Source organism: Microbacterium sp. IEGM 1404 (genome assembly GCF_030056775.1).
Taxonomy (GTDB): Bacteria; Actinomycetota; Actinomycetes; order Actinomycetales; family Microbacteriaceae; genus Microbacterium.
Window position 1 is genome coordinate 1 of the sequence record NZ_JASHKP010000003.1, and the last position, 115343, is coordinate 115343.

The 115343-nt window shown below is 71.2% G+C and carries 106 protein-coding genes (1 of these 106 running past the window's edge); 74 read left to right on the plus strand and 32 right to left on the minus strand.

The window, feature by feature from the left end:
* From QM517_RS18385 to QM517_RS10720, 8 genes are all read left to right on the plus strand, one after another.
* Positions 1-285, plus strand: a 285-nt coding sequence (locus tag QM517_RS18385; RefSeq protein ID WP_303655587.1) for an HNH endonuclease, incomplete at its 5' end; no start/stop codon positions are given.
* Positions 286-636: 351 nt separating this feature from the next.
* The gene (locus tag QM517_RS10690) at positions 637-1215 is read left to right on the plus strand and encodes a hypothetical protein (protein WP_077051345.1); all 579 of its coding nucleotides are present in this window, start codon (positions 637-639) and stop codon (positions 1213-1215) included.
* An 8-nt stretch (positions 1216-1223) separates the two neighbouring features.
* On the plus strand, positions 1224-2834 hold the full coding sequence (locus QM517_RS10695; protein ID WP_160897666.1) for an L-lactate permease: 1611 nt from the start codon (positions 1224-1226) through the stop codon (positions 2832-2834).
* Positions 2835-2930: 96 nt separating this feature from the next.
* On the plus strand, positions 2931-3443 hold the full coding sequence (locus QM517_RS10700; protein WP_283287337.1) for a hypothetical protein: 513 nt from the start codon (positions 2931-2933) through the stop codon (positions 3441-3443).
* Between the two features lie 33 nt (positions 3444-3476).
* Positions 3477-3800 (plus strand): hypothetical protein, encoded by a 324-nt coding sequence (locus tag QM517_RS10705; RefSeq protein ID WP_283287338.1) that lies wholly within the window; start codon positions 3477-3479, stop codon positions 3798-3800.
* A 55-nt stretch (positions 3801-3855) separates the two neighbouring features.
* The gene (locus tag QM517_RS10710) at positions 3856-4551 is read left to right on the plus strand and encodes a phosphatase PAP2 family protein (protein WP_283287339.1); all 696 of its coding nucleotides are present in this window, start codon (positions 3856-3858) and stop codon (positions 4549-4551) included.
* A gap of 16 nt (positions 4552-4567) precedes the next feature.
* A complete protein-coding gene (locus tag QM517_RS10715; RefSeq protein WP_077050767.1) occupies positions 4568-5371 on the plus strand; it encodes a DUF1206 domain-containing protein in 804 nt (267 codons plus the stop codon).
* A gap of 32 nt (positions 5372-5403) precedes the next feature.
* Positions 5404-5997 carry a DUF3885 domain-containing protein gene (locus QM517_RS10720; protein ID WP_283287343.1) on the plus strand — a complete coding sequence of 198 codons (594 nt, stop codon included), beginning with the start codon at positions 5404-5406 and terminating at the stop codon, positions 5995-5997.
* Positions 5998-6007: 10 nt separating this feature from the next.
* Here QM517_RS10720 and QM517_RS10725 read toward each other — a convergent pair whose 3' ends face one another.
* Positions 6008-6631, minus strand: a complete 624-nt coding sequence (locus tag QM517_RS10725; protein ID WP_077050765.1) for a TetR/AcrR family transcriptional regulator — start codon at positions 6629-6631, stop codon at positions 6008-6010.
* A gap of 172 nt (positions 6632-6803) precedes the next feature.
* Here QM517_RS10725 and QM517_RS10730 point away from each other — a divergent pair, with 172 nt between their 5' ends.
* The 4 genes from QM517_RS10730 to QM517_RS10745 all read left to right on the plus strand — a co-directional run bounded on the left by QM517_RS10730 (position 6804) and on the right by QM517_RS10745 (position 13826).
* On the plus strand, positions 6804-8405 hold the full coding sequence (locus tag QM517_RS10730) for an amidohydrolase (RefSeq protein WP_283287346.1): 1602 nt from the start codon (positions 6804-6806) through the stop codon (positions 8403-8405).
* Between the two features lie 16 nt (positions 8406-8421).
* Complete coding sequence (locus tag QM517_RS10735; protein ID WP_283287349.1) at positions 8422-9780, plus strand: APC family permease; 1359 nt, start codon at positions 8422-8424, stop codon at positions 9778-9780.
* A gap of 116 nt (positions 9781-9896) precedes the next feature.
* Positions 9897-12731, plus strand: a complete 2835-nt coding sequence (locus QM517_RS10740) for an aminotransferase class III-fold pyridoxal phosphate-dependent enzyme (protein WP_283287351.1) — start codon at positions 9897-9899, stop codon at positions 12729-12731.
* Between the two features lie 75 nt (positions 12732-12806).
* Positions 12807-13826, plus strand: a complete 1020-nt coding sequence (locus tag QM517_RS10745) for a zinc-dependent alcohol dehydrogenase family protein (protein ID WP_283287352.1) — start codon at positions 12807-12809, stop codon at positions 13824-13826.
* Positions 13827-13836: 10 nt separating this feature from the next.
* Here the strand turns inward: QM517_RS10745 and QM517_RS10750 are convergent, their stop codons facing one another.
* Positions 13837-14643, minus strand: a complete 807-nt coding sequence (locus tag QM517_RS10750) for a DeoR/GlpR family DNA-binding transcription regulator (RefSeq protein ID WP_077050760.1) — start codon at positions 14641-14643, stop codon at positions 13837-13839.
* Positions 14644-14876: 233 nt separating this feature from the next.
* On the opposite strand from QM517_RS10750, the gene QM517_RS10755 reads away from it, so the two are divergent.
* The 5 genes from QM517_RS10755 to QM517_RS10775 all read left to right on the plus strand — a co-directional run bounded on the left by QM517_RS10755 (position 14877) and on the right by QM517_RS10775 (position 20156).
* Positions 14877-16169, plus strand: coding sequence for an ABC transporter substrate-binding protein (locus QM517_RS10755; RefSeq protein ID WP_283287354.1), 1293 nt, complete (start codon positions 14877-14879; stop codon positions 16167-16169).
* A gap of 73 nt (positions 16170-16242) precedes the next feature.
* Positions 16243-17172 carry a carbohydrate ABC transporter permease gene (locus QM517_RS10760; RefSeq protein WP_283287356.1) on the plus strand — a complete coding sequence of 310 codons (930 nt, stop codon included), beginning with the start codon at positions 16243-16245 and terminating at the stop codon, positions 17170-17172.
* Between the two features lies 1 nt (position 17173).
* Positions 17174-18019, plus strand: a complete 846-nt coding sequence (locus QM517_RS10765) for a carbohydrate ABC transporter permease (RefSeq protein ID WP_077050757.1) — start codon at positions 17174-17176, stop codon at positions 18017-18019.
* Between the two features lie 34 nt (positions 18020-18053).
* Positions 18054-18917 (plus strand): ketose-bisphosphate aldolase, encoded by an 864-nt coding sequence (locus tag QM517_RS10770; RefSeq protein ID WP_077050756.1) that lies wholly within the window; start codon positions 18054-18056, stop codon positions 18915-18917.
* 18 nt (positions 18918-18935) lie between these two features.
* Positions 18936-20156, plus strand: coding sequence for an ADP-dependent glucokinase/phosphofructokinase (locus QM517_RS10775; protein ID WP_283287360.1), 1221 nt, complete (start codon positions 18936-18938; stop codon positions 20154-20156).
* On the opposite strand, the gene QM517_RS10780 is transcribed toward QM517_RS10775, so the two are convergent.
* A complete protein-coding gene (locus QM517_RS10780) occupies positions 20138-21100 on the minus strand; it encodes an alpha/beta fold hydrolase (protein ID WP_283287362.1) in 963 nt (320 codons plus the stop codon). The genes QM517_RS10775 and QM517_RS10780 overlap by 19 nt on opposite strands.
* A gap of 79 nt (positions 21101-21179) precedes the next feature.
* Here QM517_RS10780 and QM517_RS10785 point away from each other — a divergent pair, with 79 nt between their 5' ends.
* Entirely contained in the window at positions 21180-21425 is a 246-nt protein-coding gene (locus QM517_RS10785; RefSeq protein ID WP_077050753.1) for a DUF3072 domain-containing protein, read from the plus strand.
* A gap of 19 nt (positions 21426-21444) precedes the next feature.
* Here the strand turns inward: QM517_RS10785 and QM517_RS10790 are convergent, their stop codons facing one another.
* Positions 21445-21924 carry a MarR family winged helix-turn-helix transcriptional regulator gene (locus QM517_RS10790; RefSeq protein ID WP_077050752.1) on the minus strand — a complete coding sequence of 160 codons (480 nt, stop codon included), beginning with the start codon at positions 21922-21924 and terminating at the stop codon, positions 21445-21447.
* A gap of 147 nt (positions 21925-22071) precedes the next feature.
* On the opposite strand from QM517_RS10790, the gene QM517_RS10795 reads away from it, so the two are divergent.
* The gene (locus QM517_RS10795; protein ID WP_077050751.1) at positions 22072-22617 is read left to right on the plus strand and encodes a MarR family winged helix-turn-helix transcriptional regulator; all 546 of its coding nucleotides are present in this window, start codon (positions 22072-22074) and stop codon (positions 22615-22617) included.
* Positions 22618-22706: 89 nt separating this feature from the next.
* Entirely contained in the window at positions 22707-22961 is a 255-nt protein-coding gene (locus QM517_RS10800) for a hypothetical protein (RefSeq protein WP_077050750.1), read from the plus strand.
* 1 nt (position 22962) lies between these two features.
* Here the strand turns inward: QM517_RS10800 and QM517_RS10805 are convergent, their stop codons facing one another.
* Positions 22963-23280 (minus strand): DUF7882 family protein, encoded by a 318-nt coding sequence (locus QM517_RS10805; RefSeq protein WP_077050749.1) that lies wholly within the window; start codon positions 23278-23280, stop codon positions 22963-22965.
* A gap of 110 nt (positions 23281-23390) precedes the next feature.
* Here QM517_RS10805 and QM517_RS10810 point away from each other — a divergent pair, with 110 nt between their 5' ends.
* The gene (locus QM517_RS10810; protein WP_283287364.1) at positions 23391-23708 is read left to right on the plus strand and encodes a DUF7882 family protein; all 318 of its coding nucleotides are present in this window, start codon (positions 23391-23393) and stop codon (positions 23706-23708) included.
* A 2-nt stretch (positions 23709-23710) separates the two neighbouring features.
* Here QM517_RS10810 and QM517_RS10815 read toward each other — a convergent pair whose 3' ends face one another.
* Positions 23711-24037: a DUF7882 family protein gene (locus QM517_RS10815; protein ID WP_077050748.1), complete on the minus strand. Its 327-nt coding sequence runs from the start codon at positions 24035-24037 to the stop codon at positions 23711-23713.
* 118 nt (positions 24038-24155) lie between these two features.
* Here QM517_RS10815 and QM517_RS10820 point away from each other — a divergent pair, with 118 nt between their 5' ends.
* The 7 genes from QM517_RS10820 to treZ all read left to right on the plus strand — a co-directional run bounded on the left by QM517_RS10820 (position 24156) and on the right by treZ (position 32944).
* Positions 24156-24293: a hypothetical protein gene (locus QM517_RS10820; RefSeq protein ID WP_160897655.1), complete on the plus strand. Its 138-nt coding sequence runs from the start codon at positions 24156-24158 to the stop codon at positions 24291-24293.
* A 42-nt stretch (positions 24294-24335) separates the two neighbouring features.
* Complete coding sequence (locus QM517_RS10825) at positions 24336-25013, plus strand: GTP pyrophosphokinase (RefSeq protein ID WP_283287368.1); 678 nt, start codon at positions 24336-24338, stop codon at positions 25011-25013.
* Between the two features lie 22 nt (positions 25014-25035).
* Positions 25036-25881: a hypothetical protein gene (locus QM517_RS10830; RefSeq protein WP_283287369.1), complete on the plus strand. Its 846-nt coding sequence runs from the start codon at positions 25036-25038 to the stop codon at positions 25879-25881.
* Positions 25878-26360, plus strand: a complete 483-nt coding sequence (locus tag QM517_RS10835) for a glutaminase (RefSeq protein WP_077050745.1) — start codon at positions 25878-25880, stop codon at positions 26358-26360. Before QM517_RS10830 ends, QM517_RS10835 begins: the two co-directional genes overlap by 4 nt.
* Before the next feature lie 81 nt (positions 26361-26441).
* Positions 26442-28664: a glycogen debranching protein GlgX gene (gene glgX / locus QM517_RS10840; RefSeq protein ID WP_238592345.1), complete on the plus strand. Its 2223-nt coding sequence runs from the start codon at positions 26442-26444 to the stop codon at positions 28662-28664.
* Positions 28665-28670: 6 nt separating this feature from the next.
* Positions 28671-31073, plus strand: coding sequence for a malto-oligosyltrehalose synthase (gene treY, locus QM517_RS10845; protein ID WP_283287372.1), 2403 nt, complete (start codon positions 28671-28673; stop codon positions 31071-31073).
* Positions 31074-31192: 119 nt separating this feature from the next.
* A complete protein-coding gene (treZ, locus tag QM517_RS10850) occupies positions 31193-32944 on the plus strand; it encodes a malto-oligosyltrehalose trehalohydrolase (protein WP_283287374.1) in 1752 nt (583 codons plus the stop codon).
* Between the two features lie 14 nt (positions 32945-32958).
* Here treZ and QM517_RS10855 read toward each other — a convergent pair whose 3' ends face one another.
* Positions 32959-33786 (minus strand): tryptophan-rich sensory protein, encoded by an 828-nt coding sequence (locus QM517_RS10855; protein ID WP_283287377.1) that lies wholly within the window; start codon positions 33784-33786, stop codon positions 32959-32961.
* 83 nt (positions 33787-33869) lie between these two features.
* A complete protein-coding gene (locus QM517_RS10860; RefSeq protein ID WP_283287379.1) occupies positions 33870-34592 on the minus strand; it encodes a glutamine amidotransferase-related protein in 723 nt (240 codons plus the stop codon).
* A 64-nt stretch (positions 34593-34656) separates the two neighbouring features.
* Between QM517_RS10860 and QM517_RS10865 the strand changes: the two genes are divergently transcribed.
* Positions 34657-34974: a hypothetical protein gene (locus tag QM517_RS10865; RefSeq protein WP_283287381.1), complete on the plus strand. Its 318-nt coding sequence runs from the start codon at positions 34657-34659 to the stop codon at positions 34972-34974.
* Between the two features lie 20 nt (positions 34975-34994).
* Here QM517_RS10865 and QM517_RS10870 read toward each other — a convergent pair whose 3' ends face one another.
* On the minus strand, positions 34995-35753 hold the full coding sequence (locus QM517_RS10870) for a LysR substrate-binding domain-containing protein (protein ID WP_283287383.1): 759 nt from the start codon (positions 35751-35753) through the stop codon (positions 34995-34997).
* A 23-nt stretch (positions 35754-35776) separates the two neighbouring features.
* On the opposite strand from QM517_RS10870, the gene QM517_RS10875 reads away from it, so the two are divergent.
* Positions 35777-36166, plus strand: a complete 390-nt coding sequence (locus tag QM517_RS10875) for a DUF1304 domain-containing protein (protein WP_077050738.1) — start codon at positions 35777-35779, stop codon at positions 36164-36166.
* A gap of 189 nt (positions 36167-36355) precedes the next feature.
* Here the strand turns inward: QM517_RS10875 and QM517_RS10880 are convergent, their stop codons facing one another.
* On the minus strand, positions 36356-36763 hold the full coding sequence (locus QM517_RS10880) for a transferase (protein ID WP_077050737.1): 408 nt from the start codon (positions 36761-36763) through the stop codon (positions 36356-36358).
* 246 nt (positions 36764-37009) lie between these two features.
* On the opposite strand from QM517_RS10880, the gene QM517_RS10885 reads away from it, so the two are divergent.
* A complete protein-coding gene (locus QM517_RS10885; protein ID WP_283287384.1) occupies positions 37010-37465 on the plus strand; it encodes a hypothetical protein in 456 nt (151 codons plus the stop codon).
* 1 nt (position 37466) lies between these two features.
* Here the strand turns inward: QM517_RS10885 and QM517_RS10890 are convergent, their stop codons facing one another.
* The 4 genes from QM517_RS10890 to QM517_RS10905 form a co-directional block, all read right to left on the minus strand.
* Positions 37467-38243: a DNA-formamidopyrimidine glycosylase family protein gene (locus QM517_RS10890; protein ID WP_283287385.1), complete on the minus strand. Its 777-nt coding sequence runs from the start codon at positions 38241-38243 to the stop codon at positions 37467-37469.
* A complete protein-coding gene (locus QM517_RS10895) occupies positions 38236-42888 on the minus strand; it encodes an ATP-dependent helicase (RefSeq protein WP_283287388.1) in 4653 nt (1550 codons plus the stop codon). The genes QM517_RS10890 and QM517_RS10895 overlap by 8 nt, the downstream gene beginning before the upstream one ends.
* Before the next feature lie 114 nt (positions 42889-43002).
* On the minus strand, positions 43003-44598 hold the full coding sequence (locus QM517_RS10900; protein ID WP_283287390.1) for an ABC-F family ATP-binding cassette domain-containing protein: 1596 nt from the start codon (positions 44596-44598) through the stop codon (positions 43003-43005).
* A gap of 188 nt (positions 44599-44786) precedes the next feature.
* Positions 44787-45455: an alpha/beta hydrolase gene (locus QM517_RS10905; protein ID WP_077050732.1), complete on the minus strand. Its 669-nt coding sequence runs from the start codon at positions 45453-45455 to the stop codon at positions 44787-44789.
* 109 nt (positions 45456-45564) lie between these two features.
* Here QM517_RS10905 and QM517_RS10910 point away from each other — a divergent pair, with 109 nt between their 5' ends.
* Both QM517_RS10910 and QM517_RS10915 read left to right on the plus strand, forming a co-directional pair.
* The gene (locus QM517_RS10910) at positions 45565-46185 is read left to right on the plus strand and encodes an NUDIX hydrolase family protein (protein ID WP_077050731.1); all 621 of its coding nucleotides are present in this window, start codon (positions 45565-45567) and stop codon (positions 46183-46185) included.
* Between the two features lie 22 nt (positions 46186-46207).
* On the plus strand, positions 46208-47044 hold the full coding sequence (locus tag QM517_RS10915; RefSeq protein WP_283287393.1) for an AlbA family DNA-binding domain-containing protein: 837 nt from the start codon (positions 46208-46210) through the stop codon (positions 47042-47044).
* Positions 47045-47072: 28 nt separating this feature from the next.
* On the opposite strand, the gene QM517_RS10920 is transcribed toward QM517_RS10915, so the two are convergent.
* Entirely contained in the window at positions 47073-48140 is a 1068-nt protein-coding gene (locus tag QM517_RS10920; RefSeq protein ID WP_077050729.1) for a threonine aldolase family protein, read from the minus strand.
* 79 nt (positions 48141-48219) lie between these two features.
* Here QM517_RS10920 and QM517_RS10925 point away from each other — a divergent pair, with 79 nt between their 5' ends.
* Positions 48220-49710: an MFS transporter gene (locus tag QM517_RS10925; protein WP_283287396.1), complete on the plus strand. Its 1491-nt coding sequence runs from the start codon at positions 48220-48222 to the stop codon at positions 49708-49710.
* A gap of 17 nt (positions 49711-49727) precedes the next feature.
* On the opposite strand, the gene QM517_RS10930 is transcribed toward QM517_RS10925, so the two are convergent.
* Both QM517_RS10930 and QM517_RS10935 read right to left on the minus strand, forming a co-directional pair.
* Complete coding sequence (locus tag QM517_RS10930) at positions 49728-50405, minus strand: SDR family NAD(P)-dependent oxidoreductase (protein ID WP_283287398.1); 678 nt, start codon at positions 50403-50405, stop codon at positions 49728-49730.
* Positions 50406-50531: 126 nt separating this feature from the next.
* Complete coding sequence (locus QM517_RS10935; RefSeq protein ID WP_283287400.1) at positions 50532-51938, minus strand: DUF6421 family protein; 1407 nt, start codon at positions 51936-51938, stop codon at positions 50532-50534.
* Positions 51939-52047: 109 nt separating this feature from the next.
* Between QM517_RS10935 and QM517_RS10940 the strand changes: the two genes are divergently transcribed.
* The 3 genes from QM517_RS10940 to QM517_RS10950 all read left to right on the plus strand — a co-directional run bounded on the left by QM517_RS10940 (position 52048) and on the right by QM517_RS10950 (position 54592).
* The gene (locus QM517_RS10940) at positions 52048-52536 is read left to right on the plus strand and encodes an Lrp/AsnC family transcriptional regulator (protein ID WP_283287402.1); all 489 of its coding nucleotides are present in this window, start codon (positions 52048-52050) and stop codon (positions 52534-52536) included.
* A gap of 233 nt (positions 52537-52769) precedes the next feature.
* On the plus strand, positions 52770-53945 hold the full coding sequence (locus QM517_RS10945) for a sensor histidine kinase (RefSeq protein ID WP_283287404.1): 1176 nt from the start codon (positions 52770-52772) through the stop codon (positions 53943-53945).
* Positions 53942-54592, plus strand: a complete 651-nt coding sequence (locus tag QM517_RS10950) for a response regulator (RefSeq protein WP_283287407.1) — start codon at positions 53942-53944, stop codon at positions 54590-54592. Before QM517_RS10945 ends, QM517_RS10950 begins: the two co-directional genes overlap by 4 nt.
* 7 nt (positions 54593-54599) lie before the next feature.
* Here the strand turns inward: QM517_RS10950 and QM517_RS10955 are convergent, their stop codons facing one another.
* Entirely contained in the window at positions 54600-55100 is a 501-nt protein-coding gene (locus QM517_RS10955) for a hypothetical protein (protein WP_283287410.1), read from the minus strand.
* Between the two features lie 84 nt (positions 55101-55184).
* Between QM517_RS10955 and QM517_RS10960 the strand changes: the two genes are divergently transcribed.
* Positions 55185-55802 carry a 2-phosphosulfolactate phosphatase gene (locus QM517_RS10960; protein WP_283287412.1) on the plus strand — a complete coding sequence of 206 codons (618 nt, stop codon included), beginning with the start codon at positions 55185-55187 and terminating at the stop codon, positions 55800-55802.
* A gap of 18 nt (positions 55803-55820) precedes the next feature.
* On the opposite strand, the gene QM517_RS10965 is transcribed toward QM517_RS10960, so the two are convergent.
* The 4 genes from QM517_RS10965 to QM517_RS10980 all read right to left on the minus strand — a co-directional run bounded on the left by QM517_RS10965 (position 55821) and on the right by QM517_RS10980 (position 58732).
* Complete coding sequence (locus QM517_RS10965) at positions 55821-56309, minus strand: SprT-like domain-containing protein (protein ID WP_077050721.1); 489 nt, start codon at positions 56307-56309, stop codon at positions 55821-55823.
* Positions 56310-56338: 29 nt separating this feature from the next.
* Positions 56339-56866, minus strand: a complete 528-nt coding sequence (locus tag QM517_RS10970; protein ID WP_077050720.1) for a hypothetical protein — start codon at positions 56864-56866, stop codon at positions 56339-56341.
* Between the two features lie 104 nt (positions 56867-56970).
* Positions 56971-57837, minus strand: coding sequence for a spermidine synthase (locus QM517_RS10975; RefSeq protein WP_283287415.1), 867 nt, complete (start codon positions 57835-57837; stop codon positions 56971-56973).
* A 94-nt stretch (positions 57838-57931) separates the two neighbouring features.
* Entirely contained in the window at positions 57932-58732 is an 801-nt protein-coding gene (locus QM517_RS10980) for a class II glutamine amidotransferase (protein WP_283287417.1), read from the minus strand.
* A gap of 79 nt (positions 58733-58811) precedes the next feature.
* Between QM517_RS10980 and QM517_RS10985 the strand changes: the two genes are divergently transcribed.
* From QM517_RS10985 to QM517_RS11005, 5 genes are read left to right on the plus strand one after another with little or no spacing between them, the layout of a single operon-like run.
* Positions 58812-60068, plus strand: a complete 1257-nt coding sequence (locus QM517_RS10985) for an aminotransferase class V-fold PLP-dependent enzyme (protein ID WP_283287419.1) — start codon at positions 58812-58814, stop codon at positions 60066-60068.
* Positions 60065-61162: an N-methyl-L-tryptophan oxidase gene (gene solA, locus QM517_RS10990; protein ID WP_283287422.1), complete on the plus strand. Its 1098-nt coding sequence runs from the start codon at positions 60065-60067 to the stop codon at positions 61160-61162. The genes QM517_RS10985 and solA overlap by 4 nt, the downstream gene beginning before the upstream one ends.
* Position 61163: 1 nt before the next feature.
* Complete coding sequence (locus QM517_RS10995; RefSeq protein WP_283287424.1) at positions 61164-62663, plus strand: gamma-glutamyltransferase; 1500 nt, start codon at positions 61164-61166, stop codon at positions 62661-62663.
* 41 nt (positions 62664-62704) lie between these two features.
* A complete protein-coding gene (locus tag QM517_RS11000) occupies positions 62705-64732 on the plus strand; it encodes a primary-amine oxidase (protein ID WP_283287426.1) in 2028 nt (675 codons plus the stop codon).
* Positions 64732-65241, plus strand: coding sequence for a hypothetical protein (locus QM517_RS11005; protein WP_283287428.1), 510 nt, complete (start codon positions 64732-64734; stop codon positions 65239-65241). The genes QM517_RS11000 and QM517_RS11005 overlap by 1 nt, the downstream gene beginning before the upstream one ends.
* A gap of 98 nt (positions 65242-65339) precedes the next feature.
* Here QM517_RS11005 and QM517_RS11010 read toward each other — a convergent pair whose 3' ends face one another.
* Positions 65340-66062 carry a GntR family transcriptional regulator gene (locus QM517_RS11010; protein WP_077050713.1) on the minus strand — a complete coding sequence of 241 codons (723 nt, stop codon included), beginning with the start codon at positions 66060-66062 and terminating at the stop codon, positions 65340-65342.
* Positions 66063-66204: 142 nt separating this feature from the next.
* Here QM517_RS11010 and QM517_RS11015 point away from each other — a divergent pair, with 142 nt between their 5' ends.
* The 18 genes from QM517_RS11015 to QM517_RS11100 all read left to right on the plus strand — a co-directional run bounded on the left by QM517_RS11015 (position 66205) and on the right by QM517_RS11100 (position 86470).
* Complete coding sequence (locus tag QM517_RS11015) at positions 66205-67152, plus strand: PDR/VanB family oxidoreductase (protein ID WP_283287430.1); 948 nt, start codon at positions 66205-66207, stop codon at positions 67150-67152.
* Positions 67153-67195: 43 nt separating this feature from the next.
* Positions 67196-68533, plus strand: coding sequence for a Rieske 2Fe-2S domain-containing protein (locus QM517_RS11020; protein WP_283287431.1), 1338 nt, complete (start codon positions 67196-67198; stop codon positions 68531-68533).
* Positions 68526-70055, plus strand: a complete 1530-nt coding sequence (locus tag QM517_RS11025) for a glutamine synthetase family protein (protein ID WP_283287433.1) — start codon at positions 68526-68528, stop codon at positions 70053-70055. Before QM517_RS11020 ends, QM517_RS11025 begins: the two co-directional genes overlap by 8 nt.
* An 8-nt stretch (positions 70056-70063) precedes the next feature.
* Positions 70064-71530 (plus strand): aldehyde dehydrogenase family protein, encoded by a 1467-nt coding sequence (locus tag QM517_RS11030; protein WP_283287435.1) that lies wholly within the window; start codon positions 70064-70066, stop codon positions 71528-71530.
* A gap of 5 nt (positions 71531-71535) precedes the next feature.
* Positions 71536-72546 (plus strand): phosphotriesterase family protein, encoded by a 1011-nt coding sequence (locus QM517_RS11035; protein WP_283287437.1) that lies wholly within the window; start codon positions 71536-71538, stop codon positions 72544-72546.
* Positions 72547-72549: 3 nt separating this feature from the next.
* Positions 72550-73572 (plus strand): phosphotriesterase family protein, encoded by a 1023-nt coding sequence (locus tag QM517_RS11040; RefSeq protein ID WP_077050708.1) that lies wholly within the window; start codon positions 72550-72552, stop codon positions 73570-73572.
* 9 nt (positions 73573-73581) lie between these two features.
* Complete coding sequence (locus QM517_RS11045) at positions 73582-74214, plus strand: cysteine hydrolase family protein (protein ID WP_283287438.1); 633 nt, start codon at positions 73582-73584, stop codon at positions 74212-74214.
* Positions 74211-75728, plus strand: a complete 1518-nt coding sequence (locus QM517_RS18665; RefSeq protein ID WP_283287440.1) for a GMC family oxidoreductase — start codon at positions 74211-74213, stop codon at positions 75726-75728. The genes QM517_RS11045 and QM517_RS18665 overlap by 4 nt, the downstream gene beginning before the upstream one ends.
* The gene (locus tag QM517_RS11055; protein ID WP_283287442.1) at positions 75725-77140 is read left to right on the plus strand and encodes an amidase family protein; all 1416 of its coding nucleotides are present in this window, start codon (positions 75725-75727) and stop codon (positions 77138-77140) included. The genes QM517_RS18665 and QM517_RS11055 overlap by 4 nt, the downstream gene beginning before the upstream one ends.
* Before the next feature lie 21 nt (positions 77141-77161).
* Positions 77162-78523 (plus strand): amidohydrolase, encoded by a 1362-nt coding sequence (locus QM517_RS11060; RefSeq protein ID WP_283287444.1) that lies wholly within the window; start codon positions 77162-77164, stop codon positions 78521-78523.
* Positions 78520-79539: a hypothetical protein gene (locus QM517_RS11065; RefSeq protein ID WP_283287446.1), complete on the plus strand. Its 1020-nt coding sequence runs from the start codon at positions 78520-78522 to the stop codon at positions 79537-79539. Before QM517_RS11060 ends, QM517_RS11065 begins: the two co-directional genes overlap by 4 nt.
* The gene (locus QM517_RS11070) at positions 79536-80957 is read left to right on the plus strand and encodes an amidase (protein ID WP_283287447.1); all 1422 of its coding nucleotides are present in this window, start codon (positions 79536-79538) and stop codon (positions 80955-80957) included. The genes QM517_RS11065 and QM517_RS11070 overlap by 4 nt, the downstream gene beginning before the upstream one ends.
* 183 nt (positions 80958-81140) lie before the next feature.
* Complete coding sequence (locus QM517_RS11075; RefSeq protein ID WP_283287448.1) at positions 81141-82214, plus strand: ABC transporter substrate-binding protein; 1074 nt, start codon at positions 81141-81143, stop codon at positions 82212-82214.
* 205 nt (positions 82215-82419) lie between these two features.
* Positions 82420-83298, plus strand: coding sequence for an ABC transporter permease (locus QM517_RS11080; protein ID WP_283287450.1), 879 nt, complete (start codon positions 82420-82422; stop codon positions 83296-83298).
* Position 83299: 1 nt separating this feature from the next.
* Complete coding sequence (locus tag QM517_RS11085; RefSeq protein WP_077050699.1) at positions 83300-84172, plus strand: ABC transporter permease; 873 nt, start codon at positions 83300-83302, stop codon at positions 84170-84172.
* Positions 84169-85227, plus strand: a complete 1059-nt coding sequence (locus tag QM517_RS11090) for an ABC transporter ATP-binding protein (protein ID WP_283287453.1) — start codon at positions 84169-84171, stop codon at positions 85225-85227. The genes QM517_RS11085 and QM517_RS11090 overlap by 4 nt, the downstream gene beginning before the upstream one ends.
* Before the next feature lie 44 nt (positions 85228-85271).
* Positions 85272-86042 carry an amidohydrolase family protein gene (locus tag QM517_RS11095; RefSeq protein ID WP_077050697.1) on the plus strand — a complete coding sequence of 257 codons (771 nt, stop codon included), beginning with the start codon at positions 85272-85274 and terminating at the stop codon, positions 86040-86042.
* A 32-nt stretch (positions 86043-86074) separates the two neighbouring features.
* A complete protein-coding gene (locus QM517_RS11100) occupies positions 86075-86470 on the plus strand; it encodes a hypothetical protein (protein ID WP_283287454.1) in 396 nt (131 codons plus the stop codon).
* Positions 86471-86655: 185 nt separating this feature from the next.
* Here the strand turns inward: QM517_RS11100 and QM517_RS11105 are convergent, their stop codons facing one another.
* Both QM517_RS11105 and QM517_RS11110 read right to left on the minus strand, forming a co-directional pair.
* Positions 86656-86898: a hypothetical protein gene (locus QM517_RS11105; protein ID WP_283287455.1), complete on the minus strand. Its 243-nt coding sequence runs from the start codon at positions 86896-86898 to the stop codon at positions 86656-86658.
* 305 nt (positions 86899-87203) lie between these two features.
* On the minus strand, positions 87204-87992 hold the full coding sequence (locus QM517_RS11110) for a hypothetical protein (protein ID WP_283287456.1): 789 nt from the start codon (positions 87990-87992) through the stop codon (positions 87204-87206).
* Between the two features lie 107 nt (positions 87993-88099).
* Between QM517_RS11110 and QM517_RS11115 the strand changes: the two genes are divergently transcribed.
* Positions 88100-89182: a hypothetical protein gene (locus QM517_RS11115; protein ID WP_283287457.1), complete on the plus strand. Its 1083-nt coding sequence runs from the start codon at positions 88100-88102 to the stop codon at positions 89180-89182.
* Positions 89183-89570: 388 nt separating this feature from the next.
* Here the strand turns inward: QM517_RS11115 and QM517_RS11120 are convergent, their stop codons facing one another.
* The 3 genes from QM517_RS11120 to QM517_RS11130 all read right to left on the minus strand — a co-directional run bounded on the left by QM517_RS11120 (position 89571) and on the right by QM517_RS11130 (position 92700).
* A complete protein-coding gene (locus QM517_RS11120) occupies positions 89571-90461 on the minus strand; it encodes a hypothetical protein (protein ID WP_283287458.1) in 891 nt (296 codons plus the stop codon).
* A gap of 509 nt (positions 90462-90970) precedes the next feature.
* Positions 90971-92203 (minus strand): MFS transporter, encoded by a 1233-nt coding sequence (locus QM517_RS11125; protein WP_283287459.1) that lies wholly within the window; start codon positions 92201-92203, stop codon positions 90971-90973.
* Positions 92200-92700: a RidA family protein gene (locus tag QM517_RS11130; RefSeq protein ID WP_077050691.1), complete on the minus strand. Its 501-nt coding sequence runs from the start codon at positions 92698-92700 to the stop codon at positions 92200-92202. Before QM517_RS11130 ends, QM517_RS11125 begins: the two co-directional genes overlap by 4 nt.
* A 64-nt stretch (positions 92701-92764) precedes the next feature.
* Here QM517_RS11130 and QM517_RS11135 point away from each other — a divergent pair, with 64 nt between their 5' ends.
* Together QM517_RS11135 and QM517_RS11140 are read left to right on the plus strand one after the other, a co-directional pair.
* Positions 92765-93280 (plus strand): RidA family protein, encoded by a 516-nt coding sequence (locus QM517_RS11135; RefSeq protein WP_283287461.1) that lies wholly within the window; start codon positions 92765-92767, stop codon positions 93278-93280.
* Positions 93270-94181 (plus strand): amidohydrolase family protein, encoded by a 912-nt coding sequence (locus tag QM517_RS11140; RefSeq protein ID WP_077050689.1) that lies wholly within the window; start codon positions 93270-93272, stop codon positions 94179-94181. Before QM517_RS11135 ends, QM517_RS11140 begins: the two co-directional genes overlap by 11 nt.
* 53 nt (positions 94182-94234) lie before the next feature.
* Here the strand turns inward: QM517_RS11140 and QM517_RS11145 are convergent, their stop codons facing one another.
* Positions 94235-94603: a cupin domain-containing protein gene (locus QM517_RS11145; protein ID WP_283287463.1), complete on the minus strand. Its 369-nt coding sequence runs from the start codon at positions 94601-94603 to the stop codon at positions 94235-94237.
* Between the two features lie 48 nt (positions 94604-94651).
* Here QM517_RS11145 and QM517_RS11150 point away from each other — a divergent pair, with 48 nt between their 5' ends.
* Positions 94652-95677, plus strand: coding sequence for a hypothetical protein (locus QM517_RS11150; RefSeq protein WP_283287465.1), 1026 nt, complete (start codon positions 94652-94654; stop codon positions 95675-95677).
* Between the two features lie 27 nt (positions 95678-95704).
* Here the strand turns inward: QM517_RS11150 and QM517_RS11155 are convergent, their stop codons facing one another.
* The 3 genes from QM517_RS11155 to QM517_RS11165 all read right to left on the minus strand — a co-directional run bounded on the left by QM517_RS11155 (position 95705) and on the right by QM517_RS11165 (position 98882).
* Positions 95705-96352, minus strand: a complete 648-nt coding sequence (locus tag QM517_RS11155; RefSeq protein WP_202401118.1) for a cyclase family protein — start codon at positions 96350-96352, stop codon at positions 95705-95707.
* Between the two features lie 51 nt (positions 96353-96403).
* Positions 96404-97918 carry a sodium:solute symporter family protein gene (locus QM517_RS11160; RefSeq protein ID WP_077050687.1) on the minus strand — a complete coding sequence of 505 codons (1515 nt, stop codon included), beginning with the start codon at positions 97916-97918 and terminating at the stop codon, positions 96404-96406.
* Between the two features lie 313 nt (positions 97919-98231).
* Positions 98232-98882 (minus strand): TetR/AcrR family transcriptional regulator, encoded by a 651-nt coding sequence (locus QM517_RS11165; protein WP_283287467.1) that lies wholly within the window; start codon positions 98880-98882, stop codon positions 98232-98234.
* Between the two features lie 86 nt (positions 98883-98968).
* Between QM517_RS11165 and QM517_RS11170 the strand changes: the two genes are divergently transcribed.
* The 9 genes from QM517_RS11170 to rpoC form a co-directional block, all read left to right on the plus strand.
* Positions 98969-99808, plus strand: coding sequence for an urea amidolyase associated protein UAAP1 (locus QM517_RS11170; RefSeq protein WP_283287469.1), 840 nt, complete (start codon positions 98969-98971; stop codon positions 99806-99808).
* Positions 99809-99820: 12 nt separating this feature from the next.
* Complete coding sequence (locus tag QM517_RS11175; RefSeq protein WP_283287471.1) at positions 99821-100501, plus strand: urea amidolyase associated protein UAAP2; 681 nt, start codon at positions 99821-99823, stop codon at positions 100499-100501.
* Positions 100498-104100 carry an urea carboxylase gene (gene uca / locus QM517_RS11180; RefSeq protein ID WP_283287473.1) on the plus strand — a complete coding sequence of 1201 codons (3603 nt, stop codon included), beginning with the start codon at positions 100498-100500 and terminating at the stop codon, positions 104098-104100. The genes QM517_RS11175 and uca overlap by 4 nt, the downstream gene beginning before the upstream one ends.
* Entirely contained in the window at positions 104097-105767 is a 1671-nt protein-coding gene (gene atzF, locus QM517_RS11185; RefSeq protein ID WP_283287475.1) for an allophanate hydrolase, read from the plus strand. The genes uca and atzF overlap by 4 nt, the downstream gene beginning before the upstream one ends.
* Positions 105764-106594 carry an MBL fold metallo-hydrolase gene (locus tag QM517_RS11190; protein WP_283287477.1) on the plus strand — a complete coding sequence of 277 codons (831 nt, stop codon included), beginning with the start codon at positions 105764-105766 and terminating at the stop codon, positions 106592-106594. The genes atzF and QM517_RS11190 overlap by 4 nt, the downstream gene beginning before the upstream one ends.
* 98 nt (positions 106595-106692) lie before the next feature.
* Positions 106693-107448, plus strand: a complete 756-nt coding sequence (locus tag QM517_RS11195) for a 5-oxoprolinase subunit PxpA (RefSeq protein WP_308208903.1) — start codon at positions 106693-106695, stop codon at positions 107446-107448.
* Positions 107449-107459: 11 nt separating this feature from the next.
* Positions 107460-109004, plus strand: a complete 1545-nt coding sequence (locus tag QM517_RS11200) for an urea amidolyase family protein (protein WP_283287481.1) — start codon at positions 107460-107462, stop codon at positions 109002-109004.
* 269 nt (positions 109005-109273) lie between these two features.
* Positions 109274-112768: a DNA-directed RNA polymerase subunit beta gene (gene rpoB / locus QM517_RS11205; RefSeq protein WP_283287483.1), complete on the plus strand. Its 3495-nt coding sequence runs from the start codon at positions 109274-109276 to the stop codon at positions 112766-112768.
* A gap of 41 nt (positions 112769-112809) precedes the next feature.
* Positions 112810-115343, plus strand: the 5' portion of a protein-coding gene (gene rpoC, locus QM517_RS11210) for a DNA-directed RNA polymerase subunit beta' (protein WP_077050681.1). The gene runs 1342 nt beyond the window's last position; the window shows 2534 of its 3876 coding nt (coding positions 1-2534); its start codon is at positions 112810-112812; its stop codon lies off the right edge, out of view.

Sequence of the window (115343 nt, forward strand, 5' to 3'; positions counted from 1 at the left end):
CGCTGCGAAGTCGACCACACCCACGACCACGCCCTCGGCGGCCCCACCGACGTCAGCAACCTCGCCCACCTGTGCCAGCGACACCACACCCAGAAACAATTCACCCGCTGGAAAGTGAGACAACTCCCCGCCGGAATCCTCGAATGGACCTCCCCCACCGGACGCGTCTACACCGACCACCCCCTCCCGTACACACCCGCGGTCCGATTCCTCCCCGACGAACCGGCACCACCGCCACCACCCCACCCGCCCGGAACCTGCAGCGCAGAGCCCGCACCGTTCTGAGGAATGCCCGCGCGGCGGGGGCCTCCTCTGGTGCGGGAGCGGGCGCCGGCGCATGTGCGGGGCGCGTGTGCGTGTGCGGGGCGCGTGGGCGGCCATCGCCGCACGGCTCGCGGGCGCGGTTCACGCACATCGAGCGAGGGGAAACTCGCACCACCGTGGTCGTCCTGGTCGAGCCGTCGACCGTCGGTCCTGGCCGAGCCGGCGACCGTCCGTCCTGGCCGAGGGCACCGCGACTCGCGCAGCCTAGTCCCGACCGCTCCGCCACGGGGGTCATTCAGAATTGTCTCGATTCTCGCTACCGTGGAGCCGTCGACGCGGTCTCTGCACGCCGCGACGAGAGAGGGGCAGCTCGTGGATTCGGAAGAACTGTCGGCACCGGCGGGAGTCGCCGCAGCCCTCGGGGTGAGCGATCGGCTCGACCACCACGAGCGGAAGCGTCTTCTGGCGAGCGAAGTCATCGCCGCACTCCTGGGCGCCGAGCCCCGCGATGTCAGGGTCGTCCGCGAGGCTCCCGCGCAGTTCGGCTATCACCCCCGCCTGCTCGCGACGGTGGCGGGTGAAGAGGTGCCCCTGTCCATCCACACGTGCAGCAGGGGTCCGGCGACCGTCGTCGCGGTCGCCGACACCGTCATCCCGCTCGGCGTCGACCTGCGCGCGGCGAACCCGACGGCGGCAGACCTCGAAGAGATGCGTCGGCACTCGCACCTCTTCCCGGATGCCGGCGCGGCGCAGCTGCTCGCCCACTGGACCCGCGTCACCGCCGTCCGTCACGCCGACGGCCGCGGATCCCGGGTTCAGCCCGAGCACATCCGCCTCGATGAGGACCTCTCCCGGGGATGGGTGCCGGACCGCCCGGTGCACTACTCTCTGGCCGACCTTTCGCGCGACCCGTGGACCGTGACCCTGGCATACGGGGTGGGGCCGCGATGACCGACGCGCTGTGGACCCAGAACGTCGATCCCCTCTCCAGCCTCTGGCTGTCGGCGCTCGTCGCCGCCATCCCGCTCGTGATCTTCCTGCTGTGCCTGGTCGTACTCAAGCTCACCGGGATCGTCTCCGCAGCCATCGCGGTCGTCGCCGAAGTCATCGTCGCGGCCCTGGTCTTCGGGATGCCCGCTCCCGCGATCGGCGGGTCGGCGCTGATCGGCCTGCTCACTGCCGTCTGGCCGATCGCTTACATCATCGTCATGGCCGTCTGGCTGTACCGGTTGGCGGTCGCGAGCGGGCGATTCGACGTCATCCGGGCCTCGATCTCGGGCATCTCCACCGACCAACGCATCCAGGTGCTGCTGATCACCTTCGCCTTCGGAGCGTTCCTCGAGGGGGCCGCGGGGTTCGGTGTCCCGATCGCGATCTGCGCGGCGCTGCTCGTGCAGCTGGGATTCCGCCCGGTCAAGGCGGCGATGCTGTCGCTCGTGGCCAACGTCGCGGCGGGGGCGTACGGCGCGATCGGCATCCCGGTGATCGTCGGTGCCCAGGTGGCGGGGATCGATGTCGCCGAGCTGTCGCGCACGATGGTCCTCCTTCTGCAGCCGCTGACGTTCCTCGTGCCGTTCCTCCTCGTCGTGATCCTCGACGGATGGCGCGGGCTGCGGGAGACGTGGCCGGCCGTCCTCCTCGTGAGCGTCGTGTTCAGCGGCATCCAGGCGGGAGTCCTGTGGTTCCTCGGACCCGAGCTGGCCGACCTCGGTGCGGGCCTCGGCGCGATGGTGGCGCTGTTCCTCTTCGGCCGCGTATGGCAACCCCGGCACGTCTTCCGCGAGGGGGGCACCGAGGCGCCCCCGGTCGAGCGGCACACGGCGCGCGAGGTGATCGTGGCGTGGAGTCCGTTCTACATCCTGACCGGCTTCATCCTCGTGTGGAGCCTGCCGTGGTTCAAGGCGCTCTTCGCCGCCGGCGGACCGCTGAGTGCGGCGGTGCTGAAGCTGCCGATTCCCGGCCTCACGGGCGAAGTCGCCACCGCCAGCGGCACGACCGTCGCGGTGACGTGGGACTTCACGCCCCTCAACGCCACCGGGACGGCGATCCTTCTCGCGGTGCTCGTGTCGTTCTTCACGACGCCGCGCCTGTCGGGCTCCGATCTGGGCCGCGAGCTCGCCGCCACGCTGCGCGAGCTCTGGCGGGCACTGGTGCTGATCGCCGCGATCCTGGTGCTGGCCAACATCGCGAACTACTCCGGAGGGTCGGCGAGCATCGGGAGCGCGCTGGCCGCGGTGGGTCCGCTGTTCCCGCTGTTCGCGCCGATCATCGGGTGGATCGGAGTGTTCCTCACCGGGTCGGTGGTCAACAACAACACCCTCTTCGGTCCCCTCCAGGTCGCGACGGCCGAGCGCATCGCCGTTCAGCCCGACCTCCTCATCGCCGCGAACACCGCCGGCGGCACCACGGCGAAGGTGGTGTCCCCGCAGTCGATCGCGATCGCGGCGGGAGCGGTCGGCCTGTCGGGGCGAGAGGGTGAGATCCTTCGGGCGTCCATCGGCTACAGCCTGGGGATGCTCGTGGTGATCAGCCTGTGGGCCTTCGTGCTCTCAGGGCTGTTCCCGGGGTGACGCCCACCCCACCCCGTCCCGTTCCCCCCACGTCCATTCGGCGTCTCCTTCACGTCTGTACCCTCGGACCCGACACGCGCGGGAACGGGGGCTCTCATGACGACGTCCGCGCCGACACGGGTGTCCCGGCTGAGGACCCTCGGCATCGCCGCGCTCGTCCTTGCCGCCATCGGACTCGGCGGCGGCTTCGTGCTGGTCTTCGGCTGGTCGATCGATGAGACGCACTTCGATCGCCCGAGCGCGGAATTCGATGCCTTTGCTGCGGAGATCGCCGCGATGCCGGGCGTCGGGGCCGTCGAGAAGGAACGGTGGGTGGAGGCGCCCGCCTTCTGGAGCCCGGTGTCCTCCCTCCGGGTCACGGTCGAGCGCTCCGGACTGCCGGCCGTCCTCGAGATCGCGTGCTCTTCGCGGAACGCCGACCCGATCGACTGGGGGCTCGTCGTGCAGACACCCGCGCGTGCCCAGGTGTGGGTGTTCGCCGACCGTACGGAATCCGGCTGCCCGGACTTCCGGCTCGACGTGGTGCCCACGGTGGATGCGGTGGACCGCCTCGCCCCGGGGCGCAGCATCCAGGCCGCCGTATGGGAGAACGGTCGCCTCTCGTTCTAGGACCTGCTCGACGGCCGCGCGGAGGTCTCGTCGATGATCCCGTTCGTCGCCGCGGCCGACGACCTGCGGGGGGCCGCCGGCGTCGAGGCCGACCGCGAGATCGAGATCAGCGGGCCGCAGCTGACCGCTGTACCTGCGCGGGGAGAATCAGCCGCGTACGCCGCGCTGCTGCGCACGATCGTCGACGAGTACGGCGTGACGGAATTCTGGGACGGTGCCGGCGGAGGTACGCCGACCGACGGTGTCCCGAGAACCCAGATCAGAGGCGATCCTGCCTCCGCGGACGCCGTCGAGGCGGCTATCCGTGCCTCGGGCCTCCGTCTCGCGGACGCGCCCGTCGTGTTCCGAGAGGACTGATCCGACGGTTCGCAAGTGCCCCCTCTGGCGGGGAGCCGCTTGCCATGATGTGGGAATGGATGCCTCCACCGACGACGCCGCGGCGGTCGACACCGATCCCCCCGCCTCGCCCGTCGGTCCTGATGCGCGCCGCGCCCGCGCGCTCGTCGTCGGGGTCGTCGCCACCGTGCTCTTCGTCGCACTGCGACTCGTCGTCGCCCTGTCGGATTCGGCGCCTTTGCCGATCGACGCCGCGTGGGACGACATGATGTCGGCCATCGCCTCGCCCGTCGGCGTCATCGTCGCGTGGGTGCCGGCGATCGTGGGCGGCACGATCGGCATGATCCTGATCGGGGTCGCGACGACCATCGTGTTCCTCGTGCGCCGCCGCCCCTGGGATGCGCTCAACGTCGGGGGAGCCATCGCCCTCGTCGTCGCGATCGGAGCACCGATGGCCGCGGTGATCGCCCGGGCGCGGCCGGCCGACTCGCTCGCCGAGACGGTCGCGACGTCGTTCCCCTCGGGGCATACGGCCGTGGCCACCACGATCGCGGTGACGCTCGGGCTCATCCTCCGACGCCGCTGGGTGTGGGCGGTCGGCGCGACCTGGGTCGTGCTCATGATGTGGAGCCGGACCTACCTGCACGCCCACTGGCTGTCGGATGTGACGGCGGGGATGCTGGAGGGCGTGGCGGTCGCGACGCTGGTGTGGGCCGCCATCGAAGTGGCAAGAGAGCGCCGCGCGCAACGGGCTGCCACGGCGGCGGTCTGAGCGCTACGGTGCACGGATGACATCTGCCAGTGCCGCCGCAGACAAGGCGCAAGATTCGACCGCTTTCCGTGTCGCCGCCCGTGTGGGCTACGTCGTCCTCGGGCTGCTGCATCTTCTCATCGGCGTGATCGCGATCACCATCGCCACCGGCGGCGCGGGAGACAGCGCCGACCAGTCCGGGGCCCTCGGTCAGGTGGCCGCCGCACCCGCGGGGATGTTCCTCCTGTGGGTCATCGTCGTCGGCCTCGCCGCCCTGGCGATCTGGCAGATCAGCGAGGCGATCGTCGAGCGGAACCCGGATGCCAAGAAGCGCTGGGGATATCGGGCGAAGTACCTCGGCACGGCGGTGGCGTACGCCGCGATCGCCGGCACCGCGTACACGGTGGCGACGGGCGGCCAGGCCGACTCGTCGGGCCAGACGAAAAACTTCAGCGCCACGCTGCTCGCGTCGCCCGGCGGTGTCTTCCTCCTCGTCCTCGTCGGTGTGGCCGTCGCGGCGGTGGGCGTCGCATTCGTCGTCCGCGGCATCACGCGCGCGTTCCTCAAGAGCCTGTCGGTGCCGAGCGGCCCCGCGGGCCGAGGCATCCGTGTGTTCGGCACCGTCGGATACGTCGCGAAGGGTATCGCCGTGGGCGTGGCCGGCATCCTGTTCGTCGTCGCGGCGCTGACCCACGACCCGAATGCCGCGAGCGGTCTCGACGGTGCCCTGCGTTCCCTCGCCGGCCTGCCGTTCGGCCAGATCGTGCTCTGGCTCGTCGGTGCGGGTCTCGTGGTCTACGGACTGTTCTGCTTCGCCCGTTCGCGCTACGCCCGCATGTGACGCGCGGCGCTCGGCCGTGGGAGGGTTCGGGTATGCACGCTTCTCTCCCGGGCGGCGCGTTCGCGCCCACCGACGTCGATCCCCGCGCCGCCGACTGGAGTGCGCGGTGGGACCGCCTCTGGCCGGACGCCGAGCCGAGCGGTCCTTCGTTGCGGACGGTGCACCCCGACCGCTGGGTGCGTTTCCACACGCTCCCCGGTGCCGCCCGCGTCGCGCAGACGCCGGCCGATCGCGCCCGTGTCGCGCGCATCGTCGACGAGCTGTGCGACGCCGCGCGCGCGGCATCCGGTGACGGCCCGCTCCTCGTCGTCGGCGAGGACTGGGATGCCGCCGACGGTGCCGGCGGATGGACGCGGCACCTCCTGCCCGGGGCGCGCGCCTGGCGCGTCGCCGACGGGGAGGACGCTCTCGCCTACTTCTGGGTCGACGTCGACGTGGACCTCGAGCCGGTCCTCGCCGCGGTGATCGACGATCGCGCCGCCGTGCTGCTCACCGACGCGGGCATGCGTTGGGGCGTCGCCCCCTACGACGGCGGTGTCGACGTCTTCCTTCCGGATGCCGAGACCCGCGCGGCACTGGCGGAGCGATTCTCCGCGTGGCGCTCGCCGCGGCCCGACGGGCTGTGACGCGCGCGGATCACCCGCGCGGACGGGCTCCGGCGATGAGCAGCGACAGGCCGAGCTCGAACGCGCGCGTGGCGACCGGGTCGACCGGGTCGTAGCGCTCGAGCGTCGCATAGGCGGCGGCGAAGCGCGGCACCGTCTCCTCCTGCCCGGTGGGATCGAACATGACGCTCGGTCCCGACATGTCGAGCACGCTGCCGAGGATGAAGGACTCGAAAGCCGTCAGCAGCGGCAGGATGTCGTCGCTCGTCCAGCCCACTCGCTCGGCGGCCCGTGCGAAGTCCTCGTACTGCGACATCAATGAGGGCGCGGACGACCGGTGCGACATCAGCAGCGGGATCGTCTTCGGATGCCGCCGGAAGGCATCGCGATAGGACCGTGCCCACAGCGCCAGCCCTTCTTCCCACTCCCGCTCGCGTAGGCCGGTCGAGTCGATACGCGCGGAGACGAGCGCGCGGACGTCCTCGATCAGGGCGGCCAGGTTCGGCACGTGGTTGTAGAGCGACGTCGGGTGCACGTTCAACCGATCGGCGACGCGGCGGATGCTCGCCCCGTCGGGTCCGTCGCGATCGACCAGGGCGAGTGTCGCGCGCGCGATCGCCTCGCGGGAGAGCTTCGGATGCGACGGCCGGGGCACGACGGAGCCTTTCGGTCGGGGTCTGACAACGCTACGCGATCGGCCGTGTTTCGGCGGTGTATCGGTGCCGTGAAGAGTCGGCGAAACGGGCCACGGGGGATGGAAAGAAACCGTAGCGTTCCTAAAACCTACGCTGTATGTTTCTTTCCAGCGTGGTCTCAAGGAGGTTTCCATGGCAGTCGTCGTGTTCCACGGTGGCGTGATCCGGGTCGATGGCACAGGCCCGGACGTCGATCGGCTGGTCGTCGTCGACGGCGTGATCGCGCACCCCGATCACCCGATCCCCGCGGATGCCGCGACGATCGATCTCGACGGTGGACTGCTGCTCCCCGCCTTCCGCGACGGGCACGCCCACCCGCTGCTGGCGGGGCGTGAGCACAGTGGCCCCGTCCTGCGCGATGCCGGCTCGGTCGACGAGATCGTGGAGCGGGTGCGCGCCTGGAGCGCCGCGTCCGACGAGCCGTGGTTGATCGGGGGCAGCTACGACGCCACCCTCGTCGACGGCGGCGTCTTCGACGCGCGCTGGCTCGACGCGGCCGTATCCGATCGCCCGGTCGTGCTCCACGCGTGGGATTACCACACGGCCTGGGTCAACACCGCGGCTCTGGAAGCCGCGGGCGTGGATGCCGGTACCCCCGATCCCGCGCTCGGGCGCATCCTGCGCCGGGCCGACGGATCGCCGCGCGGCACCCTCGTCGAGCGACCCGCGATCGATCTCGTGCTCGATCGTGCTCCCCGCCCGAGCGTGGCCGCCGATGTCGAGGCGCTCGGCTGGGCCACGCGGCACCTTGCGGCGCAGGGCATCACGTGGGTGCAGGAGGCCTGGACGGAGGAGCACGACGTCCCGTCCTGGATCGCCGCAGCCCGCGCCGGCCGCCTGAACGTCGACGTCGACCTCGCCCTCCGCGCCGACCCGCGGCGGTGGCCGGGACAGCTCGAGCATCTGGATCGCATCGCCCGCGCCGTGCGGGACGAGCCCAGCCTGACGTGTCGCACGGTGAAGTTCTTCGTCGACGGCATCCTGGAGAATCACACCGCCCACCTGCTCGAGTGCTACCACGACGCCCAGACCCGGGGCCTCCCCAACTGGCAGCCGGACCAGCTGGTCGATGCGGTCGCCGCGTGCGACGCCGCCGGGTTCGACGTCCACCTGCACGCGATCGGCGACGCGGCGGTCCGCGCCGCGATCGACGCGGCAGAACGGATCCGCGAGAGTCTGCGCCGCGGACGACGGCTGACCGTCGCGCACGCCCAGGTCATCGACCCGGCGGATCTGCCGCGCCTGGCCGAACTCGACGTGACCTTCTGCTTCCAACCGCAGTGGGCCATGCCCGACGCGGTGATGACCGACCTCACCCTTCCGCGCCTGGGACCCGGGCGCGAACGGCAGTACCGCATGCACTCGGCCCAGAAGGCCGGTGCCCGCCTCAGCTTCGGCAGCGACTGGCCCGTCACCTCGCCCGGAGTGCTCGCCGGGATCCGCACCGCCGTCACCCGCCAGGACGCCGACGGGCTCCCCGTCGGCGGCTGGCAGCCCGACGAGCGACTCACCATCGCCGAGGCCCTCGACGCCGCCACCCTCGGCGTCGCCCACCAGGCCGGCGATCAGGACCACCGGGGGACCCTGCGCCCCGGAATGATCGCCGATCTCGTCTGGCTCGACCGGGACATCCGCCGCATCCCGGCGTCCCGGATCGCCGACGCGCGTGTCCGCGGCACCTGGCGCCGCGGCATCCCTACCTTCACCGCCGTCCCCGCGGCAACCGTTCTCTGACCCGAACAGGAACCCGATGTCCTCCTCCACCGACACCTCGCTGCGGCGAGTCATGGGAGTGCCCTCCCTCGTCATCTTCGGCCTGGCGTACATGGTGCCGCTCACCGTGTTCACCACCTACGGTCTCGTCGCGGTCACCACCGGCGGCCACGTGCCGACGGCCTACCTGGTGACGCTCGTGGCGATGCTCTTCACCGCATTCAGCTATGCCGCTCTCGTGAAGGCGTTCCCGCGCGCCGGCAGCGCGTACACCTACGCGCGACGGGCGTTCGGTGGCCACGTCGGCTTCCTCACCGGGTGGTCGTTGATGATCGACTACCTGCTGCTGCCGCTCATCAACTACGTGCTCATGGGCATCTACCTCAACGCCCAGCTCCCCGGCATCCCGCCCTGGGTGTTCGCTCTCGCGGGCGTGCTGCTGATCACGGGACTCAACATCGTCGGAATCACCGTCGTGCGAAACGCGAACCTCGTCCTGGTCGGCCTGCAGCTGGTGTTCGCGGCCGTGTTCGTGGTGTGCGCGATCGTGCACGTCGCGCAGAACCCCGGGGTGTCGCTGCTGCAGCCGCTCTACGACGCCGGGCTGACCTTCCCGGGCCTGCTGGCCGGCGCGGCGATGCTCGCGCTGTCGTTCCTCGGCTTCGACGCGATCTCGACCCTGTCGGAAGAGGCGCGCGACGCGCAGCGCACCGTCCCGCGCGCGATCATCCTCACGACGATCATCGGCGGGCTCATCTTCACCGTGATCGCCTACGTCTCGACGCTCGTCGTCCCGAACGTGGCCGACCTGACGAACCCGGATGCCGCGGCGAACCAGATCATGGAGGTCGCTGCGGGCCGCTGGCTCGAGGTGTTCTTCCTCGTCGCCTACATCGCCGGGTGCATCGCCGCCGCGCTGGCCTCCCAGGCCAGTGTCTCCCGCATCCTGTTCGCCATGGGACGCGACGGCGTCCTGCCGCGGTTCTTCGCCCGACTCAGCCGCCGATACCAGACGCCGATCGGCGCCGCCCTCTTCGTCGGTGTGGTGTCGCTCGCGGCCCTGTTCGCGGACCTGAACACCGTGGCATCCCTCATCAGCTTCGGGGCGCTCGCCGCGTTCTCGCTGGTGAACCTGTCGGTGATCAAGCACTTCCTGATCGACGAGAAGCGGCGCGGGGGAGCGGCGGTGTTCCGCTTCGGGGTGCTCCCCGCCCTCGGGTTCGCCCTGACCGCGTGGCTGTGGTTCAGCCTCTCGCCGCTGGCGCTCACGGTCGGTCTGGTGTGGATCGGCGTCGGCATCGTGTGGCTCGCGGTCCTCACGCGCGGCTTCCGTCGGCGCCCGCCCGAGGTCGAGTTCGACGACGAGGCCCCCGCCCCCGAGCGCGTTCTGGCCTGACACTCCGGCGCGGTGTCCCGTTCCCCGGGGCACCGCGCCACCCTAGTGTTTTCTTCGTCACCCGAAGACCCGGGGCGTCGTCGCCCCACCCCGTTCCGCGCCCCATGGAGCCCGTCATGACCGACACCCTGTTCGACTACTTCACGGCCGGCGAGCTGCCGACGCCGACCCTTCCCACCGACGAAGCCGTCGCGCTCCTGCGTGACGTGCACGGGCTCGACGCCGAACTCGGCAGCCTCGGCAGCCAGCAGGACCAGAACTTCCTCGTCCGTCCCCGAGGCGCGGGCGAGCCGCTGGGCGTGCTGAAGATCAGCAACCCCGTGTTCAGCGAGACCGAGATCGAGATGCAGGATGCCGCGGCAGCCGCGGTCGCGCGGGCGGAACCGGGGCTGCGCATCCCCGAGATCGTCGCCGGACCCCGCGGCCCCCTCACCGGCTGGTGGGAGACGAGTCAGGGGCGGCTGCACGCGCGGGTGATCTCGTTCGTCCCGGGCTCGACCCTCACGGGCTCGGGCTACCTCCCGCCCCGGACCGTCGAACGTCTCGGCGAGCTGGCCGCGGCCGTCAGCGTCGCGCTCGCGGGAGAGACGCATCCCGCGGCCGGCCGCGTGCTGCAGTGGGACCTGCAGCACGCGGAGCGCGTGATCGCCGAGATCGCCGCGACCGAACCGGATGCCGAGGTGCGCCACTACTGCGCCGCGGCGACGGCCGCCGCCCTGGCCGCGCTGCACCCCGTCGCCGCCGCCCTGCCGCGGCAGCTCGGTCACTTCGACGTGACCGATGACAACGTCCTGCGCCCGCACGGCGTGGGCACGCTCCCCGATGCCGTCATCGACTTCGGCGACGTCATCGAGTCGTGGGCCGTGGGCGAGATCGCGGTCACGGTGTCGTCGGTGCTGCACCACGACGGAGCGTCGTACGCCTCGACGCTGCCCGCGATCGCGGCGTTCGACCGGCGCCGTCCGCTGTCCGACGACGAGATCACGGCGCTGTGGCCGCTCGTCGTGCTGCGCGGGGTGGTGCTCGTCCTCAGCGGCCGCCAGCAGGTGCGCCTCGACGACGCGAACGACTACGCCAGCGGCGCGCTCGACCGCGAGTTCGAGATCCTCCGCCGCGCGATCGCGGTGCCGGTCGAGGTCGCGACCGCCCGCATCCGCCACGCGCTGGGCCGCCCCTCCGCCGACGCCGCCGCATGGGAGGGTGCACCGATTCTTCCCGCCGGCATCCGCCCTGTCGTCCTGGACGCCACGACCCTCTCGCCCCTGTCGGACGAGGGCGCGTGGCTTGACCCGGACGCCCTCGACGCCGCGGCGCAGCGCCTGTTGGACGACGGCGCCGACGCGGTCGTCCTCCCCGCGCTCGTCCCGACGCTGCTCGGGGCCCCGTCCCGGACTCCCGAGGAGCCGGCGACCGTGCCGACGGCCGCGTCCGTCTGGTTCGCCGCGCCGACACACCTCGAGCTGCCCGACGGTGCGCTCTCGGTGCGCGTGGGAGATGGCATCCCGAACTCTTCCGCGGAGGTTCCCGCGCGAACGCGCGTGCGGGTACTGCTCACCACGCTCGACCCCGCCGAGATCCCGGATGCCGTGCGCCCCAGCGACCTGCCCGGGTGGCGCGCCGTGATCGGCGACGCGACCCCCGCGCTCGGCGTCACCGCGCCGGAGGCCGTAGCCGACGACCTCCTCGCACGCCGTGAGGCCGTCGTCGCCGAGGTGCAGGAGCACTACTACGCCCGACCGCCGCGGATCGAGCGCGGTTGGCGCGAGTATCTCGTCGGCGTCGACGGACGCGTGTACCTCGACATGGTCAACAACGTCGCCTCCGTGGGGCACGCGCACCCGCGGATCCACGCCGCCGTCTCGCGTCAGACGCGGCTGCTGAACACCAATTCGCGGTTCCACTACGCAGCGATCACCGAGTACGGCGAGCGCCTTGCGACGACCCTCCCGGACGAGCTCGACACGGTGTTCTTCGTCAACTCCGGGTCGGAGGCGGTGGACCTCGCGATCCGTCTCGGCATGGCGGCCACCGGCCGAACGGACGTCGTGGCGATGGCCGAGGCGTACCACGGCTGGACCTACGCCAGTGACGCCGTGTCGACCTCGATCGCCGACAACCCCTACGCGCTCGAGACCCGCCCCGACTGGGTGCACACGGTCGAGGCCGCGAACTCGTACCGGGGCCGTCATCGCGGGCCGGATGCCGCGCGCTACGCGCCCGAAGCGGTCGAACGCATCCGCGCGCTCGCCGCCGACGGCCACGCCCCCGCGGCGTTCCTCAGCGAGACCTTCTACGGCAACGCCGGCGGCGTGGCCCTCCCCGACGGCTACCTGCGCGAGGTCTACGCCGCCGTCCGCGACCTCGGCGGACTCGCGATCGCCGACGAGGTGCAGGTCGGTTTCGGTCGCCTGGGGTCGTGGTTCTGGGGCTTCCGACAGCAGGGCGTCGTGCCCGATATCGTCGCGGTCGCGAAGTCGATCGGTGCGGGCTTCCCGCTCGGCGCGGTCATCACCCGCCGCGAGATCGCGGACCGCTACCGCACGCAGGGCTACTTCTTCTCCTCGACGGGAGGTTCCCCGCTGTCGTCGGTCGTCGGCACGACCGTGCTCGACATCATCGAGGACGAGGGGCTGCAGGAGAACGCCCGCGTCGTCGGCGGACACCTCAAGGCCCGTCTCGAGGAGCTGGGGAAGCGGCATCCGTTGGTCGGGACGGTGCACGGGGCGGGGCTATACCTCGGCCTCGAGTTCGTGCGGGACCGCGACACCCTCCAGCCCGCCACCGAGGAGACCGCCGCGATCTGCGACCGCCTTCTCGAACTCGGCGTCGTCATGCAGCCCACCGGTGATCACCAGAACGTGCTGAAGATCAAGCCGCCGCTGTGCGTCTCCCGGGAGTCGGTCGACTACTTCGGCGACATGCTCGACCGGGTGCTGTCGACCGGATTCTGATCCCGCAAGCCCTCGGCACCGCACAGCTCGGAGGAGTACACCGGAGACAGCCGCTTTCACCCGAGAGGAACCGCCATGCGTGGAGTCATCATGCACGCCGCCGGAGACGTGCGCGTCGAAGACCGCGACGACCCGATCATCCAGGAGCCGACGGATGCCGTCATCCGGCTCGCCGCGTCGTGCATCTGCGGCTCCGACCTGTGGCCGTACCGCGGGGCGGACGACGTGGATGCCACGCCGATGGGGCACGAGTACGTCGGCGTGGTCACCGAGATCGGCGACGCGGTGAAGAACGTGAAGGTGGGCGACTTCGTCGTGGGCTCGTTCATGGCCTCGGACAACACCTGCGAGATCTGCCAGGCGGGCTACCAGTCGCGGTGCGTGCACGTGGTCCCGATGGGACGCGTCGGAACCCAGGCCGAGTTCGCCCGCATCCCGCTCGCCGACGGCACGCTCGTGGCGACCCCCGGGCAGCCCGACGCCGACCTGATCCCCTCCCTCCTCGCCGCGAGCGACGTGCTCGGCACCGGCTGGTTCGCCGCGGTCGCCGCCGAGGTGGGTCCGGGGAAGACCGTCGCGGTGGTGGGTGACGGGGCCGTGGGGCTGCTCGGCATCCTGGCCGCGAAGCAGCTCGGTGCGGAGCGCATCATCGCCATGTCGCGGCACGCCGACCGGCAGGAGCTCGCGCGTCGTTTCGGGGCCACCGACATCGTCGAGGAGCGCGGCGACGAGGGCATCGCGAAGGTCAAGGAGCTCACGTACGGGCTCGGCGCGCACTCGGTCATCGAGGCCGTCGGCACGCAGCAGTCGATGGAGCAGGCGGTGCGCTCGACCCGCCCCGGCGGGCACATCGGGTTCGTCGGCGTCTCGCATGACGTCACGCTCGAGGGGCAGGAGCTGTTCCGCTCCGCCGTGCACCTCCACGGCGGACCCGCGCCGGTGCGCCGCTTCCTCCCCGAGCTGATCCAGCTCATCTGGGACCGCGAGATCGACCCGGGCGCGGTCTTCGACCTCACCCTCCCGCTCGAGGAGGCCGCGGAGGGTTACCGCGCGATGGACGAACGCCGCGCGACGAAGGTCCTCCTCACGATCTGAGCCGCGACCGTCAGGGCGTGAGCACCGTCACGCCGGCCTCCTCCAGCGCGGCGGCGAGCGCCGCCGACGGGGGAGCGTCGGTGATGAGGTAGTCGGCCTTCTCCAGGGCGGCGACCTGGGCGAAGAGGCGTCGATCGAGTTTGGTCGAGTCGGCGAGGATCGCGGTGCGGTCGGCGCGTTGGATCATCTCGCTCATCATCGTCGCGTCGCCGAGATTGCTGGTCGAGAAGCCCGAGGCATCCACTGCTCCGACCGCGATGAGGGCGTAGTCGCAGCGGATCTCCACGTCGGCGCTGCTCGACGCGGCCGCCAGCGTCACCGGACCGGTCGTGGCCTGGGTGATCGTCCGGACGGCGCCGCCGAAGATGAACAGATCGCGGAAGACGCTGGGGGAGATCTCCGCGGGGATCCGCAGATTGTTCGTGGCGATCGTGAGGTTGCGGTGGTTGCGGAGCGCCCGGGCCACGGCCAGCGTCGTGGTGCCGGCGTTGAGCATCACGACCGAGCCGTCTTCGATGAGGTCCGCGGCGATCGTGGCGATCTTCTCCTTCTCGGCGGTCTGCATCTGCAGACGCACGTCGAGTCCGCGGTCGCGTCCGGGGACCGACATCGCGCTCACCGCGCCCCCGTGGGTACGTACGACGATGCCCTCGCGGTCCAGCTGATCCAGGTCACGACGGACGGTGTCGATCGAGACGCCGAAGTGCGAGGCCAGGTCGACGACCGTGACCTGGCCGGTTTCGGCGACGTAGGCGGCGAGTTCGGCTTTCCGCCCTGCCGGAAGCCGCTTCTTGGTCTGAGTGGTTGTGCCCTCCATGCCGTCATCTCTAGCACAGAGCGGCACACAGATCGACGTGTTTCTGCCGAATTCAGCATGAAACGGCACGATTTTGCGGCTCTCATGCATAAAGGCCGCCGTTCCTTGCCGCAATAGTCACGAATTTGCATCGTGATCTTGACGCACGCCGCACATCCGCGCATACTCGTGCTGAAAGACGCAAGAAGGCGCATAACAGCGCGAATAACAGCAGATCTCAATGAGGAGAAACGATGGACAACAGCGGGCGCGGGCGTCGAAACGCCATCAAGCTCGTCGGTGCCGCCGCGGCGGCCACGACACTCCTGGCGATGGCGGGGTGCTCGTCCAGCTCGGCAGCCCCCGAAAGCGGCGGAGACGTGACGATCGAGTTCGCCCAGTGGTGGGAGCCCGAGCTGCCCGACGGACAGTTCCGCGCGCTCATGGACACCTTCGAGCAGGAGAACCCCGGCATCAAGGTCGACCTGGTCAGCGGCCCCTACGCCTCGACCAAGGAGCAGCTCTTCGCGGGTGCCGCCTCGGGCACCATGCCCGACGTCGTCGGTCTCGACGGCGCGTGGGTCAGCGACTTCGCGAAGCAGGGCGTGATCGCCGACCTGTCGAAGCTGATGAGCGACGCCGGTTTCGACGACAGCCAGCTCGCCAGCCAGATCCAGGTGGACGGCAGCACGTACATGATCCCGGTCGTCAACTTCGTGTACCCGATGTTCACGAACGACGCGATCCTCGCCCAGGCGGGCGTCAGCACGCCCCCCTCCACCCGCACCGAGTTCGCCGACGCGGCGAAGAAGATCAAGGCCCTCGGTGGGGATGCCTCGGGGTGGGTGCTCCCGCTGTCGCTCGAGGCGCCCAACGGCGTGCAGAACGACGTGATGTCGTGGGTGTGGGCCTCGGGCGGATCGATGCTGAAGGACGGACAGCCCGACCTGACCAACGCCGACGTCGCTTCGGCCACCGACTACATCCAGCAGCTCTGGAACGACGGGGTGATCGCGCCCGGATCGTTCACGATGAAGGAGCAGGACAAGGTCGAGGAGTTCACGAACGGTCGCGTCGGCATGATGATCGACTCGCTCGCGCACATCAACCTCATCCGCGAGTCGAACCCCGACCTGAAGTTCTCGATCTCGGCCATCCCGGCCGAGGACGGCTTCACCGGGGAACGCGGCATCCCCTACGCCTCGTGGGGCATCGGCGTCGCCGAGAACTCCGAGCACAAGGACGCCGCCTTCAAGCTGGTGCAGTTCCTGATGGGCAAGGACGTCAACTCCGAGCTGTCGACCATGGCCAAGGCGTTCCCCGGCAACACCCAGTCCGAGCCGACCTTCGTGCAGGACGACGAGCTGTTCAAGAAGGCGTTCGAGATCTACAAGGCCGGCTACCCGGCGAACGAGTTCACCGGACTGCCCGTCGCCGAGGAGCTCATGCGCCAGTTCGGCGAGCAGTTCCAGTCCGCCCTGGACGGCCAGCAGTCGATGAAGGACGCGCTGAAGAAGGCCCAGGACGAGTGGACGTCGAAGTTCTGATCCGACGCTGACAGGGGATGCCGCGCCGATGAACCCGGGCGGCGCGGCATCCCCGCCAGGAAGGCCGCACACCATGACCATGCGCACCCTCACTCCCCCCGATACCGAGCTGATCGTCACCGGGCGCCCCGCGTCCCGGCGGACACGCCAGCTCCGCAAGGCCTCCGAGGCCTATGCCTTCCTGTCGCCGACGCTGATCCTGCTGTTCGTGCTGATGATCGTGCCGATCGTCATGGTCATCGGGTACTCGTTCCAGGACAACGTCATCACCAACAAGAACCCGCAGTTCGTCGGGCTCGACAACTACATCGCCGTCCTCACCGACGCCGGGTTCTGGAAGGCCACCGGCAACACGCTCTTCTTCACCCTGACGAGCGTCGCCGCACACCTCGTCCTCGGTCTCTCGTTCGCGCTGCTGCTGAACAGCCGCCTGATCGGCGCCGTCCCCCGGGCGATCTTCCGGGGCCTCTACGTGCTGCCGTGGCTGTTCACCGTCGCCGTCATCGCCGTGCTGTGGCGCATGCTCCTCGCCCCCAACGGCATCGTGAACTTCCTCCTGAACACGAACATCGAGTGGCTCGCCTCCCCCCAGCTCGCCCTCGGCACGGTCACGTTCATCAACATCTGGGCCGGCTACCCCTTCTTCATGGTGAGCCTGCTCGCCGGGCTCCAGGGCATCCCCAGCGACCTCTACGAAGCCGTGACCGTCGACGGCGCGAGCCCGGTGCAGCGCTTCTGGAACGTCACCATCCCGCAGCTGCGGCCGATCATCGTCAGCCTCCTGCTCCTCGACCTGATCTGGACGTCGCAGCAGTTCGCGCTCATCTGGCTCACCACCGGCGGCGGCCCGATCGACGTGACCGAGATGCTCAGCACCTACACCTACAAGCTCGCGTTCGCCACGTACGACTTCTCCATGGCTGCCACCTCGGCGGTGCTCGTGCTGGCGATGTCCATGATCATCGCGGTCCTCTACGTCCGCCACCAGAAGGCGAGGGACTGACATGGCCCTGACCACCGTCGCACGCACCCGCGTCGCCAAGACCGGCGTGCTGATCGGACTGGTGCTCGGCGCCGTCTTCGCCGCCGGCCCCGTCCTGTGGATGCTCTCGAGCTCGTTCAAGTCCAACACGCAGATCTTCGAGCTGCCCCCGCGGCTGATCACCGAGACGTTCTCGTTCGACGCCTACGTGAAGATCTTCACCACGCCCGAGACCGTGCGCTTCTTCATCAACAGCTACGTCGTGGCCGGGGCGGTGACCGTCCTCACGTTGCTCGTGGCCATCCAGGCCGCGTACGCGTTCAGTCGGTTCGACTTCCGCGGCAAGCGCATCGTCAACGTCATCATCGTCAGCGTCCAGGCGGTCCCGCCGATCACGCTGCTCATCCCGTACTTCGGGCTCATGGTGGCGCTGAAGCTGTACAACACCTACCCGGGCCTGATCCTCACCTACATGGTGTTCACGCTGCCCTACGCGATCATCATGATGACCGGCTACTTCAACACCCTCCCGAAGGAGCTCGACGAAGCGGTCCGGGTCGACGGTGCGGGATCGTTCACCGCCCTCTGGCGGGTCCTCGTGCCGATCTCCATCCCCGGGATCGTGTCGGTCGGCATCTACACGTTCATGATCGCGTGGAACGAGTTCCTCTTCGCGCTGACCCTCACGCGCACCCTCGACATGCGCACCGTGCCGATCGGCATCCAGTTGCTCATGGGCCAGCACTCGTACGAGTGGAACCAGATCATGGCGATGAGCATCCTCGGCTCGATCCCCGTGCTGGTGCTCTTCCTCTTCTTCCAGCGCTTCTTCATCAGCGGCCTCACGGCCGGCTCGGTGAAGAGCTGATCCCGCCTACCCAACCCCGAACAAGGAGAAATCCGTGCTCTACACCGGCAAGTCCATCCTCGACGTGGCCAACGCCCACAGCTTCGCCATCCCGGCGTTCAACATCAGCGACTGGGCGATGTTCACCGGGATCATGGACATCAGCGAAGAGAAGAACGCTCCGGTCATCATCGCCATCCACCCCGACGAGGTCTCGCACATCACCACCGACCTCATTCCGGCGATGCACGCACGGGCCCACCGGTCCAGCGTCCCCGTCGCCATCCACTGGGACCACGGCGGCTCCTACGAGCAGATGATCACGGCGATCCACTCCGGCTTCACGTCCGTCATGATCGACGCCTCGCTCGAGCCGTTCGAGCAGAACGTCGCGATCACCCGCAAGGTCGTCGAGGCGGCGCACGCGGCCGGCATCCAGGTCGAGGGCGAGCTCGGAACGATCGGCGCGAACGACAGCTACGGCGAGTCCGGCGCGGCCGAGATCATCTACACGAACGTCGACGATGCGGTGCGGTTCGTCGAGCAGACCGGGGTCGACAGCCTCGCGATCGCCATCGGCACCTCGCACGGTCTGTACCCGTCCGACAAGAACCCCGAGCTGCGCCACGACCTGCTCGAGCAGATCAAGGCGGCCGTCGGCATCCCGCTGGTGCTGCACGGTGGATCCAGCAACCCGGACGCCGAACTCGCGCGCGCGGTGTCGCTGGGCATCAACAAGATCAACATCTCCAGCGACATCAAGGTCGCGTACCACGACCGTATGCGCGAGGTGCTCGGCACCGACCGTCGCCTGCGTGAGCCGAACGCGATCCAGCCGGAGCCCATCGCGGCGATGAAGGTGACCGCGGCCGAGAAGATCGACCTGTTCGGCGCCGCCGGCAAGGCCGACCTGTACTGATCGGGGAGGATCGGCGTCATGGCAGGAGACCTCGTCCTCGGACTCGGCGGAACCGTCGACTACGAGATCCGGTGGGATGCCACCGTGCTCACCGCCCTCGCGGCCGAGTACGGCATCCACCGGGGCGAGCTCGTCACCACGGCGCCGATCGTCGACGAGCGCACGCTCGTCGTGACCGTGCTCGCCTTCCTCGCCCACGGCGGGGGAGGCGAGCGGCACGTCCGAAGCTCCGACATCATCGAGGACTTCGCCGCCCGGTTCGACGTGGCGGTGACCCTCGGCGGGACGGGCGTGCGCGCGGGGATCGCCCTCGACCGGATCGGCGTGCCGACGGTGCAGCATCTCGTGAGCATCGACGACACCGTGCGCCGGCTCCTGCCCGCGTCGATGCGGGTCGTCTCCTCGGCCGCGCGCGACACCCTCGATCCGCACCTCATCGTGCAGTACCCCGAGGGGACGACCGTGACCCTCCCCGACGGCGCGGTCACCGCACCGTCGGCGAACCGCCTGATCTTCGCGAACGACGCCCCGAACCGCGAGATGGCGATCGCCGCCGACCTCGGCGACGCGCTCGCGGAAGCGGACGCCTTCCTGGTGTCGGGGTTCAACACGATGCAGGATGCCGCCCTGCTCGCGAGCCGCCTCGACGATCTCGTCGCGGCGATGCGCGGCCTGCCGCCGGAGGCGCTCGTCTATTACGAGGACGCCGGGTTCTACGACCGCACCTTCGCCGAGATCGTGCGCCGACGCCTCCTCGACCGCATCGACGTGTACGGCATGAACGAGGACGAGCTGCAGGAGTACCTCGGCCGCCGCGTCGACCTGCTGTCTCCCCACGACGTCGCGACCGCTCTCGCCGAGGCCCGCGCGCTCATCCCCGCTCCCGCGCTCGTGGTGCACACGAAGTACTGGGCGATCGCCGTGGGGCCCGAGGCCGATCGTCACCGCGCGGGTCTGGAGAGCGCGGTGCGCACGGCGGCGACCCGCTACCGGGTCGGTGACGCGTGCACGCTCGCCGACCTCGACGCGACCGCGGCCTTTCCGCGTCACCCCGGCGGCGCGGCCGTCGTCGCCGCGGTGGAGGAGCGGATGCCGGCCGTCGGCGTCGCCGCCCACGTGGTCGACGTCCCCCACCCGACCACGATCGGGCTCGGCGACACGTTCGTCGGCGGTTTCCTCGCCGCGGTTCCCGCCGCCGCCCGTGCCGCGACGCTCGCCGGTCAGCGCCGGGAGACGTAGGCGCGCCAAAGGATGCGGGCGTGGCGGGCCTTGGCCCGTTCGACTCCGTCCTGGTCGTGGTGCAGCGCGCTGAACCACTCCGCGAAGCGGCTGGCCGTGGCATCCAGGATCATCCGGAGGTCCTTGTGCCGCGCGGGCGGAACGCGCGCCTCCTCGGACGTGAGCCGTCCGCGGGCGGCGAGGTCGTCGTCGAGGTGCTCCCGCACCAGGCGGGCGACCCCGACGGCATGGCCGTTGATGATCGAGTGGGCCGCGCCTTCGATCTCCCAGCGCCGCGCGTCGCGGGCACGGGCGACGAGACGGGAGTGCAGCCGCCGCGGCGACGGACGGTCGAACTCGCCGCGGATGAGGAGCAGCCGCGCGCGGACCAGCCCGACCCGGTCCGAGATCCGGTACCGCAGCATGTGCGGCAGCACCTCGGCGAAGTAGAGGAACCCGCACAAGAGGTACGCCGAGACCGCCATCACCGCGATGTGCAGGGACTCCCGCGCGGTGGACTGCACGAAGCGCACGGCCTGCAGCGGGGCCGTCGCCTCGCTCTCGTCCACGACGGGACTCACGAGCACCGCTCGGGACAGGTCGTTGCGCCGCGTGAGCACCTCGACCACGACCTGGGTGCCCATCGAGTGCCCGACGAGCACGGGATCGTCCATGCGGTAATGGTCGATCACGCCCTCGACCTGGTCGGCGAAGAACGCGGCGGTCGGTTCGTGACCGGATGCCGGCATCCCGGCGAATCCCGGGAGATCGAGCGCGTACACGTCGCCGTGCTCGGCGAGGAGCGGCGCGAGGAACTCGAAGTAGCTGGCCGCGACCCCGATCCCGGCGACGAGCACGAAGGGGCGACCGGATGCGCCGGTCGACACGATCGTCACCCGGGTCTGCGCTGCGCCGCGCCGGAACGTCTGGACGTCGACGTCGGCGGGGCGGGTGTCGTCGGGCATCCGTCCAGGATGCCGCACCCACCGGGCGGGGGCTGTCAATCCCGGCGGAGCGCCGGTGACGCCGACCTAGCCTGGCGCGATGACCGATGCTCCCCGTGACCATGAAGAAGAGACCCTCGGCGCCGTGCGTGAGGGACAGGACCCCGTAGAGAAGGACCCCTCGGACTGGGTCACCGGCGACGAGCCGATGACCGCACCGCAGCGCAGTTACCTCGACACGCTCGCGCGCGAGGCCGGTGAGGAGATCACCGCGGACTTGACCAAGGCCGAGGCCTCGGAAGAGATCGACCGTCTCCAGCACGAGACGGGTCGCACGAACGACTGACCCGTGCCCGCCCCGCCGCTCAGGCGGGGCGGGACTGTCCGGCGCGGGGGTTCAGGTGCTCGACGCGCTGCGTCTCGGCGCGGGCGACCTCGTCGAGGAACTCTGCGACGACTCGGCGTTCGTCGGCCCCCAGTCGCGACGCGGCTTCGGCCACCGACGAGCGCCGCACCGCCAGGAGGTGGCGTGCGGGGGAGGCCGCGTCGATCGTCGCGCGCACGACGATGGAGCGGCGGTCGCCGGGGAACGGAACCCGTTCGACCCAGCCGGCGTCGGCGAGGCGGTCGATCAGTGCGGTCGTGGCGGCGGACGAGATGCCCAGCATCTCGGCGAGGAGTCGCGGGGTCACCGGCTCGTCGTCGTCCTCGCGGTCGAGGAGGAATCGGAGCACCTTGGCGTCGTTCGGGCCGATGCCGAGGGACTGCAGGGCGACGCGCTCGGAGGCGGCGCCGGATTCGGACAGGTCGCTGACGGCCTTCACCACGTCTTGTTCCGTGGTCATGTTCTCGTCACCTCCCCGACGGGGTAGTTCGCATTCCTCGTATCTCGAATGCCCATCAAGTAGCGGGCCGATATATTTACCATCGTACCTGTACGCCATGCGAAGAGGCAGGGCCCTTGCGCGGTCCTCCTGACGTAGGATGCCGAAGTGGAAAACGGCTCGCAGGCGTCGCGCTACTGGTACGGCGCGAGCGAAGAAGACCGCCGCCGTCGTGCCGTGGAGGTGCTGCAGGCGTTCCGCGTCTACCGCGCGGCCGAGATCGCGATGCGGCGCCGCACCCGTGAGTCCATGTCCATGGGAGAGAACGAACTCCTCGTCCTCCGCTACCTTCTGCGGGCGACCGGGCAGGGCCGGCAGGTCTCGCCGAGCGAACTGACCCGTTACCTCGGTGTCTCGACGGCGTCGACGACGGCGATCATCGATCGGCTCGAGAAGTCCGGCCACGTGACGCGCGCGCCGCACCCCACCGACCGGCGCAGCATCTACATCGTGGCCACCGCGGCGAGCGATGCCGAGGTGCGCGCCACGCTCGGCTCGATGCATTCGCGCATGATGGCGGCCGTCGTCGACATGACCGCCGAGGAGTGCGCGACCGTCATCGCCTGCCTCGGCCGGCTCCAGGATGCCGTCGACCAGGTCGACCCGCATCACGACGGGGAGCCCTCGCCGATCGGGGCCGACGTCTCCCTCTGATCGGAATGCGCGTCCCGCGTAAGAAGCTAGGAAGCCTAGTTGAATTCTGAGTATTAGGAATCGCTCGGCGTCCGTGAAACCATGAGGCCATGGACGAAAATGCGATCGAGGCGCGCGTGAGCGTGACCGCCGTCGACGCCGTCCAGACGGTGGAGGGCGTGCCCGTGGCATCCCTGCATTCGGTCGTTTCGCGACTGCGCCTGGACTACCCCGGCGAAGACCCCGTGCACATCGAGACGATCGTCCTGCGGGAGTGGGAGGCCTTCTCGGCCGGACGTCCGCTCGTCGTTCCCACCGCGGTCGAAGAGGGCGCGCGCGAGATCCTCGACCAGCGCACGGCCTGACTCAGGTCCGCGGAGCGTCGCTCCCGGGCTCGGGGACGAGCAGGAGCCCGCCCGAGGAGTTCGCCGAGTTGGCCAGGTCCTCGATCCACGCCCGGCTGAGGAGCGCGGGTTCGGGGTCGTCGAACACGAAGCGCAACGGAATAGACGGGTGCAGCCAGACGGTGCTGCGGCCCACCTCCTGGCCCGGGCCGTGCGTCCACGAGAGGGTGAAACTCTCGCCGCGGCGGAGCTTCGTGGCGATCACGACCTTGACGTGCGCGAGCGCGCGATCCTCGATCTCGATCGGCGTCGCGACATCCCCGTAGTACAACGTTCCCACGCGAGTCAGTCAACACCGGTCGTGGATCCACGACCGGGGGCTTGATTCGGCACCCCGTGCCGTGGTATTCGCGGGACGGCCGCACGCGGGTCTCGGATAGGCTCGACATCATGGGCCGTTTCATTTACGACACCGTCGCGAACGCCGTCGACATCGATGACCGCACGCTCGCGCACCTCCGCATCGTCGTGATGAACAAGCTCCGGCGTTCGGAGTCGTTCATGTTCGACGTCAAGGTCGGCGACGGCAGCGGTCGCCGCAGCTTCTGGATGCACCCCTCGGTGCCGATCCAGTTCCACTTCTACGGAAGCCGCCAGCCGCGCATCAACCGCGTCTGGGTGGAGGACCTCATGCTGGCCGCCTCGGGTCCGAACGGTCTGGCGATCACGCCCGAGCCTTCGGAGGACACCCTCGTCGAAGAGGGCTGACCTCAGCGCTTCGGAGTCTCCTCGACCGGGGCGATGTCCTCGGGGACGAGCAGGATGCCGCCCGAGGAGTTCGCCGAGTCGGCGAGCCGCTCGATCCACTCGCGGCTGAGTTTCGTGGGCTCGGCCTCGTCGAAGACGAAGCGGAGCGGGATCGCCGGGTGCAGCCACAGCGTGCTGCGGCCCCGCGGCTGACCCTCGGGGTGCTGCCAGGAGAGAGTGAAGCTCTCACCGCGGCGGAGCTTCGTGGAGATGACGACCTTGAGATGCGCCAATGCGCGGTCCTCGATGGGGACCGCCGTCCCGCCGCCGCCGTAGAAGATCGTGCCCATGGTCTCCACGATACCGGCGGGGATCCGGAGAGCTACGTGGCCGCCGACGGGGTGTCAAGGCCACCCGTTGCGCCTGGCGGCTCTGTCAGTCTGGGGACATCCAGCAAAGGACCCCGCCGTGAGCGACAGCCGATTCCCCCTCCTTCCCGAACCCGGTGACGCCGGCGACCTCCCCGAGGTCTTCGACCAACTCACCGGGATCGACGTCGTGGACGGCGAACTCATCCCGCGGTCGGCCCCGCCGGCGGGGGAGTGACCTCCCAGGACCCTCGTAGGAGCCGACGCTAGCGTCGCTCCCATGTCCGACCCGCTGGAGGATCAGCAGATCACGGTGTCCGGAGCCTCGCTCCGCGCGATGCGCGACGAGTTCCAGCGCTTCCTCATGGAGTACCGGTTCGGTCTCGCCGAGGTCGAGACGAAGATCACCATCCTGCGCGAAGAGTTCCAGGAGATGCACGACTACAACCCGATCGAGCACGTCTCGAGTCGCGTGAAGTCGCCCGACAGTCTCGTGGACAAGGTCCGGCGCAAAGGCATCGAACCCGACTTCGACTCCATCCGGAGCACGATCACCGACATCGCGGGCATCCGGATCACCTGCAGCTTCGTCGACGACGCCTACCGGCTGTCCAACCTCCTCACGCAGCAGGACGACATCACCGTGCGCGACGTGAAGGACTACATCGCGCGCCCGAAGGCGAACGGCTACAAGAGCCTGCACGTGATCGTCGATGTGCCCGTGTTCCTTTCGACCGGACGCGTCGACGTCCCCGTCGAGGTGCAGTTCCGCACGATCGCGATGGACTTCTGGGCCAGCCTCGAGCACAAGATCTATTACAAGTACGACCGCCTCGTACCCGACGAACTGCTGGCGGAGCTGAAGGATGCCGCCGACACCGCGGCCGAGCTGGACGCGCGCATGGAGCGCCTGCACCGCGAGATCCGCGGTCCGCGTCCCGGGGTGGTCCCCCTCTGACCGGACGGGTCACAATGGGGGGATGAGTGACGCGGCGACCCTCCTCGACGAGGTCGCGGCCGAGTTGCTCGCCCTTCCGCCCGCACGATTCACCGCGGCGCGCAACGGTCGCGCCGAGGAGATCGGCGGCGCGGTGGGGCGCCGCATCGCGAAGTTGCGCAAGCCGACGCTGGCCGCGTGGGCGGTCAATCTGCTCTCCCGCGACGGCCAGCTCGCCGAGGCCGTCGAGCTGGCGCAGGCGCTCCGGGAAGCGCAGGACGACGCGGATGCCGTGGAGATGACCCGTCTCGGTCGGCAGCGTCGTCAGCTGGTCGCCGCCCTCGCCCGGCGGGCGGCCGATCTCGCGGCCGAAGCGGGAACACCCCTGAGCGCTCCGATGCGGGACGCCGTGGAGAAGACCGTCAACGCGGCCATCATCGACCCGCACGCCGCGGCGATGATCCTGACCGGGCGGCTGGTGGCATCCGTCGATCTGGCCGACGACACCGACCCGAGCGCCGCGGTGGCCGGTTCGGTGCCGGAGGGCGCGGCCGTCGTGGAGACGCCCACGCGGGACGACCTGGCGCAGCGCCGGGCTCGGAAGGCCGCGGAGCGCGCGGTGCGCGAGGCGGAGCGGGCACGCGCGGACGCCGACCGCGCGCTCGCCGGGGCGACGGCGCGGGAGACCGCCGCCCGGGAGAAGGCCGACCGGGTCCGCGAACGGCTCGAGGGCCTCCGCGCCGAGATCGCGCGGGTCGAGAAGGACGCGGACGCAGCCCACGCGGCGCTCGATGCGGCCGAGGAGGAGACGGCGGCGGCGCGCGAGACGGCCACCGCTCGGACGCGAGACCTCGACCACGCGCGCTCCGTGGTGGAGGGGATGCCGTGAGCACGGTCGACGACCTCCTCGCCGCGGCGCGTGAACGGCTCGCCGACGCCCCCCGCGAGCGGATCGGCGAACTCCAGGAGGGGCGGCGGCTGCTCGGCATCCCGCGTGCTCCCCGCATCGTGGACCGGGGCCGAGCCTGGCATCTGGGCGTACTGCTGCTCACCGACGACGGCGTCCTCGCGACCGGTGACATCGTGCGCTCGCGCGCCGAGGTGCGCCGGGGCTTCGCCGCCGAGTCGCAGCGCCGTCGGGCCGAGCTGTCCGCCGCCGCGCATCGCGGGGGAGTGCCCGAGGGGGAGACGGTGCACATCGGCTGGCGGGCACTCGATCCGGCCGCGCTCGACGCCCGGACGGCGCCGCTCGCGTTGCGCGACGGCGAGCTCACCGTGCGCTGGAGCGCGCAGGGCGGGTACCTGCCGCTCGCACGGTATCTCGACGAGCGGATCGACCTGCTCGTCCACCCTCCGGAGCGCGCATAGAGATCCGCGCGCATAGTCGGCGGAGGGGGTGCTGTCAACGACGATGACCCGGCCCATCGGCCGTAACTTCCCTGGTCTATCGTGAGCGACGTGCAGCAGGTATGGCCAGGATCCAGTTATCCCCTCGGGGCCACTTACGACGGTAACGGGACGAACTTCGCCCTGTTCAGCGAGAACGCGGAGAAAGTCGAGCTGTGCCTCTTCGACGCCGACGGCACGGAGACGTGCGTCGAGCTCGTCGACGTCGACGCGTTCGTCTGGCACGCGTACCTCCCGAACATCCAGCCGGGCCAGCGGTACGGCTACCGCGTGCACGGCGAGTACGACCCCGCCAGCGGCAAGCGGTTCAACCCGAGCAAGCTTCTGCTCGACCCCTACGCCAAGGCCGTCGAGGGTCAGATCGACTGGGGGCAGCCCGTCTTCAGCTACGAGTTCGGCGACCCCGACTCGTTCAACGACGACGACTCGGCCGCGCACATGATGAAGGGCGTGGTCATCAACCCGTTCTTCGACTGGGCGGGTGACCGTCAGCCCAAGATCCCCTACGCCGAGAGCTTCATCTACGAGGCGCACGTCAAGGGCCTCACCCAGCTGCATCCCGACGTCCCGGAGGAGTTGCGCGGCACGTACGCCGGCATCGCCCACCCGGCCGTCATCGACCACCTGCGCAAGCTCGGCGTCACCGCGATCGAGCTCATGCCCGTGCACCAGTTCGTCAACGACTCCACGCTCGAGGAGAAGGGGCTGTCGAACTACTGGGGCTACAACACCATCGCGTTCCTCGCGCCCCAGAACACCTACTCCTCCACCGGCGACCACGGTCAGCAGGTGCAGGAGTTCAAGGCCATGGTCAAGGCGCTGCATGCCGCCGGCATCGAGGTCATCCTCGACGTGGTCTACAACCACACCGCCGAGGGCAACCACATGGGCCCGACCCTCTCGATGCGGGGCATCGACAACGAGGCGTACTACCGCCTCGAAGACGACGACAAGCGCTACTACACCGACTACACCGGCACCGGCAACAGCATGAACGTGGGCAACCCCCACACGCTGCAGCTCATCATGGACTCGCTGCGGTACTGGGTGCTGGAGATGCACGTGGACGGATTCCGCTTCGACCTGGCATCCACCCTGGCCCGGGAGTTCTACGAGGTCGACCGCCTCGCGGCCTTCTTCGAACTCGTGCAGCAGGACCCGATCGTCTCGCAGGTCAAGCTCATCGCCGAACCGTGGGACGTCGGTCCCGGCGGATACCAGGTCGGCAACTTCCCGCCGCAGTGGACGGAGTGGAACGGCAAGTACCGCGACACCGTCCGCGACTTCTGGCGCGGTGAGCCGCAGGCCCTCGGCGAGTTCGCCTCCCGTCTCACCGGCTCGGCCGACCTCTACGAGCACTCCGGGCGCCGGCCCGTGGCATCCATCAACTTCGTCACCGCGCACGACGGGTTCACGCTCCGCGACCTCGTCTCGTACAACGAGAAGCACAACGAGGCCAACGGCGAAGACAACAACGACGGCGAATCGCACAACCGGTCCAACAACCTGGGCGTGGAGGGGCCGACCGACGACCCCGAGGTGCGCAAGCGCCGCGCGCAGCAGCAGCGCAACTTCATCGCGACGCTGCTGCTCAGCCAGGGCGTGCCGATGCTGCTCCACGGCGACGAGCTGGGCCGCACCCAGGGCGGCAACAACAACGGCTACGCGCAGGACAACGAGATCACGTGGGTGGACTGGTCGGCCGTCGACCACCCGCTCATCGAGTTCACCGCGGCCCTCGCGCGCCTCCGCAAGGAGCACCCCACCTTCCGCCGCAGCCGGTTCTTCGACGGGCGCCCGGTGAAGATGGAGGAAGGCGACAACATCCCCGACGTGGTGTGGCTGCGCCCCGACGGCTCGCTCATGCAGCCCGAGGACTGGGATTCCGGCTTCGGCCGCGCGGTCGGCGTGTTCCTCAACGGGCAGGGCATCCGCGAGCGCGATCGCCGCGGCGAGACCATCAGCGACGACCACTTCCTCGTGCTGTTCAACGCCGGCGACGACACCGTCGACTTCCACGTGCCCGACATCCAGTACTCGCCCGAGTGGGACGTGTACGTCGACACGGCGGGCGAGCGCGCCAACACCGAGCCGATCGCGCCCGGGGAGGCGCTGAAGCTCGAGCCGAAGTCGCTCATCGTGCTGCGCGAGCACCACCTGCCCGAGCCCGAGATCGACCACACCGTGGCCGCTTCGCTCACCGCGCAGATCGCCGTCACCGCCACCGACGACCTGCCCGGGCAGGCCCCCAAACCGGAGCTCTGATTCAGAATGCGGCATCCGCTTTCGACCTACCGCCTGCAGATCCGCGAATCCTTCCCCCTCGGCACCGCCGCCGAGGTCACGGGCTACCTCCGTGACCTCGGGGTGTCGTGGGCCTACCTGTCGCCGCTGCTGGAGGCGACGCCGGGCTCCGACCACGGCTACGACGTCGTCGACGTCACCCGCGTCGACCCCGCGCGGGGCGGCGCCGAGGGGCTGGCCCGGTTCGCCGAGGCCGCCCGCGCCGAGGGCCTCGGCATCCTGATCGACATCGTGCCGAACCACATGGGCGTGTCCGAGCCCCGCACGAACGCCTGGTGGTGGGACGTGCTCCGCCAGGGGCGCGCCTCGGCGCACGCGGACGCGTTCGACATCGACTGGGAGTTCGGCGGCGGCAAGGTGCGCGTTCCCGTGCTCGGCGCCGACCTCGCCGAGGTGATCGACGAGATCTCCTACGATCCGACCCCCGCGACCGATGCCCCCGACGGCCTGGTCCGCTACTACGACCATGTCTTCCCGGTCGCGCCGGGAACGGGGACGTCGGATATCCGCGCCCTCCTACACGCGCAGAACTTCGAGCTGCGGTTCTGGCAGGACGAAGCGGCCGACCTCAACTACCGGCGCTTCTTCGCCGTCACCACCCTCGCGGGCGTGCGGGTCGAGCGCCCCGAGGTGTTCGACGCCACGCACGCCGAGATCCTGCGCTGGGTGCGCGAGGGCCTCGCCGACGGCCTGCGCGTCGACCACCCGGACGGACTCGTCGACCCCGGCGGCTACCTCGACCGGCTCGCCACGGCACTGCGCGACGCGGGCGGCGAGGATGCCGGGTACGTGCTCGTGGAGAAGATCCTCGAGCACGGCGAGGCCCTGCCGTCGTGGTGGAAGACCGCCGGCACGACCGGGTACGACGCGCTGGCCGAGATCGACCGCGTGCTCACCGACCCCGCGGGCGAGGCGGCGCTGGACGCGTTGGACGCGCGCCTGCGCGCCGACAGCGACCTCGCGCCGCTCACCGGCTGGCACGACCTGATCCACGACACCAAGCGACGGATCGCCGACACGATCCAGGTGTCCGAGATCCGCCGCATCGTCCGCGGACTCCCGTCCGCGCTGCGCGACGAGTTCGCCGCCGCCGACCTGCAGGACGCGCTCGCCGAGATCCTCGCGTGCTTCCCCGTCTACCGCTCCTACCTCCCGGCCGGCCGGGCGCACCTGGATGCCGCCGTCGGCGAGGCCGAGGAGCGCCGGCCCGAGCTCGGCGACGTCATCGAGGCGCTGGTCCCTGCCCTGACCGACACCGACCTCGAGATCGCGTGGCGGTTCCAGCAGACCACCGGTCCGGTCATGGCCAAGGGCGTCGAGGACACCGCGTTCTACCGCTACACGCGCCTCGGATCGCTGACCGAGGTCGGCGGCGACCCGGCGGAGTTCTCCCTCGACGTCGACGGTTTCCACGCTGCGCAGGCCCAGCGGCAGGCGTCGTGGCCCACGGCCATGACGACGCTGTCGACCCACGACACCAAGCGCGGCGAGGACACCCGCGCCCGCATCGCGGTGCTCGCGGAGATCCCGGCGCGCTGGGCCGAGGTGCTGGGGGAGTTCCGCGCGATCGCCTCGACCGGGCACGGCCCGTTCGACGCGCTGCTGTGGCAGGCGATCGTCGGGGCGTGGCCGGCCTCGGCATCCACGTCCTCGGGTCTCGCGAAGTACCGCGAGCGTCTGCACGCGTACGCCGAGAAGGCCGCGCGCGAGGCGTCCGAGGTCACCGGCTGGTGGGAGCAGGACGAGGCGTTCGAGGAGCGCATGCACGCCGTCGTCGATGCGGCGACGGGGCCGGCGGCATCCCGTGTCCAGGCGTTCGTCGACGAGATCGCCGACGCGGGCTGGTCCAACGGCCTCGCCGCGAAGCTGCTGCAGATCACCGGACCCGGCGTGCCCGACGTGTACCAGGGCTCGGAGCTGTGGGAGCAGTCGCTGGTCGACCCCGACAACCGTCGCGCGGTGGACTTCGCCGAGCGGGCGCGTCTGCTGGCCTCGCTCGACGCCGAGGACGCCCCGCCGCCGAAGGTGGATGCCACCGGCGCGGCGAAGCTCATCGTGACCTCGCGCGCGCTGCGCGTGCGGCGCGACTGCCCCGAGCGGTACTCGCTGTACCGTCCGCTCGAGGCCGCGGGCGCGGCATCCGGACACGTCGTCGCGTTCGACCGCGGCGGCGTCTCCGCGGTGGCGACCCGCCTCCCGCACGGTCTGCGCGCGGCCGGGGGCTGGGGCGACACCGTGCTGCTGCGCCCGGACGTCGCCGCGGTGGACGTCCTGACCGGCCGTCGCTTCCCGGGTGGCCCGGTGCTGATGTCGGAGCTGCTGGAGTTCCTTCCGGTCGCTCTCCTGGTGGACGAACCGGCCTGCTCCTGAGGCCGTACCCATTCGCGTGAGTCGCCAAGATTCGTCGCTTCCGGGTAGCCCCAGGCGACGATTTCTGGCGACTCACGCGTGAGAACTGTGAGAACTGACGACGAAGGAGACGGGGAGCTATGAGCATCGAGGTGTGGGCACCCAAGGCGCAGCGCATGCGACTGCGGCGGCTGGACGAGAGCGGCGAGAACGTCGTCGAAGACGTCGAGATGGAGCCCGGCGCCGGGGGCTGGTGGACGGCGCCGGTCGACCTCGCGGACGGCGAACGCTACGGCTTCGTCCTCGGCGACGGCGACGACCTGCGCCCCGACCCGCGGTCGCGGCGTCAGCCCGCCGGTGTGCACGAGGCATCCGCATGGTTCGATCCGTCGACCTTCGCGTGGACGGATGCCGCCTGGACCGGGCGCCAGCTCGCCGGCGGCCTCATCTACGAGCTGCACCTCGGCACCTTCACCCCCGAGGGGACCCTGGATGCCGCGATCGAGCGCCTCGATCACCTCGTCGACCTCGGCGTGACCCACGTCGAACTGCTGCCGGTCAACGGCTTCAACGGCGTCTGGAACTGGGGCTACGACGGTGTGCTCTGGTACACGGTCCACGAGGCGTACGGCGGCCCGGCCGCGTACCAGCGGTTCGTGGACGCCGCCCACGCGGCGGGGCTCGCGGTCGTGCAGGACGTGGTCTACAACCACCTCGGACCGTCGGGGAACTACCTGCCCGAGTTCGGTCCGTACCTGCGCGAGGGCAGCCGCAACACGTGGGGCGACTCGATCAACCTCGACGAGGACGCCGTCCGCTCCTACATCGTCGAGAACGCGCTCCTGTGGATGCGCGACTACCACGTCGACGGTCTCCGACTGGATGCCGTGCACGCGTTGCTCGACCACCGCCCGGTGCACGTGCTGCAGGAGATCGCCGAACGCACCGACGCCCTGTCGGCGCACCGCGGCATCCCTCTCACCACGATCGCCGAGTCGGACATGAACGATCCGAAGCTGATCCTGCCGCGCGAGGCCGGCGGGTACGGGCTCGCCGCGCAGTGGTCGGACGACTGGCACCACACCGCGCACGTCGCCCTCACCGGCGAGACGATCGGCTACTACGAGGACTTCGCCGCGATCGACGCGTTCGAGAAGGTGTCGGAGGGCGGGTTCTTCCATGACGGCACGTACTCCACGTTCCGCGGGCGCGCGCACGGCCACCCGATCCCGGAGGACGTGCCGAACTGGCGCCTCGTCACGTTCGCGCAGGACCACGACCAGATCGGCAACCGCGCCGCCGGCGACCGCCTGTCGCAGAGCCTGCCGTTCGACCGCCTCGCCGCGGCCGCCGTGCTCACCCTCACCGCCCCGGGCACGCCGATGCTCTTCATGGGCGAGGAGTGGGGCGCGAGAACCCCCTGGCAGTTCTTCACCTCGCACCCCGAGCCCGAGCTCGGCGAGGCCACGGCCAAGGGCCGCGTGGCCGAGTTCGAGAAGATGGGCTGGGACGAGTCGGTCGTCCCCGACCCGCAGGACCTGGACACGTTCCGCCGGTCCAAGCTCGACTGGTCCGAGCCCGACGGTGACGGCCACGCCGAACTCCTCGCCCTGTACCGCGAGCTGGCGAAGCTCCGCCGCGCGCGTCCCGAGCTCACCGACCCCTCCCGCCACGGCCTGTCCGCGCGCGCTCTCGAAGCCCCCGGCGGCCGCGTGTACGAGCTGCACCGGGGCGACCTCGTCGTGCTCGTGAACCTCTCGGATGCCGAGGCGGCGGTGCCCGTGGCATCCGGCGCCGGTGTTCTGCTCGCGACCGTCGACGGGACCGTCCTGGAGGACGGACTGCTGACCGTCCCCGCGGGAGGCAGCGCGATCGCGGCTCCCGCGCTCTGACGGGTCGCGGCGGGTCAGTCGATCGAGGGACGGATGAGACGCAGGCCCGAGACGACGGCCGGCGGCAGCAGGACGACGAGGGCGACGAGGATCGCGGTGATCGCGATGGGGGTGTTCGTCGGAGATCCGGTGAGGCGCTCCACGGCGAGCCACGACAGCCCCCACGCGAGGGCGAGCGCCGGAGCCACGCGCCAGCCGCTCCGCCACGCGATCGCCAGGCCGATGATTGCGACGACGACCAGGACCGTGACCCCGATCGCGCTCGCCGCGTCCTCCCACGACGGCGGGACGACGGTGGTCAACCACGCCGCGGTGTTGGCGACGGTCGCCAGGGTGACCCAGCCGAGGTGCAGTCCCGTGACCCCGTCGATCAGCACGGAGTCGAGGACGCCGCCGCGCGGGTCGCGCGTGACGACCGCGGTCCGGAAGGCCCAGCCCAGCGCCACGAGCAGCAGCACGATCACCACGACGGTGAGGAACAGCGTGCCGAAGCGCGCGGCGACGAGCCACAGCCCGTTCAGAACCATCGTCACGGCGATCGGCCAGCCCATCGCCCGCTGGCGCTCCGAGGCGCGCTGGCGGGGGAGCGCCTGCCAGATCGCGTACGCGATCAGGCCGAGGTAGATCACGGACCAGATCGAGAAGGCGGGTCCCGCCGGAGCCAGGTAGGACCCGTCCGTGTCGAGCGCACCGCCCTGCTGGTCTTCGACGGCGGTGTTGCCGAAGGCTCCCGCCCCGATCACCGCGGCGATCAGCATGAACGACACCGCGGAGAGGAGGACGATCTGGCGTACCAGGTCGGATCCGTGCGGAGTGGTGGTGACGTGATCTCTCGCGTTCATGGATAGAACACTAGATAAGCTAGCCAGTTCCGCGCTCCGGCTTGACAGCGACCGGCGCCGTCGCGCGCGCGTCGCGGGCGGTGTCAGACCGCGAGGGCGGCGAAGGTGCGCAGCAGCAGGGTCGGCTGCTCGACCGAGGCGGTGCGGACGTGCGCGGCCACCTCGTCGAAGGCGTCCGCGTCGAAGTAGCCCGCCGCGCGGTACACGGCCATGCGTGCGACGAACGCGTCCGCCGTGGGTTCGGGGTGGAACTGCGTCGCCCACAGGCTCGTGCCCGCCCGGTACGCCTGCACGGGGCAGTCGTCGTTGCGGGCCAGCAGTGTCGCCCCCGGAGGGACCTCGGCGGTGCCCTCCTTGTGCGCGGTGAGCGCCTCGAAACGGGGGTTCAGGATGCCGAACAGCTCGTCGCCTCCCCCCTCCTCGGTCAGCTCGATCTCGGCGGGGCCGGTGCCCTCGGGGTGATCGAGGGTCACCACGCCGCCGAGGAGCCGCGTGACGACCCCGATCCCGAAGCAGGTGAACAGGGTCCGCGTCCGCCCGGTGAGCCCCGCGGATGCCAGTTCCTCCAGGTCGCGCTCGAGGCGGAGCTGTTCGTCGGTCTTGTCCGTGTCCGTGACGTTGAAGGGACTGCCGCCGACCACGACCCCGGCGTAGCGCTCGAGGTCGGACGGAAGCGCTGTGCGGACGAGATCGTGGTGCACCAGGTCGCCGTCGGCGACGCCGAGCCCGTCGCGGAAGGACGCCCATTCGGCGACGGCCGCCTCGCGCTGCGGACGCGCGCAGACGTAGAGGAGTCGACCGGTCACCCAGGGATTCTATGCGTGTCGCGCGCACGACCCCCGGGGCGTGACGCGCCGCGACAATGGGGGTATGACCACCGCGACCCTTCTCGTGACCGATGTCGAGAACCTCGGCGAGATCGTGGCCCTGCTGCGCGAGGCCGCCGCCGAGCTCGACTGCGGGCTCACCGTCCGCACGCTCGCCGGAGACGAGGTCGACGAAGCCGAGGCGGCCGCGGCCGCGCATCGTGATCGCGAGCGCAAGCGACTGCCGATCCCGGTGAAGGTCGACCTGCACGCACTGTCGGACGGACCCGTGGATGCCGAGGCGGTCCTGCGCGGCGCGCGGGCGCGGGGTCTGCGGGGCGGAGCGACCGTCGACGAGGTACGGCGCACGACGAAGCGCTGAGAGGCGTTCGGGGCCGTGCGTCAGCGCGAGGAGCGTGCGGTGCGGCCGCGCACGATGCCGACGAACGTCTCCACGTCGTCGGTCGTCGCGTCCCGCCGCCACGCGAGGGCGACCGTCGAGACCGGGCCGTCCGCGAGGATACGGTACTCCACGTCCCGGCGCTGGTGGGCGCGGGCCAGCGACATGGGCACGATCACGACGCCGACCCCGGCGGCCACCGTCGCGATCGCCTCTGCGGTGTCGGCGGGAGGCGCGAACGCCGGGGGCGCGGCATCCGGGATCCGGGCTCCGAGGACGTCGTCAGCGGGGACGATCAGGATCTCGCCGGCGAGATCGTCGGCCGTGATCTCCTCGTCCGCGGCGGTCAGCGGCGACTCGGTCGACATCACGACGACCGGGAGCTCGTCGTACAGGGGGATGACGTGCAGGTCGTCGGCGCCGTCGATCGGGAGGCGCACGAGAGCGGCATCCACGTCGTCGAGGGCGGCGCGCTGACCGGACACGGAGATCTCGCGCAGCTCCAGCGGTACGTGCGGCATCCGGTCGCGCCAGAGCCCGATCCACTTGCCCGGTGTCGCACCCGGAACCGCGCCGAGGGTGAATGTGCGGGCGAGGTCGGCGGTCGGCGGCGACGACGACGGGCGAGGCGCGCGGGAAGCGGCGTTCTTGCGCGCCGGGGCGGGCTTACGCGCCGGCGCAGGCTTGCGCGCCGACGCCCCGGACCGCGGGCGTCCCGCGCCCCCGCGCGCACCCCGTGATCCGCTTCCGCTCTTGGCCATACCCCCCAGGCTAACGTGGGCACATGCTCGGCATCCTGGCGCTCGTCTTCGCGGGGCTCGCCGCCCTGCTCCACGTCTACATCTTCGTTCTCGAGAGCGTGCGCTGGTCGCACCCGAGCGTGTGGCGGATCTTCGGCCTGACGTCGCAGGAGGCGGCCGACACGACCAAGCCCCTGGCGTACAACCAGGGCTTTTACAACCTCTTCCTCGCGATCGGTGCGGCCCTCGGTGTCGTGCTCTGGGCGGTGAACGGAGTCGGTGACGTCGCCGGTCGGACGCTGCTGCTGTTCTCGCTCGGCTCCATGGTCGCCGCGGCGCTCGTGCTCGTCACGTCCGGCCGCAAATACCTGCGACCGGCCACGGTCCAGGGAACGCTCCCGCTCATCGGATTCGTGCTGACGTTGCTCGCGTGAGTTTCTCGATGTCGAGGAAATTCGGCAGCGGACTCTCGACGTCGAGGAAATCGCGAGCTTTCGAGTTCTTCGACGTCGAAACGAATTGGCGCCGTTTTCTCTCGACGTCGAAGCACATTTCATCCCGAGAAGACGAAACCCGCACGTTCCGAAGAACGTGCGGGTGATGGATGCCGAGAGGCGTGAGCCTCAGGCCGCCAGGCGAAGACCTCGTCGATCGGTGGCGACGGCTTCGCCGTCGTTGATGATCTCGTCGTCGCCGATGAGCGAGCCGACCGCCACGCGGGCCTTCGATCCCACTTGGGTGCGGACGCCGATGTGCGCGCCCGCGCCGATCACCGCTCCCGCGCAGATGTGCGCGTGCGGTTCGATGCGTGCTTCCGGCCCGATCACGGCATCGGATTCGATCCACGCGCCTCTACCGACACGGACACCCGCCGCGATCTGCACTCCGGGCTCGACGTACGCGCCGTTCTCCACCAGTGCCGACGGGTGGACCTTCGCGCCGTGCGCGACGAGTCCACGACCGTTGACGTGCTTGCGGTAGCGCAGCGTCTCGCCGTGGTCGTTCTCGATGTCGATGTAGTTCTTTCCCACGATCCCCTCCGATCGGCTCTTCGGGTGAGCCGACTAATGTGACAACCGATGCGGGTTCACTCTCATTCCCGTGCATGGTTGTTCGGCGCGGACGCCCGAGCGGATTCCCGCCGGACCACGGATTTTCCGCTGCGCCGGTTTGTCTTCCACCGTTGTCGCATGCCCGGCTCAACAGAAACGGCGGGTTGACAGCGGCGAGGAATCCGCTCTCTGTTCCCGCCGTGGATCGGTCGATACGGTGAGGGCATGCCGTGGCGAATATATGGACCCGCTCTGATCGCGGCCCTGCCCCTCGGGGCCGGGATGGGCGCGGTTCTCGGGTCCACTCTCACGTGGACCGGTTGGGGCTCTCTCGGTGCGTTCGTCGTCAGCGGAGCGGTCTTCGGTGCTGCGAGTGCGATGCTCGGCGCCGCCGGTGCGATCGTCGGCGTCTCCCGCGCGGTGCGACGAGGTCAGCACGCTGTGATTCCCGCGGCCGTCGCGGGGACGGCGGTGGGGGTGGCATCCCTGTGGGTCCTCCTGCTCGCGTACGTGGCGATCATCGCGGGCGCGTCCGTGCTTCTGGTGCTGGTGCCCGCCGTCCTCCTGGGCGCACTGGCATCGGCCGTGGCGGCGGCGGTGTGCGCGGCTCTCATGGCCGGATGCCGCGCCCTGGATCGTCGACGCAATCCGCCGCCGCTCCTGCCCGGGGCCGCGGGGTGAATCAGCCCGGTTGGCAGGTGGGGCACCAGAAGACGTTGCGTTCGCTCGTCGCCGAGGCGCCCAAGGTGGTCGCGCGGATCGGGGTGCCGCACCGTCGGCACGGTGCTCCGTCGCGCCCGTAGACCCACATGCGCCGGCCGGGCCGATTGTCGCCGGTGAAGGTGCGTTCGGCCCGCGGGAGGTTGGCGTGGATCATGCGATGGCCGAGCGCGATCGTGGCCGCCACGTCGATCTCGTTCGCCGGGGTGGTGGGGGCGATGCCGCGGACGAAGAGCAGTTCGTTCGCGTAGACGTTGCCGAAGCCGGCGACGTTCCGCTGGTCGAGGAGAGCGACGTGCGCGGCGCGCGTGTCGGCCGAGACCCTTCGCACGGCCTCCGCCGCGTTCCAGTCGGGACCGAGCAGGTCGGGGCCGAGGTGTCCGACGACCCGGTCTTCGTCGGCGGTCGGCAGCACCTCGACCATCGCGAGGTCGAACCCGACGGTGTCGGCACCCGTGACACCGACGATCGCCCGGGCCTTGAAGGCGGGGCGGCGCCAGCGTTCGCCCGGACGATAGACGTCCCACCGGCCCTCCATCTTGAGGTGCGAGTGGAGCGTGTAGGCGCCGATGCGTTCGAGCAGGTGCTTCCCGCGCGCGACCACCTCGTGCACCGTCTCGCCGCGGAGGTCGGCGGTGGCGCTCCCCGGGACGCGGATGTCGAACCTCGTCACCTGGCGGCCGGTGAGCGCGGCCGAGAGCTTCGCGGCCGCGCGGTGAACGGTGTCGCCCTCAGGCACGGGCGGCCTCGCGGAGCGTGTCTCCCGCCGTCAGGCGCCGCAGCGTGAGCCCGCGCGGCGACTCGACGAACCCGGCCTCGCGGAGGGCCCGGCCGACGGCCGTGCCGTACACGAACTCGCCGTTGACCTGCTCGACCGTCAGGGTGTCGAGTCGGCGTCGGCGCGAGGTCTCGGCCAGGTCGCGGGCGGCCGCCTGCAACCGCGCCTCGTCGTCGGTGAACGCCAACGCGCTGCGCCCGCCCCGCTCGAGGTACAGCGTCAACTCGCCGTCGACGAGCACGACCAGACCGCCCGCCTTGCGTCCCGGGCGGTGGGTCACCCCCTCCAGCGCGGGCCAACCGAGCGCCGCCCCATAGGGGTTGGCGGGGTCGGTCGCGGCGAGAGTGACGGTCCGCAGCGGTGGCGGGTCGGCGACCGCGGCGAATTCGCGGAGCCGGTCGACGGTGGCCGAGGCCGCGAACTGGGCGGCACCGAGCTTCTCGATCACGTACCCGCGGCGGCAGTGCCCCGCCTCCTCGAAACCGGCGAGGATGCGGTACACCTGAGCGAAGCCGCCCGGAACGCCCTCCGACTGCACGGCGCCGCGCGTGACGACGCCGTACCGGTCGAGCAGCAGGCTCGCCGTCGCGGTCGCGCGGGCAGCGGCATCCGGTTCACGGTCCGGGAGGAGCGACCAGCGTCCGCCGAGCGACGGCGGTCGGGGCGCCGAGGTCGGGCGCGGCAGGGCCGCTCCGCGGTACATGCGGGCGCGGGGGGCGCGACGGGCGACGCGGTGGGCCTGTCCGCCGCCGCCGAGCAGCGCGCGGACGGGAGCGAACGTGTCGTTGGTGACCCGACCGGCCCAGGTGAGAGCCCACAGCGCGTCGTTGACGGACTGCTCGTTCTCGGCGCCGATCAGCTGCTTCAGCTGTGCCGCGAAGTAGGCGCCGCCGCCGTCGAGAGCGGTGAGCAGGCGGGCCTCGAGCGAATCGGGCGCGGGATCTTCGGGGTCGTCCGGATCTTGCAGCGTGAACGGTGCCGCCTCGGCGGGGTGCAGGGCGATCCATCCGTCCCGACCGGGCAGGGTGCCGTGCCCCGACCACACGACCTCGCCCGTCGCGGTCAGCTCGTCGAGCAGCGCGGGGGTGTAGTCGGCGACGCGCGAGGGCAGCACGAGCGACTCCCACGCGCTCGCCGGGATCGGGACGCCGGCGAGCTGCTCGATCACCGCGAGCACCCCGTCGACACCCTCGAGGGGGCGCGTGAGGTGCTGCCAGACGGGGAGGAACCGCGCGTACGCCGACGGGGGCACGGGCTCGACGCTGCCGCGGATCGCCGCGAGCGACCGCATGCGCAGGCGGCGGAGCACCTCGGCGTCGCACCACTCGGTGTCGTCGCCGCGGCCGGCGGCGGCCTCGGGCAGGAAGAATCCGCTCGACAGCCGCCCCTGCGATTCGAGACGCTGCAGCGTGAGACGCGCGACCGCGACACCGACGCCCAGCCGCTCGGCCACCGCGTCGGTCGTGAAGGGGCCGTGCGTGCGGGCGTAGCGGGCCACGAGGTCGCCGAGGGGATCGGCCACGGGTTCGAGGAAGGCGTTCGGGATGCCGACGGGCAGGGCCGCGCCGAGCGCATCGCGCAACCGCCCGGCGTCCTCGATGCCGGCGACGCGGGAGACTCCCGCGATCGTCACGGGGATCGCGCGCCGTTCCTCGATGAGTGCCTGGAGATGCGCCGAAGCCTCCTCGGACGACTCCCCCTCGAGACGGGCGGCCACCTCCGCGGCATCCAGGGGGCCGAGAAGGCGCAGCAGGTCGGCGACGCCCTCGACGCCGCGCGCACGGCGGTCCGGATCGAGGCGCTGGGCCTCGCGCTCGAACTGGGCGATGACCTCGGGGTCGAGGAGCTCGCGCATCTCGACCTTGCCGAGGAGCTCGCTCAGCAGCGCCGGGTCGACCGACAGCGCGGCCGCGCGGCGCTCGGCGAGCGGCGAGTCGCCCTCGTACATGAAGGCGCCGACGTAGCCGAAGAGCAGGTCGCGCGCGTACGGGGATGGCTGGCTGGTCGTCGTCTCGACCAGGCGGATCCGGCGTTCGCCGATCTGCCGCGCCACGCGGAGGAGCGCGGGGAGGTCGTAGACGTCCTGTAGGACCTCGCGCAGCGTCTCGAGGATGATCGGGAACGACGGATGCCGTCGGGCCACCTCGAGCAGCTGGGCCGAGCGCTGACGCTGCTGCCAGAGCGGCGACCGCCGGTTGGGGTTCAGCCGCGGGAGCAGCAGCGCGCGGGCGGCGCACTCGCGGAACCGGGAGGCGAAGAGCGCGGAGCCGCCGACCTCGTCGGTGACGATCTGCTCGAGCTCGTCGGGCTCGAAGACGAAGAGATCGGCCCCGGGCGGTTCGGCCGCGGCATCCGGAACCCGCGCGATGATGCCGTCGTCGCTCGCGACCGCGGCGCCCTCGACGCCCAGTCGCTCGCGGATGCGGGCGTTCACCGCCAGCGCCCACGGCGAGTGCACCTGCATGCCGTACGGCGAGTGCAGGATGATGCGCCAGTCGCCGACCTCGTCGCGGCTGCGCTCGACGGTCAGCGTGCGGTCGGTCGGGAGGCTGCCCGTGGCCTCACGCTGTTCGGCGAGGTAGGCGAGGAGGTTGGTGATCGCGTTGTCGTCGAGGCCGGATTCGCGCAGGCGCTCCTCGGCCTTGGCGCGGTCGGCTCCGGCGATGTCGCGTGAGAACTTGCCGAGCGCCTCGCCGAGCTCGGCGGGACGACCCAGGCCGTCGCCGTGCCAGAACGGCAGCTTCCCGGGCTGCCCGAAGGCGGGGAGGACGTTCACCCGGTCGTGCGTGATCTCGACGATGCGCCAACTCGTCGTGCCGAGGGTGAAGACGTCGTTGACCCGCGACTCGTAGACCATCTCTTCGTCGAGCTCGCCGACGCGGGCGTTCTGGGATTCGCCCGCGACGAAGACGCCGAAGAGGCCCCGGTCGGGGATCGTGCCGCCGCTCGTGACCGCGACGCGCTGGGCTCCGGGGCGGCCGGTGAGGGTGCCCGCGTCGCGGTCCCAGACGAGCCGCGGGCGGAGCTCGGCGAACTCGTCGGACGGGTAGCGACCCGCGAGCAGATCGAGCGTCGCCTCGTACGCCGATCGGGGGAGCGAGCGGAACGGCGCGCTGCGCTTGACCGTCTCGAACCACTCCTCGACGTCGATCGACCCGAGAGCGCACGCCGCGACGGTCTGCTGCGCCAGGATGTCGAGCGGGTTCTGGGGGACGGCGATCGCCTCGATCTTGCCCGACAGCATGCGCTCGGTGACGACCGCGGTGTGCAGCACGTCGCTGCGGTGCTTCGGGAACAGCGCCGCGCGGCTGACTTCGCCGACCTGGTGGCCCGCGCGGCCGACGCGCTGCAGGCCGGATGCCGCGCTCGCCGGCGCCTCGACCTGGATCACGAGGTCGACCGCGCCCATGTCGATGCCGAGCTCCAGGCTGCTGGTCGCGACCACGCACCGCAGGGTGCCGGACTTCAACTCGTCTTCGACCTGGGCGCGCTGCTCCTTCGAGACCGAGCCGTGGTGCGCCTTGGCGAGGATCGCGGCGACACCGGCCGAGGACCCGGCCTGCGCCATCATCGTGGCCGGGACCGTCGGCTCGGGAACGTCGATGCCCTGCCGCTCGGCGTAGATCTCGTTCAGACGCCCGGTCAGGCGCTCGGCGAGCCGGCGGGAGTTGGCGAAGACGATCGTCGAGCGGCGCTCGAGGATGCGATCGACGATCGCCTCCTCGACGTGCGGCCACACCGAGCCGGACACCTCGGTGCTCTCGGGCCGCTCGGAGAACCACTCGCCGTCGGTCGGGTCGTCGGGAGCGGGGCTGCCGGGCGGGGGCGGGGGATTGAGCATGTCGTCCACCGGCACGACGACCGACAGGTCGAACGCCTTGGTCGCCCGCGGGGCCACGATGTCGACGGGCTGCGCACCCCCGAGGAACCGGGCCACCTCGTCGATCGGGCGCACCGTCGCCGAGAGCCCGATGCGCTGCGCCGGGGCGTCGAGGAGCGCGTCGAGCCGTTCGAGGCTCACCGCGAGATGCGCACCGCGCTTGGTCGCGGCGACCGCGTGGACCTCGTCGATGATGACCGTGTGCACCCCCCGCAGAGTCTCGGCGGCCTGGCTCGTCAGCATGAGGTACAGCGACTCGGGGGTGGTGATGAGGATGTCGGGCGGATCGGAGACGAGCTTGCGGCGATCGCTCGAGGTTGTGTCACCCGAGCGCACGCCCACCGTGACCGCCGGGACGTCGATTCCGAGCCGCCGCGCCGACTGCCCGATCCCGACGAGCGGCGAACGCAGGTTCCGCTCGACGTCGACGCCGAGGGCCTTCAACGGCGAGATGTAGAGGATGCGGGTGCGCGTGGGCGTCTTCTTCGCGCCGCGGCGCGGGGGAGTGGCATCCGGGACCTCGGGCGCCTTCTCGCGGAAGACGCGGTCGATCGCGAACAGGAAGGCCGAGAGCGTCTTGCCCGATCCGGTGGGCGCGACGACCAGGGCGTTGCGACCGGATGCCACGGACTCCCACGCGCCCTTCTGCGCCGTGGTGGGCGCCGAGAACGCACCGCGGAACCAGTCCTGCGTCGCAGGACCGAACCTGTCGAGTACGTCGGCCATGCCGACATCCTCCCCCGGACCTCCGACATCGGGCCGGGGTTGACGTTCGCCGGTCGCGGAACGACGTTCCTCTGCGGGGGTCGGCCTTCTGCCGGCGGCGGCGCCGCGTCGAGGTCACGGCGCGCGCTCGATCAGCCTCCCGTCGCTCAGCTCCAGCCGCAGGTCCAGCCCGAGGCGGGCGAGGAACGCGTCGTCGTGACTGACCAGGAGCACCGCCCCGCGGTACGCCTGGAGGGCCGACACCACCTGGTCGACCGTGTCGAGATCGAGGTTGTTGGTCGGCTCGTCGAGCACGAGGAGCTGCGGCGGCGGATCCGCCAGCAGCACGCGGGCGAGCGCGACGCGGAATCGCTCGCCGCCGGAGAGCGAGCCGACGGGGCGGGTGACCGCGTCGCCGCGGACGAGGAAGCGGGCGAGCCGGTCGCGGACCGCGGGGACGGGAACGCCCGGCGCCGCCGCGCAGACGGCGTCGAGGACGGAGGCGGCGTCGTCGAGGTCGTCGAGACGCTGGGGGAGATATCCGACGTGTTCCACGCTCGCCCGGGCGCGGACCGCTCCCGCCGCCTCCGCGCCGCGCACGACGCTTTCGAGCAGCGTCGTCTTCCCCGCGCCGTTGCGCCCCACCAGGGCGACCCGCTCGCGGCCGGTGACGATCCATTCGCGTTCGCCATCCCCCAGGGAGAGGACGCGCCGACCGGGCGCGTTGCCCGGATCGGGCAGGTCGATGCGCACCACGTCGTCGTCGCGGACGCGGGCCGACGCCTCGTCCAGCGCCGCGCGCGCGGCATCCTCGTTCCCCCTCATCTCGGTGCTCAATCGGCCCGCGCTCACCTGCGCCGCGTTGGCCCGTCCTCCCGCGATGATCTTCGGAACCCGCTTCTCGACCTGCGCCTTGTGCGCGACGCGGGCGCGGGCGGCGAGCTTGTCGTTCGACTCGATGCGTTGTCGTCGCTCGCGTCGAAGACTCTGCGCGGCGTCGCGCTCGGCGCGCACGGCGGCCTCCTGTTCGGCGTCGCGGTGCGCTCTCCAGACGCTGTACGGACCGCCGACGACGCTCAGACTGCGGCCGTAGAGCTCGGCGGTGGCATCCATCAGCTCGAGCAGGCCCACGTCGTGACTCACCACGACGAGCGTGCCCGGCCAGGCGCGGACGAGCTCTCCCACCCGCGCACGCGCCTCGCGGTCGAGGTCGTTGGTCGGCTCGTCGAGCAGCGTGATGTCGGCCGCGCGGGCGCGCAGGCCCACGAGCGCCGCCAGCATCGTCTCGCCGCCGGAGAGCTCGCCGACGGTCCGATCCAGCGCATCGGATGCCAAGCCGACCTCGGCGAGGAGGGTGTGGGCGCGCGCCTCGACGTCCCAGTCGTCGCCGACGGCGTCGAAATGATGCGGAGCCACATCGCCCGACTCGATCGCGCGAAGGGCGGTCAGCGCCGTCTCCACGCCGAGGAGCCAGGAGACCGGACGGCGGGGATCGGCCGCGAGACGCTGGGGAAGCATCGCCACCTCACCGGATGCCGAGACCGTCCCGGACGAGGGGGTGAGACGCCCCGCCGCCACGCGGAGGAGCGTGGACTTGCCGGCGCCGTTATGGCCGACGAGACCGGTGCGGCCGGTGCCGATGGCGCCGGAGACGCCGTCGAGGGCGACGGCGCCGTCCGGCCAGACGACGCGGACGCGGTCGAAGACGAGAGAAGGGGAAAGGGAAGGCATGACGGGACTCCGGGGACGCGGGATGCGCGGACACCGGACCCGTCCGCATCAGCGGAGGGCGGCCGAGAAACGGCGGGTCGACGGGTCAGCGCGCGGACAGGGGCGCGGAAGCGTCGACGTTCTTCACCGGAGGAGACCTCGTTCTCGGGGACAGGGTTGTCCACGATAGTCGCTCGGTCTCCTTCTTCTCAACCCTCGGATGCCGCGGACCCCGCCGCCAGCCGCGCGTCGAGGAACGCGCGCACGTCGGCGAGCTCCTCCTCGGACACCGAGTGCGTCAGGCCCGGGTACACGCGGCCGGTCAACTCGCTGTGGGCGGGCAGCCACTGCGCCGTCATGTCGACGAGAGCGGGCGGGATGACGTCGTCGCGCGACCCGCGGCCCCAGAAGACCGGCGGTCGGCGCTCGGCCAGCACCGCGTCGCCGGGCAGTTCGCCGCCCGCGGCGTACCCGGCGAGCACCACCGCGAACGACACGGCCTCCGGAGCGACCCGCAGGGTCTGGATCGCGACCGCGCCGCCCTGCGAGAAGCCGAGGAGTCCGACGGGACGGTCGCCGAGATGCTCGGCGATCCACGCCAGGAGCGACTCTGCGGCGAGTGTGACCGCGACGGGATCGCGGCCGTTCAGCCCCTCGATCGGGTACCACGACGCCCCCGGCGTCGGCCACGGAGGCGTCAGGGGTGCGCGGACGCTCGCGACCGCGAAATCGTCCGGCAGGTAGGGCACGAGGCCGAACAGGTCGTGCTCGTCGGCCGCGTAGCCGTGCAGCAGGAGCAGCACGGGGCGCTCGCCGATGTCGGCCGGTGGCACGGACCAGCGGACGACGGACGGGTCGAGGATCGGGCGCTCGCTCATGCGGCCATTGTGGCAAACGCCTCCGACACGGGCTCCGCCCGCCCGCGCGCGGCGGCATGGCGTCGCCTCCCGCGTAGGCAACGCCGCGGACCGTTGATATACAGGGAGCATGCCCGTGCGCACACCCGACCCCGATCCCGGCGACAACGGCGACGAGCGCGAGCCGCTCTCGACGCCCTTCTCGGGTGCTCCCTCAGGCTCCGGTCCCAACACGAACCCGGCGTGGCTGAGCGAGGTCGAGCTCGCCGAGGCGCGGCGGCGACTGCCGATGCTGTACGTCGAGGCACTGCCGGTGCGGACCGACGGCATGGGGGCGGTGACCCAGGTCGGCATCCTGCTGCGGGCCACCCCGCTCGGCGAGATGACGCGCACGCTGGTGTCCGGCCGCGTGCGCTACGGCGAGACGGTGCGCGACGCGCTGTTCCGTCACGTCGAGAACGACCTGGGCCCGATGGCCTTCCCCCTCCTTCCGCCGCAGCCGGCGCCCTTCACGGTCGCCGAGTACTTCCCGCTCCCCGGCATGAGCGCCTTCCACGACGACCGCCAGCACGCGGTGTCGCTGGCGTACGTCGTGCCCGTCACGGGAACGTGCGAACCGCGGCAGGACGCGCTCGAAGTCACGTGGCTCTCGCCCGAGGAGGCGGCATCCGATGCCCTCTCCGCCGAGATGGAGGGCGGGCGGGGCACGCTGATCCGGCTCGGTCTGGCGTCGGTGGGCGCGCTGCGCTGACCCTCGCGAGAACCGGATGCCGATGGACACCTCCCTCGTCGATCTCGCGATCGCGCTGCCCGTCGTGCTGGCGTTGGCCGCGCTCATCGCCCTCCTGCTGCGTCGCGTGTTCGGCCCCGCGCGGTCGCTGAGCATGCCGACCATGACGGTCATCGGCGTGCTGGGCGTGAGCGTCGGACTGCTGCTGTCGGCATGGGTCGGCGGGGCGGCGCGCCTGTGGGTGCCCACGACGATCCTGTTCTCGGTCGGGGCGAGCCTCGGGCTCTCGGCGGTCGTCGCGGCGGTGGTCGCCGCCGCTCGCCGCGACGGCGGCGACATCGACGTCACGGCCGTGCTGCGGGCGGGCGAGTCCGACCGCGTGGAATTCAAGGAGACCGCGCGCTGGAACGTCCGCGAGAACCGCAAGGACGCGCGCATGGAGATCGCGATCGCGAAATCCGTCGCGGCGTTCCTGAACTCGCGCGGCGGAACGCTGGTGATCGGTGCGGACGACGCCGGCACGGCGATCGGACTCGACCGCGATCTCGCGACCCTGCGCACGCCCGACCACGATCGGTTCGAGCTCTGGCTGCGCGACATGCTCTCGACCGCCCTCGGCCGCAACGCCGCAGCTCAACCGCGGATCGTCTTCGCGACTCCCGGGCCGGAGCTTCCCGCGGTGTGCGTCGTCGTGTGCCGTCCGGCACCCCGACCGGTGTTCCTCACGCAGCCCAAGGACGGCGGATCGACCACCGATCTCTGGGTGCGCGTGGGGAACTCCAGCCGGGCGCTCGGCGTCGACGAGGCTGTCGAGTACGTGGCCCGGCACTGGCGGCCCTCGCCGTCGACGTTCGTGCTCGGCCGCCCGTCCGCGCGCTGAGCGGCCGCCGGGGGTCGGGTGTCGGGTGTCAGCGCGCGGTCTCGCGCGCGATCGCGGCGACGAACGCGTCGATGTCGGACTCGGTGGTGTCGAACGAGCACATCCAGCGGACCTCGCGGCGCGCCTCGTCCCAGTCGTAGAAGCGGAAGCTCTCGCGCAGGCGATCGGCGACGCCCTCGGGCAGGATCGCGAAGACGCCGTTCGCCTGCGTCGGCTGCGTGAACTCCACGCCCTGGATCGACCCGTCGGCGATCCCCGCTTCGACGCCGGCGCGCAGCCGCTGGGCCATGGCGTTGGAGTGCCGCGCGTTGCGCAGCCACAGGTCGTTCTCGAGCAGGGCGACCAGTTGCGCCGACACGAAGCGCATCTTGCTCGAGAGCTGCATGTCGAGCTTTCGCAGGTAGGTGAGCCCGGTGGATGCCGCAGGGTCGAGCACCACGATCGCCTCGCCGATCATCGCGCCGTTCTTCGTGCCGCCGAAGCTCAGGACGTCGACACCGGCGTCGCGGGTGAAGGCCCGCAGCGGCAGGTCGAGGGCTGCGGCGGCGTTCGAGATGCGGGCGCCGTCCATGTGCAGGCGCATGCCGCGAGCGTGCGCGTGGTCGGCGAGGGCGCGGATCTCGTCGGGCGTGTACAGGGTGCCGAGCTCGGTCGACTGCGTGATCGAGACGACCAGCGGCTGCGCGCGGTGCTCGTCGCCCCAGCCCCAGGCTTCGCGGTCGACGAGCTCGGGCGTGAGCTTGCCGTCGTCGGTGGGGACGGTCAGGAGCTTGATGCCGCCGACGCGCTCGGGTGCACCGCCCTCGTCGACGTTGATGTGCGCGGTGGATGCCGAGATCACGGCGCCCCAGCGGGGGAGCATCGACTGCAGCCCGACGACGTTGGCTCCGGTGCCGTTGAAGACGGGGTAGGCCTCGACGCCGTCGCCGAGCAGGCCGGCGAAGAGCTCCTGCAGTCGCGCGGTGTAGACGTCCTCGCCGTAGGCGACCTGGTGGCCCTCGTTCGCCGAGGCGATGGCCGCCAGCACGTCGGGGTGGATGCCGGAGTAGTTGTCGGACGCGAAGCCGCGGACGGCGGTGTCATGCAGGGGGGTCACCCCTCCAGCGTAGTCATCGCGGATGCCGTCCACGCCGGGGCCCTGGCCGATGTCGGAGGGGGTGGCTAACGTGTGCCGCATGACCGAGACGCCCCCGCCCGCCCCCGCCGTCACGGCGCACGGCGCCGCGAGTCGTCGCGCCTTCCTCGGTGTTCTCGTGAACACGGCGGCGGCCAACGTCACCACGAGCTACCTCTGGTTCGCGCTGACCTTCTGGGTGTACCTCGAGACGCGGTCGGTGCTCGCGACGGGCATCATCGGCGGCGCGTACATGCTGCTGCTGGCGGTCTTCGCGATGCTCTTCGGCACCATCGTCGACCGGCACCGCAAGCACCGCGTCATGGTGGTGTCGGGGGTCGTCACGCTTGTGGCCTTCCTCATCGCGGGGGCGCTCTGGCTCGCCTTCCCCGAGCGGGCGCTGCTCGATCTCGGCGGCCCCTGGTTCTGGGTCTTCTCCGGGGTCGTGCTCGGCGGGGCCGTCATCGAGAACATGCGCAACATCGCGCTGTCGACGACCGTGACCCTTCTCATCCCCGAAGACCGTCGCGCCAACGCCAACGGTCTCGTCGGCACGGTGCAGGGGTTGTCGTTCGTGGTGACGAGCGTGTTCAGCGGGCTGTCGGTCGGGCAGCTGGGTATGGGGTGGACGCTCGCGATCGCGATCGTCCTCACCCTGGCCGCCCTCGTGCACCTGCTCACGATCCGGATCCCCGAGGCGCGCCCCGAGCCCGCGGGCGAGCGCGCTCCCGCGGTCGACGTCCGCGGTGCGATCCGGGCTGTCCGGGCGTCCCCGGGTCTGTTCGCGCTCCTGATCTTCTCGACGTTCAACAACCTCATCGGCGGCGTCTACCTCGCCCTCATGGACCCGTACGGCCTCCAGCTCTTCACGGTCGAGGGCTGGGGTCTGATCCTCGGCGTCACCGCCACCGGCTTCATCATCGGCGGCGCGCTCGTGGCGAAGTTCGGGCTCGGGCGGAACCCCATCCGCACCATGCTCCTCATCGTGATCGCCATGGGCGTCCTGGGGGCGGCGTTCACGCTCCGCGACTGGTGGTGGCTGTACGTCGCCGGCATCTGGGTGTACATGGCGCTCATCCCCGCGGTCGAGGCCGCCGAGCAGACCGTGATCCAGAAGGTCGTCCCGTTCGAGACGCAAGGGCGCGTCTTCGGTTTCGCCGCCGCGTTCGAGTCGGCGTCGGCCCCGATCACGGCGTTCCTCATCGCCCCGATCGCCCAGTTCGTGATCATCCCCTACATGGATGCCGCCGAGGGCAAGGCGACGTGGGGATGGCTCCTCGGCGACGGCATCGGGCGGGGGATCGCGCTCGTGTTCTTCTTCGCGGGGCTGGTGATGGTGGTCGTCGGCGCGGCGGCCTTCCTCACCCGCTCGTATCGCGTGCTGTCCCGGCAGTACCAGGCGATGCCGACCGACGACGCCTCCGGCGCGGACGATGCTCCCGGGCCGGAGGACGAGGCGTCGTCGCTCGCCGCGCGGGCGGGCGGGATTCCGGATGCCGCGGTGCCGGCTCCCCGCGACCGCCCCGCTGCGCCGGGCGACCGAGACGGCTGAGCCCGGCCCGCGCGGCCTCAGGCTCCCGCGAGCTCGATCGTCACGTCGTTGACGTCCTCCGCGGGGTCTCCCCACAGCCCGAGGAAGGCGAGAGCGAGCGCGTCCTCGAGTCCCGCCAGGCTCTTCACGCGGAACACCACGGCGGCCGCGGAAGGGTCCGCTCCGGCGTCCCGGGCGGCTTTCGCGAAGCCCTGGGCGACGGCCCGCGTCCACGCCTCGCTCGCGGCCTTCACCGCGGCGTAGTTCGCGCCGCCCGCGAGGGGCCGTGCGACCGAGGTCGACGACACGATCGCCAGGCGGCCGGCATCGGATGCGCGGAGGTCGTCGTCGAACGCGCGGGTGACGTTCCGCAGTGCCGTGAAGGACCGCAGCAGGAAGGCGAAGTCCTCGTCGCTCTGACCGGCGAGACCTCCGCCGCCGCGCCACCCCCCGACCAGGTGGAGGATGCCGTCGACCCCGCCGTGCGCGGCGTGCACGCGGTCGCGGAGTGCCGCCACGGCATCCGGATCGGTGAGGTCGCACTGCTCGGTGACCACGCCGTCGATCTCGGCGGCGACGGATGCCAGTCGCCCAGCGTCCGAGCCGACGACGACGGCCGTGGCCCCCGCCGCCCGCAGCGCGCGGGCGACGCTGCGGCCGGCCGCGCTCGTTCCGCCGGCGAGCAGCACCGTCCGGCCCTCGATACCCGTGTCCATGCCGTCTCCTCCGTGGATCGGTCCGGTCGACGTCGGCCGCGGCGACGTACCGTCGTGGGGACATCGTGTCCGACACCCCGCCTTCACCGCCACCCCCGCGGAGTGCGGGCCGGACCGGGTGTCGGCTCAGTCGCGCCCGGTGATGCCCTCGGTCGAGGCGATGACGGGGCGCATCTTCTTCTCCAGCGCTTCGAAGAACATCGACAGCGGGAACTCGTCGTCCAGCACCGCGTCGGTGTACCCCTTCGGGAGCCCCGCGAGCACGTCGTCCGACAGTCCGCGCGCCCACACCGAGGCGGGGTGCGGCGTGACGACCGAACGGACGAGGTCGTACGCGGCCAGCCAGTGCGCCGTCTTCGGGCGGTCGATCGACCGCCAGTACAGCTCGTCGATCGCGTCGGCGAGGGCCACGACGGCGGCGGGCACCTCGTCCCAGTCGAAGGCCAGCGACGTGTCGGTCCAGTGCAGCACGCGGCGCTGGTGCAGCCACGCGAACAGCAGCTGGCCGCCGAGCCCGTCGTAGTTGCGCACGCGCGAGCCGGTGATGGCGAAGCGGAAGATGCGGTCGAAGATCACCGCGTACTGCACGAGCTCGGCGTGCTCGAGCATCGCCTGCTCGGCGGCATCCAGGTCGTCCCGCGCCGACAGGCGCTTGTGGATCTCGACGCACTCGCGGAACGCGGTGAGATCGCAGCGCAGCTCCTCGAGCGAGTAGAGGAAGAACGGCATCCGCTGCTTGATCATGAACGGGTCGAACGGGAGGTCGCCCCGCATGTGCGTGCGGTCGTGGATGATGTCCCACATCACGAACGTCTGCTCGGTGAGGGACTGGTCGTCGAGCATGCGGGCGGCAGCGGCCGGGAGCTCGAGCTTGGTGATCTCGGCGGCCGCGCGCGTCACACGGCGGTAGCGGGCGGCCTCGCGGTCCTGGAAGATCGCTCCCCAGGTGAACGTGGGCACCTCGCGCATCGCGACGGTCTCGGGGAAGAGCACCGCGGAGTTCGTGTCGTACCCGGGCGTGAAGTCGACCAGGCGCAGCGAGACGAACAGGCCGTTGGTGTACTCGGTCTCGAGCCGCGCGATGAACTCGGGCCAGATGACCTCGACGAGGACGGCCTCGACGTGCCGGTCGCGCGACCCGTTCTGGGTGTACATGGGGAACACGACGAGGTGGCGGATGCCGTCGACCCGGTGCTGCTGGGGCTGGAAGGCGACGAGGGAGTCGAGGAAGTCGGGCACTCCGAAGCCGGCGTCCTTCCACCGGTCGAAGTCCACCACGACGGCGCGGAGGTAGGCGTCGTCATAGGGGAAGAGCGGGGTCAGGGCGGCGATCGCGTCCACGATGTCGGCCACCAGTGCGGCGGCGCGGGGGTGGTCGGCGGCCTCGGGGATGGAGCCGTCCGAGGCCTGCAGGGTCTGCAGTTCGACCGCTGCGTCCTTCAGCAGGGTCCACGCCGGAGTGCGCTCGACATCGGCCACACCGTGCCCGTCGAGCAGGTCGTGAGCGGAACGCGCGGGCGTTGCGAGGGACATGGTGGCCTCCGATCGGCAGTACGGGAAATATTCCTGTCAAAACGTCATGCTAACGGAAAACTTACGTGACTCGCACGGGGAGGGGCGCGGCATCCGCTACTCTCGGCCCATGTCCGATGGTTCCGTTCGCCGTGTCCGGCTCGATGACACCGTCGATGCGGCCATCGTGCGGGAGATCTCCCTCGACGCGCGAGCGACGCTCGCGCACCTCTCCGAGAAGGTAGGCCTGTCCGTGTCGGCCGTGCAGTCGCGTCTGCGTCGGCTGGAGGCGCGGGGGATCGTCCGCGGCTATCGCCCCGTGCTCGACGCGGAGGCCCTCGGTCGCCCGCTCGCCGCATTCGTCGAGATCACCCCGCTGGACCCCGCGCAACCCGACAACGCCCCCGACCTGCTCGCGCACCTGAGCGCCATCGAGGCGTGCCACTCGGTCGCCGGCGACGCCGCGTACATGCTGTTCGTCCGCGTCCCCACGCCGCGCGACCTCGAGACCCTCATCCGCGACATCCGTGCGGCCGCTCAGGTCAACACCCGCACCACGATCGTGCTGCAGACCTTCTTCGAGGCGCGCCCCATCGAACCCGCCGACTTCCCCGCCTGACCCGGCGCGCGTGCGCGTGCGCTTGCGCCTGCCGCTGTTGAGTGTCCAAGACACGCCGATAGGGCTCGCCCGGGTCCGCGTGTCTTGGACACTCCACGTGAGGCCGGCGCCCCGGGGCGAGGGCACCGAACGCCAGGAGGGGTTCGCGGATGCCGAGAGGCGCCTGCCGCACCGTGCGTGAATACATCTGCGGACGGATGCCACGGCGCCACGCGCCGCGTAGCGTGACAGGGATGCGCATCGCCCTGCGTCCCCTCCTCCGATACCAGCTGGTCGTCGACCTCGTCGCGGCCGGTCTCTTCGGGCTGCTCTCGTTCGTGATCGAGCTCGAGCCGGGCGACGTGGTCGGCAACCTCGGTGCGCTCGTGGTGGTGGTGCTCTTCTCGGCCGCCTTCGCCTTCCGTCGTCTGCAGCCGGGAGTGGCGCTGGCCCTCGCCTGGGTGGCGGCCGTCGTGCAGATGGCGTTGCTGCGCTCCCCGACCACCACGGACTTCGCCGTCTTCGTGGTCCTCTACGCCGTAGCCGCCTACGGCAGCCGACGCGCGTACTGGGCGGGCTTCATCTCGACGTTCGTGGGCGCAGCGACCGTGACCGGCTACCTGATCGTGCGGGGCGGGCAGGAGATCTTCCACCCCGAGAACGTGCTCGCCGTGCTCGCCGTGCTGCTGACGTCGGGCTTCGCCTTCCTGCTGAGCTGGGGGTCGGGCGCCCTCGTGCGCACCACGCGCCGCGCGGCCGAGAACGCGGCGGCGCAGCGTGCGGCCGAGGAGGCCACGATCGCCGAGCAGGAGCGCGTGCGCATCGCGCGCGACATGCACGACGTCGTCGCGCACTCGCTCGCGGTGGTGATCGCCCAGGCCGACGGGGCGCGCTACGCCGCCGGTCAGAACCCCGCCGCGGCCGCCGACGCGCTGGCCACGATCTCGTCCACCGCCCGTGCGGCCCTGTCCGACGTCCGGCTCCTCCTCCAGCAACTCCGGCACAGTCAGGCGGACGGGCCGCAGCCCACGCTCGCCGACATCGAGACCCTCGCCGCGCAGATGCGGGCGGCCGGCGTCGACCTCGAGACCACCGTCGACCCCGCTCCGCCCGCCGACCCGCCCGCCGCCGTCCAGCTCGCGCTCTACCGCATCCTCCAGGAGGCGCTCACCAACGCGCTCCGGCACGGAGCCGACCCGCGCGTGACGGTGCGCTTCGCGTGGCATCCGGACCGCGTCGAGATGACGGTGCGCAACCGCCGGGCCGTCGGCATCGCCGCGTCCGCGGGCGGGCACGGGATCATCGGCATGCGCGAGCGCGCGCAGCTCGCCGGGGGAACCCTGTCGGCGCAGCCCGAAGCGGACGCGTTCGTCGTCCGTGCGACGCTTCCGGTCGGCGCCCCCGCGCCGGGAAAGGAGTCGACCCCATGACCTCCCCGATCCGCCTCGTGCTCGTGGACGACCAGGCGCTGTTCCGCGCCGGCATCCGGATGGTGCTGGATTCGCAACCCGACCTCGAGGTCGTGGGCGAGGCGTCCGACGGCCGCGAAGGCATCGACGTCGTGCGGGCGACGCGTCCCGACATCGTGCTGATGGATGTCCGGATGCCGGTGATGGACGGGCTGGCCGCGACGACCGAGATCCTGCGCGACCCCGACGCCCCGCGGATCGTGGTGCTGACGACGTTCGACCTCGACGAGGCCGCGGCCCGGGCGATCCAGCACGGGGCGAGCGGTTTCCTGCTGAAGGACTCCGATCCGGAGTTCCTCCTCTCGGCGGTGCGCACGGTGCACGCCGGATCCGCGGTGATCGCCGCGCAGGCGACCCGCGACCTGTTCGCCCACATCGCCCAGGGCGGGGCGACCGACCCGGTGCCGTCGAGCTACGGGGCCCTCACCGAACGGGAGCGCGAGATCTTCGCCCTCGCCGCGGCGGGCCTGAGCAACGCCGAGATCGCCGCGCGCGAGTTCCTCTCGGAGGCGACGGTGAAGACGCACGTGAGCCGCATCCTCACCAAGCTCGCGCTCCGCGATCGGGTGCAACTCGTCGTGTTCGCCTACCGGCACGGGCTGGTCTGAGCGCGACTCAGTCCTCGTGAAGCTCCGGGTCGTGCGCCCAGGTGGGGGCGAGCGCGCGGATGCGCGCCGCGCGCCACTGCCACATCGCCCAGAGGCCGGGCCACAGGGCGGGCGCGGCGGCACCGCCGATCGTGAGGCGCTCGCGCCACAGCGTCCGGTTCGGGTCGCCGGGCACGGCCGAGACCGCCATCTGGTGGTCCCAGACGTCCAGCGCCGCGAGCGGACCCGTGAGGGGCACACCCCAGTCGCGGAACACTCGCACGCGGCCGTTGCCGTCGGACGTCTCGCGGTCGGCGACCGAGATCAATTGGCGCCCCACGGGGAAGACACCCGCCGCACGCATCTGCACCGGGACGTCGTCACCCGAGGCGAACGACGTCGGAGTCTCCTCGAGCGGCTCGACGTCGAGGAGGGGTCCGTACAGCTCCGCGACGGCGCGCGGGGAGTGCAGGGCCCGCCAGGCGGCATCCGGATCGCAGTCGATCTCGAACTTCAGCAGAATGCGCATGCTCGCATTGTGCCAACTCTCCGCGGGGAACGCGGTCGGGTTGACGAGCCGGGCGACTCCCGACGCCCGTCGTAGGCTCGAGGGATGCCGAACACCCCCGCCGCTCTCTCGCAGGTCGACTACCAGGTGCGCCTGGAGTGGGGCGAGGCGGGGCTCGGACGCGTGGCTCCGGCGCACGTCGTCGTGGTGGTGCAGACGCTGGGACTGACCGCGCAGGCGCTCGCGGCCGCTGAGAGCGGGGAAGCCGCTCCCGCACAGGCCGGCGCCGCCGACCGCATCGCGCTCGCCGCCGAGCGGGAGGGCGCGCACGTCGTGGCCGGGGGGATCCGCAACGCCGCCGCCGTCGCCGCGCACGTGCTGGAGGTGCAGCGCTCGCGCGGCGACCGCACGAGCATCGTGATCATCGCGGTCGGCGACGACGACGAGTCGGGCCCGCGGTTCGCCGTGGAGGATCTCCTCGGTGCCGGCGCCGTCGTGGCGGCGCTCGGCGACCTCGGAATCGACCATGCCTCGCCGGACGCGGCCGTCGCCGGCGAGGGGTTCCGGGCGCTCCGCGGGGCCGTGCGGCACCTGCTCACCGCCAGCGGCACCGGCCGGCTGCGCGCGGACGCGGGCGAGCGCGACCTCGTCCTCGCCGCGGCCGAGCGCGACGCGGCATCCGTGGTCCCCGTGCTGCGCGACGGGGCTTTCACCGCCGCCTGAAACGGTGCCGGACGCGGCTCAGCGCGGCGTCGCCGCGGCCAGCCGCGTCGCGGGGGTGATCTCGCGATGCACCCACGTCAGCGCGAAGCGCGGGTCGAAATACGGTGCGCACTTGGCGCACGAGGTGGGACGCGTCGCCCGGCGGTGCCGGTAGGCGACGTGACCGGACGGGCACGTGCCCACCCACGGGGCCAGCTCGGTGGCCGTCTCGCCGGCGTGGGTCGTGCCGCCGACGTACCCGAGCTCGCGCGCCGCCCTCTTCCACACCGGACCATGCCCGGCCGCGGCTCCCGCGAGCGCGTGGGCGACCTCGTGCAGGAGCGTCTGGTGGTTGGTGTCATCGTCGTACCGCGCCGTGAGGTAGCGCGAGACGCTGATGCGGCGACGGCCGTAGTCGCAGAGGCCCGCGCGCCGCTTGGCGTTGTCGAAGGCGAACGACCACGACTCGTCGAGGTGCAGAGCGATCAGGGCCTCTGCCCACACGCGCACACGCTGCAGATCGGACATGAGGGGAATCGTAGAGAGGGGCTCCGACGTCAGCTCGCCACGACCGCGCGGGCCCGTCGCCGGTCGGCGGCGTCGATCGCCAGCAGCGTCGACTCGAGCTCGGCGTCGCCGGCTCCCGCGTTCTGGCGGAGGAACAGCGCGCGCTTGAAGTCGCGACGGGCCGACTCGAAGTCGCCCTCGTCGTAGTGGACCTTGCCGCGGTGCTGCAGGGCGAACGCGGCGATGCCGGACCACCCCTGCCCCTCGGCCTCTTCGGCGCACGCGGTGAGCTCCTGCTCGGCCGCGGCGAACGCGCCCCGGCACTGCTGGATCGTCGCGTGCAGGATGCGCGCGCGCAGCAGGTCGCGGCGGGTTCCGGCCATCCGCGCCACGCGCACCGACTGCTCGGACACCGTCAGCGCCTCGTCGAACCGGTCGAGCACCTTCAGGAGCCAGGTGCGCTCGAGGAGGGCGGGGAGGCTGCGCTGCGAACCGATCTCCTCGAGTCGTTCCGCGCACTCGCGAGAGTCGGTGATCTCGCGCAATGTGTCGGGGTCGTACCCGTGGATGTAGCTCACCGTCGCTCCTCTCGAATGGCCGATGGTCTCCAGTCTGCGGTGCGTCGGCGGCCGGAGCCGCATCGCCACACCGTCCGGCCGCGAACAGGTCATGACCTCGGGGCTCACCGGTCGAAGATGGATGCCGAGGGCTTCGGTGACGGTGTCGCGTCGGCATCCGTCGCCGGACGCGCGCCGCGGATGAACTCGTCGATCTCGCCGCCCTGGGCGACCTTCGCGGGGTGGGGCCCGGCGGCCATCAGACGCGGCAACCACTCGACCGGGAGGGGTGCGGCGGAGGCCGCCACGACGAGGTTCCCGAACCGTCGGCCCTTGAGAACCTGCACCTCGGCGAGGACGATGACCTCGGGCAGCACCTCGCGCACGGTCGCGACCTGACGCCGCGCGAACGCGAGCCCCGGTCCGTCGGAGACGTTGACGAGCAGGACGCCGTCGGGTGCGAGGAGGGACGCAGCATCCCGGTAGAACTCCACCGTGGTCAGGTGCGCGGGGGTCTGCGCGCCGGAGTAGACGTCGCTGACCAGCAGGTCGACGGCGCCGTGCAGGCCCGCGGGCAGGCGGCCCAGGCCCGCGCGGGCATCGCAGATGCGGACGCGGATCGCCGCCCCGCGGGGAAGGGGGAGGTTATCGCGCACCAGGTCCCACAGCGCCGGCTCCAACTCGATGACCTGTTGCCGTGATCCGGGTCGGGTGGCCTCGACGTAGCGGGGGAGCGTCAGGGCGCCCGCGCCGAGGTGGACCGCGGTCAGCGGCTGTCCCGGCATCCGGAGTCTGTCGATGACCGCGCCCATGCGCGCGACGTACTCGAAGTGCAGGTGCGTGGGGTCTTCCAGGTCGACGTGCGACTGCGGGGTGCCGTCGACGACGAGCTCCGACCCCGACACGTAGGTGGACGCGGTCACCCGCGCAATCGCCCCGTCGGACAGTCGCGCCGTCGGCGCATCGTCCGGTTCCACCCGCATCCGTGCCATGTCTCCACGCTATCCCGCGCTCCTCGCGCTCCACGCGCGTGAGTCGCCAGGAAGTGTCGCCTCCACCACCACCGGAGCGACAATTCTTGGCGACTCACGCGCTCGCCCGACGGGGGAGGGGGGTGGATGCCACGGAGGTGGGGGTCACCAGCGAGACCGTGTCGGCGGGGAGAGGGGTCCAGCCGGCGAGGGGGATGCCGGTCGTCGCGACCAGGCGTGCACCGGACGCGGTGCGGCGGGTGAAGAGGACGTTGTAGTCGTCGCCGTGGCCGGGGGGCAGATCGGCCTCGGCGAATCCCCGGGCGGCGAACGCGGCGCGCGGGGCGGGCCGCGACGCGGAGGAGTGCACGGCGACGAGCGCCGTGGGGGTGAGGAGGAGGGCGTTCAGGCACGCCTCCGGGTAGGACTCGCGGACGGCCGCGACGGCATCCGCGATCCGGCCGGGGTCGGGAACGGTGCCGGGCGTGAGGGCGCGTCGGAGCCGGGCGAAGTACAGCTCGCTGTCGTTGCTCCCGCGGAGGTCGGCCCGCTCGCCGTCGGTGAGCTCGGCGCGCAGTCGGTCGGGCGGGGACAGTGCTCCGTTGTGCTGGAACGCCTCGTCGCCGAACAGGAAGGGCTGCGCCTCCGCCTCCCCGGTACCGCTTCCGGCGCTGCCGAAGCGGAGGTACAGCAGCGCCGCGGTCGCCGGGACGCGGACGGCGCGGGCGAGGTCGTGGCGCGTCGCGGGTCGTCCCGCGACGACTCGAGCCCCCACGCCCGCACTCGTGCGCCAGCCCGCTCCCCAGCCGTCGGCGTGCACGCGCGAGAGCGCGGCGAAGGATGTCAGGACATCGTCGCCGAGGGCGGCGGGTACGTCGACCGGGCCCGGGCTGACGTAGGCGATCATGCGCGACATGGCACCTCCGGGGGCCGGGACCACAGATTGGATCCACATGTAGTATGTTTGGATCCTACTCGGAGGTAACCCGTCCCCCATGAACCCGCTCCCCATCGCAGACGCCGCACCGGCCTCGGCATCCGCGCTCCCCGCGGACGGATCCTCCATCGACGTCGCCGCCGAGCGTGAACGCACCACGGGCTCCACGCTCGCGAGCCACTTCAACGCCGCGGGTGCGGCTCTGCCGTCGCGCGGCGTGGTCGCCACGGTGGTCGAGCACCTCCGTCTGGAAGAGGCGAAGGGCGGCTACGAGGCGGCGGCGGAGCGGCGCGGACACCTGGACGCGGTGTACGCCTCGGCGGCCGGCCTCGTCGGCGCCGACCCGAGCGAGATCGCCCTGTTCGACAGCGCGTCCACCGGGCTCCGGGTCCTGCTCGATGCGCTGCGACCCGCGCGGGGGCAGCGCATCGTCGCCTCGAGCAGCACCTACGTCAGCCACGCGCTGCACCTCATGAGCCTCGCTCGCGAGCAGGGGATCGACCTCGTGATCGCCCCGTACGACGCGCGCCGCCGCGTCGATGTCGCCGCGCTCGAAGCGCTCCTGTCCGACGGGGTACCGTCGATCGTGACGGTCGCCCACGTGCCCACTTCGTCCGGTCTCGTCGAGCCGGCCGCCCAGATCGGGGAGGTCGTGCGGCGCTACGGCGGGACCTACATCCTCGATGCCACCCAGTCGGTCGGGCACCTCGCGGTCGACGTGGCCGAGATCGGCTGCGACGTCATGGTGACCACCGGCCGCAAGTTCCTCCGCGCCCCGCGCGGCACCGGGTTCGCGTACGTGCGCGGCGCCCTGCTCGAGCGACTGCTGCCCGCGGCCCCGGACGTGCGGGGTGCGCGCTGGACGACGAGCTCCGAGTGGGAGCTCGACGCCTCGGCGCGGCGGTACGAGACCTGGGAGGGCGCGATCGCCGCACGCCTCGGTCTCGGCGCCGCACTGGACGAGGCCGCGGAGCGCGGCATCCCGGTCACCCAGGCGTGGCTGGTGGATGCCGGTCGACGGCTCCGCGAGGCGCTCGCCTCCCTCGACGGCGTGACCGTCGCCGACCCCCCGGGGACGCGCTCGGCCATCGTGACCTTCGTCATCGAGGGAGTGGCATCCGCCGACGCCGTCGTCGAGCTCGCACGCCGCGGCGTGCGGGTCGTCTCGGTGCCGGCGACGCACGGCCAGTGGGACCTGGGCGATCGGGGTGTGCCGAGCGTCGTGCGCGCCTCGCCGCACGTGTACAACGACGACACCGACCTGTCCGCCCTCGTCGACGGGGTCGCGGCGATCGCCACCGGGATCACGCGATGACCGCGGTCGTCTCGGCCGACGTCGTCGTGCTCGGGCTCGGCATCCACGGGATGTCCACCGTCGCGAGCCTCGCCCGACGCGGGGTGCGCGTGGTGGGCATCGACCGCTTCGCCGCGGGGCACTCGCGCGGCTCCTCGCACGGGCGCACCCGCATGATCCGCCGCGCGTACCCGAACCCGGTGTGGAATCCGCTCGTCGAGACGGCCTTCGACGCGTGGGGCGCGCTCGAGCGCGCGTCGGGGGAGACGCTCTTCCACCGCACCGGCGGCCTCTACGCCCATGAGGGCGCGTCGCAGCTGCAGGGACCGGACTGCGTCCTGGTCGACGACCGGGACCGGATGGCAGCGCTGATGCCCGGGTTCGCGGTGCCCGAGGGGTACCGCGCCGTGTACGACCCGTCGGCCGGTGTGCTCGAGGCCGAACGGGCACTCCTCGCGCTCCGGCGTCTCGCCGAAGCGGCGGGCGCCGGCCTCCGCGACGGGGAGCGCGTGCTCGGCTGGGAGCCGGCGTCCGAGGGCGTGGAGGTCCGCACCGATCAGGGTGTCGTGCGCGCCGCGCGGCTCGTCGTCGCCGGCGGCTCGTGGGCCGGCCGTCTGCTGCCGCAGCTGGCGAACCTCCTCGAGGTGTGGCGCATCCTCACCGTCACCGTCCGCGCGGGGCAGTCGGCCGGATCCCCGCCGTCGCTCGGAGCTTTCTCCGTCGACCGCCCCGAGGGGCTCGTCTTCGGCATCCCGGATGCCGACGGGAACGGCGTGAAGCTCGGAGTGGATGCCGGCGAGGTCTGGGACCCCGAGACGCCCGTCGCCCCGCCCACCCCCGTCGAGGTCGACGCGCTGCGCGATCTGCTGCACGCGTTCGTGCCCGGCGTCGACACCACCCCCGTCGAGGCGGCCGCGTGCCTGTACACGATGACCGAGGACAAGCGCTTCGTCATCGGGCCGCTCGCCGAGGTCCCCGAGGTCATCGCCGTGTCGGCGTGCTCGGGACACGGGTTCAAGTTCGGGCCCGCGATCGGTGACGCCGTCGCCGACCTCGCCACGGGGATCGAGCGCCCCGACCTCGCCTTCGTCTCGGCCGCACGACGGGGGATCTGACATGGCCATCGCCCTCGCCGCCCCCCACGCCGCCGCCGTCGACGCGGGACGCTCCGCGATCGCCGCGGGAGGGAACGCCCTGGATGCCGCGCTCGCCGCGGCCGCCATGCTCACCGTCGTCTACCCGCACCAGTGCGCGATCGGCGGAGACGTCATCGCCCTGGTCCGCCGCCCGGACGGCTCCACGACCGCGGTCGTCGCCGCGGGCACCGCGCCGGCCGCCGTCGCCGAGGCCGCGGCGGCCTGGAGCGAGGTGCCGCGCGCCGGCGCGGGCTCGGTGACCGTGCCGGGCATGGTTGCCGGGTGGACCGCGATCGCCGAGCTCGGCGCGGTGCTGCCGGTCTCGCGGGCGCTGGCGGCGGCCGCCGAGGTCGCCGACGCCGGAACGCCGGTGAGTGCGGGTCTCGTGCGCGCCCTGGTCTCGCGTGCCGACGCGATCCACGCGGACGCCGGGCTGCGCGAGGTCTTCACCCGTGACGGGGCACTGCTCGCCGAGGGCGACGTCCTCGTCCAGCCGGCGCTCGCGGCATCGCTCCGCCGCCTCGCGGCCGACCCGCGCGACTTCTACGACGGCGAGATCGCCCGCGCCCTGGTCCGGACGCTGCGCGCCCACGGCGGCGTCCACACCGACGACGACTTCGCCGGCTACCGCCCCGAGGTCGTCGACGCCCTGACCCGCACGATCGGCGACGCGGAGTACAGCGTCGCCCCGCCGCCCTCGGTGGGCGCGATCCTCCTCGGCGTCGCGGCGGCGGGCGAGCGCGAGCCGGGGGCGCCCGAGCTCCTCGAGGCGAGCGTCCGCGGTGCACGGGCGCGCGGCGCCCACCTCGGCGATCCCGCCGCGGGCCCGGTCGACCTCGAGGCGCTGCTCGCGCTCGACGCCCCGCCCCTCACGGGTCCGGGCGAGCCGCGTCCGCAGGGCGACACCGCCGCCGTGGTCGCGATCGACGACGAGGGCTACGCCGTGACGATCGTGCAGAGCGTCTACCAGACCTTCGGTTCGGGTCTGCTCGATCCCGTCACCGGCATCCTGCTCCACAACCGCGGCGGAGCGTTCTCGATCGATCCGGCTTCCCCCGCGGTGATCCGTCCCGGCGCCCGCCCGCCGCACACGCTCGCGCCCGCGATCGTCGACCGCAGCGACGTGACGGTGGTGGCGGGATGCCAGGGGGGTCGGGCGCAGCCCTGGATCCTCGCGCAACTGCTGCCCGACGCCACCGACCCCGCCACCGACCTCGACGAGCTGCTCGGCCGCCCGCGCTGGGTGATCGGCGACCGCGACCTCGGTCACGACCGGCTGACCCTCGTGACCGAACCGGGGGTCGCATCCGACGTGATCGAACGGGCCGAGACCCTCGGCCTCGGCGTCGCGGCCTTCCCCGGCCCCGCCGATGAAGCCGGACACGTCCAGTTCGTCCGCCGCGTCGGCGACGCCGGCGTGCGCGACGCGGCGAGCGATCCCCGCGCCGACGGCGTCGCCGTGCTCGTCCCGGCACCCTGAACCCACCCGCATCGCCCGCACCACCGCAGCAAGGAGACCCGATGACCGCCGACCGGCACTGGAGCGATCCCCTCACCCCGAGCGAGATCGTCGAGATCACCGCGCTCGTGCGCGCGGACGACCGCATCGGCGCCGAGCCCCGCTTCTGGGGCATCGCCGTCGAGGAGGGCCTGGCCCGCAGCCTCGCCCCCGGCCAGGGACGCCCGGTGCGCCTGGTGGTCATGAACCCGGCCGCGCACGCGGCGTGGGAGGTCACCGGCTGGACCTCGGGCACCGATCGCGCCGAGGCGTCGCTGGCATCCTGGAGCCCGGTGGATGCCAAGCGCCCCGGCGTCTCCAGCGACGAGGCGCGCGCGATCGCCCGCGCCGCCCGCGAGCACCCGCTGTTGAAGGAGGCCCTGGCCAAGCGCGGGATCACCGACACCACGCACGTGTGGGTCGACCCCGAGTCGATCACCGGGTTCGAGCCCGAGGACCTCGCCGACCGCCGCCTGTCGTGGGGCACCGTCTGGTACCGCGAGGACGCCGACGACAACGGATACGCGCGTCCCGTCGCGGGGCTCGTCCCGATCCTCGACCTCGAGACGCTCGACATCATCCGCATCGAGGACCACGGCGTCATCCCGATGGCCAGCGAGGGCGGCAACTACCGCTCCGGCACCTGGGGTCCGGACCGCCACGTCGCGCCGCTGGAGATCACCCAGCCCGAGGGGCCCGGCTTCACCGTCGAGGGCCACCGGGTCACGTGGCAGAAATGGTCGTTCCGCATCGGCTTCACGCACCGCGAGGGGCTCGTCCTGCACGACATCGCCTACCGCGACGGCGATGTCGAGCGTCCCGTCCTCCGCCGCGCCGCGGTCAACGAGATGTACGTGCCGTACCTCGACGCCGACCCGACGGCGTACCGCAAGAACTTCTTCGACTGGGGCGAGTACGGAGCCGGCCCCCTGACGGCATCCCTCGAACTCGGATGCGACTGCCTCGGCGAGATCCACTACTTCGACGCGCACGTGCTCGACGGCGTCGGCGAGGCCCAGACCATCACCAACGGCGTGTGCCTGCACGAGGAGGACTCCTCCATCCTCTGGAAGCACGTGAACACCCGCACCGGCGAGGCCGACGTCCGCCGCTCGCGCCGCCTCGTGATCTCGTTCTTCGCCACCGTCGCGAACTACGACTACGGCTTCTACTGGTCGCTGTACCAGGACGGCTCGATCGAACTGGAGATCAAGCTCACCGGCATCCTGTCGGTCTCCGGTATCGACGACGGCAAGATGCCCGCCTTCGGTCGCATGGTCAGCCCCAACGTCCAGGCCCCGACGCACCAGCACTACTTCGCCGTGCGCATGGACACCGCGATCGACGGACCGAAGAACCGCCTGGTCGAGGTGCACGCCGAGGTCGAGGAGGACGAGGAGCTCAACCCCTGGGGCAACGCGGTGAAGATGGTCTCCGAGGTCATCGCCTCCGAGAAGGATGCCGGCCGGATGGCCGACGCGTCCCGGGCGGTGCACTGGCGGGTGGAGAACACCGAGCGCACCAACCGGTTCGGCGAGAGCACCGCGTACCGCCTGTCGGCGATGCACACGACGCGTCTGTTCGCCAAGCCCGGCAGCATCGTCGAGCGCAAGGCCCCGTTCGTGTCGAAGCACCTGTGGGCGACCGCCTACGACCCGAACGAGCGCTTCATCACGGGCGACTACCCCAACCAGGCTCCGCTCGAGGCGGAGGGCATCACGGCCTGGCAGCAGGCCGATCGGCCGCTCGACGGTGCCGAGCTCGTGCTGTGGCCGATCGTCGGCGTGCACCACTACCCGAAGCCCGAGGAGTGGCCGATCATGCCGGTCCACCGCATCGGTCTGCGCTTCGAGCCGGACGGGTTCTTCACGCGGAACCCGTCGCTCGACCTGCCGCCGTCTTCGGGCGGAGACCACTGCCACGCGCCGACAGCGGGTTCCGGCGGGGCCGTCGCCGAGGGGCACGCGTTCCACGGACACGACGCCGGCGGGCACGAGCACCACGACCACTCCGCGCACGGGCACCACGGGCACGACCACCACGGGCACTGATGGGCGAGGTCCTGCACGTCGGCGCGCTCGTGACGACGGCGGCCGGCGCGTGCTGCGTCGCCGCCGACCGTCCCGCCGCGCGTGTGCGCGAGCTGCTCATCGCGGCGCTCATGCTGCTGGCCATGGGCGACATGGTTCTCGGCGGGGGGAGCGTGCCGGCGGTGTTCTGGGCGGCGGCGCTGCTCCTCGCGGCGCTGGTGGCGGTGGCGCCGGGGCGGGTGCGGCGCGGCGAGCCCCGGCGGATGCGCGCGTTCGACGCGCTCGGCGCCGTGCTCATGGCATCCCTTCTGCTGGCCGCGCACGTCCCGGCATCCGCGGGCTCGTCCCACCACGGGGCGGGGGCGATGCCGCTCGTGCTGCTGACCCTCCTCGGCGTGGCCGCCTATGCCGTCGGGGGCGTGGTGCTGTTCGCCACGGCGCATCGCGACCGGCCGCTCGTGACGCGGCTGCCGCCGTTGGCGATGGGCGCGTCGGCGGTGCTGATGGCCGTGCCGCTCGTGGTCGGCTGAGGAGCGCTTACTGAGATTGACGTGACACGTGCTGTCACGCGGGTCTCAGCAAGTCCGTCGCCGGGAGGGAAACCGACGCTCGCTGACCTTGTGCCGCGTCAGCCGGTGAACACCGTCGCGGAGCGCCGCTCGTACCAGCGCGCCAGCTGCTCGCCGGCCTTGAGGACGTGCTCGCGCATCTCGCGGCGGGCGGCTTCGGCGTCGCCCCGCTCGATCGCCTCGATGATGCGGACGTGCTCCTGGAAGTTCTCCTCGCGGTGGCGGTCGTCGCCGACGAGCAGCTGAGCCGACACGTTGCGGGGGAAGGTCTCGTTGATCTCGTCGATCGCGCGGGCGAGGCGCGCGTTGGCGGAGACCTGCGCGATGGTGTTGTGGAAGACGTCGTTCTCGCGGCGGCTGGCGAGGGCCGGGTCGCCCTGGCCGCGCTCGCGCTCGACGGAGCGGTCGTACATGTCCTGGTTCGCCTCGCGCAGGCGCGTGACGTCGCCGCGCGAGATGCGCTCGACGGCGCGGGCGGCGGCGAGGGCTTCGAGCTCGGCGCGCACTTCATAGGCCTCGCGCACCTCCCACGGCGCGGGCACGCGCACGACGGCACCGCGGTTGGGGAGGACCTCGATGAGGCCGCCCGTCTGCAACTGCCGCAGCGCCTCGCGCACCGGGGTGCGGCTGACTCCGAAGTCGCTCGCGAGCTCCGCCTGACGCAGCTGCGCGCCGATCGGGATGTCTCCCGACATGATGCGTTCCCGGATCTTGGCGGCGATCTCGTCGACGAGGGCGTGTCCCCCGGCGGCCGAGATCTCGGTGTCCCCCCGTGCGGCCATGCTGCCCCTCTCGGTCGATCGCGGTCGCGATCCCACGAGGTGCGAACCTAGCAGAACGGCCGCCGGATGCCACGCAATCCACGCGGGACTGGCTCCCAGGCTGATGATTCGGGATCCAATCTGTATCTGTTAGGATCCAAACATGACGACCCGAGAGGATGCCACCGAGCTCCGCGCCCGTGTGCGTTCCTTGACGCTCGAGTCGGCCGATGTGCTGTCGGTCGAGCTCGAGGGGGTCGACGGCCCGCTTCCCGAATGGACGCCCGGCGCCCACATCGACCTGGCCCTCCCGGGTGCGCCCGTGCGCCAGTACTCGCTGTGCGGGGAGCCCGCCTCGGCGCGGTACCGCATCGCCGTCCTCCGCGAGGAGCAGAGCCGCGGCGGCTCCCGCGCCGTTCACGAGCGGCTGCGCCCGGGCGACGTCGTGTCGCTCCGCGGTCCGCGCACCCACTTCGGCCTCGAACCCGCCGACGAGTACCTGTTCCTCGCGGGCGGCATCGGCATCACTCCGGTTCTGCCCATGGTGCGCGCCGCCGCCGCGGCGGGCGTGCCGTGGCGTGTGCTGTACCTCGGCGCCTCGCGCACCCGCATGGCGTTCCTCGACGATCTCGCGGCCCTGCCCGGCGGGACGGTCGACGTCGTCGCCCGCGACGAGGGGGTGCGCGCCGACCTCGCGGCCGAGCTCGCGGCGCACCCGGACGCCGCGGTGTACGCGTGCGGTCCCGCGCGCATGCTCGAGGAGGTCACGCGCCTGGTGCCCGCGGCATCCGGTCGCCTTCACCTGGAGTACTTCACCGCCCCCGTCGTGGAGTACGAGCCCGGCGGACCGTTCGCCGTGCGCCTCGCGCTCACGGGCGTCGAGGTGACCGTCGAACCCGAGCAGAGTGTGCTCGAGGTGCTGCGCGACGCGGGTGTCGACGTGCTCTCCGACTGCGAGGAGGGCATCTGCGGCAGCTGCGAGACGGGCGTCCTCGAGGGGGAGGTCGAGCATCGCGACTTCGTCCTCACCGCCCAGGAGCGTGCCGCGAACGACTGCATGATGGTGTGCGTCTCGCGCTCGGCGTGCCCCGTCCTCGTCCTCCAGGCCTGATCCGCCTGCACCACACCCGCACCGACCACGAGAGGCCACGGCCATGCTGAAGCAGGAAGACAACGAGAAGATCACCCGCTCCGGGCCGGGTACGCCGCTCGGCAACCTCCTGCGCTCGTACTGGCAGCCGGCCGCCCTCGTGTCCGAGATGCCGGGGGAGCGGCCGGTCAAGGCCGTCCGCATCATGAGCGAGGACCTCGTGCTGTTCAAGAAGCGCGAGGGCTGGGGTCTCATCAGCCGCTACTGCGCCCACCGGGGCGTCGACCTGTCGTACGGCCGCCTCGAGGAGGACGGCATCCGGTGCCTCTACCACGGGTGGCTCTACAACGGCGAGGGCAAGTGCGTCGAGCAGCCCGCCGAGCCCGAGCACAGCCAGTTCCTCGGCAAGATCCGCATCGCCAACTACCCGTGCGTCGAGAAGAACGGGATCATCTTCACCTACATGGGCGCGGGCGACCCGCCGCCCTTCCCCGACTACGACTGCTTCGTCGCGCCGGAGGAGTACACCTTCGCCTTCAAGGGCCTGTGGGACTGCAACTGGCTGCAGGGGCTCGAGGGCGGCATCGACCCGAGCCACGTGTCGTTCCTGCACCGCTTCATCGAAGAGGACCCCCGCGAGATGTACGGGCAGCAGTTCGCGGAGGAGGTCGAGGGCACCGGGAAGAAGCTCTCGATGCTCGTGGGCGAGAGCTACCGGCCCGACATCGAGGTCGAGAGCGCCGAGCACGGCCTCCGGGTCTTCGCGCTGCGCCAGCTCACCGAGGACATCAAGCACGTGCGCGTGACGAACCTGATGTTCCCCAACGCCTTCGTCGTCCCCTTCGGCAACACCAAGGTGTTCACGCAGTGGCACGTGCCGATCGACGACGAGCACCACTACTGGTACATGATCTGGTACGACTTCGCCGAGGTCACCGACAAGGACACCCTGCTGCAGCAGCGACTGGAGGGCGTGACCCTCCCGGACTACCGACCGATCCGCAACCGCGACAACAACTGGGGCTTCGACCCGCAGGAGCAGAAGGAACTCACCTACACGGGCATGGGCCTCGACATCAACGTCCACGACCAGTGGGCCGTCGAGAGCATGGGCGCCATCCAGGACCGCACGGTCGAGCGCCTCGGCGTCTCGGACCGCGCGGTCACCGCCAACCGGCGCCTGCTGCTCCGCGCGATCGACTCCTTCGCCGCGGGCGGGCAGACGCCGTCGCACCCCGTGAGCGACGAGGATGCCGCGAAGCTCACCGGGCCGCTCGCGATGGACACGATCGCCGCCAACGACGCGTGGCAGGAGCGCTGGGTGCAACGCGAGCACGAGCGCCGCGCGGCCTCGCCGTGGGCGGCCCCGAAGACGACCGCCGAGGAGACCGTCGATGCGTGAGCGCAACGTCGACGAGCGCCCGGTCTCGGAGAGCGGCGGCGGGATCTCCGCCCGCCCGATGCTCGCCGCCGACCGCGAGGGATTCGTCCACCGGCACGGGCTGTGGAGCGAGGCGCAGTACGCCGCGGCCGGACAGATGCGCCGCGTCGTGGACGAGCTCGGCATCGACATGGTGCGGTTCTCGTTCGTCGACCAGCACGGCATCCTGCGCGGCAAGACGATCGCGCGGGGCGGCATCGCCGCGGCGATGCGCTCGGGCGTCACCGCCCCCAGCTCGCTGCTGCTGAAGGACACCTCCGGCCAGTCGGTGTTCTCGGTGTTCAGCTCCGAGACGGGCGTCGGGGTCGACGGCTTCAGCGGCGCGGGCGACATCGTCCTCGTGCCCGATCCGACGACGTTCCGCGTGCTGCCGTGGGCACCGGGGACCGCCTGGATCCTGTGCGACCTCCGCTTCCCCGACGGCAGCCCGGTTCCGTTCTGCACCCGGACGATCCTGCGCAACGAGCTGACCGCGCTCGCCGCGCGCGGCTACGACATGACCGTCGGTGCCGAGCTGGAGTTCCACGTCTTCCGCGCCGACGACGCAGCGCTCGGTACCGAGCACCTCGGTGCCCCCGGTCGCCCCGGGGCAGCCTCCCTCACCGCGCCGACCACGCGCGGCTCACAGCTGCTGCTCGAGGAGGGCCTCGACCGCATGCAGCCGCTCGTCGATGCGCTGTACCGCGGGCTGACGCTCCTCGACCTGCCGCTGCGCTCGATCGAGCTCGAGTTCGGCCCCAGCCAGTTCGAGATCACGATGGAGGCAGGCTCCGCGGCCGAGATCGCGGATGCCATCGTCCTGTGCCGCACCGCCGTCCGGCGCATCGCCGCGGGGCTCGGTTATCACGCGACGTTCATGTCCCGCCCGCAGGGCGCCGACGGGGCCTCGACCGGGTGGCACCTGCACCAGTCGCTCACCGAGCGGGCCACCGGTCGCGGCGCGTTCGTGCCCGATGCGCCGGGGACGACCCTGTCGCTGCTCGGCTCGGCGTACCTGGGCGGTCTGCTCGCGCACGCCGGTGCCGCGGCGGCGTTCACGACCCCGACGGTGAACGGATACAAGCGGTACCAGCCGAATTCGCTCGCGCCCGACCGCATCGCGTGGGGCATCGACAACAAGGGTGCGATGGTCCGCGCCGTCGGCGGCGTGGGCGACCCCGCGACGCGGCTCGAGAACCGGTCGGGCGAGCCCGCGGCCAACCCGTACCTCTACATCGCGTCGCAGCTGATCAGCGGCGTCGACGGCATCGAGCGCGGGCTCATCCCGCCCGCCCCCACGACCGACCCCTACCGCACGGACGCCCCGGCGCTGCCGGCATCCCTCGGGGCCGCCGTCGACGCCTTCGAGGCCGACGACGTCTTCCGCGCCGCCCTCGGCGACGTCGTGGTGGAGTGGTACGCGACCATCAAGAGGGCCGAGTTCGCCCGTTATCTTCGCCACGTCTCCGACTGGGAGCAGCGCGAGTACTTCGAGATCTTCTGAGGACCCCCATGAGCCTTCGCCCCACCGTCACCGCGCTGCCGGAGTACGAACCGTTCCTCCTCGGCGGCGAGCGGATGCCGCTCGGCGAGCGCCCCGCGCGCGCGGTGATCGACCCCGCCACCGGCGAGGTGCTCACGAGAGTGGCCGACGCGACGGCCGCCGATGTCGACACCGCGGTCGCGATCGCGGCCGAAGCCCACGCCGACCGGCGCTGGCGCGGGCTCGCGCCCCTCGAGCGCGCCCGGATCCTCAACCGGGTCGCCGACCTCATCGAGGAGCGACTCGAAGAGCTGGCGGTGCTCGAGACGCGCGACAACGGCAAGCCCATCGAGCGCTCGCGTGCCGACACCGCGATGGCGGCGCGCACCTTCCGCCATTTCGCGGGCGCGCCCTCGCGCCTGGGCGGCACGGTCGTCGCGGTCGACGGCGGGGGACACCACGTCTACACGGTGCAGGAGCCGGTCGGCCCGGTGGCGATCATCCTGCCGTGGAACTTCCCGATCATGACGGCGGCGTTCAAGCTCGCCCCCGCGCTCGCCGCGGGCTGCCCCGTGGTGGCCAAGCCCGCGGAGGACACCCCGCTGACGCTCCTCCGCCTCGGCGGCATCCTGGCCGAGGCGGGCGTCCCCGCCGGCACGGTGAGCATCCTCACGGGCGACGGATCCGTCGGCGCCGCGCTCACCGCGCACCCGGGCATCGCGAAGATCACCTTCACCGGCTCGACCGAGGTGGGGCGGCTCGTCGCGCACGCCGCGGCCGACGACTTCACGCGCGTGACGCTGGAGCTCGGCGGCAAAAGCCCGAACATCGTCTTCGAGGACGCCGACCTGGATGCCGCGGTCCTCACCGCGATGCGCGCGTCGTTCGGCCACTCCGGGCAGATGTGCACCGCGGGGAGCCGTCTGCTCGTGCAGCGTTCGATCCTCGCCGAGATGACCGAGCGCATGACCGCCGCGGTCGCCCGCGTGCCCGTCGGCGACGGCCTCGACGGCGGCATCACGGTCGGCCCGCTCGTGTCGGAGGAGCAGCGCGAGCGCGTGCTCGGCTACATCCGCGCGGGCGTCGACGAGGGCGCGACCCTCCTCGCCGGCGGCGGGGTCCGCGAGCCGGGCTTCTACGTCGAGCCGACGCTGTTCTCGGGCGTCACGAACGACATGCGCATCGCCCGCGAGGAGATCTTCGGACCCGTCGTCGGCATCATCCCGTTCGACGACGAGGCGGATGCCCTCCGCATCGCCAACGACACCGCGTACGGTCTCGCCGCGGGCGTGTGGACCCGCGACCTCGGGCGGGCGCACCGGATGGCCGCGGCCCTGGACGCCGGCACGGTGTGGATCAACACGTACAACCTCTTCGACCCGGCGCTGTCGTTCGGCGGCACGGGGGAGTCGGGCCTCGGACGCGACCTCGGCGAAGAGGGGCTCCGCGGGTTCCTCGAGACCAAGAGCGTCGTCATCGCGATCCCGGAGGCCTGACCGGCATGCTCACCGTCCACGGCGTCTCGGGACCGATCTCCCCGGAACAGCTCGGCGTCACGCTGCCGCACGAGCACGTGTACATCAACATGACGCGGACGACCCCGCAGGACGGCTACCTCGCGGTCGAGGAGGAGATGCTCGCCGAGCTGGCGCTGTTCCGCGCGGCGGGCGGATCGACGCTCATCGACCTGACGAACGGCGAACTCAGCGACTACGCGGCGCCGTTCGGCGAGAGCGACGACATCACCGAGCTGCAGCAGAACCGGCGGACCGGATCGCGCTCGATCGCGAACGTCCGGGCGACCCGGCGGGCCGCCGAGGCCAGTGGCATCCAGGTCATCCTCGGGACGGGCCACTACTACGACACCTACCTCGACAAGGAGTGGTTCGACCGCACTCCGACGAACACGCTCGCCGACTTCCTCATCGCCGACCTCCTCGACGAGATCCCCGGGACCGGCGTGCGCGCGGGCGTCATCGGCGAGATCGCGTCCGACCTGTCGCACATCACCGCCGTCGAGGAGCGCTCGTTCCGCGCGGCCGCCCGCGCCGGCCGCGAGACCGGTGCCCTCATCTCCACGCACGCGGCATCCTTCCCGACGGGCCTCGCCCAGCTCGAGATCCTCACCGAGGAGGGCGTCGACCCCTCGCGCGTCGTCATCGGCCACGCCGACACCGTGAAGAGCATCGACTACTCGCTCGAGCTCCTCCGGCGCGGGGCCTTCGTCGAGTTCGACTGCCTCATGACGTGCCGGGTCGGCGGTGCGCTGGTGCGCCACCAGATCGACCGGCGCATCGAGTACCTCCGCCGCATCATCGACGCGGGCTACGCGCACAAGGTGCTGCTTTCTCACGACGTCTGCCAGCGTTCGCACCTGCGGGCGTACGGTGGCCCGGGATACACCTTCCTCTTCGAGGAGTTCCGGCAGATCGCCGTCGAGGCCGGCATCGCACCCGAGACCCTCGACGCCATCCACCGCGACAACCCGCGTCGCGCCGTCTTCGGGGAGTGACCGATGCCCATCCACACCGTCCTCGGGCCCATCGACGCCGCCGACCTCGGCCGCACCTCGATGCACGAGCACCTCCTGAGCGACCTGCGCATCTGGGCGAAGACGCCGACCGAGCTGCCGCCCGAGGGGGTGCCGATGGGCCCCGAGCTCATGGCGTACCTGCGCTGGAACTTCCTCTCGATCCCCGAGAACATCGTCCTGCACGACCCCGCCGTCGCCGCCGAGGAGCTCGCCCACGTCGTCACCGCCGGGGGATCGGGCGTCGTCGAGCTCACGCTCGACGGCATGGGCCGGCGCCTCGCCGAACTCCCCGAGATCTCCCGCCGGTCGGGCGTGCACGTCATGGTCGGTGCGGGTTTCTACGTCGAGCCCACGATGCCCGATGACGTCCGGACCGCCGACGTCGACACCCTCACCGAGCTGCTGCTGACCCAGCTGCGCGACGGCATCGAGGGCACCGGCATCCTTCCCGCCCTCCTCGGTGAGATCGGCACGAGCTACCCCGTGACGGATGCCGAGTGGCGCTCGCTCCGCGCGGCGGCGCGCGCCGGGGCGGAGACCGGGGCAACCGTCTACACCCACCAGTCGTTCCGCGGCATGGCGGGGACCGAGGTCCTCGAGGTGCTGGTGGCGGAGGGCATGTCGCCCGACCGCGTGATCATCGGGCACCTCGATGAGTATTGGGACAAGGCCTACCACCGCGACATCGCCCAGGCCGGGGCCGTGCTCGCGTACGACACGTTCGGGTCGGACTTCTACTACGGCGGCGCCGACCTCCGGAACCCGACGGATGCCGAGCGGCTCGAGATGGTCGAGTGGCTGCTGTCCGAGGGGTACGGCGAACAGCTCGTCATCGCGCAGGACGTGTGGGCGCAGGCGAACCTCCGCCGCAACGGCGGGCGCGGCTACGACCACCTCTTCGCCCGCATCGGCCCCGCGATCGCGAAGATCGCCGGCGACCCGGCGGCCGCCGACCAGATCCTCATCCACACTCCGCGGCGGTTGCTCGACCGCCCGACGCTCTAGGAGACACCCGTGACCGACATCGCACCCATCGGCCCCGCCCACCTGGTCGGCCGCACCGTCCTGATCGTCGTCGACATCCAGGGCGGCGCGGGCACCACCCCGCCCGAGGAGGGCGGCATCCCCGTGCTCATGGGCGGCCGCGCCGAGCGCCGCGAGCGCGTCCGTGCGCTGGTCGACGGAGCCCGCGCCGCCGGGGTGCCCGTCGTGTGGATCCAGGAGGTGCACAAGCGTTCCCTGGTGGACATCGGCCGCGAGCTCGACGGTGCCGAGGGTCCGCACTGCATCGAGGGCGACCCCGACACCGAGATCGCGGCGTGGCTCGACCCGCAGCCCGAGGAGTTCCTCATCCGCAAGCGCCGCTACTCGGCGTTCTTCGGCACCGAGCTCGAGATCGTGCTGAAGGCGTACAAGGCCGACACGGTCGTGCTCGTGGGGGGCCTCACGGACGTCTGCATCCACTACACCGCCGTCGACGCGCACCAGCACGACTACCGCGTCCGGGTCGTGACCGACTGCGTCGCCGGGTCCACCCAGCGCGCGCACGACAACGCCCTCGAGGCCGTGCAGTACCTGCAGCGGGACGCGCTCGTCACGGCGGCCGACGTGCACGCGTCGCTGGACGGCGCACCGGTGCCCGCGTGACGACGCCCCTCCCCGCCGCGGCCGAGTACGTCGTCGTCGGCGGCGGCACGGCGGGCAACGTGGTGGCGGCACGGCTGGCCGAGTCCGGCCGCGAGGTGCTCGTCCTGGAGGCGGGTCCCGACTTCGGACCCCGCGGTGACGCCGCCTGGCCCGCGGATCTCGTGGATGCTACGCGCCTGGGTCGCTCCCACGACTGGGGGTACGACTCCGGTGACACCTACCCGTGGAAGGTGGGGTTCGAGCGGGCGCGCGCGATCGGCGGATCGTCCGACATGAACGGCTGCACCCAGACGTGGGGCCACCGGCGCGACTACGACGCGTGGGCCGAGGCGGGGCTCGCCGGGTGGGCGGCCGACGACCTGCGGCCGCTGTTCGAGGAGGGCACGCGGCGCATGCGCGTGCGCCGCTACCTCGCCTCCGAACTCACCCCCTGGCAGAACGCCTGGTACGACGCCGCCCCCGCGGTCGGCATGCCGCGCGTCGCCACCCTCAACGACCTCGACGAGAACGCGGGCTTCGCCCCCGAGGACGTGAACATCGAGGACGGCGTGCGCGTGAACACCGCGTTCGCGTACCTGGATCCCGCGCGGTCGCTCCCGAACCTCACGATCGTCGGCGAGGCGCTCGTGGACCGCGTCGTCGTCGAGGGCGGCCGCGCGACCGGTGTCGTCGTCGTCCATCGCGGCCAGACGCGCACGGTCCGCGCGGGCACGGTGGTCCTCGCCGGCGGGGCGTACAACTCCCCGACCGTGCTGCTGCGCTCGGGCATCGGCCCGGCGGCGCAGCTGGCGCCGCTCGGCATCCCGATCGTCCAGCACCTGCCCGGGGTGGGGGAGAACCTCCACGATCAGCCGTTCCTCCTCATGAACTGGGAGGGGTCGGCGCGGATGACGGCGGCGATGGATGCCGCCCGCGCGGCGGGATGGGCCCCGGACGAGCAGGCGATGGGCAAGGCGGCATCCAGTCTGGAGAGCGAGGCGTTCGACCTGCACTTCCTCCCGTACAGTCCGACGCATCGCGGCGAACGCACGCGGTGGAGCATCGGCACGTCGGCCCTTCAGCCGCGCTCGCGCGGTTTCGTGCGGATCCGGAGCGCCGACCCCGAGGCCGCACCCGTCATCGACCACCGGTTCCTGACCGATCCGGAGGGCGCGGACGTGCGGATGCTCGTCGACGGCGTCGGGATCCTCCGCGAGCTCGCCGCGTCACCGGACCTCGCGCCCCTCGTCGGCCGAGAGCTGCACCCCGGCCCCGGCACCTTCACGCGCGAGGCACTCGCGGCCCACCTCTACGCGAACCCCGACAACTACTGGCATCCGGTCGGCACGTGTCGGATGGGACTCGCCGACGACCCGCTCGCCGTCGTCGACGCGCGCGGACGCGTCCACGGGATCGACGGGCTGCGCGTCGCGGACTGCGCGATCATGCCCCGCGTCCCCCGTGCCACCACCGCCATGCCCGCCGTCGTGGTGGGCGAGAACATCGCCCGGATGCTGATCGAGGACGCCGCATGAGCACGCACGAACTGACCGAACGCGCCGCCGCCGACCTGGCCGACGCGATCCGCCGCCGGGAGGTGTCGTCGGAGGAGGTCGTACGCGCGCACCTGGAGCGCATCGACGAGATCAACCCCGCGGTCAACGCCATCGTCTCGTACCGCCCCGACGAGGCCATCGATCGCGCGCGCGAACTCGACGCCCTCAGCGCCCGCGGCCTCTCGATGGGCGCGCTGCACGGTCTGCCGTTCGCCGTGAAGGACCTCATGGACGTCGCGGGGCTGCCCACGACATCGGGGTCGCGCATCCACGTCGGCACCGTCGCGCAGACCGACAGCGTCATCTCGGGCCGGATCCGCGACGCCGGGGCCGTGTTCGTCGGGAAGACCAACACCCCCGAGTTCGGCGTCGGATCGCACACGTTCAACGACGTCTTCGGCATCACGCGCAACCCGTACGACCTCTCCCGTTCGGCCGGGGGCAGCAGCGGCGGCGCCGCCGCGGCCGTCACCAGTGGCATGCTGCCGGTGGCGGACGGATCCGACCTCGGCGGCAGCATCCGCAACCCCGCGTCGTTCGGCAACCTCGTGGGCCTGCGTCCCACCGCCGGCCGCGTCGCCTCGGCCCGCCCCGGCAACGCGTGGGACCCGGGCTCGGTGCTCGGTCCGCTCGCGCGCACCGTCCGCGATGCGGCGCTGCTGCTGTCGGTGATCTCGGCTCCCGAGCGTCGGGCGCCGCTGTCGATCGACGAGGATCCTTCGCTGTTCCTGTCGCTGCAGCCCCGCCCGTTCGCGGGGGCGCGCATCGCCTACAGCCCCGACCTCGGCGGGCTGCCCCTGGACCCGCAGGTGCGCCAGGCGACCGACGCGGCCGCGCGCCTCGCCGCCGACCTCGGGGCCGAGGTGATCCCCGTCGACCTCGACCTGTCCGAGGCCGACCTCGTCTTCGAGACGTTCCGGTCGCTGGAGTTCCTCGACGCGCACGGCGACGAGGCCGCGGAGCACCCCGATCTCGTCAAGCAGACGCTGAAGGACGACATCGCGTGGGCCGCGGGATTCACGGCCGAGACGCTGGTGCGCGCGGCCGGCGCCCGGACACGCCTGTTCCGCCGGTTCCAGGCGCTGTTCGAGGACGTCGACCTGTTGCTCGCCCCGTGCGTGCAGGTGCTGCCGTTCCCCGTCGAGTGGGAGTACCCCACCGAGATCGACGGCGTCGCGATGGACCGCTACTACTCCTGGCAGCGCTCGTGCAGCCGGATCACGGCGACCGCGATGCCCGCGCTGTCGCTCCCCTTCACCTTCTCGACCGAGGGGCTGCCGATCGGCGTGCAGTTCGTCGGCCCCTACCGCGCCGACCGCATGCTGCTGGAGTTCGGCCTGACCTGGGAGGGCGCCGTCGCCGACACGATGACGCGCCGCCCGCCCCTCTGACCCGCCTCCTAGGAGCCCCGCATGACCGCGTCCCCCTGGAACGACACCCCCACCCTGCTGATCGCGCCCGTCCGCACGATGGACCCCGACCGGCCGCACGCCGAGGCGTTCGCGGTGCACGGGGGTCGCATCCTCGCGGTCGGCGACCTCGATGAGGTGCGCGCGGCGCTTCCGGCCGATTACGAGACGGAGGAGCTCGACGGCGTCGTGCTCCCCGGCCTGATCGACGCGCACCTGCACATGCAGCGCGGAGGCCTCAAGGCGAGCGAGCACGTGGCCGACGACGTCGATGTCGACGGTTTCATCGACGCGATGGCGCGCACGTTCGACGACGAGGACTGGACGGGCGAGGAGCCGCCCACGCTCGACCAGCGGGTCGCGGCCCTCGATCTCGTCCAGCCGCTCTTCCACGCCCTCGGCTTCACCGGTGTCGTCGACCCCGCCGTCACGATCGACGAGATGCGCGGGTACCAGCAGGCCCACCGCCGCGGCCGGCTGACGATGCGCACCGTCGCGATGCCCTACCTCGAGATCGGGTCGCCCGAGACCCCCGACGTCGACGCCGTCATCGCCCACCTCGAGGGGACCGGTGTCTCGACCGGGTTCGGCGATGACCACCTCCGACTCGGACCGATCAAGGTCTACGCCGACGGCGAGGCCCTGAAGGGCCAGGCGCTCCTCGACGAGCCGTGGGACGCCACCGGCTACCGCGGCGAGCAGCGCATCCCGGATGCCGACTACGCCCGCCTCGTCGCGTTCTGCGCCGAGAACGGCTGGGGCGTCGGCACGCACGCCGTGGGGGGAGCGGCCATCGCGCTCGTGGCCCGCGAGTACGCGCGCGCCGGCGCCGCCGTGGGAGAGAACCGGTACCAGGTCATCCACGGCTACCTCGAGCCGAGCCGCGAGACGATGCGTCTCGCCGGGAGCGTCGGGACCGTGGCATCCCTCCAGCCCTCGATCATCTGGCACAACGGCGTGGGCCTCCGCGAGAAGCTGGGGGAGCGCGCCGAGCGCGCCAACCCCATGCGGTCGTGGATCGACTCCGGCGCGGTGCTCGCGCTCGGATCGGACGGGCCGTACTTCGCCTTCGACCCGCGTCACCTCATGTGGCAGGCGGTGACACGGTTCGTCGCGAATTCTCCCGACCCTCTCGACCCGTCCGAGGCCATCACGCTCGACGAGGCGCTCGCCGGGTATACGACCGGTGCCGCGTACGCGAGCCTCGCCGAGTACGACCGCGGCATGATCCGCCCGGGCATGCTCGCGGACTGGGCGCTGTGGTCGGCGGATCCCGTGGATGCCGGCGTCTCGGCGCTCCGCGGGCTGGAGGTGCGCCGCACGGTCGTGGGCGGCCGCACGGTCTACCGCCGGGACGCCCCGTGATCGAGACGGTCCTCGGGCCCGTCTCCCCGGAGGGGTGGGGGCCGACATCCACGAACGAGCACCTGCTCACCGACTCGCGGGGTCTCGCCCGACCCCTGCCGGACGGATCGTTCCTCGACGGGCCGCCGCGCCTGGAGACGTGGGGCGACCTCCGGTGGAACTGGATGTCGATGCCCGACAACCTCACGCTCGACGCGCCTGACACCGCAGCCGAGGAACTCGCCGCCGCGCGCGCCGCGGGCCTGCACGCGGTCGTGGAGGCGACGTCGTGGGGCATGGGGCCGCGGCACGCGGACCTGCCGGACATCTCCCGCCGCAGCGGCGTGCAGATCGTCGCGGCCTACGGCTCGTACATCGACAAGACCCTGCCCGCGGGATGGCGCGACCTCGACGAGGCGGAGATGCTCGCACGTTTCCGCGCCGCGCTCACCGACGCGGTGCCCGGGACGTCGTATCGCGCCGGTCTCCTCGGCCTCCTCGGCACGAGCGCCGAGATCACCGCGGCCGAGGGACGCGCCCTCCGCGCCGCGGGACGCGCCGCCGCCGAGGCCGGAGCGTCGGTGAGCATCCGCCTGGATGCCGCCGCGCGGCGCGGCCCCGAGGTCGCCGGCATCCTCACCGCCACAGGCCTCGCACCCGAGCGGATCCTGTTCTGCAACATCGACAAGGTGCTCGATCTCGGCTACGTCGCCGACGTCGTCGACACCGGCGCGGTGGTGGAGTTCGCCTTCGGAAGCGACCACTCCTTCGGTGGCGGCATCCGCGACCACACCGACCGCGAGCGCCTCGACTTCCTCGGCGCGCTCGTGGCCGCACGGCCCGACGCGGCGATCACGCTGAGCTGCTCCGTGTGGACCAAAGGACAGCTCACCCGCTACGGCGGGATGGGGTACGGCCACGTCCTCACCCGCATCGTCCCGCTCCTCGCGGGCGTCGGCGTCGACGACGCCCGCCTCACCGACATGCTCGTCGCGCGCCCCGTCGCGCTCCTGGACCGGACGGAGACCCCCGGATGACCCCCACAGACACCCCCCTGCACCGACGGAGCGCCCGCGCCCTCGCCGCCGGCATCCGCGCCCGGGAGTTCTCCGCCGAGGAGGTGATGCGCGCCCACCTCGCGCGGATCGAGGAGCACAACGCGGCGGTCGCCGCGATCGTGACGATGGTGCCCGAGTCCGAGGCGCTCGCGATGGCGCGCGAAGCCGACCGCGTGGTCGCGCGCGGTGACGAGGTGGGGCTGCTCCACGGACTGCCCACCGCCGTGAAGGACCTCCTCGACGTCGAGGGGCTCCCGACCCGTCACGGCTCGCGCCTGCACGCGGATGCCGCGCCCGCCCGCGCAGATGCGATGGTCGTCGGGCGCATGCGGCGCGCCGGCGCGCTCGTCATCGGCAAGACCAACACCCCCGAGGCGGGGCTCGGCACGCTCACCTTCAGTGCGATCGCCGCCACGTGCCGCAACCCCTACGACCTGTCGCGCCACGCCGGCGGGTCCAGCGGGGGAGCGGCGGCGGCCGTCGCGGCGGGGATGCTGCCGTTCGCCGACGGTTCCGACAGCGGCGGGAGCCTGCGCTACCCCGCGGCGTTCTGCAACGTCGTGGGGCTCCGCCCGACCCCCGGCCGTGTCGCGAGCGGCCGGCTCGACAACGGCTGGACCGCGCACGGCGTCCTCGGGCCGATGGCGCGCACGAGCGACGACGTCGCCTACGCGCTCGCCGCGATGGCGGGGCCCGACCCGATGGCGCCGCTGTCGATCGCGGAGGAGCCGGCCGTGTTCGCCTCACTGACGCCGCGGCATCCGGGGTCCGTCCGGATCGGGTGGAGCCGGGATGCCGGGGGTGTCCCGATCTCGGCCGAGGTCGCGGCCGTCCACGCCGGCACGCGGGAGGCCCTGGTGGCCGCGGGATACGACGTCGTCGATCTGGATCTCGAGCTGACGGATGCCGAGGCGGCCTGGGAGACCGTGGAGATGTACAACTTCTTCGCCTCCTACCGGGGCGAGGCGGCCGCGCACCCGGAGCTCATGCGCCCGGATCTGCTGCGCAACGTGCGCCAGGGCGAGCGGATCACGGCGACCGAGCTCGCCGATGCGCTGCGGACGCGCACGGAGGTGTTCCGGCGCACCGAGCGCCTGTTCACCAACGTGGACGTCATCATCGCCCCCGCCACCCCGGTCGTCGCGCCTCCCGCCGAGGTCGAGTGGGTCGAGCGGGTGGGGGACGCCGTCTACGATCGCTATTTCCGGTGGCAGATGCTGGCGAACCGCTTCACGGTGACCGCGCACCCCGTGGTCGTCACCCCGGCGGGATTCGACGGGCATCTGCCGGTCGGGATGCAGGTGATGGGCCGTCATCGCGGCGAGGCGGAGCTGCTCGCGGTGACCGCGGGAATCGAGGGGATCCTCGGGTTCACCGGCCGCACGCCGGGGGAATGAGCGACGTTTTACGTCCGCGAAACAATCCCGGCATGTACAAGCGGATCCAATCCTGCAATATTGGATCCAATTCCACACCAGATACATCCATGATTCTCCACCCGGCCGCCGCGTGCGGCGCGTGACCCGACACGCGCCGCGTCCGCGCCGCCCCTTCCGTACAGCACGAGGAGTACCCCCATCATGAAGACCCCGAACCGCTCCCGGCGCATCGCCGCCACCGTCGCGGGACTCGCCGCGATGAGCCTGTTGGCAGCCGGCTGCGCCGGCGCCACCGGCTCCGAGCCCGCCTCCAGCGACGGTGCCGCCCTCAGCGGCCAGGTCGTCTGGGCCGACTACGGCGGGCCGACGAACGAGAGCCGCCAGGTCGCGTACTTCGACGGCTTCATCGACGAGACCGGTGTCGATGTCGTCTCGACGAGCATCGAGGACGCCGTCTACAAGAGCGAGCTCAAGGGCGAGGAGGGCGACTACGACATCTTCCAGGCCGGCATCTCCGACATCCTGCCCAACCTCGACAACCTCACCGAGGTCCCCGCGGACGCCCAGGGGAGCCTCCTCCCCGAGAACGTCCGGCCCTACTACATCGGCGGCTTCGTCTTCGGCATCGCGCAGGGCTGGCTGACCTCGACGTTCCCGGACGGCGGACCCCAGGACTGGGCCGACTTCTTCGACACGACGAAGTTCCCCGGCAAGCGCGCCTGGCCCGGCGACCCGGGCTCGTACGACTCCTCGTACGAGATCGCCCTCATCGCGGACGGCGTCGACCCGGCCGACCTCTACCCGCTGGACATCCCGCGCGCGGAGAAGAAGCTGGACTCGATCCGCGACAGCCTCGTCTTCTACCAGTCCTACCCCGAGACCCAGCAGCTGCTGAGCAGCGGCAGCGTGGCCATCGCCGTGACCGTCACGGGCCAGTTCCGTGCCCTGCAGAACGCCGGGCAGGACATCACCGTCCAGTGGAACCAGGCCTTCGCGATCCCCTCGGGCTTCGTCTCCCCCAAGTCGGCCAAGAACCCGGATGCCGTCGCGGCCCTCGCCTCGTGGATCAACGACCCGGCCCGCCAGGCCGTCTTCACCACGCGCACCGGCTACGGCCCCGTCAACCCCGCGGTGTTCGACGAGCTCCCCGACGACGTCAAGTCGCAGGTCGTGAACGCCCCCTCCCACACCAACCTCCTGTCGTACGGCGAGGAGTGGCGTGCCGAGAACGCGGACCTGCTGCTGAACTCCTACACGGCATGGCTCGCGGGCTGATCTCCCGCACCTTCGCGAAGGGCGTCTCCCCCGGGGAGGCGCCCTTCCGCTGTTTCCGGGTGCGCTGTTACCCGCCGGAAACACGGCCCGTTTACAATCGGATCCACAAGAGCTAACTTTGGATCCACAATGTCGGCTGACCCCGCCGACACGGATCCCTCCCGGGGGAAACTCCCCCGCAATCTCGACCGAGGAGCATGAACCCGTGAGCAGTGCGACCTTAGCCACGAGGATGCCGCGGGCGCGGTCCGCCGGCGGCCTCCGCGGCGGGATCAGCCGAGCCGAGGTCCGCTGGCTCGTGTGGCCGCCCCTGGCCTTCTTCGCCATCGCCCTCGGCGTCCCGATGATCGCCCTCGTCGCGATGTCGTTCGAGGGCGGCGGTTCCGCGTACCCCGAGGCGTTCGCCGTGCCGGCGTTCCTCGGCTCCCTGGGCCGCACGATCGTGATCGCGGTGGTGACGATGGTGCTCACCATGATCCTCGGGGCCGCCTACGCGCTCGCGATCGTGACGTCGCCGGCCTGGCTCCGCGTCGCCCTCCTGGCCGCGCTCCTGCTCTCTCTGTGGACGTCGGTCATGGTGCGCTCGTTCGGGTGGGTGCTGCTGGAGCTCCCGAAGGGGGCGATCCACTGGTTCCTGGGCGTCATCGGTTTCGGTGACCAGCCCGTGGAGATCTACCAGACCGTCGCCGGCATGTACCCCGCGATGATCGCGGTCATGCTCCCGTTCGCGGTGCTGCCCGTGATGAGCTCCCTCCAGTCGATCGACAAGGAGCAGCTCAACGCCGCCACGATCTTCGGCGCCGGTCCGCTCCTGACCTTCCGCACGGTGACCTGGCCGCACATCGTGCCCTCGGTCATCAGCGGCGGCGTCCTGGTGTTCGTGATGTCGCTCGGCTTCTACGTGACGCCGCTGCTGCTCGGCGGCCCCGCCAACATGACCGTCTCCGGCGTCATCAACGCGCAGATGAGCAAGGCCGACCGCCCCGACCTGGCGGCGGCCATGAGCATCCTGCTGGTCGGGGGGACGATGCTCATCTACCTCGTCGCCGACCGGCTGTTCAAGGTGAGCGAGAAGTGGGGCTGACATGACGACCACCGTTGCCCGGAGCCTGGGCGCCTGGCGGATCCCCGTCATCTTCGTCGCGCTGCTGGCGAGCCTGCTCCTGATCGTGCCGTTCCTCATCCTGGTGTCCACCTCGTGGACGCAGGGCGGCTTCATCCTCTTCCCGCCGGACGGGTTCTCCCTGCAGTGGTACGCGAAGGTCCTCGGCGACCGGCGCTGGATGAACGCCTTCACCTTCTCGCTGTGGGAGAGCGCCGCCGCCACGCTCCTGGCCACCGTGCTGGGAGCGGTGGGCGCCATCGGCCTCACGCGGGTCCGCAGCCGTGCCGCCCAGCGGTGGATACGGACCCTGTTCATCGTCCCGATCGCCCTGCCGCCGATCGCGTACGCCGTGGGACTCTACGGCGCCGGGTCCGAGCTGTCGTTCCTCCGCGGCTCGGTGCTCACTCTGGTCCTCGGCCACGCGCTCCTCGCGCTGCCGTACGTGTTCGTCATCGTCTCGGGCGGTGTCGCGCGCATCGACCCGGCTCTCCGGCCGGCCGCGTGGACCCTCGGCGCCCGCTGGCCGCTCGTGCTGTGGAAGATCGAGCTCCCGGCCCTGCTGCCCTACATCCTCTCGGGCGCGCTGTTCGCGTTCGTCGTCGTGTTCGACGAGGTCGTGCTGGCGGTCTTCCTGCTGCCACCGGGAGTGCAGACCCTCCCGCTGAAGATGCTGAACGCGGCATCCGAGGCGTTCTCCCCGGAGCTGACGGCGGCCTCGACGCTCGTCTCCGTCCTCGCGATCGTGGTCCTCGCGGTCGTCCCCCTCGTCATCGGCCGCGCATCGCGCCGGTCCGGAGCGCGCCGCGAGCGCGCCCGTACCGCGGCGGTCCGCCCGGAAGGAGTCATCGAATGACCGTCGCACTCTCCGTCACCGACGTCGAGGTCACCCTCGGCGCCAACCACGTCCTCAAGGGCGTCTCGCTCGACGTCCAGCCGGGGGAGTTCGTCACCCTCCTCGGCGCGAGCGGCAGCGGCAAGTCGACGCTGCTGAACGTCATCGCCGGCCTCCAGGCGGTGGATGCCGGTCACGTCGCCTTCGACGGGAAGAACGTCGAACGTCTCGCGCCCCAGAAGCGCAACGTCGGCGTCGTGTTCCAGTCGTACGCCCTGTTCCCGCATCTGAACATCGGCGACAACGTCGCCTTCCCGCTGCTCGCGGCCCGGCGCCCGGTCAAGGAGCGCCGCGCGGTCGCCGACGAGATGCTGTCGCTCGTGCAGCTCCCCGGCATGGCCGATCGCTCGCCGGCGTCGCTCTCGGGCGGACAGCGCCAGCGCGTCGCCCTGGCCCGCGCGCTCGCCGCCAACCCCGGCATCCTGCTCCTGGACGAGCCCATGGCCGCCCTCGACAAGCAGCTGCGCGAACAGATGCAGGTCGAGATCACCCGCATCCAGCGGAAGGTCGGCATCACCACCGTCTCGGTCACGCACGACCAGACCGAGGCGTTGACGATGTCGGACCGCGTCGCGATCATGCATGAGGGGCGCCTCGTGCAGGTCGCCACGCCCGAAGACCTCTACCGCCGGCCCGTGAACGCCTACGTGGCGAGCTTCCTCGGCGAGGCGAACCTCCTGCCCGTCTCCGACGGCGCGCTCGTCGACGACACCGCCGGCCTGATCGTGGATGCCACCGCGGTGCTGCGACCCGAGGACATGAGCGTCGTCGCCCCCGGCGAGACCACCCCGGTCTGGTCGGTCGAGGGGACGGTGCGGCTCGTGAGCTTCCAGGGCTCGCGCTACCGCCTCGAGCTCGCGACCCCGTACGGGCGCAAGGTCGTCGCCTCCCTGTCCCCGTCGACCGACCTGTCGGCCCTCGCCGTGGGGGCGCGCGTGCGCCTGGCGTGCCGCACCCCCGAGCGCGTCCACCTCATCGAAGCCGTCGCGACGGCCGCGATCCCCGTCCCGGTCTGAACCCGGATCCCCCTTTTCCTTTCCCTCGACTGCCAGGAGTGCCCATGATCATCGACGCCTACAACACCACCCAAGACGTCCGGGGCCGCTCCGACTACTTGACCGGCGCACGCCCCGGTGAGGAGCCGCCGGCCCACGTCCCGTTCGATCCGCAGCGGATTCTCTCGCGCATGGATGCCGCCGGCGTCGACATGGCGATGGTGTGCTCGCTCGCGCAGCGCATCGAGAACGACTTCATCATCGGGCTGCAGGACGCCCACCCCGACCGGTTCATCGGGTTCGGGCAGGTCATGCCGCAGGCCGACGACGCCGTCGAGGAGATCCAGCGACTCGCGGATGCCGGCATCCGGGGTCTGAAGCTCCACCCGAGCATGCACGGCTACCACGTCGCCGACCACGGTCTGCTCGACCCGGTGTTCCGCGCGTGCGCCGCGAACGGCATGGCCGTGATCATCAACGCGCTCGACGACGCCTTCTGCGCACCGTTCTCGATCGAGGAGATCGCCAAGGACCACCCCGACGTGCCGACGATCATCGCGCACATGGGCGCGGTCTGGAACGTGCCCGAGGCGATCATCGTCGCCGAGCGCCGCGAGAACGTGTACCTCGAGACCTCCGCGACCCTCATGGCCGACGTGAAGCGCGCGTACGCGCGGCTCGGGCCCGAGAAGATCCTCATGGGCTCGGAGTGGCCGGGTTCGGACTTCGACCTCGAGCGCATGAAGATCGCGAAGGCGATCCCGGATGCCGCCGACCGCGCGCTCGTCGAGGGCGGCAACTACGCCCGCATCATGCGCATCGCGGTGCCGGTGTGACCCATCGGCCGCCGCTCGCGCGTCCCGCCGGAATGTCCGACGCGGATGCCGAGCTGCTCGAGGCCGCGCGGACGCAGCTCGGCGCGGTCTACCGCGAGGGCCGGCACGAGGTGGTGGCCGCGTTCCGCCTCGCCGACGGCCGGATCGTCACGGGCGTGCACGTCGACGGCTCGGCCCGCCGCTCCTCGGTGTGCGCCGAGGGCGTCGCCGCGGGCAATGTGATCGCTTCCGCCGGGACCGTGGTGGCCGGCGTGAGCGTGCTGCGCCGCCCGGGCGGCACCGAGCACGTGATCGAGCCGTGCGGCGTGTGCGCCGAACTGCTCACCGACTACTGGCCCGACGCGCGCGTCTGGATCACCCGCGGCGACGACACCGTCGCGGTGGCGATGAGCGACCTGCTGCCGGCGAAGCGTCTCCGGCTCTGGTGAGGGGCGCGGCAAACCAGGAAGGGTGCCGCCGAGGGGGCCGTCGTGCGGCCGGGTCGACGAGGCGGCGCAGGCCACATCAGAGGCCTCGCGCATCGACGTCGTTCCGAGCCGGTGTCGGTGTGACCTAGGTGAACGCGAGCGGGCGGCGACGAACGGCCCGATCTCTCCCGGACAGCGGGAGAGCTTCATCTCCGGTTGCTCGTCGACGGGCCCGTGGCCCGCACGTACTCCGACCAGGCGCACTCCACAGCCAGGCGCATCGCATCCTCGGGGAAGTACCCGATGAGCTGCCGCCGCGCCGGATCCGCGTCGAACGTCACCGAGCGCAGCAGCTTGCGGCCGCACACGACGCGGACGATCGCTATCCGCGTGCTTTTGTCGTAGATGAACCACACGCCCGGCCTGGAGGAGCGCTGCAGCTGCGACATGGGCGACCACACCTGCACCACGCGCGGCTCTCACGCCTCGTCGACGGTCACGAGCCGTTGATCCCGTCACCGGGTACTCTGGCCGAGATGATGACGCGTTGCGGCCGCTCCGTGGCCGTCCTGAGCGACATCGCCCAGCCAAGCAGTCCGCCGCCGGCTACCTCGACCCGATAGAGCGGCCCATCGTCCGTGCGGGCAGCTCGATCGTTCCCGCGATCTGGTCGCGGGAGTCGAGCATCACCCAGTGAGCGGGTGACGTCTCGCGTGCCAGCAGCTGGGGATGCCGGCGAGGGTCATCGTCACCGCTACCGGGCCTCACAGCGCTGGTCGAAGAGGGACCAACCGCGCTTCAGCAGGCGGTAGGAGCCAAGGAATGGTTCTGCGACGAGCTCTGGCTCACCGCCGGCTTTGGCCTCGCCGAGACCGGTGCGTCGATCCACGGGGCCGAAGACTGCTCTCTGGAACATTGACCAGCCGAGCACGTGGGCGTCTGCGCTCATCTCCCGCCACAGCCCACGGAGGGCTTCACGCGAGCCTCTGTCGCGGAAGGTGGTGTCGACGGCGCTACCGATTACGTCGGTGAGGTTCAGTGTTGCCCGGGTGGTCTTCCGTGCTGCAACTTGTGCGCTACGTTCGGCCAACCAGAGCTGTTGTTCTCTCAGCTGAGTCTGGTCGTTGGCCTTCAGGTCCGTCGTCTCGAGGAACTTGTAGTACTTGTCCATCTGGGCGTACATCTCTGCGATCACCGTGAGGCCCCGATCACGGCGCGTGCCCCGCTCGTCTGGTGCCAGCACCCAGACAGCTTGTGACGCTCCGACGAGAGCACCGCGGAGCACGGTGAAGTGCGAGGACGGGTACAGCTGCTTCGCCCTGACCGCATCGAGGGCGAGACGGAGGTGCTCGCCCGACGAGGCGAGGGAGTATCGCACTACCTCGCTGATCGGCATCCGCTCGAAGATCTGGTCGTCCTGTGCGAGATCGCTACCTCGCTCCGGTCGCTCAATCTCGCGAGCTCGAACCCGCCACCGGTCGAGATCCTCCGCTGTCGCAAGCATCTGCGTGATCGCCTCGCGCTGCGAGTCCGTCATCCCCATGACCGGAATCTATCGCGATCGATCCTCCGGGCATTTCACCGGAGAGCAGCGTGCAATATAGGAATGTCTCCCCCTCCGTGGGTGTGGTGCGCCGTTACGGTTCTGTCATGGCAGGTCGGCGGACGAAGGAAGAGTGGGCACGACTCGCTGACGCCGTCGTCCGAGACGTCGCTGCTCGTGAGCTTGCCTTCGGAGCTAGAGAACTCGAGGCGAAGGCCGCCGACCGTCCCTGGGGTGAGTTCCCGACAATCCAGCCCCACCTCCTCACGCCCGCGGCTGCCCGACTCCGCCGTGAGGGCGTCATCAGTTACGAGGGCGCGGCCACTCGCGGAGGTGGTGTTCAGCGCGTGTTCGTGACCGCGGAGCCCAGCAAGGCCGCGGCACGCGTCGCGGGTCGGAAAAGGCTGCTGCTGGCGCGGTACCGGACGTGGGCGACCCCGGGACGGGATTGGAACCCCTCACCGGTTGGGTCAGCGCTCGAGCGCGTGGTGCACGCGTCTCTGCTGGAAACTGCACCGTACGGATACCGGCTGCTAAATCCCTCTGGCGGCGAAGTGAGAGATCTCCTCGGCGCACGAGTGCCTGGCGGTCCTCTCGACAGCGCTGCGTGGCTGCTGCGTCTGGACGCTAACGGTATGCCGATGCGACCGGTTCTGACGATGATCGAGGCTAAGAACCTGCGCGAGTGGATCTACCCACGGACGCAGGAGCTCTACCAGCTTCTTGACAAGGCCGCGTCCGTGCAGGTGGCTCACCCGGACATTCCGATTGTGCCCATCTTGGTGTGCCGCCGGCTCAACTTCATCACCGGCGCGATGGCAAAACAGGTTGGGATGCACCTCATAGAGACCAAAACTCAGTTCGTTCGACCAGTGGTGCTCAACGTTGACGATGGGCAACGGAAAGTGGATGAGGTGGTCAACGAGCTCGGGTACGACGTCACTCTCAATGACGAGGCGACCCCCGCCATGAAGCGGCAGTTCGAGACCACTCTTCCGTCGCGCGTCGACGAAGCAGCGGAGCGATGGCGTCTGGTAGCTCTCCACCCTGAGGTGCCCGACGTGCTCTCTGTGCTGCGAGATGAAGAGGTGCTGGGCGACGAACGCACCCGCGCACGAGATGAATTTGCGCGGTGCGTTCAAGAGGCAACCGGGGAGGACGCAATCTGGGCATCTGCAGACCTGGACTGATCCGATCGGGTTCGCATCGCCGCCCGCGAGGCGGTGCGCAAACGATCGGTTTCGCACCACCCGGTCACCTCGACGTCAGACAGCATCCCAAACCGGTTTTGAGGCTTATCGCACGTAGCGGTCCGGGTCGAAACGCCAGTCGTCGGTGACGCTGAGGCTCGATCGGACGACGGGGCCGTGGAGGGCGGGTAGCTCGCCGTCTGGAAAAGGTGTCCGAATGGGGATCGGCTGACGGTCACTCCGCGGCCGCGATCGCTGACCGGTCCGGCCTGCATCCGTTGCACGATGACCAAGCGATCGCTATGCGGTACGCGAGCGGCGAGCGTCAGCGTCGAGCGGCGCCGACGAAAGTTCCGCTGCTCGGGTGCTCGGCCGTCAGCGTGGTCCCTTATATCCAGGGCGTTGTGGGACGGGGAGCGCCGTGAACGACGTAGTCGGCCCAATCTCTGACGAGTCCTCCGAGCAGAACAGTCATGAAGGTGCCTGTCACGTGCCGGTCGATCGCGCGAAGCAGAAGGAACGCGTCGTACTTGATGCTTGAGACTTCTGTGTCGAGTCTCAATGGCAGGGTTTCGATGGACACGTCCACGAAGGGCACCTTCGCGCGAAGTCGTGCCACGGGCACGCCATCGTGCAATTCGACGCCATCAGCGAGAAATTCGTAGAAGTCCCACAGGAGGGGGTCTGTGCGCCTATCCACGCTCGGGTCGAACTTCGTCATGAGCGCGAGGGTTTGACGGTCTCGCCCCGTCAGTCGCACGCTGAGCGATGATCTGTGCTTATCGGCTCTATCAAGTTCATGGAGCAAGACCGTTGGTATCTCGCCCTCTGTCCGTGCCATGAAAGGTTGAACTGATCGGATCCGTTCCAGTACGTCCGGAGGCACGCTCCTCAGAGTCTGCTGAACTACAGTTGCCCACCGGTCCGCGGATTTGGCGAGGGGGAAATAGAGGGATCTCGCAGCCGATGATGTCGGCTTCGCCCCGTCGAGATGTGCCACCTCCCAGGCAAGGCCGTCGAGCGCAGCGCGGAAGTTGTGGATTGCATCCGCGTATTGCAGTGCCCACTCGTCCGTAGGCGGCTCGGATGGGAGGCTTGCGCGCAACAATACTTGCCGGCCGCCATCGCTGAACTCGGCCCGCGTCTGGGGGCTCACCGACGTTAGCCACGCGTTGAATTCTTGCCACAGTGTCCCGGCTTGGCGATTAGCGCGAACGAGTTTCAGCATCGGAGTGTTCGCAATGTCCTCGCCCGGGATGATGTACCGCGTCGCGCTCATCACTGCACAGTAGATGCGGAAGGCTTCCCAGAGGCGCAGATGCTCAGTCGGGGCTGGTGCCGCGTCGACCCAGTGGGGGCGTCGCGCGACGAGCCTTCGCATCCTCCGGGGTGTTGCGGGTGGCTAAAGCCTTCGCCTGAAGCTGCGATCTCCCCGGCTACGCACCCGCCGATCCCGGCACCGGGGGCCATGCTTCCACCGCTGAGAACTTTCAGGACGCGGTACGCCCTTCGGCTCAGCTCTCCGCCCTAGAAGGTGGCCACATAGCTGACGACAGCCATGAGCGTGAAGTATCCGATTGTCGGGCCGCTACGGTCGCCAATCTCGACTGCGACGGAGATTCCGCTTGCCTAAGCAGGTCGAGGCCTGTGCCTACCTCGCTCGGTACTCGCTCCCGCGCGATCTCGCGACCAGGTAGGCACCTGCGGTGGTTGTATCCGACGGCGAGCTTGGGGGTGCTCATTGGCGAAACAGATTAGGAGTCCCTGCTCGCGCCGCGACGCACCGCGTCAGGCGGCCGGATCTCGGGGCTCGATGGCATCCGACGGCGTGCGGGGGGAGTCGTCGCGCGTGAAGATCACCAGCACCGCGAGCGCCACCAGCTGCAGCCCCGCGACGAGGAGGAACGCCCACATCGAGGGCGCCGTGGCGATCACGGCGCCGCCGATGATGGCGCCGCCGCCGTAGCCGATGCTCGTGAAGCTCGAGAAGAGGCCGACGCCGAGGGCGCGGTTCTCGGGGTGGAGGCCGCGCGTGGCGAGCATCGTCAGCGACGGGTAGAGCGGCGAGAAGCCGACGCCGATGAGTGCGGCGCCCACCGAGGCGATCCAGAAGTCGCCGGCCAGGGCCAGCGTCGTCAGGCCCGCGGTGAGGGCGACGAGCGAGATCGCGGTCGCCCGGAGCGGACCGATCCGGTCGGGGAGGCTCGCGAGGAACAGGCGCGCGACGATGACCGACACGGCGAAGACGGCGAACACGGATGCCGCGCCGGTGATGCCCGTCGCGGGGATGCCGGCGGCCGAGAGGTGCACGATGAGGAACCCGAGCATGAGCCCCTCGCCGCACCAGGCGGCCGCGGCGACGACCCCGGGCGTCCAGACCGCGAGGAAGGCGCGCCACAGGGCCCGCAGGCCCCGGGGGCGCGGTGTCGCTCCGGCGCGCGGCAGCGCGCGGGGGACGCGGGGGAGCGCGAGGATGAGCAGCCCGGTGAGCAGTTCCAGCCCGGCGCACATCAGGAACACGGTGCGCGGATCGGCGATCGCCTCGACCGCGGTGCCGAGCGGCGGGCCCAGCGCCAGCCCGATCCAGACGCTCAGGCCGTAGATGCTCAGCGCCTTCCCGCGCTGCCCCGGCGCGGCCATGGTCACGAGCCACGCCATGAGGAGCGTCACCGCGGCCGAGCCGCCGAGACCGAACAGGATGCGGCTGAGACCCGCGCCCCACACGGTCGGAACGCTCACGAGCAGCACCATCGCGGCGGTCGCCACGGCGCTTCCGATCACGGCGACGAGACGGTAGCCGAAGCGGTCGCCGAGCACCCCCGCGATCGGCATCGACAGCATCGAGGCCACGGCAGCCAGCGAGATGAGAGCGCCGGCGAGCTCGGTCCCGCCCCCGAGGACGTCGGTGACGTAGACGGGGATGAGGGGCGTGCTAGCGGAGTTGGTGATGCCTCCGAGCGTCGACGCGGCGAAGATCAGCCAGAACGGCACGGTGCGGGTGATGTCCCGCGCGCCGTTCATGCCGCGGGGGTCTCCGGTGCGCACTCGAGGCTGAGCCACAGTTCGAAGCAGTTGTTGCGCGACAGGCTCGTCGCCCCGATCGAGGCTCGGCCGACGCTGCCGGCATCCTCTCCGAAGACGTCCAGGAAGAGGTCGGTCGCGCCGTTGGAGACGAGGTGCAGGTCTTCGAAACCGGGCGGGCAGACCACGAAGCAGAGGGCGCGCGACAGGCTCACCACGTTGTCGAGCGACCCGAGGGCGTAGCGGATCATGCCGAGGGTGTGGACGGCGGTGAGGCGCGCGGCGGCGTAGCCCTCTTCGACGGTCACGTCGACGCTGACCACGCCCGGGTGCAGTCGATCCCCGGCGCGGTTCTCGGGGGTGAGGCCCGCGAGCTCGATGAGCGAGCCGATGCGGTGGAACGGCTTCATGCGGCCGTAGCGGATGCCGAACGGCGGGTCGCTGTAGTCGGGGATCTCGAGGCCGAGTTCGCGGACGCGTGCTTCCGGGGATGTCATGGCGCACCTCTCTTCGGTTGTATCCTATCTCACAGATAATGGATCCATTACGACGGGAGCTGTCATGGCGTGGTCCGCGGAGCAACGCGTGAAGGAACTGGGGCTAATCATCCCCGACTACAGCGACCCGCCCTACGGTGAGCGCTACGCCACCATGAAGGCCTTCCATCACCTGGGACGCACGCTCACGATCAGCGGCATCACGCCCGAGGATCGCCGGGGCAACAAGGTGCACCCCGGTCGCGTCGGCGAGACCGTCACCCTCGAGGAGGGCTACGCGGCCGCCCGGTACGCCGCGATCAACGTCCTGGGCCTCATCCGGTATGCCGTGGGGTCGCTCGACGAGGTGTCCGCCTTCATCCGCACGCTGACCTTCGTGTGCGTCGCCCCGGACTTCACCGACGTGAACCTCGTCACCAACGGGGCGGCCGACCTCTTCGTCGAGGTCTTCGGCGACCGCATCGGACGTTCGACGTCCGCCGGCATCGGGGTCACCACGCTGTCGGGCAACAACGTGTTCGAGATGGTCACGGTCGTCGAGACCCGGCATCCGGCACCGGAGGTCGACGATGAGGATTGACACCCACCTGCACCTGTACGCCGATCCGGCGCAGGGCCTCCACGACCTGACCGCCTACCCCATCGTCGAGTACGGCGAGAAGGACGACGTGACCTTCGCGGGTCTCGCCGGCACCGTCGCCGACGCGCTCGCGACGCTCGAGACCGAGGGGTTCGACTACGCCGCCGTGCTCGGGAGCTTCGAACTGCCCGAGCTCCCGCACCCGCCCGGCGGTGCCGACTACTGGCCGGCGGTCCCGCCGCACGCCGACCTCCGCGACGACCTCGTCGCGTACAACCGGTGGCTGTGCGACGTGGGCGCGCAGCATCCGCGCCTGCTGCCGTTCCTCGCTGCCAATCCCGCCGTGATGACGTCCGCGGAGGTGTACGCGCACTTCGCCGAGATGTTCGGTGACCACGGTGCGCGGGGCCTGAAGCTGCACCCCATCGCCATCCGCACGTACCCGGACGACCCGGGCCTCGCCGGCGCCTACGACGCGCTGGAGGAGGCCGGTGCGCCGGTCGTGTTCCACGGAGGCCCCGACGTCCGCGGCTTCGGCTGGGCCGACCCGAAGCGCATCGCCGCCGTGGCGGGGGAGCGGCCGGGGCTCGCCGTCATCATGGCGCACCTGGGCGGGGCGGCGTGGCGCGACGTCGCGGCGCTCGCCGAGGCGCAGCCGACGCTGCGGTTCGACCTGTCCGAGATCGTGCACTGGATCGGTGCGCCCCTGGCGCCCACGGCTGTGCAGGTCGTGGCCCTCGTACGCGAGGTCGGAGTGGAGCGCGTCGTGCTCGGGTCGGACTTCCCCTGGTACACCCCGGGCGCCACGGCCGCGATCGTCGAGGAGCTGCCCGGGCTCTCGGAATCCGAAGCCGCCGCGATCATCGGCGAGAACGCCGCGCGGCTCCTGCGCCTCGGCTGAGCGGCTCGGGCTGCACGTCCCGGCGGGAGCCGAGGGCGTGCAGCCTGGGGAGATCAGGCGGCGGGCTTGTAGACCACGTAGAGCTTGCGGACCGGCTCGATGACGGTCCACACGCCCGTCCACCCGATCGGGAAGTACGCGGCGCTGCCGGCGGTGAGCTCCACCGCCTCTTCGCCGTCCCGCTGCACGGTCATGCGTCCAGCGAGGATGTGCACGATCTCGCCGCGGGTGAGGAACTCCCACCGCGAGGTGCCGGGGTCGCTCTCCCAGACGCCGGAGATGATGGTGCGGTCGTCGTTCACGAACTGCGCCTTGCCGCGGACGATGATCTCGCCCGACAGTGGCTCGGCGTTCGGCGGGGCGAGGGGTTTGGCTTCCAGCTCGGCGGCATCCAGCTCGGCGGGGCGAATCACAAGTGTCATGATTGGATCCTAAAGACGCAATAATGGATCCGCAACGGGGGAATGAGCATGATCGAGACCGTCCTGGGGCCCCTCCCGGCCGAGGCGCTCGGCGCGACGTCGATGCACGACCACGTGCTCGCCGACTCGGCCCGCCTGCAGCGCCCCGGCGAGCAGCCCCCGCCCCCGGGGCCGCCCACCGTGCGCCCCGAGACGCGTGCGTACCTCCGCCGCAACATGCTGGCCTTCGCCGACAACCTGCGGCTGGACGATCCGGATGCCGCCGTGGACGAACTCCGCGCGGCGGTCGCCGCGGGGCAGCGGGCGCTCGTCGAGTCCACGTCGTGGGGTCTGGGGCCCGAACACGGGCGGCTGCCCGCCATCGCGCGGCGGTCGGGGATGACCATCGTCGTCGCGTACGGCACCTACATCCGCTCGACGCTTCCGCCCGCGATCGCGGCGCTCGACGAGGACGGCCTGCGCGACCTGTTCGCCGTCGCGCTCGACGACGCGGTCCCCGGCACGGACTACCGCGCGGGTCTCCTCGGCATCCTGGGCACCACCGCCGGGCTCCCGGACGCCGAACGCGGCATGCTGCGCGCGGCGGCCGATGCGGCGGCCCACGGTGGTGCGAGCGTCACGGTGCGCCTCGACCCCGATGCGCGTGACGGCATCGCCGTGCTCGACGAGCTCGCGGGTGCGGGGCTGCCGACGGATCGCGTGATCTTCACCAACGCCGACGAGTGCCTGGATGCCCCATACTGGCGCGATCTGTCGGATGCGGGCGCCACGCTCGAGATGTGCTTCGGCACCGAGGACGTGCACGTCGGACGCGTGTTCAACCCCACGGACGGGGAGCGTCTGCGCTTCTTCGTCGACGCCGTGGCCGAGCGGCCGTCGGCGTCGTACGTGCTCGGGCAGTCGGTGTGGACGAAGGCGCAGCTCGCCCGCCACGGCGGGTACGGCTACGCCCGGCTGCTCGGAACCGTCGTGCCGAAGCTGCGGGCGCGTCTGGGCGAGGTGCGGGTCGAGGAGATGCTCATCGGCGAACCTCGGCGCCTGCTCGACCGCGGAGCGGGACGCCCCGGCGCCTGACGGCATCCGGGGCGCCCCGCGCGCGGGTCAGACGACGTTCGCCGTCTCGGCCGGGAGCAGCAGCGCCGGGGCGGGCGCGGCCTCGCGGCCCTCGAAGGGCACCGGCTGGCAGACGAGGTAGTAGTCGCCCGCTTCCGTGTCGGCGAGGTTCGCGTTCTCGAGGATGACGACCCCGGCGTTGCAGAGGATGACGTGGGTGGGCCACTCGACCGTGTGGTCGGGGGCCTCCATCGTCATGTAGTCGTTGGCGGCGAAGACGACGCCCTGGTCGACGAGCCACTGTGCGCCGGAGGGGCCGAGCCCCACCCACGTGGGGCTCTTCTCGTTGCGCGTGAGGGCATCGGTGGAGTTGCGCGTCTTGAACAGCACGCGCGTCGCCCCCTCGGCGCCCGCGGCGATCAGGTCGTCGGCGGTGATCTCCTTCTCGACGTGGCGCAGGTCGAGCACCCGCGCCGGGCCGACGGTGTGGGTGAGGGGCAGGGAGTCCACGGTCGTCCCGCCGGGCACGAAATGGCTCGGGGCGTCGACGTGGGTGCCGGTGTGCGCTCCGATGAGCCAGCGCGACACCTCGCTCGGGTTGGTGTCGGAGATCTCCTCCACCATCTCGTACGTGGGTCGGCGACCCCAGTGCAGCATGTCGGGATGGACGGGGATGCTCAGATCGATGATGGTCACGGGCAGCACCCTAGCGCCAGGGATCCGAAAAGTGCATCTTTGGATCCAAACTCACGCGGCGACCTCGACGCCCTCGCGCTCCGACGCCTCCCGCTCGGCCGCGAGGTCGGCCAGCACGGCCATCTCGCGGTCGAGTTCGGGCTCCCGGCGCGGTACCACGAAGGCCAGCACCACGTAGGTCCCGAATCCGACGAGCGCCGACACGAGCGTCGCCCATCCGTCGAACTCCGGGCCGATCAGGTCGTTCGGAATGTAGAAGATGTCGTTCGGCACGCCGTAGAGCGTCGGGGTGAGGGCGAGCAGCGTCATCCGGACCACGAATCCGACGGCCATGGCGCCGAGGGCGGCGACGGCGCCCGGGCGCTTCCAGAACACGCCGATGACGAACGGCGCCGCGAGGCACGCGAGCATCAGGTCGAAGGCGAGGGTGAGCAGGATGCCGGTCTGGCTGACGCGGATGGCGAGGAAGGCGCCCGCGATCACGAACGGGATCATGGCGATGCGCGTCCAGCGCAGCAGCGGGTCGGGGCCGCTGCCGGTGTGGCGGCGGACCGTGAAGATGTTGCGGACGGCGATCGCCGAGGTCGCCAGCATCGCGCCGGAGGCCGTCGAGAACGACGCGGCGACGATGCCCGAGAGGACGAGGATCGCGATGATCGGCGGGGCGTAGTCGCCGAGGAGCTGGTACAGCACCGGGCCGTTCTCGACCGAGAGCCCGAGGGTCGACGAGACGCTCAGGGCCACGATGGCGAAGACCGAGCCGATGGCGGCGGTGAGGCCGGCGGCGATGAAGCACGAGCGCTGCGCGACCGTGGGGCTCTTCGCGCCGAAGATGCGCTGCATGAAGTCGATCGCGACGATGTCGCCGATGGCGAGCGAGATGAGCGTCGCCCAGTTGATCGGGGCTCCGGCGGCGGGGTCGGTGAGCTGCTGGAGGTCGAGCGGTCCCATGCCCTCGGGGATCACGATCCCGTACGAGAGGGCGACCCAGGCGAGCAGGACGATGGCCGCCACGACGGTGATCGTGGTCTGGATCGCCGCGGTGTAGGCATCCGAGAACAGGCCGCCGGCGACCGTGTACGCGAGCACGAGGACGACGGCGAGCACCACGCCCCACGCGTAGGGGATGTTGGCGAATCGCTCGAGGAGGAAGCCGCACGCGACGAGGTTCCCCGCGAGCAGGAACGTGAACGACACGATCATGAGCACGGATGCCAGCAGCTCCACGGGGCGTCCGTACCGCAGGCGGAAGAAGTCGCCCAGCGTGAAGAGCTTCATGGAGTTCATGCGCTTGGCGAGGAAGAGCCCCGTCAGGAGGAGGCAGACGGCGAGGCCGATGGCGAGCGACGCCCCCGACCAGAAGCCGAACTGCGACGTGAGGTCGGTGTTCCCGACCGTCGCGTTGGCGTCGACGGCGGCGGCGGTGAGGCTGACGGCGACGAGCGGCACGCCGAGGCGGCGCCCGGCGACGAGGTAGTTCGCACTGTCGCCGTCGACCTTGCGTGCGACGACGATGCCGACGACGAGGATGAGGACGACGCTGAGCGCGACTCCGAAGATGATCATGGCGGGCTCCCGGCGATGAGGGACGGATCGGGTTTCTGTTGTTTGACAGAAACGATCCGCTCGCCGGGGTCCCGCGTGGTTTCGGCCGTGTAAAAGGCGCGTGAAATCGCCCGCGGCGCCGGGGTGCGGCATCCGGCGTCCCGGCTCCCCCTCACGCATAAACGCTTTTCGCGCGCAGAAACGCGTGGACGGCGCGTTTATGGTCGCGAATCGCGTTTATGCGTGCTCGCGCGGACGTGGCGGCTCCGGGATCGGGGCGCCACCGCGCGGACGCGGCGGCTCCGGGATCGGGGCGCCACCGCGCGGACGCGGCTCAGCCGAGCGCCGACAGCACGCCCGGACCCGCCGCGGCCGCGCGCTCGCGCGTCGCGGCGTCGAGGTCGAGCACCCGCAATGCGGCGGCGGCGATGGTCGTGGCATCCAGGGTCGCCGCCTGCCCGCCCTTGCGCTGCAGGATGACGCTCTCCACCAGCGCCAGCACGAGGGAGGCGCCGGCTGCCGCGGCAGCGACGCCGCACGCGGCCACGAGCGTGCGGTAGGTCGTCTCGAGCTCGCTGCGGCGTTCGCGGAACGGCTGGAACGCCGCGTCCGACACCTCGGGCAGCAGGTACAGCGCGCCGGTGTTGTGCGGGGCTTCGACGAGGAGCGTGACGTCCGCGACGCACAGTGCCCACAGGCGCGCGGCGGGTTCCTCCTCGCGCGCGAGCAACTCGGCGGCGACGTCGAGCGAGGGCTGGACGGTGTCGAGCAGCAGCGCGAGGAGGATGTCCTGCTTGCGCGCGAAGTGGTGGTACAGCGTGGCTTGGCGGATGCCGGCGGCCTCGGCGATCGCGTGGGTGCTGGCCGAGGCGTACCCGCGCGTGCCGAAGAGGGCGGCTGCGGCGGCCAGGACGTCGGCGCGCGTGCCGAGTCCGGTGGGGGACGCACCCGAGGCGCGGGGGCGTCCGGTTCGGGTGGCGGCCATGCGCTCCACCGTACCCGGGGGCCGCGTAACGCCACCGAAACGCACGCCTGCTCTAATACCTGTCAATCGACAGAAAGAGGCTGCACATGGAAGGTCGTGTCGACGCTCTCGGCAACGTGGGGCGCGCCCGTGAGGACGCCCGCGCCCGCGCCGCACAGTCGGAATGGATGCCGTATCTCCCGCCCTCCGCGGCGCCTTTCGCACCCGAGGGGGTCGCCCAGGGCGACCTGCGCTGGGCCGAGACGGTGGCCCCGGGCGGCTACACGCACCTGCGCGTCGCCCGCGGCACGCGCCTGCGCTTCACGGATCCCACCGGAGACGCGTGCGCCACCGTGCTCCTCTTCAACGCCGTCGAGCCCGGCGAGCGCCTCAACGTCGCGGACACGCAGAAGATCCCGTGGCAGGCGTACCTCGGCGAGGGTCACCCGCTGCTCTCGGGCGACGGCCGCGTCCTCGCGACGATCGCCGCCGACACCTCCGGCCACCACGATGCGTTCTGCGGCACCTCCACGGACGCCTGGAACGAGCAGCGCTACGGCGACGCCGCCCCCGAGGGGGCCTCGCCGTCGGGCCACGGCCTGCTGCGGCTGGCCGCGAGCAAGCACGGCCTGACCGCGCGAGACCTGCCGCCGGCGGTGTCGTTCTTCCAGGGCGTGCGCGCGAACCCCGAGGGCGACCTCGAGTGGCTCGGTTCTGCCGGCCCGGGCGCCTCCGTCGAGATCGTCGCCGAGCTGCCGCTGATCGTGCTGGTCGCCAACGCCCCGCACCCGCTCGACCCGCGCGAGGACTACGTCGTCGGTCCGCTGCAGGTCGTCGCGTGGGCGTCTCGCCCGACGGGTGAGCAGGATGCCGTGTTCTCCCTCACCCCCGAGCGCGAACGCGCCTACCGCAACAGCATCACGTACGCCGCCCTGGCCGGGCTCTGAGCAGGAGTCGTCATGATCACCACCGTTCCCGAACGTCCCGTCCACGCCGACGGCGTCCCCCTCGACTGGTCAGAGCCCCTCGTTCCTGGCGAAGTCGTGCTCGACGAGCGCGTCGCGCCGCGCGGACCGTGGTCGGGCATCGTCCGCGCCGGCGACGTCCTCACGATCGTCGACGTCGGCGGCAACCAGTCCGCCGACTTCCTCGTCTACGCGGCCGACGACACCGACGAGCGCTACAGCGCCGCCGACACGATCGCGTGGCAGCGCAACGTCTACGTCCGCACCGGCACGGTGCTGCGGAGCAACCTCGGCCTCCCGCTCATGACCGTGGTCGGCAACGAGGTCGACCGGCAGGACACGATCGGCGGAGCCTGTTCCAAGGAGTCGAACACCCTCCGCTACGGCCACCACACGCTCTATCAGCACGGCTGCCGCGAGAACTTCCTCGCCGAGGCCGCGCGCTACGGCCTCGGCGCCCGCGACCTCGTGTCGAACCTCAACTGGTTCATGAACGTCCCGGTCGAGGAGGACGGGTCGCTCGGCATCGTCGACGGCATGTCCGCGCCCGGGAAGCGCGTCGCCCTCCGCGCCGAGCGCGACGTGCTCGTGATCGTGTCGAACTGCCCGCAGATGAACAACCCGTGCAACGACTTCAGCTGCACGCCGCTGCGCATGGTGGGGACGCGCCCGTGACCGGTTTCGACACGCTCCTCGTCGCCAACCGGGGCGAGATCGCCCGCCGCATCCTGCGCTCCGCGCGCGAGCGGGGACTTCGGACGGTCGCGGTGTTCTCCGACGCCGACCGCGCCGCCCCGCACGTCCGCGAGGCCGATGAGGCCGTGCGCCTCGGTCCCGCCCCCGCCGCGGAGTCGTACCTTCGCATCGACGCGATCCTCGAGGCCGCCCGCGCCACGGGCGCCGGTGCGGTCCACCCGGGGTACGGGTTCCTCGCCGAGAACGCCGACGCGGCACGCGCCGTCGAGGCCGCGGGGCTCGCGTGGGTCGGTCCGACGCCCGAGCAGCTCGAGGCCTTCGGTCTGAAGCACCGCGCGCGGGCGCTCGCCGAGGCGGCGGGTGTGCCGCTCCTCCCCGGCACCGGCGTGCTCGAGTCGGTCGATGAGGCCGAGGCCGCGGCATCCGTCATCGGCTACCCCGTGATGCTGAAGGCCACCGGCGGCGGAGGCGGCATCGGCATGCGCGTGTGCGCGGATGCCACCGAGCTCCGCGCCGCGTACGACGCGGTGGTCCGCCAGGCCGAGGCGAGCTTCGGCACGCCCGGGGTGTTCCTGGAGAAGTTCGTGCGCCCCGCCCGGCACGTCGAGGTGCAGCTCTTCGGCGACGGCGCGGGCCGCGTCGCGGTCCTCGGCGACCGCGACTGCTCGCTCCAACGTCGCAACCAGAAGGTCGTCGAGGAGGCGCCTGCGCCCGGACTCCCGCCGGAAGTCCGCGCGGAACTGCACCGCACCGCGGCGGCCCTGGCATCCGGCATCCGGTACCGCTCCGCCGGGACGGCCGAGTTCGTCTACGACCCCGTCGCCGAGCGCGCGTACTTCCTCGAGGTCAACGCGCGCCTGCAGGTCGAGCACCCGGTCACCGAGGCGGTGTTCGGCGTCGACCTGGTCGGCCTGATGCTGGATCTCGCCGGCGGCGGCCCCGACGCGGTGCCCGACGAACTGTTCGCGGAGGCCCGCGAACCCCGGGGGCACGCGGTCGAGGCCCGCATCTACGCCGAGGACCCCGACCGCGGCAACACCCCGTCCACCGGACTCGTCACCGCCGTCCAGCTGCCCGAGGGCCATGGCATCCGGGTCGACGCCTGGGTCGAGGCCGGCAGCGAGGTGTCGCCGTTCTACGACCCGCTGCTGGGCAAGGTCATCGCGTACGGCACCGACCGCGATCAGGCGCTCGACCGGCTCTCCGCCGCGCTCGCCGACACGCGCATCGACGGCATCGTCACCGGCGCCGGCATGATCCGCGAGATCGTGAACGACCCGCGCGTCCGTGCCGTCGCGCACGACACCGGGACCCTCGACGACGCGCGCGACCCCGATCCGCGCATCGACGTCGTGGATGCCGGCATGCTCACGACCGTGCAGGACCTCCCCGGACGCGTCGGGTACTGGCAGATCGGCGTCCCGCCGTCGGGGCCCATGGATGCCGTGGCCTTCCGCGAGGCAAACCTCGCCGTCGGCAACCCCGAGGGGGCGCCGGGCCTGGAGATCACGCTGACCGGTCCGACCCTGCGCTTCAGCGTGGCCTCGGTCGTCGCCGTGACGGGAGCGCCGGTCGCGGTCGAGGTCGACGGTGTCGCCGCCGCGCAGTGGGAGCCGATCGAGGTTCCCGCGGGCGGCGTGCTGCGCATCGGCACCGCCGAGGGCCCGGGCATGCGCGTGTTCCTCGCCGTGCGCGGCGGCCTCGACGTGCCGTCGTACCTCGGGAGCGCGTCGACCTTCACGCTCGGCGGCTTCGGCGGGCACGGCGGCCGCGCGCTCGTGACCGGCGACGTGCTGCGCCCCGGCGCCGCCGCGATCGCCGACCCGGCGCCGATCCTCGCGGAGCGACGCCCGCACCTCGACACGACCTGGGTCCTGGCGGTGACCGAGGGGCCGCACGGCGCCCCCGAGTTCTTCACCCGCGCCGACATCGATGCGCTGTACTCCGCGGAGTACCGCGTCCAGGTCAACTCCGCCCGCACCGGCGTGCGGCTCACCGGCCCCAAGCCCGCGTGGGCACGTACCGACGGCGGCGAGGCGGGGCTGCACCCCTCGAACATCCACGACACGCCCTACGCCGTCGGCGCGCTCGACTTCACCGGCGACACCCCCGTGCTCCTCGGCCCCGACGGGCCGAGCCTCGGCGGGTTCGTGTGCCCGGTGGTCGTGGCATCCGGGGATCTCTGGAAGCTCGGGCAGCTGCGGCCGGGCGACGTCGTGCGGTTCGCGCCGGTGCGCGAGGCCGATGCCGCCACGCTCGACCCGGCGATCGCCGCCCCCGCCCTCGTCGGGACGGGCGACGGCGACGACGGCGTGATCGCGTCGCGCGAGGCCGAGGTCGAGGGCGAGCGCGTCCTCCGCCCGCGGACGACGTACCGCCGCGACGGCGACGACAACGTCCTCGTCGAGTTCGGCGACCAGGTGCTCGACCTGGGGCTGCGCATGCGCGTGCACGCGCTGCAGGAACGCCTCGCGCAGGAGGCGCCGAAGGGGATCCTCGACGTCACCCCCGGCATCCGGTCGCTCCAGGTGCACACGGATGCCTCGGTGCTGCGCGCGTCGCAACTCGTGGGACTGCTGCGCGAGCTCGACGACGACCTGCCGCCGACGTCCGAGCTCGTCGTGCCGTCGCGCGAGGTGCGGCTGCCGCTGTCGTGGGACGATCCCGCGACGCGACTGGCGATCGAGCGGTACATGGCGGGCGTCCGCGACGACGCCCCGTGGACACCGTGGAACATCGAGTTCATCCGCCGCATCAACGGCCTCGACAGCGTCGACGACGTCTACCGCACCGTGTTCGACGCGCAGTACCTCGTGATGGGGCTCGGCGACGTGTACCTCGGGGCGCCGGTGGCGACGCCGCTCGACCCGCGCCACCGCCTGGTCACGACGAAGTACAACCCGGCGCGCACGTGGACGGCGGAGAACTCCGTCGGCATCGGCGGCGCGTACATGTGCATCTACGGCATGGAGGGCCCGGGCGGCTACCAGTTCGTCGGCCGCACCGTGCAGATCTGGAACCGCTTCCGCCGCGGCGGGCTGTTCGCCGAGAACCCGTGGGCGCTGCGGTTCTTCGACCGCATCCGCTGGTACCCCGTCTCGGCCGAGGAGCTCCTCGACCTCCGGGCGGACGTGGATGCCGGGCGCGGCGACTTCGAGACCGTCGAGGGCGAGTTCGCCCTGGCGGAGTACGAGCGGTTCCTCGCCGACGAGGCGCCCGGGATCGAGGCGTTCCGTGAGCGCCAGCGCCGCGCTTTCGACGAGGAGCGCGAGCGGTGGCGCGCGAGCGGCGAGTTCGACCGCGTCGACGAGGCACCTGCCGCGGCCCCGACCGCGGGCCGCGAGCTGCCGCCCGGAACTGTGGGGGTGACCGCGCCGTTCGCCGCCGCGGTCTGGCGCGTGGATGCCGCTCAGGGAGCGGCCGTGCAGAAGGAAGAGAAGATGATCGTGCTGGAGGCGATGAAGATGGAGACCCCGATCGGGTCGCCGGTGACGGGGACCGTCGCCGAGGTGTTCGTACGGCCCGGCGAGACCGTGGCCGCGGGTCAGCTGCTCGCCGCCGTGGCGGTGGACGCGTGAGCGCCGTCGAGCGGGTCCGCGCCGCGTACGCCCGGATGCGCGAGGTCGACCGCCCCGAGGTGTGGATCACGGTCCGCGACGAGGACGACGCTCTCGCCGAGGCGGCCGAGGTCGATCTCGGCGTCGCGGCGGGGGAGCGCCTGCCGCTCGCCGGCACGGTCGTCGCGGTGAAGGACAACATCGACGTCGAGGGGATGCCGACCACCGCCGGGAGCCGCGCGTACGCGTACCGTCCCGAGCGCGACGCGACCGCGGTGGCGCGCCTGCGCGCGGCCGGGGCCGTGGTGATCGGCAAGACGAACCTCGACCAGTTCGCCACCGGACTCGTGGGCACCCGCAGTCCGTTCGGCGCCGTGCGCAACGCGTGGGACCCCACCCGCATCTCGGGCGGCTCCAGCTCGGGATCGGCCGTGGCCGTGGCCCTCGGCGTCGTCGACCTCGCGCTCGGCACCGACACGGCCGGTTCCGGTCGCGTGCCCGCGGCGCTCAACGGCATCGTCGGCGTGAAGCCCACGGTCGGGCTCGTGCCCGCCACCGGCGTCGTGCCCGCGTGCCGCACGCTCGACTGCGTCACGGTGTTCGCGCGCGACCTGTCCGACGCCCGCGCCGCGGCCGAGCTCATGGCCGGCCCCGACGGGATCGATCCGCTCGGCCGCGAGGACCGCCCCGCGCCGCCGCTCGACGCGCGCCCGCGCGTGGCCGTCCCGACGCCCGAGCACCTCGAGGGACTCGCTGACGGCTGGGCCGAAGCCTTCGCCGGTGTCGTCGCGGCGCTCGCCGCCTCGGGGGTCGAGATCGTCGAGGTCGACATCGCGCCGCTCCTCGAGGCCGCGTCGCTGCTCTACGGCGGGGCGTTCGTCGCCGAGCGCACGGCGGCCGTGGGCGACTTCATCGCCGCCCACCCCGAGCTCGTCGGCACCGACCTCGACCCCACGGTCGCCGGGATCGTGCTCGGCGGGGCCGAGGCGCGGGCCGCGGACTACTTCCGCGACCGCGAACGTCTCGACCGCCTCGGGGCCGAGGGGCTGCGCCGACTCGACGGGACCGTGGCGCTGCTCACGCCGACGACCACGTGGCATCCGACCCTCGACGAGGTCGCGGCCGACCCGGTCGGGGCCAACAGCCGCATGGGTCGGTACACGAACTTCGCGAACCTGCTCGACCGGAGCGCGCTCGCCGTCCCCGCCGGGGTGGTGGGTGGCCGCGCGTTCGGGGTGATGCTCACCGGTGCGCCGTTCGCCGACCGCACGCTCGCGCAGCTCGCCGAACGCATCCAGGCGCCGTCCGTCGACCTCCTCGTCGTGGGCGCGCACCTGCGCGGGCAGCCGCTGAACCACCAGCTCGTCGCCGCGGGCGGAACGTTCGTCGCCGAAGTCGAGACCGCCGCGCAGTACCGGCTCCACGCCCTCGACACGGTTCCGCCGAAGCCGGGCCTCGCCCGCGCGGCCGAGGGCGGCGCCGCGATCGCGGGGGAGGTGTGGCGGCTTCCGGCCGCCGGGTTCGGTCGCTTCGTCGCGGATCTGCCCGCACCCATGGGGATCGGTTCCGCCGTCCTCTCCGACGGGTCGAGTGTCGCCGGCTTCCTGTGCGAGGCCGTCGCCCTGGAGGGCGCGACCGACATCACCGCCCACGGCGGGTGGCGCGCGTACCGGGCGGCGACGGCGTGAGCTCGACGGTCGTCGATCACGCCGACCTGCCGCCGCTGCGGCTGGGCGGGCGGCCGCGGCGCCTGGTCCCCATGGTCGTGGCGTACGAGCCGATCCCGGAGGCCGTGTCCCTCCACGGCGGCAGCAGCTTCCGGTTCCTCATGGAGCCGGTGACCGCGGTCGCGGTCGTGTTCGACGAGGGGTGGGCGATCGTCGACGGTGGGTTCGACCCGGCGCGCATCCGCGACCGCGCGACGCGCACGGCATCCTTCGACTACGAGAACTACACGCCGATCGTCCCGCCCGGCGACCCGTTGGTCGACCAGATCGCCGAGGCCGGGCTCGACCTCGACGATCTCGCGGCGGCGCTGCTCACGCACTCGCACTTCGACCACACCGGTGCCGCCCGCCTGCTCACTCCCGATCAGCCGCTGCTGCTGCAGCGGAGGGAGTGGCAGCACGTCAACGAGACCACCGACGCCCGCGGGAACTTCCTCTTCCGCGCCGACCTCGACCGCGACGGCCTCACCCTCGGCCTGCTCGACGGCGATACGCCGCTGGCCGCGGGTCTCACCGCGATCGACACGTCCGGGCACACCCCGGGGCACCAGTCGTTCGCCGTCGAGCTGCCCGAGCGCACCGTCGTCCTGGCCGGAGACGCCGCGGACCTGCTCGACAACATCGAGCGCGAGGTCCGCTGCGGTTCGACGGTGGGCGACGACGGCCCCGCGCTCGCCGATCGCGCGATCTCCCGCCTGGCGTCCCTCCACCGCCGCCCCGGTTCCGAGGTCTGGCCCGCCCACGACCCCGCTTTCCCGGTCTGGTCGGCGATCGTCCGCTCCCGCTGACCCCCGCCGCTTGGGGGCGTGAGTCGCCAAGATTTGTCGCCTCCGCGGCCGGCGAAGCGACAAATCCTGGCGACTCACGCGCGCGAAGCGTGGGTAGCGTGAGGGGCGTGGACCTCAACGCCGACCTGGGAGAGACGCGCGACGGGATGCCGACCGCCGACGACGAGGCGATGTTCGCGGTCATCAGCAGCGCGTCCGTCGCGTGCGGCGGGCATGCGGGTGACGACGCCTCGATGCGGGCCTCGGTCGAGCGCGCGGCGCGGTTCGGCGTCGCGATCGGCGCGCACCCGTCGTACGAGGACCGCGCGAACTTCGGCCGCATCCGCCGCGACCCGCCCGCGTCCGAGTTGCGCGCGAGTGTGGCCCGTCAGCTCGATGCCCTCGAGGCCGCCGGCGCCGACCTCCGCTACGTGAAGCCCCACGGTGCCCTATACCACGCGGTCTCCGCCGACCCGGTGCAGGCCGCCGCGGTCGTCGCCGCGATCGCCGACCACTCCGCCCGCCTCGGCCGACCCCTGCCCGTGCTCGGTCTCCCGGGTGCGATCGTCGAGGCCGCGGCATCCGCGGGACTCCCGTTCGTGCCCGAGGCGTTCCTCGACCGCGGATACACCGCGAGCGGCGGGCTCGTGCCGCGCGACCGGCCCGGAGCGCTCATCGCCGACCCCGCTCGCGTCGCCGACCGCGCGCTGCGCCTGGCCCTCGAGGGGACGGTGGATGCCGTCGACGGCACGTCCCTCACGGTGGATGCCGCATCCCTGTGCCTGCACGGCGACACCCCCGCCGCGGTCGCCATGGCCCGCGCCGTGCGGGCTGCACTGGACGCGGCGCATATAGAGGTACGCGCGCCGTGGTGACACTGCGGCCGATGGGGGAGCGGGCGATCCTGGCCGAGGTCGACGATCTCGCCCGGGTCCTGGGACTCCATGCGGCGCTCGCCGCGAGCCCGCCCGCGGGTGTCGACGACCTCGTCCCGGCGGCCCGCACCGTGCTCGTCGCCTTCGACCCGGCGCGCATCGCCCCCGCCGCGGTCCGGGCGTGGATCCTCTCGGTCGGGCAGACCCCTCCGGATGCCACGGCACCCGGCGCGCTCGTCGAGATCCCGACGCGGTACGACGGCCCCGACCTTGAGGAGACGGCCGCCCTGCTCGGCATCCGTCCCGCCGACCTCGTGGCGCGGCACGCCGGCGCCGAGTGGACCGTCGCCTTCACGGGCTTCGCCCCCGGGTTCGCCTACCTGGTGAGCGACGCCTGGCCCCACGACGTCCCGCGGCTCGCGCAACCGCGCACCCGCGTCCCCGCCGGGTCGATCGGTCTCGCCGGCGGCTTCTCGGGCGCCTATCCCCGCGAGACCCCCGGCGGCTGGCGCCTGATCGGCACCACCGATGCTCCGCTCTTCGATCCGGATGCCGCTGACCCGGTGCTCCTCGCCCCCGGCGCCCGCGTCCGGTTCGTGCCCCTGCGCGCGGCCGTGTCGGCGGCCACGGGAGGGGATTCGGCGAGCGGAGGGGCGGATGCCGCCGCGGCATCCTCCGATCCCGGAATCTCCTCCCGCCTCCCCGCGCTCCGCATCGTCGCCCCCGGCGCTCTCGCGACCGTGCAGGACCTCGGCCGCCCCGGACGCGCCGCGCTCGGCGTCGCACGGTCCGGCGCGCTCGACCGCGGAGCACTCCGCATCGCCAACCGCCTGGTCGGCAACGCCGAGGATGCCGCGGGCGTCGAGATCGTGCTCGGCGGATTCCGCGCCGTCGCCGAGCGTGACACGTGGGTCGCTGTCACGGGCGCGCTCGGCGATCTCCACCTCGACGGAAGGGCGGTGGATGCCTACACCCCGGTGTTCCTCCCCGCCGGCGCCGAGCTGTCGATCGGTGTCGCCCGCGGGGGTGCGCGCTTCGTGCTCGCCGTGCGCGGCGGGGTCACGGGACCGGAGACGCTCGGGTCCCGCTCTAACGACGTGCTCGCGTCGCTCGGACCGCCCGCGCTCCGCGCCGGCGACGTGCTGCGCGCGGGCGAGGCGTCGCATCCGATCCCCGTCGTGGATGTCTTCCCGTGGTCCGTGCCGGACTCCTCGATCGACGTGGACGTCGCCCCCGGTCCGCGCGCCGACTGGTTCACGCCCGCCGCCCGGCGAACCCTGGGCGAGGCGACGTGGACCGTCTCGCGCGACGCCGACCGGGTCGGCATCCGTCTCGACGGTCCGGCGCTCGAACGGGTGCGGCACGACGAACTCCCCAGCGAGGGCATGCGGCCCGGCGCCCTGCAGGTACCGCCCCACGGGCGTCCGGTCATCCTGCTCGCCGACGGGCCCGTAACCGGCGGGTACCCCGTGATCGCGGTGGTGACGGATGCGACGCTCGATCGACTCGCGCAGGTCCGGCCCGGTGATCGCGTGCGATTCCGCGGGTCTCGGTAGGGTCGGACGCGGGAATCCCGGAGGAGCGCCCGCGGTTATACCGCAGGTACGCAAAGTCGTCAAGAATTCGACTGGACACGGCGCGTCCTCCCGCGTATGCTTGGACTTTGCGCTCCTCGATTCCCCCTGCCCTCATATGGTGGTCGGCTGAGCCTGCCCGTCCCCGCTTCACCGCGGTGTGCGACTCGCAGGTTATCGGGGCAGGAACGCACTCCACCTGACGACAAGGAATCACGAGCCCCTCGCCCGGGCTTCTGGAGGTTTTTCCCTTGGCTGCTGCGAGCAACGCATCCACCACCACCCCGAAGAGCGGACGCGGCGCATCCCGCCTCTCGTTCGCGAAGATCTCCGACAAGCTGACCGTTCCCGATCTGCTCGCGCTGCAGACCGAGTCGTTCGACTGGCTGGTCGGCAACGAGGCCTGGAAGGCGCGCGTCGCCGAAGCCCAGGCGACCGGGCGCACCGATGTGCCCGAGATCAGCGGTCTCGAGGAGATCTTCGAGGAGATCTCGCCCATCGAAGACCTGAGCGAGACCATGCAGCTCTCGTTCACGAACCCGTACCTCGAGCCCGAGAAGTACTCGATCGAAGAGTGCAAGGAGCGCGGCAAGACCTACGCCGCCCCGCTGTACGTCGAGGCCGAGTTCATGAACCACCAGACCGGTGAGATCAAGACCCAGACGGTCTTCATGGGCGACTTCCCGCTCCAGACCGACAAGGGCACGTTCATCATCAACGGCACCGAGCGTGTCGTCGTGTCGCAGCTCGTGCGTTCGCCCGGTGTCTACTTCGACAAGACGCCCGACAAGACGTCCGACAAGGACATCGTCTCGGCGCGCGTGATCCCCTCGCGCGGTGCCTGGCTCGAGTTCGAGATCGACAAGCGCGACCAGGTCGGCGTGCGCATCGACCGCAAGCGCAAGCAGTCCGTCACCGTCTTCCTCAAGGCCCTCGGCCTCACCAGCGAGGACATCCTCGCCGAGTTCGCCGGCTTCGACTCCATCGAGGAGACGCTGTCGAAGGACACGATCCTCACGAAGGAAGACGCGCTCCGCGACATCTACCGCAAGCTCCGTCCGGGCGAGCAGGTCGCCGCCGAGGCCGCCCGCGCGCTGCTGGACAACTTCTACTTCAACCCGAAGCGCTACGACCTGGCGAAGGTGGGTCGCTACAAGATCAACCAGAAGCTCGGCCTCGACAAGCCGCTGTCGGACTCGGTGCTGACCGTCGACGACATCGTCGCCACGATCAAGTACCTCGTGCGTCTGCACCGCGGCGACACCGCCTTCGACGGCGTGCGTCACGGCCAGGCCGCCGAGATCCGCCTCGACGTCGACGACATCGACAACTTCGGCAACCGTCGCATCCGCGCCGTCGGCGAGCTCATCCAGAACCAGGTCCGCACCGGTCTGTCGCGCATGGAGCGCGTCGTCCGCGAGCGCATGACCACGCAGGACATCGAGGCGATCACGCCGCAGACCCTGATCAACGTGCGCCCCGTCGTGGCCGCGATCAAGGAGTTCTTCGGCACGTCGCAGCTGTCGCAGTTCATGGACCAGAACAACCCGCTCGCGGGTCTGACCCACAAGCGTCGCCTCTCGGCGCTGGGCCCCGGTGGTCTGTCCCGTGAGCGTGCCGGCGTCGAGGTCCGTGACGTCCACCCCTCGCACTACGGCCGCATGTGCCCGATCGAGACGCCGGAAGGCCCGAACATCGGTCTGATCGGTTCGCTGGCCTCGTTCGCGCGCATCAACGCGTTCGGCTTCATCGAGACCCCGTACCGTCGCGTCGTCGACGGTCGCGTGACCGACCAGATCGACTACCTCACCGCGAGTGAGGAGAGCGACCACATCGTCGCTCAGGCCGGTGTCGCCCTCAAGGCCGACGGCCACTTCGTCGAGGACCGCATCCTGGCCCGCCGCGGCCAGGGTGGCGAGGTCGACCTGTTCCCCGTCGACGAGATCGGCTACATGGACGTCTCGCCGCGCCAGATGGTGTCGGTGGCGACCTCGCTCATCCCGTTCCTCGAGCACGACGACGCCAACCGCGCCCTCATGGGTGCGAACATGCAGCGCCAGGCGGTCCCGCTCGTGCGCAGCGAGTCGCCCGTCGTGGGTACCGGTATGGAGGGCTTCGCCGCGATCGACGCCGGTGACGTCGTCACCGCCGAGAAGGCGGGCGTCGTCCTGGAGGTCTCGGCCGACGTCGTGACCATCCAGCTCGACGAGGGCGGCACCCAGGACTACTTCCTCCGGAAGTTCGACCGCTCCAACCAGGGCACGTCCTACAACCAGCGCGTGGTCGTCTCGGCCGGTGAGCGCATCGAGGCCGGCGAGGTCATCGCCGACGGTCCCGCGACCGAGAACGGCGAGCTCGCCCTCGGCAAGAACCTCCTCGTGGCGTTCATGACGTGGGAGGGTCACAACTTCGAGGACGCGATCATCCTCAGCCAGGACCTCGTGAAGGACGACACGCTCTCGTCGATCCACATCGAGGAGTACGAGGTCGACGCGCGCGACACCAAGCTCGGCAAGGAGGAGATCACCCGTGACCTCCCCAACGTCAGCCCCGACCTGCTGAAGGACCTCGACGAGCGCGGCATCGTCCGCATCGGCGCCGAGGTGCGTCCCGGCGACATCCTCGTCGGCAAGGTCACGCCCAAGGGAGAGACCGAGCTGTCGGCCGAGGAGCGCCTGCTCCGCGCGATCTTCAACGAGAAGAGCCGCGAAGTCCGTGACACCTCGCTGAAGGTGCCCCACGGCGAGCAGGGCACGATCATCGCCGTCAAGGAGTTCAACGCCGAGGACGGCGACGACGAGCTCGGCTCGGGCGTCAACCGTCGCGTCGTGGTCTACATCGCCCAGAAGCGCAAGATCACCGAGGGCGACAAGCTCGCCGGCCGCCACGGCAACAAGGGTGTCATCGCCAAGATCCTCCCGATCGAGGACATGCCCTTCCTCGCCGACGGCACCCCGGTCGACGTCGTGCTCAACCCGCTCGGCATCCCCGGTCGAATGAACTTCGGCCAGGTCCTCGAGCTCCACCTCGGCTGGATCGCCCAGCAGGGCTGGAAGGTCGAGGGCACGCCCGAGTGGGCCGCGCACCTGCCCGAGCAGGCCCGTGAGGCCGCGCCCGGCACCAAGGTCGCGACCCCCGTGTTCGACGGCGCCTTCGAGGACGAGATCGCGGGTCTGCTCGACTCGACGATCCCGAACCGCGACGGCGAGCGACTGATCGACTCCACCGGGAAGACCATCCTGTTCGACGGTCGTCACGGCGAGCCGTTCCCGGCGCCCATCTCGGTCGGCTACATGTACATCCTGAAGCTGCACCACCTCGTCGACGACAAGATCCACGCTCGCTCGACGGGCCCCTACTCGATGATCACCCAGCAGCCGCTCGGCGGTAAGGCCCAGTTCGGTGGCCAGCGCTTCGGTGAGATGGAGGTGTGGGCGCTCGAGGCCTACGGCGCCGCATACGCGCTGCAGGAGCTCCTCACGATCAAGTCCGACGACATCCTCGGCCGCGTCAAGGTGTACGAGGCGATCGTCAAGGGCGAGAACATCCAGGAGCCCGGCATCCCCGAGTCCTTCAAGGTGCTCATGAAGGAGATGCAGTCGCTCTGCCTGAACGTCGAGGTCCTCTCGGCTGACGGCACGGCGGTCAACCTCCGTGACACCGACGACGACGCCTTCCGCGCCGCCGAAGAGCTCGGCATCAACATCTCCAGCCGCTTCGAGTCCTCGTCCATCGACGAGATCTGACCCGGCCAGGCAACGAACAGAATTCCGACACAGGAGAACCAGTGCTCGAATCAACCACTTTCGATCAGCTTCGTATCGGCCTGGCCACCGCCGACGACATCCGTCGTTGGTCTTTCGGTGAGGTCAAGAAGCCCGAAACCATCAACTACCGCACCCTGAAGCCCGAGAAGGACGGTCTGTTCGGCGAGCAGATCTTCGGACCCTCGCGCGACTGGGAGTGCGCGTGCGGCAAGTACAAGCGCGTCCGCTTCAAGGGCATCGTCTGCGAGCGCTGCGGCGTCGAGGTCACCAAGTCCTCGGTCCGTCGCGAGCGCATGGGCCACATCGAGCTCGCCGCGCCCGTCACCCACATCTGGTACTTCAAGGGCGTGCCCTCGCGCCTCGGGTACCTGCTGGACATGGCTCCGAAGGACCTCGAGAAGGTCATCTACTTCGCCGCCTACATGGTCATCTCGGTCGACGAGGATGCTCGTCACCGCGACCTGGCGACGCAGGAGAACAACATCCGTCTCGAGCTGAAGACGCTCGGCGACCGTCGCGACTCGCGCATCGCCGCCCGTCTGGCGAAGCTGGAGGAGGAGCTCGCGGCTCTCGAGGCCGAGGGTGCCAAGGCGGACCAGAAGAAGAAGGTCAAGGACGCCGCCGAGAAGGACATGACCTCGATCCGCAAGAACGCGGACGAGCAGATCGCCAAGCTCGAGCGCGTGTGGGAGGACTTCCGCACGCTCGAGGTCGGCGCCCTGAAGCCCGAGGACGACGTCTTCCACGAGCTCCAGGACCGGTTCGGTCAGTACTTCGAGGCCCACATGGGTGCGGAGTCGATCAAGCGTCGCCTGGAGACCTTCGACCTGGCCGCCGAGTCGGAGAGCCTGCACCTGCAGATCTCCGAGGGCAAGGGCCAGCGCAAGATCCGCGCGATCAAGCGTCTGAAGGTCGTCAACTCGTTCCTGCAGACCGGCATGTCGCCGGCCTCGATGGTGCTCGACGTGGTTCCGGTGATCCCGCCGGAGCTGCGCCCGATGGTCCAGCTCGACGGTGGCCGTTTTGCCACCTCCGACCTGAACGACCTCTACCGTCGCGTGATCAACCGCAACAACCGCCTCCGTCGCCTGATCGACCTCGGTGCCCCCGAGATCATCGTCAACAACGAGAAGCGCATGCTGCAGGAGGCCGTCGACGCGCTGTTCGACAACGGCCGCCGCGGTCGCCCCGTCACGGGTACCGGCAACCGCGCCCTGAAGTCCCTGAGCGACATGCTCAAGGGAAAGCAGGGTCGTTTCCGCCAGAACCTGCTCGGCAAGCGCGTGGACTACTCGGGTCGTTCGGTCATCATCGTCGGACCCCAGCTGAAGCTCCACCAGTGCGGTCTGCCCAAGCAGATGGCGCTCGAGCTGTTCAAGCCGTTCGTGATCAAGCGCCTGATCGACCTCGGTCACTCGCAGAACATCAAGGCCGCCAAGCGCGCCGTCGAGCGCTACCGTCCCGAGGTCTGGGACGTGCTGGAAGAGATCATCCGCGAGCGTCCCGTGCTGCTGAACCGTGCGCCCACCCTGCACCGTCTCGGCATCCAGGCGTTCGAGCCCCAGCTCGTCGAGGGCAAGGCGATCCAGCTGCACCCGCTCGTGTGCGCGGCGTTCAACGCCGACTTCGACGGTGACCAGATGGCCGTCCACCTGCCGCTGTCCGTCGAGGCCCAGGCCGAGGCGCGCGTGCTCATGCTCGCGTCGAACAACATCCTGAAGCCGTCCGACGGCCGCCCGGTGACCCTGCCCTCGCAGGACATGATCATCGGCCTCCACCACCTCACCACCCTCAAGGAGGGTGCCGTGGGCGAGGGCCGTGCGTTCGGTTCGGTGGGCGAGGCGATCCTGGCCAAGGACGAGGGCACCCTCGACCTGCAGGCCAAGGCGCGCATCCGCATCCCCGGCCTCACGTTCCTCGAGGGCCAGGCGCCCGAGGGCTACGAGAAGCACGGTCTCGTGGATGCCTCGCTCGGTCAGGCGATCTTCAACGACACGCTCCCCAAGGGCTACCCGTTCGTCCGCGAGCAGGCCGACAAGGGCAAGCTGTCGCAGATCGTCAACAAGCTGGCCGAGGAGTACCCCAAGGTCGAGGTCGCGGCATCGCTCGACCGGATCAAGGACGCCGGTTTCTACTGGGCCACGCGTTCGGGTGTGACGGTCGCGCTGAGCGACATCCTCACGCCCCCGAACAAGGGCGAGATCGTCGCGGGCTACGAGAAGCAGGCCGCGAAGGTCCAGGCGCAGTACGAGAAGGGTCTCACCACCGACGCCGAGCGTCGCCAGGAGCTCATCAAGATCTGGACCGAGGCCACGGATGCCGTCCAGAAGGCGATGCGCGACAACTTCCCGGCCGACAACACCATCAACCGCATGGTCTCGTCGGGCGCCCGTGGTAACTGGCTGCAGATCCGCAACATCGCGGGTATGCGTGGTCTGGTGAACAACCCGAAGGGTGAGATCATCCCGCGTCCGATCATCTCCTCGTACCGCGAGGGTCTGTCGGTCGCCGAGTACTTCATCGCGACGCACGGTGCCCGTAAGGGTCTGGCCGA

Bases quoted from the DNA above. Each gene is read 5' to 3' on its own strand.
- QM517_RS10700 (WP_283287337.1), top strand. From the start codon at position 2,931: ATGACGACGTCCGCGCCGACACGGGTGTCCCGGCTGAGGACCCTCGGC.
- QM517_RS10705 (WP_283287338.1), top strand. From the start codon at position 3,477: ATGATCCCGTTCGTCGCCGCGGCCGACGACCTGCGGGGGGCCGCCGGC.
- QM517_RS10710 (WP_283287339.1), top strand. From the start codon at position 3,856: ATGGATGCCTCCACCGACGACGCCGCGGCGGTCGACACCGATCCCCCC.
- QM517_RS10715 (WP_077050767.1), top strand. From the start codon at position 4,568: ATGACATCTGCCAGTGCCGCCGCAGACAAGGCGCAAGATTCGACCGCT.
- QM517_RS10720 (WP_283287343.1), top strand. From the start codon at position 5,404: ATGCACGCTTCTCTCCCGGGCGGCGCGTTCGCGCCCACCGACGTCGAT.
- QM517_RS10730 (WP_283287346.1), top strand. From the start codon at position 6,804: ATGGCAGTCGTCGTGTTCCACGGTGGCGTGATCCGGGTCGATGGCACA.
- QM517_RS10735 (WP_283287349.1), top strand. From the start codon at position 8,422: ATGTCCTCCTCCACCGACACCTCGCTGCGGCGAGTCATGGGAGTGCCC.
- QM517_RS10740 (WP_283287351.1), top strand. From the start codon at position 9,897: ATGACCGACACCCTGTTCGACTACTTCACGGCCGGCGAGCTGCCGACG.
- QM517_RS10745 (WP_283287352.1), top strand. From the start codon at position 12,807: ATGCGTGGAGTCATCATGCACGCCGCCGGAGACGTGCGCGTCGAAGAC.
- QM517_RS10750 (WP_077050760.1), bottom strand. From the start codon at position 14,643: ATGGAGGGCACAACCACTCAGACCAAGAAGCGGCTTCCGGCAGGGCGG.
- QM517_RS10755 (WP_283287354.1), top strand. From the start codon at position 14,877: ATGGACAACAGCGGGCGCGGGCGTCGAAACGCCATCAAGCTCGTCGGT.
- QM517_RS10760 (WP_283287356.1), top strand. From the start codon at position 16,243: ATGACCATGCGCACCCTCACTCCCCCCGATACCGAGCTGATCGTCACC.
- QM517_RS10765 (WP_077050757.1), top strand. From the start codon at position 17,174: ATGGCCCTGACCACCGTCGCACGCACCCGCGTCGCCAAGACCGGCGTG.
- QM517_RS10775 (WP_283287360.1), top strand. From the start codon at position 18,936: ATGGCAGGAGACCTCGTCCTCGGACTCGGCGGAACCGTCGACTACGAG.
- QM517_RS10780 (WP_283287362.1), bottom strand. From the start codon at position 21,100: ATGCCCGACGACACCCGCCCCGCCGACGTCGACGTCCAGACGTTCCGG.
- QM517_RS10785 (WP_077050753.1), top strand. From the start codon at position 21,180: ATGACCGATGCTCCCCGTGACCATGAAGAAGAGACCCTCGGCGCCGTG.
- QM517_RS10790 (WP_077050752.1), bottom strand. From the start codon at position 21,924: ATGACCACGGAACAAGACGTGGTGAAGGCCGTCAGCGACCTGTCCGAA.
- QM517_RS10800 (WP_077050750.1), top strand. From the start codon at position 22,707: ATGGACGAAAATGCGATCGAGGCGCGCGTGAGCGTGACCGCCGTCGAC.
- QM517_RS10810 (WP_283287364.1), top strand. From the start codon at position 23,391: ATGGGCCGTTTCATTTACGACACCGTCGCGAACGCCGTCGACATCGAT.
- QM517_RS10815 (WP_077050748.1), bottom strand. From the start codon at position 24,037: ATGGGCACGATCTTCTACGGCGGCGGCGGGACGGCGGTCCCCATCGAG.
- QM517_RS10825 (WP_283287368.1), top strand. From the start codon at position 24,336: ATGTCCGACCCGCTGGAGGATCAGCAGATCACGGTGTCCGGAGCCTCG.
- QM517_RS10830 (WP_283287369.1), top strand. From the start codon at position 25,036: ATGAGTGACGCGGCGACCCTCCTCGACGAGGTCGCGGCCGAGTTGCTC.
- treY (WP_283287372.1), top strand. From the start codon at position 28,671: ATGCGGCATCCGCTTTCGACCTACCGCCTGCAGATCCGCGAATCCTTC.
- treZ (WP_283287374.1), top strand. From the start codon at position 31,193: ATGAGCATCGAGGTGTGGGCACCCAAGGCGCAGCGCATGCGACTGCGG.
- QM517_RS10855 (WP_283287377.1), bottom strand. From the start codon at position 33,786: ATGAACGCGAGAGATCACGTCACCACCACTCCGCACGGATCCGACCTG.
- QM517_RS10865 (WP_283287381.1), top strand. From the start codon at position 34,657: ATGACCACCGCGACCCTTCTCGTGACCGATGTCGAGAACCTCGGCGAG.
- QM517_RS10870 (WP_283287383.1), bottom strand. From the start codon at position 35,753: ATGGCCAAGAGCGGAAGCGGATCACGGGGTGCGCGCGGGGGCGCGGGA.
- QM517_RS10875 (WP_077050738.1), top strand. From the start codon at position 35,777: ATGCTCGGCATCCTGGCGCTCGTCTTCGCGGGGCTCGCCGCCCTGCTC.
- QM517_RS10885 (WP_283287384.1), top strand. From the start codon at position 37,010: ATGCCGTGGCGAATATATGGACCCGCTCTGATCGCGGCCCTGCCCCTC.
- QM517_RS10895 (WP_283287388.1), bottom strand. From the start codon at position 42,888: ATGGCCGACGTACTCGACAGGTTCGGTCCTGCGACGCAGGACTGGTTC.
- QM517_RS10900 (WP_283287390.1), bottom strand. From the start codon at position 44,598: ATGCCTTCCCTTTCCCCTTCTCTCGTCTTCGACCGCGTCCGCGTCGTC.
- QM517_RS10905 (WP_077050732.1), bottom strand. From the start codon at position 45,455: ATGAGCGAGCGCCCGATCCTCGACCCGTCCGTCGTCCGCTGGTCCGTG.
- QM517_RS10910 (WP_077050731.1), top strand. From the start codon at position 45,565: ATGCCCGTGCGCACACCCGACCCCGATCCCGGCGACAACGGCGACGAG.
- QM517_RS10915 (WP_283287393.1), top strand. From the start codon at position 46,208: ATGGACACCTCCCTCGTCGATCTCGCGATCGCGCTGCCCGTCGTGCTG.
- QM517_RS10925 (WP_283287396.1), top strand. From the start codon at position 48,220: ATGACCGAGACGCCCCCGCCCGCCCCCGCCGTCACGGCGCACGGCGCC.
- QM517_RS10930 (WP_283287398.1), bottom strand. From the start codon at position 50,405: ATGGACACGGGTATCGAGGGCCGGACGGTGCTGCTCGCCGGCGGAACG.
- QM517_RS10935 (WP_283287400.1), bottom strand. From the start codon at position 51,938: ATGTCCCTCGCAACGCCCGCGCGTTCCGCTCACGACCTGCTCGACGGG.
- QM517_RS10940 (WP_283287402.1), top strand. From the start codon at position 52,048: ATGTCCGATGGTTCCGTTCGCCGTGTCCGGCTCGATGACACCGTCGAT.
- QM517_RS10945 (WP_283287404.1), top strand. From the start codon at position 52,770: ATGCGCATCGCCCTGCGTCCCCTCCTCCGATACCAGCTGGTCGTCGAC.
- QM517_RS10950 (WP_283287407.1), top strand. From the start codon at position 53,942: ATGACCTCCCCGATCCGCCTCGTGCTCGTGGACGACCAGGCGCTGTTC.
- QM517_RS10955 (WP_283287410.1), bottom strand. From the start codon at position 55,100: ATGCGCATTCTGCTGAAGTTCGAGATCGACTGCGATCCGGATGCCGCC.
- QM517_RS10960 (WP_283287412.1), top strand. From the start codon at position 55,185: ATGCCGAACACCCCCGCCGCTCTCTCGCAGGTCGACTACCAGGTGCGC.
- QM517_RS10965 (WP_077050721.1), bottom strand. From the start codon at position 56,309: ATGTCCGATCTGCAGCGTGTGCGCGTGTGGGCAGAGGCCCTGATCGCT.
- QM517_RS10975 (WP_283287415.1), bottom strand. From the start codon at position 57,837: ATGGCACGGATGCGGGTGGAACCGGACGATGCGCCGACGGCGCGACTG.
- QM517_RS10980 (WP_283287417.1), bottom strand. From the start codon at position 58,732: ATGTCGCGCATGATCGCCTACGTCAGCCCGGGCCCGGTCGACGTACCC.
- QM517_RS10985 (WP_283287419.1), top strand. From the start codon at position 58,812: ATGAACCCGCTCCCCATCGCAGACGCCGCACCGGCCTCGGCATCCGCG.
- solA (WP_283287422.1), top strand. From the start codon at position 60,065: ATGACCGCGGTCGTCTCGGCCGACGTCGTCGTGCTCGGGCTCGGCATC.
- QM517_RS10995 (WP_283287424.1), top strand. From the start codon at position 61,164: ATGGCCATCGCCCTCGCCGCCCCCCACGCCGCCGCCGTCGACGCGGGA.
- QM517_RS11000 (WP_283287426.1), top strand. From the start codon at position 62,705: ATGACCGCCGACCGGCACTGGAGCGATCCCCTCACCCCGAGCGAGATC.
- QM517_RS11005 (WP_283287428.1), top strand. From the start codon at position 64,732: ATGGGCGAGGTCCTGCACGTCGGCGCGCTCGTGACGACGGCGGCCGGC.
- QM517_RS11010 (WP_077050713.1), bottom strand. From the start codon at position 66,062: ATGGCCGCACGGGGGGACACCGAGATCTCGGCCGCCGGGGGACACGCC.
- QM517_RS11015 (WP_283287430.1), top strand. From the start codon at position 66,205: ATGACGACCCGAGAGGATGCCACCGAGCTCCGCGCCCGTGTGCGTTCC.
- QM517_RS11020 (WP_283287431.1), top strand. From the start codon at position 67,196: ATGCTGAAGCAGGAAGACAACGAGAAGATCACCCGCTCCGGGCCGGGT.
- QM517_RS11025 (WP_283287433.1), top strand. From the start codon at position 68,526: ATGCGTGAGCGCAACGTCGACGAGCGCCCGGTCTCGGAGAGCGGCGGC.
- QM517_RS11030 (WP_283287435.1), top strand. From the start codon at position 70,064: ATGAGCCTTCGCCCCACCGTCACCGCGCTGCCGGAGTACGAACCGTTC.
- QM517_RS11035 (WP_283287437.1), top strand. From the start codon at position 71,536: ATGCTCACCGTCCACGGCGTCTCGGGACCGATCTCCCCGGAACAGCTC.
- QM517_RS11040 (WP_077050708.1), top strand. From the start codon at position 72,550: ATGCCCATCCACACCGTCCTCGGGCCCATCGACGCCGCCGACCTCGGC.
- QM517_RS11055 (WP_283287442.1), top strand. From the start codon at position 75,725: ATGAGCACGCACGAACTGACCGAACGCGCCGCCGCCGACCTGGCCGAC.
- QM517_RS11060 (WP_283287444.1), top strand. From the start codon at position 77,162: ATGACCGCGTCCCCCTGGAACGACACCCCCACCCTGCTGATCGCGCCC.
- QM517_RS11070 (WP_283287447.1), top strand. From the start codon at position 79,536: ATGACCCCCACAGACACCCCCCTGCACCGACGGAGCGCCCGCGCCCTC.
- QM517_RS11075 (WP_283287448.1), top strand. From the start codon at position 81,141: ATGAAGACCCCGAACCGCTCCCGGCGCATCGCCGCCACCGTCGCGGGA.
- QM517_RS11085 (WP_077050699.1), top strand. From the start codon at position 83,300: ATGACGACCACCGTTGCCCGGAGCCTGGGCGCCTGGCGGATCCCCGTC.
- QM517_RS11090 (WP_283287453.1), top strand. From the start codon at position 84,169: ATGACCGTCGCACTCTCCGTCACCGACGTCGAGGTCACCCTCGGCGCC.
- QM517_RS11095 (WP_077050697.1), top strand. From the start codon at position 85,272: ATGATCATCGACGCCTACAACACCACCCAAGACGTCCGGGGCCGCTCC.
- QM517_RS11100 (WP_283287454.1), top strand. From the start codon at position 86,075: ATGTCCGACGCGGATGCCGAGCTGCTCGAGGCCGCGCGGACGCAGCTC.
- QM517_RS11105 (WP_283287455.1), bottom strand. From the start codon at position 86,898: ATGTCGCAGCTGCAGCGCTCCTCCAGGCCGGGCGTGTGGTTCATCTAC.
- QM517_RS11110 (WP_283287456.1), bottom strand. From the start codon at position 87,992: ATGGGGATGACGGACTCGCAGCGCGAGGCGATCACGCAGATGCTTGCG.
- QM517_RS11115 (WP_283287457.1), top strand. From the start codon at position 88,100: ATGGCAGGTCGGCGGACGAAGGAAGAGTGGGCACGACTCGCTGACGCC.
- QM517_RS11120 (WP_283287458.1), bottom strand. From the start codon at position 90,461: ATGAGCGCGACGCGGTACATCATCCCGGGCGAGGACATTGCGAACACT.
- QM517_RS11125 (WP_283287459.1), bottom strand. From the start codon at position 92,203: ATGAACGGCGCGCGGGACATCACCCGCACCGTGCCGTTCTGGCTGATC.
- QM517_RS11130 (WP_077050691.1), bottom strand. From the start codon at position 92,700: ATGACATCCCCGGAAGCACGCGTCCGCGAACTCGGCCTCGAGATCCCC.
- QM517_RS11135 (WP_283287461.1), top strand. From the start codon at position 92,765: ATGGCGTGGTCCGCGGAGCAACGCGTGAAGGAACTGGGGCTAATCATC.
- QM517_RS11140 (WP_077050689.1), top strand. From the start codon at position 93,270: ATGAGGATTGACACCCACCTGCACCTGTACGCCGATCCGGCGCAGGGC.
- QM517_RS11145 (WP_283287463.1), bottom strand. From the start codon at position 94,603: ATGACACTTGTGATTCGCCCCGCCGAGCTGGATGCCGCCGAGCTGGAA.
- QM517_RS11150 (WP_283287465.1), top strand. From the start codon at position 94,652: ATGATCGAGACCGTCCTGGGGCCCCTCCCGGCCGAGGCGCTCGGCGCG.
- QM517_RS11160 (WP_077050687.1), bottom strand. From the start codon at position 97,918: ATGATCATCTTCGGAGTCGCGCTCAGCGTCGTCCTCATCCTCGTCGTC.
- QM517_RS11165 (WP_283287467.1), bottom strand. From the start codon at position 98,882: ATGGCCGCCACCCGAACCGGACGCCCCCGCGCCTCGGGTGCGTCCCCC.
- QM517_RS11170 (WP_283287469.1), top strand. From the start codon at position 98,969: ATGGAAGGTCGTGTCGACGCTCTCGGCAACGTGGGGCGCGCCCGTGAG.
- QM517_RS11175 (WP_283287471.1), top strand. From the start codon at position 99,821: ATGATCACCACCGTTCCCGAACGTCCCGTCCACGCCGACGGCGTCCCC.
- QM517_RS11200 (WP_283287481.1), top strand. From the start codon at position 107,460: ATGGGGGAGCGGGCGATCCTGGCCGAGGTCGACGATCTCGCCCGGGTC.